The 115,343-nt window shown below is 32.3% G+C and carries 86 protein-coding genes, 1 tRNA gene and 1 rRNA gene (1 of these 88 running past the window's edge); 56 read left to right on the top strand and 32 right to left on the bottom strand.

The window, feature by feature from the left end:
• From topA to BFJ87_RS01445, 7 genes are all read left to right on the top strand, one after another.
• Positions 1–2,207: the 3' portion of a type I DNA topoisomerase gene (gene topA / locus BFJ87_RS01475; RefSeq protein WP_077398938.1), read on the top strand. The gene continues 310 nt to the left of window position 1, outside the view; the window shows 2,207 of its 2,517 coding nt (coding positions 311–2,517); its start codon lies beyond the left edge, outside the window; its stop codon occupies positions 2,205–2,207.
• 6 nt (positions 2,208–2,213) lie between these two features.
• Positions 2,214–3,371, top strand: coding sequence for a formimidoylglutamase (locus BFJ87_RS01470; protein WP_077398936.1), 1,158 nt, complete (start codon positions 2,214–2,216; stop codon positions 3,369–3,371).
• A gap of 114 nt (positions 3,372–3,485) precedes the next feature.
• Entirely contained in the window at positions 3,486–4,844 is a 1,359-nt protein-coding gene (gene porK, locus BFJ87_RS01465; RefSeq protein ID WP_077398934.1) for a T9SS ring complex lipoprotein PorK/GldK, read from the top strand.
• 62 nt (positions 4,845–4,906) lie between these two features.
• Complete coding sequence (gene porL, locus BFJ87_RS01460; protein ID WP_077398932.1) at positions 4,907–5,560, top strand: type IX secretion system motor protein PorL/GldL; 654 nt, start codon at positions 4,907–4,909, stop codon at positions 5,558–5,560.
• A 51-nt stretch (positions 5,561–5,611) separates the two neighbouring features.
• Positions 5,612–7,171: a type IX secretion system motor protein PorM/GldM gene (porM, locus tag BFJ87_RS01455; protein ID WP_077398930.1), complete on the top strand. Its 1,560-nt coding sequence runs from the start codon at positions 5,612–5,614 to the stop codon at positions 7,169–7,171.
• 78 nt (positions 7,172–7,249) lie between these two features.
• The gene (gene porN, locus BFJ87_RS01450) at positions 7,250–8,149 is read left to right on the top strand and encodes a type IX secretion system ring subunit PorN/GldN (RefSeq protein WP_034646186.1); all 900 of its coding nucleotides are present in this window, start codon (positions 7,250–7,252) and stop codon (positions 8,147–8,149) included.
• Positions 8,150–8,259: 110 nt separating this feature from the next.
• Positions 8,260–9,321, top strand: coding sequence for an NAD(P)/FAD-dependent oxidoreductase (locus tag BFJ87_RS01445; RefSeq protein ID WP_077398928.1), 1,062 nt, complete (start codon positions 8,260–8,262; stop codon positions 9,319–9,321).
• Here BFJ87_RS01445 and BFJ87_RS01440 read toward each other — a convergent pair.
• Positions 9,290–9,703, bottom strand: a complete 414-nt coding sequence (locus tag BFJ87_RS01440; protein WP_077398926.1) for a DUF983 domain-containing protein — start codon at positions 9,701–9,703, stop codon at positions 9,290–9,292. The two genes, BFJ87_RS01445 and BFJ87_RS01440, sit on opposite strands and share 32 nt — an antisense overlap.
• 65 nt (positions 9,704–9,768) lie before the next feature.
• Between BFJ87_RS01440 and BFJ87_RS01435 the strand changes: the two genes are divergently transcribed.
• Complete coding sequence (locus BFJ87_RS01435) at positions 9,769–11,679, top strand: ABC-F family ATP-binding cassette domain-containing protein (RefSeq protein ID WP_077398924.1); 1,911 nt, start codon at positions 9,769–9,771, stop codon at positions 11,677–11,679.
• Between the two features lie 156 nt (positions 11,680–11,835).
• On the top strand, positions 11,836–12,720 hold the full coding sequence (locus BFJ87_RS01430) for a leucine-rich repeat domain-containing protein (RefSeq protein ID WP_077398922.1): 885 nt from the start codon (positions 11,836–11,838) through the stop codon (positions 12,718–12,720).
• A gap of 76 nt (positions 12,721–12,796) precedes the next feature.
• Here the strand turns inward: BFJ87_RS01430 and BFJ87_RS01425 are convergent, their stop codons facing one another.
• Genes BFJ87_RS01425 through nirB form a run of 5 tightly spaced genes read right to left on the bottom strand, consistent with a single transcriptional unit; the run spans position 12,797 to position 18,579 of the window.
• Complete coding sequence (locus tag BFJ87_RS01425) at positions 12,797–13,159, bottom strand: DUF7009 family protein (RefSeq protein ID WP_077398920.1); 363 nt, start codon at positions 13,157–13,159, stop codon at positions 12,797–12,799.
• Positions 13,160–13,169: 10 nt separating this feature from the next.
• Entirely contained in the window at positions 13,170–15,017 is a 1,848-nt protein-coding gene (locus BFJ87_RS01420) for a sensor histidine kinase (RefSeq protein WP_077398918.1), read from the bottom strand.
• Between the two features lie 26 nt (positions 15,018–15,043).
• Complete coding sequence (locus tag BFJ87_RS01415) at positions 15,044–15,631, bottom strand: DUF4202 domain-containing protein (protein ID WP_077398916.1); 588 nt, start codon at positions 15,629–15,631, stop codon at positions 15,044–15,046.
• Positions 15,632–15,655: 24 nt separating this feature from the next.
• Positions 15,656–16,036 carry a nitrite reductase small subunit NirD gene (gene nirD / locus BFJ87_RS01410; RefSeq protein WP_420836110.1) on the bottom strand — a complete coding sequence of 127 codons (381 nt, stop codon included), beginning with the start codon at positions 16,034–16,036 and terminating at the stop codon, positions 15,656–15,658.
• Between the two features lie 29 nt (positions 16,037–16,065).
• Positions 16,066–18,579 (bottom strand): nitrite reductase large subunit NirB, encoded by a 2,514-nt coding sequence (gene nirB / locus BFJ87_RS01405; protein ID WP_077398914.1) that lies wholly within the window; start codon positions 18,577–18,579, stop codon positions 16,066–16,068.
• A 128-nt stretch (positions 18,580–18,707) separates the two neighbouring features.
• Between nirB and cobA the strand changes: the two genes are divergently transcribed.
• From cobA to BFJ87_RS01305, 20 genes are all read left to right on the top strand, one after another.
• Positions 18,708–19,481, top strand: a complete 774-nt coding sequence (gene cobA / locus BFJ87_RS01400) for a uroporphyrinogen-III C-methyltransferase (RefSeq protein WP_077398912.1) — start codon at positions 18,708–18,710, stop codon at positions 19,479–19,481.
• 57 nt (positions 19,482–19,538) lie between these two features.
• Positions 19,539–20,264: a Crp/Fnr family transcriptional regulator gene (locus tag BFJ87_RS01395; protein WP_077398910.1), complete on the top strand. Its 726-nt coding sequence runs from the start codon at positions 19,539–19,541 to the stop codon at positions 20,262–20,264.
• A 225-nt stretch (positions 20,265–20,489) separates the two neighbouring features.
• Positions 20,490–21,860: a CmpA/NrtA family ABC transporter substrate-binding protein gene (locus BFJ87_RS01390; RefSeq protein WP_077398908.1), complete on the top strand. Its 1,371-nt coding sequence runs from the start codon at positions 20,490–20,492 to the stop codon at positions 21,858–21,860.
• Positions 21,861–21,890: 30 nt separating this feature from the next.
• On the top strand, positions 21,891–22,991 hold the full coding sequence (locus BFJ87_RS01385) for an ABC transporter permease (protein ID WP_077398906.1): 1,101 nt from the start codon (positions 21,891–21,893) through the stop codon (positions 22,989–22,991).
• Positions 22,992–23,009: 18 nt separating this feature from the next.
• Positions 23,010–23,855 (top strand): ABC transporter ATP-binding protein, encoded by an 846-nt coding sequence (locus BFJ87_RS16950; protein ID WP_077398905.1) that lies wholly within the window; start codon positions 23,010–23,012, stop codon positions 23,853–23,855.
• A 12-nt stretch (positions 23,856–23,867) separates the two neighbouring features.
• Positions 23,868–24,695, top strand: a complete 828-nt coding sequence (locus BFJ87_RS16945) for an ABC transporter ATP-binding protein (protein WP_077398904.1) — start codon at positions 23,868–23,870, stop codon at positions 24,693–24,695.
• Positions 24,696–24,726: 31 nt separating this feature from the next.
• Positions 24,727–26,010: an alginate export family protein gene (locus BFJ87_RS01370; RefSeq protein WP_077398903.1), complete on the top strand. Its 1,284-nt coding sequence runs from the start codon at positions 24,727–24,729 to the stop codon at positions 26,008–26,010.
• 128 nt (positions 26,011–26,138) lie between these two features.
• On the top strand, positions 26,139–26,810 hold the full coding sequence (locus BFJ87_RS01365; RefSeq protein ID WP_077398902.1) for a response regulator transcription factor: 672 nt from the start codon (positions 26,139–26,141) through the stop codon (positions 26,808–26,810).
• A 183-nt stretch (positions 26,811–26,993) separates the two neighbouring features.
• Entirely contained in the window at positions 26,994–30,524 is a 3,531-nt protein-coding gene (locus BFJ87_RS01360; RefSeq protein WP_077398901.1) for a nitrate reductase, read from the top strand.
• Between the two features lie 11 nt (positions 30,525–30,535).
• Positions 30,536–31,972 (top strand): rubredoxin, encoded by a 1,437-nt coding sequence (locus BFJ87_RS01355; RefSeq protein WP_077398899.1) that lies wholly within the window; start codon positions 30,536–30,538, stop codon positions 31,970–31,972.
• 115 nt (positions 31,973–32,087) lie between these two features.
• Entirely contained in the window at positions 32,088–32,489 is a 402-nt protein-coding gene (locus tag BFJ87_RS01350; RefSeq protein WP_077398897.1) for a DUF2452 domain-containing protein, read from the top strand.
• 13 nt (positions 32,490–32,502) lie between these two features.
• The gene (locus BFJ87_RS01345; RefSeq protein ID WP_077398895.1) at positions 32,503–33,624 is read left to right on the top strand and encodes an FAD-binding domain-containing protein; all 1,122 of its coding nucleotides are present in this window, start codon (positions 32,503–32,505) and stop codon (positions 33,622–33,624) included.
• Positions 33,621–35,087, top strand: coding sequence for a cryptochrome/deoxyribodipyrimidine photo-lyase family protein (locus BFJ87_RS01340; protein ID WP_077398893.1), 1,467 nt, complete (start codon positions 33,621–33,623; stop codon positions 35,085–35,087). The genes BFJ87_RS01345 and BFJ87_RS01340 overlap by 4 nt, the downstream gene beginning before the upstream one ends.
• A gap of 5 nt (positions 35,088–35,092) precedes the next feature.
• Positions 35,093–35,221, top strand: coding sequence for a DUF2256 domain-containing protein (locus tag BFJ87_RS01335; protein WP_013620306.1), 129 nt, complete (start codon positions 35,093–35,095; stop codon positions 35,219–35,221).
• The gene (locus tag BFJ87_RS01330) at positions 35,218–36,702 is read left to right on the top strand and encodes a cryptochrome/photolyase family protein (protein WP_077398891.1); all 1,485 of its coding nucleotides are present in this window, start codon (positions 35,218–35,220) and stop codon (positions 36,700–36,702) included. Before BFJ87_RS01335 ends, BFJ87_RS01330 begins: the two co-directional genes overlap by 4 nt.
• A gap of 16 nt (positions 36,703–36,718) precedes the next feature.
• Entirely contained in the window at positions 36,719–37,294 is a 576-nt protein-coding gene (locus BFJ87_RS01325; RefSeq protein ID WP_077398889.1) for a Crp/Fnr family transcriptional regulator, read from the top strand.
• Between the two features lie 81 nt (positions 37,295–37,375).
• On the top strand, positions 37,376–37,906 hold the full coding sequence (locus tag BFJ87_RS01320) for a GlcG/HbpS family heme-binding protein (RefSeq protein ID WP_077398887.1): 531 nt from the start codon (positions 37,376–37,378) through the stop codon (positions 37,904–37,906).
• A gap of 1 nt (position 37,907) precedes the next feature.
• Positions 37,908–39,434 carry a Dabb family protein gene (locus BFJ87_RS01315; protein ID WP_077398885.1) on the top strand — a complete coding sequence of 509 codons (1,527 nt, stop codon included), beginning with the start codon at positions 37,908–37,910 and terminating at the stop codon, positions 39,432–39,434.
• A gap of 46 nt (positions 39,435–39,480) precedes the next feature.
• Positions 39,481–40,194, top strand: coding sequence for an SDR family oxidoreductase (locus BFJ87_RS01310; protein ID WP_077398883.1), 714 nt, complete (start codon positions 39,481–39,483; stop codon positions 40,192–40,194).
• Positions 40,195–40,303: 109 nt separating this feature from the next.
• Positions 40,304–41,071, top strand: a complete 768-nt coding sequence (locus tag BFJ87_RS01305; protein ID WP_077398881.1) for a M90 family metallopeptidase — start codon at positions 40,304–40,306, stop codon at positions 41,069–41,071.
• 97 nt (positions 41,072–41,168) lie between these two features.
• Here the strand turns inward: BFJ87_RS01305 and BFJ87_RS01300 are convergent, their stop codons facing one another.
• The 6 genes from BFJ87_RS01300 to BFJ87_RS01275 form a co-directional block, all read right to left on the bottom strand.
• On the bottom strand, positions 41,169–41,408 hold the full coding sequence (locus BFJ87_RS01300) for a hypothetical protein (RefSeq protein ID WP_077398879.1): 240 nt from the start codon (positions 41,406–41,408) through the stop codon (positions 41,169–41,171).
• A 28-nt stretch (positions 41,409–41,436) separates the two neighbouring features.
• Positions 41,437–42,690, bottom strand: coding sequence for an outer membrane protein assembly factor BamB family protein (locus tag BFJ87_RS01295; protein WP_077398877.1), 1,254 nt, complete (start codon positions 42,688–42,690; stop codon positions 41,437–41,439).
• Between the two features lie 188 nt (positions 42,691–42,878).
• A complete protein-coding gene (locus BFJ87_RS01290; RefSeq protein ID WP_077398875.1) occupies positions 42,879–43,943 on the bottom strand; it encodes an ArsO family NAD(P)H-dependent flavin-containing monooxygenase in 1,065 nt (354 codons plus the stop codon).
• Positions 43,944–44,239: 296 nt separating this feature from the next.
• Positions 44,240–44,740, bottom strand: coding sequence for a hypothetical protein (locus BFJ87_RS01285; RefSeq protein WP_077398873.1), 501 nt, complete (start codon positions 44,738–44,740; stop codon positions 44,240–44,242).
• A 155-nt stretch (positions 44,741–44,895) separates the two neighbouring features.
• On the bottom strand, positions 44,896–46,320 hold the full coding sequence (locus BFJ87_RS01280; RefSeq protein WP_077398871.1) for an SNIPE associated domain-containing protein: 1,425 nt from the start codon (positions 46,318–46,320) through the stop codon (positions 44,896–44,898).
• Positions 46,321–46,650: 330 nt separating this feature from the next.
• Positions 46,651–46,723, bottom strand: a tRNA-Met gene (locus BFJ87_RS01275).
• Positions 46,724–46,964: 241 nt separating this feature from the next.
• On the opposite strand from BFJ87_RS01275, the gene BFJ87_RS01270 reads away from it, so the two are divergent.
• The 3 genes from BFJ87_RS01270 (at position 46,965) to BFJ87_RS01260 (ending at position 50,980) form a co-directional block, all read left to right on the top strand.
• The gene (locus tag BFJ87_RS01270; protein WP_077398869.1) at positions 46,965–48,443 is read left to right on the top strand and encodes a Na+/H+ antiporter NhaC family protein; all 1,479 of its coding nucleotides are present in this window, start codon (positions 46,965–46,967) and stop codon (positions 48,441–48,443) included.
• A 50-nt stretch (positions 48,444–48,493) separates the two neighbouring features.
• Complete coding sequence (gene era, locus BFJ87_RS01265; RefSeq protein ID WP_077398867.1) at positions 48,494–49,378, top strand: GTPase Era; 885 nt, start codon at positions 48,494–48,496, stop codon at positions 49,376–49,378.
• A gap of 84 nt (positions 49,379–49,462) precedes the next feature.
• Positions 49,463–50,980, top strand: a complete 1,518-nt coding sequence (locus tag BFJ87_RS01260; protein ID WP_077398865.1) for a choice-of-anchor I family protein — start codon at positions 49,463–49,465, stop codon at positions 50,978–50,980.
• A gap of 61 nt (positions 50,981–51,041) precedes the next feature.
• On the opposite strand, the gene BFJ87_RS01255 is transcribed toward BFJ87_RS01260, so the two are convergent.
• A complete protein-coding gene (locus BFJ87_RS01255) occupies positions 51,042–51,542 on the bottom strand; it encodes a GTP-binding protein (RefSeq protein ID WP_077398863.1) in 501 nt (166 codons plus the stop codon).
• Between the two features lie 78 nt (positions 51,543–51,620).
• Between BFJ87_RS01255 and der the strand changes: the two genes are divergently transcribed.
• Positions 51,621–52,925: a ribosome biogenesis GTPase Der gene (gene der, locus BFJ87_RS01250; protein WP_077398860.1), complete on the top strand. Its 1,305-nt coding sequence runs from the start codon at positions 51,621–51,623 to the stop codon at positions 52,923–52,925.
• Between the two features lie 39 nt (positions 52,926–52,964).
• Here der and BFJ87_RS01245 read toward each other — a convergent pair whose 3' ends face one another.
• Positions 52,965–53,990, bottom strand: coding sequence for a LacI family DNA-binding transcriptional regulator (locus BFJ87_RS01245; protein WP_077398858.1), 1,026 nt, complete (start codon positions 53,988–53,990; stop codon positions 52,965–52,967).
• Positions 53,991–54,179: 189 nt separating this feature from the next.
• Here BFJ87_RS01245 and BFJ87_RS01240 point away from each other — a divergent pair, with 189 nt between their 5' ends.
• From BFJ87_RS01240 to BFJ87_RS01220, 5 genes are all read left to right on the top strand, one after another.
• Entirely contained in the window at positions 54,180–56,774 is a 2,595-nt protein-coding gene (locus BFJ87_RS01240; protein ID WP_077398856.1) for a TonB-dependent receptor, read from the top strand.
• Positions 56,775–56,857: 83 nt separating this feature from the next.
• Positions 56,858–58,159, top strand: a complete 1,302-nt coding sequence (locus BFJ87_RS01235) for an MGH1-like glycoside hydrolase domain-containing protein (protein WP_171974450.1) — start codon at positions 56,858–56,860, stop codon at positions 58,157–58,159.
• A 13-nt stretch (positions 58,160–58,172) separates the two neighbouring features.
• Positions 58,173–59,819 carry a sodium:solute symporter family protein gene (locus tag BFJ87_RS01230; RefSeq protein WP_077398852.1) on the top strand — a complete coding sequence of 549 codons (1,647 nt, stop codon included), beginning with the start codon at positions 58,173–58,175 and terminating at the stop codon, positions 59,817–59,819.
• 1 nt (position 59,820) lies between these two features.
• A complete protein-coding gene (locus BFJ87_RS01225; protein ID WP_077398849.1) occupies positions 59,821–61,008 on the top strand; it encodes a glycerate kinase in 1,188 nt (395 codons plus the stop codon).
• 88 nt (positions 61,009–61,096) lie between these two features.
• Entirely contained in the window at positions 61,097–63,844 is a 2,748-nt protein-coding gene (locus tag BFJ87_RS01220; RefSeq protein ID WP_077398847.1) for a TonB-dependent receptor, read from the top strand.
• A gap of 65 nt (positions 63,845–63,909) precedes the next feature.
• Here BFJ87_RS01220 and BFJ87_RS01215 read toward each other — a convergent pair whose 3' ends face one another.
• From BFJ87_RS01215 to BFJ87_RS01195, 5 genes are read right to left on the bottom strand one after another with little or no spacing between them, the layout of a single operon-like run.
• A complete protein-coding gene (locus tag BFJ87_RS01215; protein ID WP_077398845.1) occupies positions 63,910–64,698 on the bottom strand; it encodes a TPM domain-containing protein in 789 nt (262 codons plus the stop codon).
• Positions 64,679–65,116: a TPM domain-containing protein gene (locus BFJ87_RS01210; protein WP_077398843.1), complete on the bottom strand. Its 438-nt coding sequence runs from the start codon at positions 65,114–65,116 to the stop codon at positions 64,679–64,681. The genes BFJ87_RS01215 and BFJ87_RS01210 overlap by 20 nt, the downstream gene beginning before the upstream one ends.
• A gap of 8 nt (positions 65,117–65,124) precedes the next feature.
• Positions 65,125–65,724 (bottom strand): LemA family protein, encoded by a 600-nt coding sequence (locus tag BFJ87_RS01205; RefSeq protein ID WP_077398841.1) that lies wholly within the window; start codon positions 65,722–65,724, stop codon positions 65,125–65,127.
• Between the two features lie 39 nt (positions 65,725–65,763).
• Positions 65,764–66,093: a MerR family transcriptional regulator gene (locus BFJ87_RS01200; RefSeq protein ID WP_013620277.1), complete on the bottom strand. Its 330-nt coding sequence runs from the start codon at positions 66,091–66,093 to the stop codon at positions 65,764–65,766.
• The gene (locus BFJ87_RS01195) at positions 66,093–67,070 is read right to left on the bottom strand and encodes a M23 family metallopeptidase (RefSeq protein ID WP_013620276.1); all 978 of its coding nucleotides are present in this window, start codon (positions 67,068–67,070) and stop codon (positions 66,093–66,095) included. The genes BFJ87_RS01200 and BFJ87_RS01195 overlap by 1 nt, the downstream gene beginning before the upstream one ends.
• Positions 67,071–67,270: 200 nt before the next feature.
• Here BFJ87_RS01195 and alaS point away from each other — a divergent pair, with 200 nt between their 5' ends.
• From alaS to BFJ87_RS01180, 3 genes are read left to right on the top strand one after another with little or no spacing between them, the layout of a single operon-like run.
• Positions 67,271–69,886, top strand: a complete 2,616-nt coding sequence (alaS, locus tag BFJ87_RS01190) for an alanine--tRNA ligase (protein WP_077398839.1) — start codon at positions 67,271–67,273, stop codon at positions 69,884–69,886.
• A gap of 9 nt (positions 69,887–69,895) precedes the next feature.
• Positions 69,896–70,852, top strand: coding sequence for a GSCFA domain-containing protein (locus BFJ87_RS01185; protein WP_077398838.1), 957 nt, complete (start codon positions 69,896–69,898; stop codon positions 70,850–70,852).
• Positions 70,853–70,854: 2 nt separating this feature from the next.
• Positions 70,855–71,481, top strand: coding sequence for a DUF4230 domain-containing protein (locus tag BFJ87_RS01180; RefSeq protein WP_077398836.1), 627 nt, complete (start codon positions 70,855–70,857; stop codon positions 71,479–71,481).
• Between the two features lies 1 nt (position 71,482).
• Here the strand turns inward: BFJ87_RS01180 and BFJ87_RS01175 are convergent, their stop codons facing one another.
• The 3 genes from BFJ87_RS01175 to BFJ87_RS16840 all read right to left on the bottom strand — a co-directional run bounded on the left by BFJ87_RS01175 (position 71,483) and on the right by BFJ87_RS16840 (position 74,190).
• On the bottom strand, positions 71,483–73,234 hold the full coding sequence (locus BFJ87_RS01175; protein WP_077398834.1) for an aromatic amino acid hydroxylase: 1,752 nt from the start codon (positions 73,232–73,234) through the stop codon (positions 71,483–71,485).
• Positions 73,235–73,388: 154 nt separating this feature from the next.
• Entirely contained in the window at positions 73,389–73,943 is a 555-nt protein-coding gene (locus BFJ87_RS01170) for a DUF4136 domain-containing protein (protein ID WP_077398832.1), read from the bottom strand.
• 79 nt (positions 73,944–74,022) lie between these two features.
• Positions 74,023–74,190 carry a C1orf53 family protein gene (locus BFJ87_RS16840; RefSeq protein ID WP_171974449.1) on the bottom strand — a complete coding sequence of 56 codons (168 nt, stop codon included), beginning with the start codon at positions 74,188–74,190 and terminating at the stop codon, positions 74,023–74,025.
• 167 nt (positions 74,191–74,357) lie between these two features.
• On the opposite strand from BFJ87_RS16840, the gene BFJ87_RS01165 reads away from it, so the two are divergent.
• From BFJ87_RS01165 to hemL, 4 genes are read left to right on the top strand one after another with little or no spacing between them, the layout of a single operon-like run.
• Positions 74,358–74,687: a hypothetical protein gene (locus BFJ87_RS01165; RefSeq protein ID WP_077398830.1), complete on the top strand. Its 330-nt coding sequence runs from the start codon at positions 74,358–74,360 to the stop codon at positions 74,685–74,687.
• Positions 74,688–74,699: 12 nt separating this feature from the next.
• Positions 74,700–75,605: a 1-aminocyclopropane-1-carboxylate deaminase/D-cysteine desulfhydrase gene (locus BFJ87_RS01160; protein WP_077398828.1), complete on the top strand. Its 906-nt coding sequence runs from the start codon at positions 74,700–74,702 to the stop codon at positions 75,603–75,605.
• The gene (locus BFJ87_RS01155; RefSeq protein ID WP_077398826.1) at positions 75,598–76,440 is read left to right on the top strand and encodes a glucosaminidase domain-containing protein; all 843 of its coding nucleotides are present in this window, start codon (positions 75,598–75,600) and stop codon (positions 76,438–76,440) included. The genes BFJ87_RS01160 and BFJ87_RS01155 overlap by 8 nt, the downstream gene beginning before the upstream one ends.
• A 9-nt stretch (positions 76,441–76,449) precedes the next feature.
• Positions 76,450–77,730, top strand: coding sequence for a glutamate-1-semialdehyde 2,1-aminomutase (hemL, locus tag BFJ87_RS01150; RefSeq protein ID WP_077398824.1), 1,281 nt, complete (start codon positions 76,450–76,452; stop codon positions 77,728–77,730).
• Between the two features lie 50 nt (positions 77,731–77,780).
• Here the strand turns inward: hemL and BFJ87_RS01145 are convergent, their stop codons facing one another.
• The 5 genes from BFJ87_RS01145 to BFJ87_RS01125 all read right to left on the bottom strand — a co-directional run bounded on the left by BFJ87_RS01145 (position 77,781) and on the right by BFJ87_RS01125 (position 84,819).
• Positions 77,781–78,293 (bottom strand): hypothetical protein, encoded by a 513-nt coding sequence (locus BFJ87_RS01145; RefSeq protein WP_077398822.1) that lies wholly within the window; start codon positions 78,291–78,293, stop codon positions 77,781–77,783.
• A gap of 156 nt (positions 78,294–78,449) precedes the next feature.
• On the bottom strand, positions 78,450–78,629 hold the full coding sequence (locus BFJ87_RS01140) for a hypothetical protein (RefSeq protein ID WP_077398820.1): 180 nt from the start codon (positions 78,627–78,629) through the stop codon (positions 78,450–78,452).
• A gap of 329 nt (positions 78,630–78,958) precedes the next feature.
• Positions 78,959–81,454 (bottom strand): zinc-dependent metalloprotease, encoded by a 2,496-nt coding sequence (locus BFJ87_RS01135; RefSeq protein ID WP_077398818.1) that lies wholly within the window; start codon positions 81,452–81,454, stop codon positions 78,959–78,961.
• A gap of 343 nt (positions 81,455–81,797) precedes the next feature.
• Positions 81,798–83,228, bottom strand: coding sequence for an SLC13 family permease (locus BFJ87_RS01130; RefSeq protein ID WP_077398816.1), 1,431 nt, complete (start codon positions 83,226–83,228; stop codon positions 81,798–81,800).
• Between the two features lie 85 nt (positions 83,229–83,313).
• Complete coding sequence (locus BFJ87_RS01125) at positions 83,314–84,819, bottom strand: hypothetical protein (protein ID WP_077398814.1); 1,506 nt, start codon at positions 84,817–84,819, stop codon at positions 83,314–83,316.
• A gap of 149 nt (positions 84,820–84,968) precedes the next feature.
• Between BFJ87_RS01125 and yiaA the strand changes: the two genes are divergently transcribed.
• On the top strand, positions 84,969–85,448 hold the full coding sequence (yiaA, locus tag BFJ87_RS01120) for an inner membrane protein YiaA (protein WP_077398812.1): 480 nt from the start codon (positions 84,969–84,971) through the stop codon (positions 85,446–85,448).
• 119 nt (positions 85,449–85,567) lie between these two features.
• On the opposite strand, the gene lysS is transcribed toward yiaA, so the two are convergent.
• Positions 85,568–87,259, bottom strand: a complete 1,692-nt coding sequence (lysS, locus tag BFJ87_RS01115; RefSeq protein WP_077398810.1) for a lysine--tRNA ligase — start codon at positions 87,257–87,259, stop codon at positions 85,568–85,570.
• A 272-nt stretch (positions 87,260–87,531) separates the two neighbouring features.
• Here lysS and BFJ87_RS01110 point away from each other — a divergent pair, with 272 nt between their 5' ends.
• Both BFJ87_RS01110 and lipB read left to right on the top strand, forming a co-directional pair.
• Positions 87,532–87,690, top strand: a complete 159-nt coding sequence (locus BFJ87_RS01110) for a YqaE/Pmp3 family membrane protein (RefSeq protein WP_013620258.1) — start codon at positions 87,532–87,534, stop codon at positions 87,688–87,690.
• A gap of 15 nt (positions 87,691–87,705) precedes the next feature.
• On the top strand, positions 87,706–88,410 hold the full coding sequence (gene lipB / locus BFJ87_RS01105; protein ID WP_077398808.1) for a lipoyl(octanoyl) transferase LipB: 705 nt from the start codon (positions 87,706–87,708) through the stop codon (positions 88,408–88,410).
• A 4-nt stretch (positions 88,411–88,414) separates the two neighbouring features.
• Here the strand turns inward: lipB and BFJ87_RS01100 are convergent, their stop codons facing one another.
• Together BFJ87_RS01100 and BFJ87_RS01095 are read right to left on the bottom strand one after the other, a co-directional pair.
• Positions 88,415–90,841, bottom strand: a complete 2,427-nt coding sequence (locus tag BFJ87_RS01100; protein ID WP_077398806.1) for a hypothetical protein — start codon at positions 90,839–90,841, stop codon at positions 88,415–88,417.
• A gap of 39 nt (positions 90,842–90,880) precedes the next feature.
• Positions 90,881–91,477 (bottom strand): ribonuclease HII, encoded by a 597-nt coding sequence (locus tag BFJ87_RS01095; protein WP_077398804.1) that lies wholly within the window; start codon positions 91,475–91,477, stop codon positions 90,881–90,883.
• 428 nt (positions 91,478–91,905) lie between these two features.
• Here BFJ87_RS01095 and BFJ87_RS01090 point away from each other — a divergent pair, with 428 nt between their 5' ends.
• The 6 genes from BFJ87_RS01090 (at position 91,906) to BFJ87_RS01065 (ending at position 106,897) form a co-directional block, all read left to right on the top strand.
• The gene (locus tag BFJ87_RS01090) at positions 91,906–95,025 is read left to right on the top strand and encodes a SusC/RagA family TonB-linked outer membrane protein (protein ID WP_077398803.1); all 3,120 of its coding nucleotides are present in this window, start codon (positions 91,906–91,908) and stop codon (positions 95,023–95,025) included.
• Between the two features lie 15 nt (positions 95,026–95,040).
• Positions 95,041–96,459, top strand: coding sequence for a RagB/SusD family nutrient uptake outer membrane protein (locus BFJ87_RS01085; protein WP_077398801.1), 1,419 nt, complete (start codon positions 95,041–95,043; stop codon positions 96,457–96,459).
• A 402-nt stretch (positions 96,460–96,861) separates the two neighbouring features.
• On the top strand, positions 96,862–100,125 hold the full coding sequence (locus BFJ87_RS01080; RefSeq protein ID WP_077398799.1) for a SusC/RagA family TonB-linked outer membrane protein: 3,264 nt from the start codon (positions 96,862–96,864) through the stop codon (positions 100,123–100,125).
• A 4-nt stretch (positions 100,126–100,129) separates the two neighbouring features.
• On the top strand, positions 100,130–101,644 hold the full coding sequence (locus BFJ87_RS01075; protein ID WP_077398797.1) for a RagB/SusD family nutrient uptake outer membrane protein: 1,515 nt from the start codon (positions 100,130–100,132) through the stop codon (positions 101,642–101,644).
• 524 nt (positions 101,645–102,168) lie between these two features.
• The gene (locus BFJ87_RS01070; RefSeq protein WP_077398795.1) at positions 102,169–105,357 is read left to right on the top strand and encodes a SusC/RagA family TonB-linked outer membrane protein; all 3,189 of its coding nucleotides are present in this window, start codon (positions 102,169–102,171) and stop codon (positions 105,355–105,357) included.
• 10 nt (positions 105,358–105,367) lie between these two features.
• On the top strand, positions 105,368–106,897 hold the full coding sequence (locus BFJ87_RS01065; RefSeq protein ID WP_171974448.1) for a RagB/SusD family nutrient uptake outer membrane protein: 1,530 nt from the start codon (positions 105,368–105,370) through the stop codon (positions 106,895–106,897).
• A gap of 144 nt (positions 106,898–107,041) precedes the next feature.
• On the opposite strand, the gene BFJ87_RS01060 is transcribed toward BFJ87_RS01065, so the two are convergent.
• Positions 107,042–107,746, bottom strand: coding sequence for a hypothetical protein (locus tag BFJ87_RS01060; RefSeq protein ID WP_077398790.1), 705 nt, complete (start codon positions 107,744–107,746; stop codon positions 107,042–107,044).
• Position 107,747: 1 nt separating this feature from the next.
• On the bottom strand, positions 107,748–112,010 hold the full coding sequence (locus BFJ87_RS01055; RefSeq protein ID WP_077398788.1) for a T9SS type A sorting domain-containing protein: 4,263 nt from the start codon (positions 112,008–112,010) through the stop codon (positions 107,748–107,750).
• Between the two features lie 304 nt (positions 112,011–112,314).
• On the opposite strand from BFJ87_RS01055, the gene BFJ87_RS01050 reads away from it, so the two are divergent.
• Positions 112,315–114,288, top strand: a complete 1,974-nt coding sequence (locus BFJ87_RS01050) for a putative porin (protein ID WP_077398786.1) — start codon at positions 112,315–112,317, stop codon at positions 114,286–114,288.
• 694 nt (positions 114,289–114,982) lie between these two features.
• A 16S ribosomal RNA gene (locus tag BFJ87_RS16940) occupies positions 114,983–115,343 on the top strand; the annotation flags it as partial.

The raw sequence follows: 115,343 nt of genomic DNA, 5'->3' as shown, positions 1-115,343 counted from the left end.
AAACAAGAAGAATTGTTTTTAACTCTATTACTAAGTCTGCAATACAAAAGGCAATAGAAAACCCAAGAGAAATAAATTATAACTTGGTAAATGCACAGCAGGCACGTAGAGTTTTAGATAGGTTGGTTGGTTACGAATTATCTCCGGTGCTTTGGAAAAAAATTAAACCAGGACTTTCTGCAGGTCGTGTGCAGTCTGTAGCGGTAAGGTTAATTGTAGAAAGAGAAAGAGCAATAGAAGCTTTTACGCCAGAGGCTTCATTTAAAGTAGTTGCAGAGTTTAAAACAGAATCTGGTAGTAGTTTTTCTGCAAAAATTAATAAAACATTTTCTAGTAAAAAGGCAGCACAAGATTTTTTAAATAAAAATATTGGCGCTAATTTTTCTATAGCAAACTTAGATAAAAAACCAGCTAAAAAATCTCCTGCAGCGCCATTTACAACATCAACCTTACAACAAGAGGCTGCACGTAAATTGTATTTTTCTGTAGGTAGAACAATGCAAGTTGCACAACGTTTATATGAGGCAGGTTTAATAACCTATATGAGAACAGATAGCGTAAACCTATCTAAAGAAGCTTTAGATGCAGCAAAAGAAGCAATCATAGAAAACTACGGTGAAGAATATAGTGAGGTTCGTAATTATGTAGGTAAAACCAAAGGTGCACAAGAAGCGCATGAGGCGGTTAGGCCAACAGATATGAAAAGGCAATCTCCTTCATTAGAAAGAGACCAAGCAAGACTTTATGAGCTTATTTGGAAACGTACTTTAGCTTCACAAATGAGTGATGCGCAATTAGAGAGAACTAATGTAAAAATACAGGCAGATAAACATAAAGAAGAATTTACTGCTAATGGAGAGGTTATTAAGTTTGATGGTTTTTTAAAGGTATATTTAGAGGGCCATGATGATGAAGAAACAGAGGAGCAAGAAGGTATGTTACCAGCAATGAAAGTTGGAGAAACATTACTTAACAACTACATTACAGCAACAGAACGTTTTTCTAGAGCGCCGTACAGATTTACAGAAGCATCTTTAGTTAAAAAACTAGAAGAATTAGGTATAGGAAGACCGTCTACTTATGCCCCAACAATTTCTACAATACAAAACAGAGGCTATGTAGAAAAAGGAACTATAGAAGGTGTAGAGCGTAAGTATACACAATTGGTGTTAGAGGCCAATAATGTACAAGAAAAGAACTTAACAGAAACGGTTGGATCTGATAAAGGTAAAATGGTGCCTACAGATATAGGAATGATTGTAACCGACTTTTTGGTAAATCATTTTGAAACCATTTTAGATTATAATTTTACAGCTAAAGTAGAAGAAGATTTTGATGAAATTGCAACAGGAGATGAAGACTGGGGTAAAGTAATGAAAGACTTCTACAAAGATTTTCATCCTAAGGTAGAAGATGTAGAGCAAAATGCAGATAGAGCAAGTGGTGAACGTATTTTAGGTACAGACCCAAAAACAGGTAGGCAAGTTTCTGTGCGTTTAGGTAGGTTTGGACCAATGGTGCAAATAGGTACTGCAGAGGAAGAAGAAAAACCACAATTTGCTAGTTTATTACCAGAGCACTCTTTAGGTACAATTACTTTTGATGAAGCAATGGAGCTTTTTAAACTGCCAAAAGATTTAGGTACGTATGAAGGAGAAGAAGTATCTGCAAACGTTGGTAGGTTTGGTCCTTACGTAAAATTTGGTAAAAAGTTTATCTCTATGGAAAAAGGAGAAAGTGCTTTAGATATTACCAAAGAAAGAGCAATAGAATTAATTAAAGAAAAACAAAAGGCAGATGCACCAATAGCTTCTTATGAAGATATGGAGGTTACTAAAGGTGTAGGGCGTTTTGGTCCGTTTATAAAGTGGAACGGGATGTTTATTAACGTAAATAAAAAATACGATTTTGATACACTTTCTTATGAGGATATTGTAGAACTTATTGAAGCTAAAAAGCAAAAAGAAATAGATAAGCTAATACAAGAATGGCCAGAAGAAGGTATACGTATAGAAAAAGCAAGGTGGGGTAGACACAATGTTCTTAAAGGTAAAATAAAAGTAGAATTGGCTAAAACAGTAGATGCTACTAAAATTACTTTAGAAGAAGCTAAAGCAATGATAGAAAAGAAAACCCCAAAGAAAAAAACCAAGGCAAAAGCAAAACCTAAGGCAAAAGCAAAAGCAAAACCAAAGACTAAGAAGTAAAAATATATGGCGTTCGATTTTTTGACTCCAGTGGCAGATAAAGTAATAGCTCATTGTGAGCTATTACCGTCGCAAGCATTAGGTAAAAAAATATACAAACACACAAAAAAAGACGGATTGCCAGTTTTGGCAATGGCATCTATAGCAATAATAGGTGTTAATGAAGCCAGAAATGCTTTTGAGAAAAAAGCAGAAGCACTAGATTTATCTAGTGTTAGATTAGAACTTTACAAACTAATGGTAGGCAATTGGAACGCTACCATTATAGATCTTGGAGATGTAGAACCAGGAGAAAAGGTAAGCGATACTTATTTTGTGGTAAAAGAAGTTGTTGCTGGTTTAATAGAAGAAAACATTGTGCCAATAGTAATTGGCCCTACACAAGACTTAACATACCCCTGTTACAGAGCTTTTGATGGACTCCGGAATATGATTAACCTAGTAAATATAGATAGTAGGTTTGATTTTGGAGATCATGAAGAGCTTATCTCTTCTCATTCCTATATGAGTAAAATTATAACAGATAAGCCAAATAACTTATTTAATTTTTCAAATATTGGCTACCAAAGCTATTTTAACTCTCAAGAAGAAATAGATTTAATGGAGCGTCTTTTTTTTGATGCATATCGTTTAGGGGAGGTAACTTCAGATATTACCTTGGTAGAGCCAATTCTGCGAAATGCACATATTGTTAGTTTAGATGCACGAGCTGTGCGCGCAAGCGAAATGGGAATGTTAAATAATTTTTCTCCAAACGGATTTACAGGAAGAGAAATTTGTGCCATTGCAAGATATGCAGGTATAAGTGAAAAACTATCTGTGTTTGGGGTTTTTGAAAGTGAAAATTCTAATCAGTCTTTTCAGTTAGTAGCCCAGATAATATGGTATTTTATAGAGGGTTTTAACTTTAGAGTACAAGAGTTGCCATACTTAAATAAAGAAGCATTTACAAAGTATATAGTTCCATCAGACTTAGAGGAACTTGTTTTTTATAAAAGTAATTTAACAGAAAGATGGTGGGTAGAAGTACCATCAATTTTAAATTCATATAATAAAAACGAAATGCCTGCGTTATTACCCTGCACCAAGGCGGATTATGTTGAGGCTACCAACCAAAACATTCCAGAAAGGTGGTTTAAGGCATTTAAAAAAGGCCTCAATTAAAAAAATTACAAAATAACGTGTCTTAATACAATATTTCGTTTAAAACGCTGTTTTAATGTTTGAATATATATGTTTAAGAACTAAATATCTTAAATCGAAATTTAACCTATAATTATGAAGAAACTATTGTTAATGTCCATGGGATTTGTTCTTTTACTTGGCAGTTGTGGTAAGTCAGGAACAAAAGGAGAATTGGTAGGAGCCCAAGGAAAAAAATGGTATCCGGAGAAACCTTATGGTATGGAATTGATCCCAAGAGGATCTTTTATCATGGGTAAAACAGAAGAAGACCAAGCGCAGGTTTTAAATGCGCCAACTAAAACTGTTACAGTAACTTCTTTTTATATGGATGATACTGAAATAACAAATAGTGAGTATCGTCAGTTTGTAGAATGGGTTAAAGATTCTATTACAAGAACAAAATTGGCAATATTAGCAGATGAGTTAGGCTTAAGTCCAGAAGATGGTGGTATTGGAGATTATGCATTTAAAGATGCAGATACAACTAAAATGTCTGAGTACGATAAGTATATGATGGATAACTACGGAGGTGGTGGTCCATTAGGTTATGAAGGTAGAGCTTTAAATAAGGACGAAAAACTTATTTGGGACACTTCTGAATTTCCAGATGAGTACTATGTAGAGGTAATGGATAAATTATACATACCTGAAGAAGAAGCATACAACGGCCAACGTACTATAGATGTTACACAACTTATATATAAGTATAGTTGGATGGATATTGACGCAGCTGCAAGATCTAAAACTGGAAGCAGAAAAGATTTTATAAAGCAGACTGAGTTACCAATATACCCAGATACAACTGTATGGATTAAAGATTTTGAATACTCTTACAACGAGCCAATGCACAACGACTATTTTTGGCATGATGCATATAGCGAATATCCTGTAGTAGGTGTTACTTGGGACCAAGCAACAGCTTTTTGTAACTGGAGAACAAAATTAAAGAACGACGACCAAAAAAGTAGAGGTAAACAACCAGTTAACAAATTTAGATTACCTACAGAAGCAGAGTGGGAGTACGCTGCAAGAGGTGGTATTGAAGGTGGTATGTACCCATGGGGTGGTCCTTATGTAATTAGTGACACAGGTTGCTACATGGCAAACTTTAAGCCACAAAGAGGAGATTACGCTGCAGATGCAGCATTGTATACAGTAGAGGCTAAATCTTATGAGCCTAACGACTTTAACTTGTATAATATGGCTGGTAACGTGTCTGAATGGACAAGCTCTAGCTACGACCCAAGTACTTATGATTTTGTTTCTACAATGAATCCTAACGGAGGAGATAGTGGAAACGCAAGAAGAGTAATACGTGGTGGTTCTTGGAAAGATGTTGCATACTTCTTACAAGTGTCTACAAGAGATTATGAATACAGAGATTCTGCCCGTAGTTATATTGGCTTTAGAACTGTACAAGATTACATGGGAGAAGAAGATTCTACCAATTAATAACCGAATAAATTTAACCTTAAATACTTATAATTAATAAACCCAAATTAAAATTAGAAATTATGGCACAGTCAAAATCAACAAAGAAATTATTTAATATGGCCTATGGCCTTGGAGCATCTGTAGTAATTATAGGAGCATTGTTTAAAATTCTTCACTGGGAGTTAGGTCCATTAAACGGTGGTGTATTATTAGCAATTGGTCTTATTACAGAGGCACTTATTTTTGCCATTAGTGCATTTGAGCCAATTGAAGACGAATTAGATTGGTCTTTAGTTTACCCAGAATTAGCAGGTGGTGAAGGATCAGCAAGAAAGAAAAACGAAACTTTAGAAGTAAAAGAAACAGAAGCATCTTTATCTAAAAAATTAGACGAAATGTTAAAAGAAGCTGGTGTTGATGCAGAATTAATGGGAAGTCTTGGTAACAGCATTAAAAACTTTGAAGGTGCTGCTAAAGGAATTGCTCCTACTGTAGATGCAATGGAATCTACTAGAAAATATTCTGAAGAAATGGTACAAGCCGCTTCACAAATGGAATCTTTAAACAGCTTATATAAAGTACAATTAGAAAGTGCTAGCAGACAAGCTTCAATTAATGAAGAAGTAGTACAAAACTCTTCAGCATTAAAAGATCAGATGGAATCTTTAGCTACTAACTTATCTTCTTTAAACGGAGTGTACGGTGGTATGTTATCAGCAATGAGTAAAAACTAATTAGTTAATACTTAACCCCAAATCAATTATTAACTAAAATTAGTAGAAAACATGGCAGGAGGAAAACAGTCACCACGTCAGAGAATGGTAAACTTAATGTACTTAGTGTTCATTTGTATGCTGGCGTTAAATATGAGTAAAGAAGTTCTAGCTGCATTCGGCTTAATGAATGTAAAGATGGAAGCTTCTAACAAAAAAACAGCAGAAAATAACGTAGCTTTTTTAGAAGGTCTTGGAACAAAGGCTGAGGAAAATGCAGCAAAATATGCTGAAGATTACAAAAAAGCACAAAAAGTACAAGCAATATCTCAAGAGTATTACGACTATTTAGAAGGTCTTAAGAAAGAGATGACTAAGAACGTTGAGGATCCTACAGATTACCAAGTTATGGATAAGTCTGATTATTTAGATCAAAAATTCTTTAGCGGAGAAAATTTAGCTCCAGGAGGTAAAGAGTTTATGAAAAGAATTAAAGACTACCGTGAGCAAGTATCTAGCCTTGTGCCAGATAAAATTAAAGGATCAGTACAAGCTAGATTTGAAACTGGTGATGCTAATGGTAAAGTAGAGAAGAAAGATAAAACCAAGCAAGATTGGATTAACTATCACTATGAAGGTTTTCCTTTAATAGCTTCTTTAACTAAAATTACAGCTTTACAGTCTGATATTAAAGCAACTGAAGAAGACGCTTTAAAAGCAATGTTAGAAGGTAACTTAACAGATCAAGTTTCTTTAAAGAAATTTAAAACATCACTTTTTGGATCTAAATCGGCATTTTATGCAGGTGAAAAGTATGATGGTAAAATTATAATTAGCAAAACTGATGATTCTTCTACTCCAGTAAGAGCAGAATTAACATTAGATGGTAGAAAATTAAAAGAAGGTACAGATTATCAGCTAGAGGCTGGAGGTGTAAAAATGTTAATTGGTGCTGGTAACCCAGGTGATCACGAAATAGCAGGTACACTTTTCTTTAAGCAAGATGGTGAAGAGGTTCCTGTAGAAGTTAAAAATTCTTTTGCAACTATATCTAAGCCAAGCGCAGCATTAATTGCAGCTGATAAAATGAACGTTGTTTACCGTGGTGTTGCTAACCCAATGACAATTTCTATACCTGGTATACCAAACAATAAAGTAAGAGCTTCTGCTCCTGGTTTAAAGTCTGTAAGTGGTAGCAAGTATGTTATGACTCCTGGTTCTGGTAGAACAGTAACAATTAAAGCTTCTGGTACATTACCAGATGGTAAACCGGTTAGTTCTTCTTCAGAATTTAGAATTAAAGATATACCAAGCCCAACAGGTTCTATTAGAGGAGAAACTGGTAGCGTTAAAATGCCTCGTAAAAACTTAGAAGTTTCTACAATTGGTGCAATATTAGAAGATTTTGATTTTGATTTAAATATTGGTGTAAGCGGCTTTAGCTTTAAAGTTCCAGGACAACCAACAATAAGAGTTAATGGTAGAAAATTAGACAGTAGAGCTAAGTCTGCATTAAAAAGAGCAAAAAGAGGTGATATGGTTCAGATATTTAATATCCAAGCTTATATTACAAATAACAAGAGTTACAGATTAAAGAAAGTTTCTAGTGTACTTGTAGAAATTACAAACTAGAATAAATGAAACTAATTGGTAAGTTGCTATTGCAAAATGGCAACTTACTTATAGCTTCAAAACAAAATTATTTAAATGATGAATTGGAAAAACATTTTAGTAGTAGGATTTTTAGCAGTGTCTTCAATATCTGCTATGGCGCAATCAAACGTATTGAATGCAAAAAAGCCAGAAGAAATAGGTGTAAAAACTGAGGCACAAATTAAAAAAGATAATGACGGACCTTTAAAATATGGTTACGTAGACGACAGAGATGTTTTATGGTCTACAACTGTATGGGAAGTTATAGATTTAGATGAGCGTGTAAACTTTCCATTATACTATCCTATAGATACAATTGATATAGGAAAGAACAGAAGGTCTTTATACCACGTTTTAATGAAAGCTATTAAAAGCGGAGAATTAGAAGTTTATGCAGATTCTTACTTTACTGAAAAAAGAAAGTTAGAAGATTTAAAAGCTTCTATGCAAAAAGTAGATACAACAGATTACGGTTATGACCAGTACAATGCTGGTGAAGAAGTATCTGAAGAATACATTAATAAAAGAGATCTTGTAGCTGCAGATTTAGAAGAGTACCTAATTAAAGGAATGTGGTATTTTGATAAAAGACAAGGTGAGTTAAAATACCGTTTATTAGGTATAGCACCAGTAGCACCAGATGTTAACTTTATAGATGATGAGTCTGTAGATATAGATGGTAATAAAATTCCTTTATTTTGGGTTTGGTACCCAGATGCCAGAGAAATATTACATAAAGCAAAAGTCTTTAACCAACGTAATTCTGCTAGTCCAATTTCTTTTGATATGTTGCTAAATTCAAGAAGATTTCACGCAACAATTTACAAAGAAGAAAATGTACACGGTGATCGTAAAATTAAAGATTATATTTCAGACAACGCATTGTTCCAGTTACTAGAGGCCAAAAGAATTAAAGAGGTTATTAGAGACAGAGAGCAAGATATGTGGAGCTATTAATAAATTGCTTTAGAATTCCAATTCAAAAAAAATAAGCAAACTCCCTAGAATATTTATTCTAGGGAGTTTTTTTGTGCTTTAAATTAAGCTACTTTATCTACTTTTGTTTTATGGTAAATTATTTAGTTGTAGGTCTTGGTTTGGCAGGTATCTCTTTTTGTGAAACACTAGCACAAAACAATAAAACGTTTAAGGTAATTGCAGACAACTCACAAACATCTTCTGTAGTAGCTGGCGGTTTATACAATCCAGTGATATTAAAACGCTTTACATTGGCTTGGTATGCTAAACAACAATTAGATATTGCTTTGCCATTTTACAAAGCATTAGAAAAAAAGTTACAAGTACAGCTAGATTATAAAATACCTGTAATACGTAGATTTGCATCTGTAGAAGAACAAAATATGTGGTTTGAAGCTATGGACAAACCTAGTCTTAGTTATTTTTTATCACCTAAAATTATTCAAAATAAAAATGCTAATATAGATGCTAATTTTGGCTACGGAGAGGTTTTGCACACAGGTAGAATAGATACTAAAGAGCTTTTATTTACCTATAAAAATTACCTAATTTCTAAAAATGCTTTGCTGCAAGAAACCTTTAATTTTAATGCACTAACAATTGAAGATGACTGTATAAACTACAAAGGCATAAAAGCAGAAAAAATAATTTTTGCAACTGGTTTTGGGCTAAAAAACAATCCATATTTTAATTATTTACCTTTAAATGGAACCAAAGGCGAGCTGTTAACTATAAAAGCACCAGATTTAAAGGAAGAAAGCGTTATTAAGTCATCGGTATTTATTATTCCAATGGGTAATAGTTTGTACAGAGTTGGCGCCACTTTTAATAGAGATGATAAAACTAATAACACCTCAAAAGCAGCAAAAGAAGAATTGCTAACCAAACTTACTACCTTTTTAAAGTGTAATTATGAGGTGGTAGACCATAAGGCAGGTGTAAGGCCAACGGTTGCAGATCGTAAACCACTTGTTGGGGAGCATCCTAAGTATAAAAATATTTTTGTATTAAATGGCTTTGGCTCTAGAGGAGTAATGGCTGGGCCGTATGCTGCACAACAATTATATAATTTTATAGAAAATAACCAAGCACTTACTCCCGAAATAGACTGTAAACGTTTTATAAAGAGGTATTTTGCTTCTGTTTCTTAAAATTAGCAATTGCATTTTTATCGTAATGTACAAACATATTAATCCAAATATTACGAGATAGCCTCATAATTATTGGCATAAACCCAATTAAGGTGCCAACTATGCAAATAAAACTTACTAAAAGACTTGTTTTAATAAATAAATACGAAATAAAAAAAGCAGCAACAGCAAATGCAATACCAACACCATAACTAACATACATTGCTCCGTAAAAAAAAGAAGGCTCCATTTGGTATTTAGTATTGCAATGAGAACAACGCTCGTGCATATCGTAAACATTAGCCAAATGATACGGATTTTTATCCTTATACATACTCTCAGAATGACATTTAGGACAAGTTCCTGTTAAAATACTGCCAAGTTTGTTTCCTTTTTTTAACATTTGCAAAAAGTTTTTACAAAAATACTATATTCTATAATTTTCATCTGTAACATTAGTCACAATTTATGCTTAATATTCACAATTTATCTGTCTCTTTTGGAGGAGAGTTTTTATTCGAAGAAATTTCTTTTAGACTAAATCCTGGAAACCGTGTTGGGTTAATAGGAAAAAATGGAGCAGGTAAATCTACACTGTTAAAACTACTGTCTAAAGAAATGCCAATAGATAGTGGTACAATAGCCGCAGATAAAGATGTAAAAATTGGTTTTTTAAAACAAGATATAGATTTTGTAGAAGGTAGGTCTGTTCTAGAAGAATCTTACCAAGCATTTGAAGAAATAAAGGCATTAGAGCTAAAGTTAGATGAAATTAATCATCAGCTAGCAGAACGTACAGATTATGAAAGTGAAAGTTATAGTCAACTAATTGTAGACTTAAATGATATAACGCATCATTATGAAATTCTTGGAGGTTACAACTACCAAGGAGAAACTGAAAAAGTATTACAAGGTCTGGGTTTTAACAGAGAAGATTTTGATAAAAAAACCGAAACATTTTCTGGCGGATGGCGTATGCGTATAGAGTTGGCAAAGTTACTATTACAAACCAATGATGTGTTGCTTTTAGATGAGCCTACAAACCATTTAGATATAGAATCTATTATTTGGTTAGAGCAGTTTTTAAAGGGCTATTCTGGAGCAGTGGTAATTGTATCGCATGATAAAATGTTTTTAGATAACGTTACCAACAGAACTATAGAAATTTCTTTGGGTAGAATTTATGACTACAATAAACCATACTCAGAGTATTTAATACAGCGTAATGAGCTTAAAACACAACAATTAAGCGCACAAAAAAATCAGGAAAAACAAATACAACAAACAGAAAAGTTAATAGAAAAATTTAGAGCAAAAGCATCTAAGGCAACTATGGCGCAATCTTTAATTAAAAAATTAGATAAGATTGATAGGATAGAGGTTGATGAGGATGATAATAGCGTTATGAATTTACGTTTTCCGGTATCTATAACTCCAGGAAAAATTATTGCTGAGATTGAAAATTTATCTAAAAGCTACGGAGATAAACAAGTTTTAAATAATATAGATTTATTAATTGAGCGTGATAGTAAAACTGCCTTTGTAGGGCAAAATGGTCAAGGTAAGTCTACTTTGGCTAAAATTATGGTGGGTGAGTTAGACTATAATGGTCATTTAAAACTTGGGCATAATGTACAAATAGGATATTTTGCTCAAAACCAAGCGGAGTATTTAGATGGTACCAAAACCATTTTAGATACTATGATAGATGCAGCTAATGAAACTAACCGTAGTAAAGTTAGAGATATTTTAGGGTCTTTTTTGTTTAGAGGAGATGATGTAGACAAGTATGTAAGAGTTTTGTCTGGTGGTGAGCGTAACCGTTTAGCGCTAGCTAAAATGTTATTGCAACCACTAAATGTGCTTGTAATGGATGAGCCTACCAACCACTTAGATATAAAATCTAAAAATGTATTAAAACAAGCATTACAAAATTTTGAAGGTACGCTAATACTTGTATCCCATGATAGAGATTTTTTACAGGGCTTAACTAACAAAGTGTATGAGTTTAAAGATCAAAAAATACGCGAGTACCTTGGTGATATAGATTACTACTTAGAGCAACGTAAGGCAGAAAACTTTAGGGCAATTGAGAAAAAAACTAAGGTAAAGCAAGAAGTAAAAAAAGAGGAAAATAAAAAAGTAGACTATAAAGATCAGAAAAAAATAAAGTCTTTAAAAAATAAGCTTAGTAATGTAGAGAGTGAAATTTCTACTTTAGAAAGCGCTATTAAAAAGATAGATGAAAAACTTTTATTGGAGTATGAAGCTACCATAGCTGAACCAGATTTTTTTGATAAATATGAAGCCAAAAAGAAAAAATTAAAACAACTTATGGCTACTTGGGAAGATTTAACTCTTAGCCTAGAAGATATGTAAGAAAAACAAGTATTTGTAAGTAGATTTGCTAAACCACAAAAAAAGCGCATTTCACAACAAAAATGAGCTAAGTGCCTGTATTTCATCTAATAATTTTGCCAGTTGTCTATAATTAGCTTCTCTTTGTATCACAATACCAGCAAAACTAGCATACAAATGAAAAAGAATTTTACTTACACAATTTTGGCTTTTGTAGCCATTACGTTGCAGGCGGTTACAGCACAAATTTCTTTAAAAGAGAAAGCGGTGTTAATAGATTTGTACAACGCTACAAATGGTAGTGAATGGACAACTAAATGGGATTTACAAAAACCTGTTTCTACATGGAAAGGTGTTTCAGTAAAAGATAATAGGGTTGTTGGTATAAATTTATTTAGAAACAACTTAGAGGGTACGTTGCCAAAAACAATTTCTAAATTAAAAAGTTTACAAGACTTAAATTTAGCCTTTAATAAAATAAACGGTGTAATACCAGAAACAATTACTAAATTAAAAGAGTTAAAAACGCTTCATTTAGAAATGAATATGTTAACGGGTGAATTACCTACCAAAATAGGTGAGTTAACTAATTTAGAAAACCTAATTTTATTTAACAACCTTATAAAGGGAGAAATTCCTAAAAGTATTGGGAAATTAAAAAACCTAAAGGAGTTTAACGTTTCAAGTAATAAATTAACAGGTATAATACCAGATGAGTTAGGAAGCTTAACCAAATTAGAGAGTTTAGGACTTTTTGAAAACACTTTAGTTGGCTTTGTACCAAGGGAATTAGGTAATTTAGTAGAGCTTAAAGAATTAGTTATAGCTAACAACCAATTAATGGGAGACATTCCTCAGGAATTTGGGCAATTGGTTAACCTTAAAGTATTACAATTACAAAACAATAAATTTAATAGTTTTAAAAGTTTAGACTTTATGCAGTCTAAAGAGATTTTAGTTTTTGATTTTGACGGAAAAAAACCAAGCTTACAGTTTAGAGATTTAAACACAGCTAAAACTGGTGTTGCAGAAACTGAGTTTGAAGAAGATAAAGAAGATTAGTTACTATATTAAGTATTTTAGTTGGTTAGTTAAACAAGAGTGTCTTATAGGCGCTCTTTTTTCGTTTATAAATATTTTAAGCCTTTGGGTTAGGGTAATTGTCAGATTGGTCTTCTACAGTTTCATCCATACAAACAAAATCTTTTTCTACTAAAATAGAAAGCTCTTTGCCTTGTTTGGTTGTATACGTATTACTAAAACCTACAATAGAGTTAGTATGCCAATCTGTTGTGTAACTGTTGGGCACGTATATAGATATGGTATTATTTTTAAAATCTGTTTCTAAATTTCTTATGCCATCTTTGGTTCTTATCTCATAACAAAATAAGGAGGTGTTAAATTCGGTTTGTTGTATAAAATAACCTCTTTTACAAAATGCTTCTACTTCACTTTTAGTAAGTCTATATCTAACAGAGTTTTCTCTAATTCGTATTTTCATAATTACAGTTTTATGGTTGTTGCTTAGTAGTTTTTTCGGGTTTGTAATTTATAGTTACTCTTGTTCCTTTACCAGGTGTGGAGTTAATAAAAAGTCTGCCGTTAATATAGCTTATACGTTCTTTCATATAAAATAATCCCATACCACCTTCGCTATTATTTTTAGGTGTTTTGTTTAAAATGGAATCATCAAAACCATTACCGTCATCATCAATTAAAACGCTTAGTGTATTTTGGTTGTAATTTATACTTAATAAAATATAATTGGCGTTAGCATATTTAATAGCATTGTTTATTGCTTCTTGTGCAACCCTATAAATGTTAGTTTCTGCTAAGGAACTAAACCTAATGTTTTTTTCTGTTTTGTTTTCAAAAAGTATATTTTTCCCGGTTAGTTTAGACAGTTCTGTAGTCATTTTTTGCAAGGCAGGAAAAATACCGTGGTCCTTAAGCTCCGGTGGAGTAAGGTTAAATGTAGCTGTGCGTACGCCCTTTATTAAGTCTGTGCAAAGTGATTTTAAATAGGCTATTTTTTCCTTTGTTTTATCTTTGTTCTCTAAATTAATAGATTCAATATTAAACTTAAGAGCTGTTAGCATTTGTCCAATACCATCATGTATATCTTTTGCTATACGTTTGCGCTCTTCTTCTTGCCCTTCAACAATAAGACTGGCTTGTAGTTTTCTCTGCAAAATTTTGTCTTCAAAACTTTGCTTGGTTAGTTGTTCTAGTTTTTGCTGATTTTCTATACGCTCGGTAATATCAGAACATAGAATTAAAATATTTTGCTTTTTTGAAGAATTATGGAGCGGAATTATAGACATATCTAACCAAATGTCTTGCTCTTTCTTTGTTCTTATTTTTATTTCTTCGTTTCTAATATTTTTTCTGTTACTTTTTAAAACCTCTTTTAAATACTGTTGTTGACCTTCATTTGTTGTAAGTATTTCAGATAATGGTTTTGCTAAATCTTGTGTGCTACAACCCAAAAGCTCCTGAAATTTTTTACTTATAAAAACTACACTTTCATTATTTTTAATACTAGCAAACAGTGCAGCATTGTCTATAACAAAGTTAAGCTCTTGCAGTTCTTGCAGGGAGTTTTGTTTTTCTTGGTAAAGCTGTTCTATTTTTAAAGTGTTTTCTTCAGATTCAATTTTACTTTTTAATAGTTTACTTATGGTGTTTCTAATTTGTATAGACAGTGGTCTAAAAATAAATAGGATCTCTAATAAAAGAATTAGTAAAGAAAAGGCTACTAATAAATGCTCTTTTTGCTTTAATTTTTCAAGTTGTGTTTTACTAATACTATCATACTTATTTACAATAGTATCCATTAGGTTTAAAAATATTTTTTCATTTTTTAAAATGATATTTATATTTTCTTTTAAGCCAATAGAATCTTTAAATCCGTCAGTAGTATTATAAACAATAGTGCGTTCTGCAGCCTTAATCATTGCATTGTGATGTGGTGTAATTTTTTGCAGCAACGCTAAAATGGCTTTGTTGTCTTCTTTTGGTATACCCATAGAGTCATTACCAAATTGTAGGGCTTTATGAGAAATACGCCATACATCTAATGTTTTTTTTGTGTTTTTTAGAACTGTATCTCTTTCTTTTTTTAGAGTTGCTCTTTGTAATAGTAAAATATCTTTTACTAATTTTTGGCTATATGCCCGTTGTCTGCCAGCTACATTTATAACTCTAGAGTCGTTTAATTGGGAATTTAAATGCATTTGTATTAACACCTGAGAAAACACAATTGAAAAAGCAATAGCTAATAACGCTAGTAAATACCATTTTCTAATTCTTAAAAATGTAGTATTATCTAAAGATTTTTCAAGTTTTTTATGACTCATAAAATGGCCTTATATTAAGCAATTAATTAAGACAATGCTTTGCCTACAAGCTCTAATGATGATTTTGATAGAGGTAGTTTTAATGCCGCATTTTGTCCTTTTTCAGACATTTTTCTCCAAGTTTTTTGTAAAATATCTATTAGTTTTTCTTCGGAATATTTTTTTGCAAAAGGCTCAAAATAAAATTCTAAAAATACCAAGCAAATAACGTCCTCTAATGTTTGTGTTTCTTCATTTTTTTTTAATTGTTTTTTTTCAAGTAAAAAAGCGACTTTTTCAATGGTGTTTTGGTCATATCCAACAGCGGTTAAAATTTCACTTGCTTTTTTAGCGTGATATTTTTTTAAATCTTGCCTCCATTTTAAATAACCTGTTCTGTTTATTTCATAAGAATCTCTTGGTATTTCCCATCTGCAAATATGTTGGCAACGTGCTGTTAGTTGTAACGTTTCTGAGGCATTAGGAGCAAAAGAATTTAATTTGTCTGTCATACGCATAGCGTAAAGCACTTCTTTTGCATATTCTTTACCCTTGTATATTTCCTTGTTTGGGTCTTGCTCGTTAGCTTTATCAAAAAGGTAAAAAGCCTGCTCTAATTTGTTAGTTGTTGTCATTTTTGCTTAGGTTTGTTTTCAAAGCTATTCAGAAAACCCAATATACACAAAACCATCTTCAATTTTTACAGGATATGTTGCAATAGCATCTAAAGTGCCGTTTAAATTTTCTCCTGTTTCTAGAGAAAATGTGTTTTTATGTAATGGGCAAGCCACTTTAGGTGTTCCCATATCTTCGCCAATCATTCCGCGAGAGAGTACCATTTCCATTTTATGCGGACATAAGTTTTGGCAGGCATACCATTTGCCTTCTCTTGTAAAATTAAAAACGGCAATTTGTTTGTTTTTATATTTTACGCAAGCACCACCATTTTTAGGGAACTTACTTGTTTTGGCAGCTTTAAACCACGTAGTTACTTGGTTTAAAGCTGTTGGCGAGTATTCTTTTAAAATTGATGTTATCATCCTTATATATTTTTAGTTCTGTTTTATGATTACACCCAAGGAGCTGGCATTTTTTGGTCTCTAAGAGCTACAAACTCTATATTTTCATCTTCTTCTGTAGAATTTACAAAATGTGTGTACTTGGCTCTAATTTCAGGAGTTTCTACAGCCTCTTTCCATTCGCATTTGTATGTGTCTACCAAATGTTGCATATCCTTGTCTAACTGATCTACAATGCCAAGGCAATCATTAATAACTACGTCCTTTACGTAATCTATACCACCTTCTAACTTGTCTAGCCAAGCCGCAGTACGCATTAATGGTTGTGCAGTTTGTATATAGTACATTAAAAACCTGTCTACATACGTAATAGCCGTTTTTTTATCTACTTTTTCTGCCAATAAAACAGCGTGCTTAGGAGTTGCGCCACCGTTACCGCATATGTAAATATTCCAGCCGCCCTCTACAGCAATAAAACCAAAATCTTTACCGCGTGCTTCTGCACATTCTCTAATACAACCAGATACGCCACCTTTAAATTTATGAGGAGAACGTATGCCTTTATATCTGTTTTCTATTTCAATGGCAAAACTTACACTTTCATCCATGCCATATCTGCACCAAGTAGATCCTACACAGCTTTTTACGGTACGTAAAGATTTACCATAAGCTTGTCCGGTTTCAAAGCCTTCTGCAATTAACTCTTCCCAAATAAGTGGAAGTTCATGTAGTTTTGCTCCAAACATATCTATACGTTGTCCGCCTGTAATTTTGGTGTATAAATCATATTTTTGAGCAATTCTGCCCATAGCAATCATTTGTTTTGGAGATATTTCTCCGCCAGCAACACGTGGCACAACAGAGTAGGTTCCGTTACGCTGTATGTTAGCTAAATACCTGTCATTAGAGTCCTGTATTGTATCTTGTTTGTTAGCTGTTTCATTAAATATACTTGCAAATAATGACGCCGCTAAAGGCTTACAAACTTCGCAACCATTGCCTTTTCCGTGAGTATCTAAAAGCTCATCATAATCTTTAATATTTTTCATCTTTACAATATCATATAACTCCTGCCTAGAGTAATCAAAATGCTCACAAATACGTTCTTTTACAACTTTGCCTAAAGATTTTAAAGTTTCATTTACTAAATCTGTTACCATAGGTTTACAACCGCCACAACCAGTTGTTGCTTTGGTAGCTTTGGCAACATCTTTTACAGTTTCATTTCCATCATCTTTTACAGAGCAACAAACTTGACCTTTAGTTACGGCTTCACAAGAACAAACAACCGCAGTATCTGGCAAATCCATAGCGCTACCAAAGGAGGCAGTGCCATCTCCGGCAGGTAATATTAATTGAGAAGGATCTGAAGGAATTGGCATACCATTTAAATATATTTGATGTAGCATACTATAATCAGTAGCGTCGCCAACTAAAATTCCGCCAAGTAATTTTTTGCCATCAAGACTTACATTTATTCTTTTGTATAAATGTTGTGTTTTATTTTCAAAAATAACAGAATGACCTTTAGTTGCAGGCATAAACGGATCTCCAAAGCTGGCAACATCTACACCAATTAATTTTAATTTGGTAGACATATCTATACTTTTAGACATAATATTGTTAGTATTACCTATTATTTGGTCTACAGCAACAGTAGCCATCTCATAGCCAGGGGCAACAAGGCCGTATATCATTTGGTTGTACAAGGCAATTTCTCCAATGGCATATATGTTTTCATCAGAAGTTTGCATTTTGTTGTTAACTACTATGCCGCCACGCACCCCTATTTCTAATCCACAAGCTTTTCCTAACTCATCTCTTGGTCTAATGCCAGCAGATATTATTAGCATATCTACATCTAAAACATCATCTTCTCCAAACTCCATTCCGGTAATAACTTTATCTCCTAGTATTTGGTTGGTAGCTTTGCCAAGGTGTATATGTAAACCAATAGATTCTAATTTTAATTGTAGTACTTGGCTGCTTCTACTATCTAATTGTCTTGGCATTAATTTTGGAGCAAACTCAACTATATGAGGTTCTAAGCCCATATCCATAACAGCTTTTCCAGCCTCAAGACCTAATAATCCGCCTCCTAAAACCGCAGCTTTTGCATTAGATTTGGTAGATTTTAATTTAGCAGCATACGCTAGCATCCCTTCTAAATCTTCAATTGTTCGGTAAACAAAAACACCTTCTTTCTCAACCCCTTTAATAGGAGGTACAAATGCAGCTGATCCTGTGGCTAAAACAAGATAATCATAGGTGAAATCTCTATTTTTAGCAGTGGTAATTGTTTTCTCTTGTCGGTTAATATCTGCAATGCGTTCGTTGGTGTATAGTTCAATGTTATTTTTTATATACCATTCTGCAGGAGCCATTTCTAATGCCTTTGCATCTTTATTTTCAAAAAACTCACTTAAATGTACACGGTCATAAGCGGGTCTTGGCTCATCGCCAAAAACAATAAGCTTAAAATCTTTATTTGTTTCTTTGGCCACAAATTTTTCGCAAAACTTATAGCCTACCATTCCATTTCCTACTACAATTACGGTTTTCATACGTACATGATTATGAGATTACAATAACAAAAATACGTATTATTACGTATATTTTATCTGTTTTTATCAAAATAAATACGTAGTTTTGTTGTTGTATTAATAATTTTTCACCTTAATAATTATATATTATGATGCAGTCAAAAAATCCTAAAGTAAGTTTAGTAGGTGCTGGGCCGGGCGGTGTAGACCTTATTACCCTTAGGGGAATTAAGGTTTTGCAGCAAGCTGATGTAATTTTATATGATGCACTAGTAAGCATAGATTTACTTAGTGAAATTGATAATTCTATACCTAAAATATACGTAGGTAAGCGTTGTGGAAAACATTCTTTATTACAAGGTGACATAAATAAACTTATAGTAGAAAGCGCATATAAATACGGGCACGCCGTGCGTTTAAAGGGAGGAGATCCTTTTGTGTTTGGTAGGGCTAGTGAAGAAATAGAATACGTAGAATCTTTTGGTATACCAGTAACTGTTGTTCCTGGGATAAGTAGTGCAATAGCAGTGCCCGCCAGCCAAGGTATACCAGTAACTCGTAGGGGTGTAAGCAGTAGCTTTTGGGTAATGACAGCCACAAAAAAAGATGGATCATTTTCTAATGATTTAATTTTAGCTGCAAAATCTTCTGCAACATTGGTAATACTTATGGGAGTACGTAAGTTTATTAAAATAGCTCAAGAAGTTGCAAAACATAGAAGTAAGTTAACGCCTTTTGCTATAATACAAAACGGTACTTTAGGTAAAGAAACCTGCATAACAGGCACCTTGTCTAGTTGTAATACCGTTAAAAACAATATCAATATTGCCCTTCCTGGTGTAATAGTTATTGGTGATGTAGTAGCAGAGCATCCTTCTTTTTTTGAAGAAGAATTACAAAGAGTGCTTCATTCTAGCCTCTAAGCTAAGTGTATTAAATATCTAGTTTTTGCCTCTAATTTTAAATCTAAAATAATTATTATGCCTAATAAGTATACATTTTTAGCTACTTCTTGTAAAAGTTGTATGAATGCAGATTGTTTGGTTAAAAGAAGTGTATTAGCAGAAAGGGATGATTTTTTTTCTGTCTTAAAAACAGAAATTAGTTGTAAAAAAGGACAGCAGTTTATAATAGAAGGAGCACCGGTTAATGGTCTTTTTTTTATTTTAAAAGGTAAAGTAAAAGTGTATAGAACAGGATTAAACGGTAAAGAACAAATTGTGAGATTTGCTAAAGAAGGAGAAATAATAGGTCACCGTGGTTTTGGAACAGAAGAGTATTACTCTATAGGAGCAATGGCTTTAGAGGATAGTATTTTGTGTTATTATTCTAAAGATAGTTTGCAGACCAAATTAAAAAGTAATGCAACATTTACTTATGATATGATGCTTTTTTATGCAAACGAACTTAATAGGAGTGAGGCAAAACTAAAAACCATTTCACAAATGACAGTTAGAGAACGTGTTGTAGACAGCTTGCTTTACATACATAGAAAATTTAAAGATTATAATGGTTTTTTAAACTTGCAACTAAGTAGACGAGAATATGCAGATTATGCTGGTACTACAGAAGAACAAGTAATAAGAGTTTTTTCTGCCCTAAAAAAAGAAAGTTTAATTTTTACGAAGGGAAAAAAAATAGGAATAACTAACATTGCTTTACTTAAAAAAGAAATTTCTGAGCATAATTACTATTTAGATTTATAAAATAAATAGGTAGTATTAAGTAGTAAGTTGCGTATATATACGCAACTTTTTTTATTTGTAACTGGTTTGTTATTAGGCTTTTATCTCTTTTTTATGCGTTAATACAGGTTTTTTAATGGTGTAAAAGAATGTTTTGTTCTGTTTTATTTCATAAAATTTTAGAAAGTATACGTATACTTTTGTTTTAATAAGTATTAATACGTAGAACACTCTAAATAATTAACTATGAAAAATACAGTAAAAAATGTACCTCTTTATTTAATGGCTCTAGTTTTTCTTTGGTCTTGTGGCAGTAAAGAAAAAAAAGAAAAAACTACTACAGAAGATGTAGCAGCATCGGCATTTGAAATTGAAAAACCACAATTAACTTTTGGATTTATAAAATTAACAGATATGGCTCCTTTAGCTATAGCTAAAGAAAAAGGCTTTTTTGAGGAGGAAGGACTTTTTGTTTCTGTTGAGGCACAGTCTAACTGGAAAAATGTTTTAGACCGTGTTATAGATGGCCAGTTAGATGGTTCTCATATGCTAGCAGGACAACCAATAGCAGCAGGAGTAGGCTTTGGTAGGCGTGCAAAATTGGTTACTCCGTTTTCTATGGATTTAAATGGAAACGGAATAACAGTATCTAATGATGTTTGGGCAAAAATGAAACCCAATGTGCCTTTAGATGATAACGGAAAAACAATACATCCAATTAAGGCAGATGCTTTAAAACCAGTAGTAGCTGAGTATAAAAACAGCGGAAAACCATTTAAAATGGGGATGGTTTTTCCTGTATCTACTCACAATTACGAAATAAGGTATTGGTTGGCTGCAGCGGGTATACACCCAGGTATGTATACGGCAGATAATGTGCAGGGACAAATTGATGCTGAAGTTTTACTATCTGTAACACCACCGCCACAAATGCCGGCTACTTTAGAATCTGGAACAATTTATGGCTATTGTGTGGGCGAACCTTGGAACCAACAAGCAGTTTTTAAAGGTATAGGTGTACCAGTTGTTACAAATTATGACATATGGAAAAATAACCCAGAAAAAGTATTTGTAATGACAAAAAAGTTTGTAGAAGAAAACCCTAATACTGCAGTAGCGGTTACAAAAGCTTTAATAAGAGCTGGTAAGTGGTTAGATAATCCTAACAACAGAAAAGAGGCCGTTAAAATATTATCTATGTCACAATATGTAGGTGCTCCAGAAGAAGTATTAGCAAATTCTATGACGGGTACTTTTGAGTTTGAAAAAGGAGACAAACGTTCTATGCCAGATTTTAATGTGTTTTACAAATACAATGCTACATATCCTTTTTATTCTGACGGAATTTGGTTTTTAACACAAATGAGACGATGGGGACAAATTTCAGAAGCAAAACCTGCCGCTTGGTACAAGGAAACAATAAAAGAAATTTACCGCCCAGATGTTTGGAGAAAAGCTGCAGACTTATTGGTTGCCGAAGGCAAAATACCAAAGGAAGATATACCAGAAACAGATGGTTATAAGCCAGCAACAACAGATTTTATAGACGGTACTCTTTATGATGCAAAAGATCCTATTGGTTATATAAACAGTTTTGCCATAGGTAATAAAGATTAACTACCACTACAACCCAAAAAAGAATATACGATGAAACAAGAAATTACATTAAAGAAACAGCACTCTGGTTTTGCTTTTTTTAAGCAAATAGCTTCAATTGTTAAATCTAAGTTTGAAAAAGATGCGGTATCAAAATCATTAAAAAAAACAGCAATAACTATTGTTTCTATCCTTTTGTTTTTGGGGCTGTGGCATCTTGGTTCTAAGGCATTGTACAATAAAGAAGCTGCCTATAGAATTGAAAAGGCATTGGAAGAACAAGGTCCGGCTGCTGCGGATGCAGAAAGGGCTTGTATTGCTTCAGGAGAAAGTAGGTGTCAGCCAAATACTTTACCATCACCAACTCAGGTATGGGCTTCATTTATGTCTTTAATTGCAGATCATCATTTAATTCAAGCAAAAAAAGATGCCTTTAATTTAAAAATGGAGTCTACTAATGCTAAGTTAATTGCACAAGGTAAAAAGGCAATAGTTTATACCGGTAGAGCCTCCTTTATAGATATTGTTTTAACTAGTATAAAAACTGTTTTTGCAGGATTTTTGCTTGCACTTATTATAGCAGTTCCTATAGGTGTTATTATAGGATTAAGTCCGTCTCTTAGAAGTGCATTTAATTGGTTTATTCAAATATTTAAACCTGTGTCTCCAGTAGTTTGGTATTTGTTAGTTTTTATGATTGTAAAAACATTATATATAGGAGCCAGCTCAGATAATGCATTTGTAATTTCTTTTGTTAGTGTTGGTTTGTGCGCAATGTGGGCAACTTTAGTTAACACCGCAATGGGTGTTTCTTCTGTAGATAAAGACTATATAAATGTAGCTAAAGTTTTAAAGCTAGGAACTTTTCAAAAAGTATTTAAAGTTATTTTACCTTCTTCATTACCGTTAATATTTACTGGACTTAGAATTACACTATCAGTTGCCTGGATGGTTCTAATTGCTATAGAGTTACTGGCTCAAAGTCCAGGTTTAGGTTTGTTTGTTTGGGAAGAATTTCAAAACGGAGCAAACGATTCTAACGCTAAAATTATAGTGGCAATGTTTGTTATTGGCATTATAGGCTTTTTGTTAGATAGGTTAATGCTAACCATTCAACAAATGGTGTCTTTTAATAAAAACGAGGGCATTTAATTTATAAAATCAAGCACTATGGCGTATTTAGAATTAAAAAATGTGTGTAAAACATACGGTCAAGGAAATAATAGTACAGAGGTACTTTCTAACATCAATTTAAAAATAGAAGAAGGGGAGTTTGTTGCTATTGTAGGTTTTACTGGAAGCGGAAAAACTACACTAGTAAATTTAATTAATGGCTTAATAAAACCAACCAGTGGAGAGGTGCTTTTTAAGGGAGAACCTGTAGTTGGCACAAGTCACAAACGTGGAGTTATTTTTCAAAATTACTCACTACTTCCTTGGTTAACAGTGTATCAGAATGTTGCAATGGCTGTTAAGGAGGCTTTTCCAAAAGAAAGTAAAACAGAAATTAAAGAAAGGGTTGTTAGTTTTATAAAGATGGTAGGCCTATCACACGCAATTGATAAAAGGCCAAAAGAATTGTCTGGCGGAATGAGGCAGAGAGTCTCTGTGGCTAGAGCATTGGCTATGAAACCAGAAATGATAATTATGGATGAACCTTTAGGGGCTTTAGATGCGTTAACCAGAGGCAATTTACAAGATGAAATATTAAATATTTGGAGTAAAGACAAAAGAACTGCTTTGCTAATTACAAATGATGTTGATGAAGGTATTTATATGGCAGATAGAATTATTCCTTTAAAACCAGGGCCAAAAGCAACATTGGGACCAGAGTTTATTATAGATATAGAGCGCCCAAGAGACAAGACAAAATTAAATGATAATATAAACTATATAGAGACTAGAAATAAAATTATTGCCTATTTAATGGCTATAGGAGAAAGCAGAAAGTCCGTTTCTAATACAGAGTATGTCTTGCCAGATGCTACGCCAAAAAGTTTTGTTGGTCAATTTTAAAAAAATAGAAAAATGAGTGCAACTATTACAAAAACAGACAATACCAACTTTGAAAACGGAATTTACTACCCTTCTAAAGTAATGTTAGACCTTATTAATTTAAAAAAGGTTTACCCAACACCAAAAGGAGACTACGTGGTATTAGAGAATTTAAATTTACAAATAATGAAAGAGGAGTTTGTTACAATTATAGGGCATTCTGGTTGTGGAAAAACAACAATGCTTTCTATGATAGCTGGCTTAAACTCTATTTCTGGCGGAAACATATCTGTTTTGGGTAACCCTGTAAAAGGACCTGGTCCAGATAGAGGCGTAATTTTTCAATCACCAAGTTTAATGCCTTGGATGACAGCCTTGCAAAATGTTTTATTAGGTGTAAACCAAGTTTTTCCTCACATTCCTAAAAAACAACGTGTAGATATAGCCAAATATTATTTACACAAAGTAGGTTTAGATGGGGCTTTTAATAAAAAAGCAACAGAGCTATCTCAAGGTATGCAACAAAGAGTTGGTATTGCAAGGGCATTTGCTATTAAGCCCAAAGTATTGTTGTTAGATGAGCCTTTTGGAATGTTAGATTCGTTAACAAGAGGAGAGCTTCAGGATATTTTAATAGAAATATGGAACAAAGAGAAAATTACAGCAGTAATGATTACTCATGATGTAGATGAAGCTATTTTTTTAGCAGACAGAGTAGTGATGATGACTAGTGGCCCAAGGGCAAAAATTGGAGACGTACTAACTGTAGATTTTGAAAGACCTAGAACAAGAAAATCTGTTTTAGAACACAAAGATTACTACGCTTGCAGAAAGCATTTAATAGATTTTTTAGAACACTAAAATTAATATAAAACACTATAAAAAATAGATTATGAAAAAATATCAATACCTAATACTATGCCTTTTTTTATTTATTGCTAATTATACATTCGCACAGTTTACATTAGATGGTGAATTTAGACCAAGAACAGAGTACAGACATGGGTTTGGCAGTCCTATTGCAGAAGATACAGATGCTGGATTTGGTGTTGCAACAAGGGCTCGTTTAAATTTTGGATATAATACAGAAAATTACAAGTTTTACTTAAGTTTACAAGATGTTTTAACTTGGGGAGAAAATAGACAATTATTACCTGCAGATGCCAATAACTCTTTTGCTGTTTTTGAAGCTTGGGGAGAGTTAAATTTAGGAAAAGGGTTTACTACAAAAATAGGAAGACAAACAATAGATTATGACGATCAAAGAATATTAGGTTCTGTAGGTTGGGCTCAACAAGCACGTAATCATGATGCTGCATTGTTAAAGTATAAAAAAGATAATTTTTTATTAGATGTAGGTCTCGCATTTAATCAAGATAAGGCAAATTTATCTGGTTTTTCATCTGTAGGAACGGAATATAGTACCACAGGCTTTTTCTCTTATAAAACAATGCAGTATTTATATGCTAAACAAAGTTGGGACACTTTTTCTGGTAGTTTGTTAGTGTTAAATAATGGTTTTCAGGAGTATGAAGATGATGCTACAACTCCAGATGGTACAAGTAGTTTAGTTACCATTGGTACACATTTAGCATACAAAAAAGGGAAGCTAGGCGTAAGTAGTAATTTGTTTTTACAAACCGGAAAAAGACAAGGAGAAATTGATGTAAAAGGAGCTTATTTGGCAAGTTTAGATTTAAATTATAAAACATCTAACAAGGTTACTCTAGGTGCCGGTTTTGAGTTAATTAGTGGTAATGACGCAGATGCTGGTGAAACAGGAGCTTTTTTTCCTCTTTACGGAACCAACCATAAATTTAATGGTTTTATGGATTATTTTTATGTGGGTAACCACGCTAATTCTGTAGGTTTATTAGATGTACATATTAGCGCTAATTTTAAACTAAATGACACCTCTAGTCTTATGATAAAAGCGTTAAATTTTAGTGGAGAACAAGAGTTAGCAAGTGGCGATAAATCTTTGGGCACAGAGCTAGACCTTGTTTTTTCTAAAAAGTTTAAAGGGTATGGTTTGGCAGTTGGTTATTCTCAAATGTTTGCTAACGATGGTATGTATGAGTTAAAAGGAACTACCAAAGATGCATCTGCAGGAAGTCAAAATTGGGCTTGGGCAATGTTAACTATTAAACCTAAATTTTTAAACACAACAAAATAATCATCAATTAAATAACTGTTCCCTGGTCGCTACAGTATTATGTGGCGACTTTTTTTATAATATAGCCTAAGTATATTACGTATGTCACTACGTATTTTTAAATTATATTTGTAAAAATATTTTGATTGATGAGTAGCACTATAAGTATTGTATTGGCAGATGATCATTCTTTAGTTAGAGACGGAATACGTTCTTTGCTTGAAGAAGAAAAAGATTTGGTTGTGGTTGCAGAGGTGTCTAACGGTAAAGAAGCAATTGAGATTGTAGAAGAAAAAAATCCAGATCTTTTAATTATAGATATTAGAATGCCAATAATGAATGGCATAGATGCCGTAGAAATACTTAATAAACAAGGTACCACTACAAAAGCCATAATACTATCTATGCATGATTCGGAAGAATATATTCTTAAATCTGTAAAAGCAGGAGCAAATGGTTATTTGCTAAAAGATACAGGTAAAGTAGAGTTTATAAAAGCAATACGCACTGTGCAGCAAGGAGGTAAATATTTTAGCGGAGACATTTCTAATGTACTTGTAAATAATTTGCTAAATGGTAATAAAACAGTATCTGAAACAGTAAAAACTTCTAAAAATAATAGTAATCCTTTTGATCTTACAAGTAAAGAATTACAGGTATTGGAGCTTGTGTTAACAGGTTTAACTAACAAGCAAATTTCAGAAAAACTACAAAATAGTAAACGTACGGTAGAAACACATAGGTTTAATTTAATGCGTAAAATGGAAGTAAAAAATTTAATAGATTTATCTAAAAAAGCACAACAGTATAATTTGGTTTAAAATATACTCTTTTTTAAGTGTAGTTTTGGGTAAACTATATAACTTCTTATTTTTTAGAGGTTTATTTATAGAATAAATAATTTCATCCCTATATTATTATTAAATCACTACTACGTATTAATACGTAATTCTGTATCTTTCCATAGTTAAAGAATGATGTTTTTACATCTGTTATTTAGAGCTATGCAAAAAAATACAAAACATAAAACTATTTGCAGTTATTGCGGAGTAGGTTGCGGAGTAGTAGTAGAGAAAGATACCAAAGGTGTATTAACAGTGTCCGGTAATGAAAATTATCCGGTTAACAAAGGTATGTTGTGTTCTAAAGGCAAAAACCTTAATTATGTTGCGCAAGATACCACAGACCGTATTTTGTATCCAGAAATGCGATGGAGTAAAAATCATCCTTTACAAAAAGTTACATGGGATAATGCATTTAAAAGAGCGGCTGCTGTTTTTAAAACTATTATAGATAAACACGGACCAGATAGTGTGGGTTTTTACGTTTCTGGCCAGTGCTTAACAGAAGAATATTATTTAGCTAATAAATTACTAAAAGGGTTTATTGGGAGTAATAATATAGATACCAACTCACGCTTGTGTATGAGTTCTGCGGTGGTTGGTTATAAAAAAACAGTGGGAGAAGATTCTGTGCCAATTGCGTATGCAGATATAGAATTGGCAGATTGCTTTTTAATTGCAGGAGCTAACCCGGCTTGGTGTCACCCAATATTATTTAGGCGTTTAGAAAAGCATAAAGAAGAAAACCCTAATGTAAAAATAATAGTTGTAGACCCTAGAAAAACACAAACTTGTGCTTCTGCAGATTTACATTTACAGATTTTACCGGGTACAGATGTAATTCTCTTTAATGCTATAGCTAGGGTACTTATAGAAAAGAAAAAAACAGATAAAAACTTTATTAAAAAGCACACCGTAAATTTTGAAGCATGTAAAGCAAGTGCTTTTCAATTAACCTTAACTACTGCGGCTAAAAAATGTGGTATAAAGGCAGAAGATATAAAAAAAGCAGCACTATATATTGGTAATGCAAAAGGCTTTATTAGTATGTGGACAATGGGGCTTAACCAAAGTGTAATTGGGGTTTCTAAAAATGTAGCATTACTAAATATATCATTACTAACGGGGCAAATAGGCAAGCCAGGATCTGGCCCATTTTCGTTAACAGGACAGCCCAATGCTATGGGAGGTCGTGAGGTTGGTGGTATGGCAAATTTGTTGGCGGTACATAAAGATTTGAATAATCCTGAACACAGAAAAGAAGTGTCAGATTTTTGGGGAGGTAAACAAATACAGGCTAAGCCGGGTTATACCGCAATAGAAATGTTTAATGCCTTAGATGAAGGTAAATTAAAAGCAATTTGGATTATTTGTACAAACCCTGTGGTAAGTATGCCTAATGTAAATAAAGTAGAACGCGCATTAAAAAAAGCAAACTTTGTTGTAGTACAAGATATTTCTCATAATTCTGAAACCACAAAATTTGCAGATCTACTTTTACCTGCTGCAGGTTGGTTAGAGAAAGAAGGTACAATGACAAATTCTGAAAGGCGAATTAGTTACCTACCAAAAGTTATAAATGCACCAGGCGAAGCATTGCCAGACGCAGAAATATTATGGCGTTTTGCGCAAGAAATGGGATACTCTGGGTTTAATTATACTAATGCTAGCGAGGTTTACGATGAGTACTGTTTGCTTACTAAAGGTACAAGTATAGATATATCTGGCCTATCTTATAAACGGCTAAAGGAGGAAGGTAGTTTTCAGTGGCCTGTGCCACACAAAAACCATCCGGGTACGCCACGTTTATTTCATAATTTAGTATTTAATACTCCAGATACAAAAGCACATTTTAATGCTCCCTCAGAAACTTACAATCAATCTGAAGAAACAAATGTAGACTATCCTCTAATTTTAAATACAGGTAGGGTAAGAGACCAATGGCATACCAGAACAAAAACAGGTAAGGTAAAACGCTTACTTACACACATACCTATGCCATATTTAGAAATGAATAAAGTAGATGCCTTTTTAAGAAAACTAAAAGAAGGAGATATTGCTGTAGTAAAAAGTAAAAGAGGCAAGGTGCAGGTTAAAGTAACTATAAATTTTGATATAAGAGAACAAGTAGTTTTTTTACCAATGCATTGGGGTAAAATATTAAATAATGATTTTGGTAGAGCTAATAATTTAACTAATGATATTGTAGACCCTGTATCTAAAGAACCAGATTTTAAATACTGTGCCGTACAAGTAGAAAAATATAGTAAACCCAAACAAAAAATTATAGTTATTGGTGCAGGGGCTGCGGCATATAGATTTATACAAACTTATAGAGAAAAAAATACTGTTGATGAGCTACATGTTTTCTCTAAAGAAAAAGATCCATTTTACAACAGAGTTTTATTGCCAGAATATGTGAGTAATGAACTCTCATGGCAATCTTTAGAAAAACTAAAAAAGGGCGAGCTAAAAAAGTTGAATATAACTTTGCATGCAGGAATAGGAATTTTTAACATAAATGAAAAAGAACAACAAGTTACAGATTCTAATGGTGTTACACATAGCTATAATTTGTTAATAATGGCTACCGGAAGTAGAGCATTTGTACCTAGTGATGTGCCTATTAATTTACCGGGTAGGTTTACTATGAGAGAGCGTGGGGATGCAGATAAGTTAAAACATTACTTGCAAGAAACAGGTTTACCTAATAATGCACAACATGTTGTTATTGTTGGTGGCGGACTCTTAGGATTAGAACTAGCAGCGGCCTTAAAAAAAATTAATGTAAACATAAGTATTATACAAAGGGCGCCCAGACTTATGGAGCGTCAATTAGACAATGTTGCGAGTAGGTTATTAGCGCAAGACGTGTTAGAAAGAGATATAAATTTATATTTTGATAATGAAGTAAGTACTGTTTTTGATGAAAAAACAACAAGTCACAGTATTTTGGTAAATCTAAAAACAGGAAAAACCATAAAGTGCAATGCTATAGTTTACGCCATAGGTACTAGACCAAATATAGAGTTAGCAAAGCAAACAAAACTAAAAACTAGGCGTGGTGTTATAGTAAACTCTTATATGCAAACAAGTAACCCATCTATATTTGCATTGGGTGAAATAGCAGAGTTTAACAACTCACTTTTTGGTATTACCTCTGCAGCAGAACAACAGGCAGATATTGCAGCAAATTATATTTTAGGAGATTACAGTAGTATTTATAACGGTTCAGTTTTAATGAATATTTTAAAATTCGAAAATTTAGACTTGTGTAGCATAGGAATGGTAAACTCGCCAGCAGAGGATAATAGTTACGAAGAAATAATTTTAATGGATGTTAGTAAGCGTTTTTATAAAAAATGCATAGTTAAAAATGATACATTAAAAGGAGCTATTTTAATGGGTGATAAAAATGAATTTGCAGAATTTAAACGTTTAATTGAAGAGGAAATAGAACTGTCTGAAAAACGAAATGAATTACTAAGAGGAGCATCTAGTACAGCACCTTTAAAAGGCAAATTAGTTTGTTCATGCAGCCAAGTTGGTGAAGGTAATGTTACAGACGCAATTAAAGATGGTTGTACAAATTTTGCAAACTTATGCTCGCAAACAGGAGCAGGCTTGGGTTGTGGTAGTTGTAAACCAGAAATTAAGGAAATACTTAATAGTCAGCTTTTACTAGCAAATTAATAATTTTTATAATGAATGATGATTTACATAGAATTTTAATAAAAGGTGGTGTAACTTCTCCTGGCGAGTTAAAAGATATTATAACAATGTTAGAGGCTGCAGGTCTTAAAGAAGTTTATTTTGGCTCTAGACAAGATTTACTTTTTCCTTTAGAGAATACCAAAGAAGAGCAGTTAGAGCGTATATCTGAGTATAATACAGATATTATAGGTAAAAGAGTTTATCAAAACATAGTATCTTCCTATGTATGTGCAGATATTTTTGATATGACTTTTTGGTTAAAAGGATCTACCTTTTTATATATCTTAGAACGATTTAATTACCTACCTAAATTAAAAATAAATATAACAGATCCTAAACAAAGACTAGTACCCATTTTTAGTGGTAATTTAAATTTTATAGCATCTGATAGTGAAGATTATTGGTATTTAAATATTAAGTTACCACATTGGGAAAAAGGAGATTATTACCCAGTATTGGTATACAGTTGGGATATTAATATAATATCTAAAGCTATTGAAGATATTTATGAAGACGTAGAAAACGTTGAAGAATTATTTTTTATGCTTAGCAAAAAACTAGACACCAATAACAAAACCATAGAAAAAAAACTAGAGGTGCCTTACCTTACTTTTCCTTATTATGAGGGTATGAACCGTATGGGACTAGACCAATATTGGCTTGGTTTATATTGGAGAAATAATAAGTACGATTTAAATTTTTTAAAAGAATTTTGCGGCTTTTGTTTAGATAACGGTATAGGTAAAATTTGTATAACTCCTTGGAAATCTTTTATTGTAAAAGGCATAAAAAAGCAGAGTAGACCTAGCTTAGAACGCTTTTTAGGACAAAGAGGTATAAACATAAGGCATTCTCAATTAGAAATGAATTGGCATTTGCCAGTAGATGACATAGAGGCCTTAGATTTAAAAAACTTTTTGGTGCTTAGTTTAAACCAAAATGATATTAGTACCTACGGTTTAACATTTGGGTTAAGTAATGAATCTGGTAAAAGATCTCATTTTGCATCTGTAATTATAGAAAAAAATACAGCACCTACAATAGCTAAAGATTTTGTTATTAGGCCTACGTATAATGTATTGCATTTTAAAAATTTTGATCCCAATACACATATTTATAAGGCTTATGCTTTAGATGTAGATAAAATAGAACTACCAGGTTTGCTAATGGAACTTAGTAAAAAATACTTTAAACAACTAGGGCGTACAGATGTGATTACAGCCGAAGATAACAATAAAGCAGAACAACTTGTAAAAGCAGTACACCAATGTATGTCTTGTTTTACTGTTTATGATGAAGAGTACGGAGACACTACTTTTAATATCCCTCCAAATACCGCTTTTACAGACTTGCCAGAAAATTACAAATGCTCGGTTTGTGATGCTCCAAAATCTAATTACAAAAGTGTAGAATTAACGGTTTTATAAGAACGTCAGTTCACTTTTAGGTACATAAATTATGATACAATGCTTATCTTTATAAAGTAAAAGAGGATTTCTTTTTTTAATTCTTTTTTAGTTATTGATAAACAAGTTATTATAAATGAAGGAGAGTAAAAAACCAGATAATATAGTTTTTAATGTAGAAAATCAGAAGTATGATGCGGCACTTAAGCCATACGCAACATCTGTTGGCGCACCAGTAATTACCACTACAGATAATATAGCCTGGAAAAATAGAAGCATAAATAAAGTAAACCACAAGTTAGAGGCAAGGTATTTAGAACTTAAAGCACAGTATGATGCTATGCTAGAACAATACGAGTATAACAAACTTATTTTTGATGCTAAGTTTACTTTTGAACCTATTGTAGGGCAAACCTACCACTTATATAAAAGAGATAATAACGAAACTTTTTTATCCATTATAAAACCTAACGAATGTAACTTTAATTATATAGGTAGTTTTTACTTAAATGTGGAGCTTATCTGGGAAAAGATTTAAATAATGGCTATCTATGAGTTTATTTAAAGATAACACGCCAAGTGAATTTCCTACTGCTATAAAAGAAATTTACCAACGTGTAAACCACGTTAACCCTGTAAAATATGCATCTACAAGAAATTACATAAACGGAGCGGTAACTTATTTGTCTCCCTACATTTCTAGAGGTGTAATTTCTACCAAATATGTATTAAAAGAGGTTTTGGCTAAAGGATACACACCGGCGCAAATAGAAAAATTTATACAAGAATTGGCGTGGCGAGATTATTGGCAACAGGTTTGGATAACAAAAGGTGAAGAAATTAATACCGATTTAAAACACAAACAAACACCTGTGTCTAACACACAAATGCCAAAGTCAATTGTAACGGCAAGTACAGGAATAATTGCTGTAGATGATGCAATACGTAAATTAGAAAGTACTGGTTATATGCACAACCATTTGCGTATGTATGTAGCCTCTTTGGCTTGTAATATAGCCCAGAGCCATTGGTTACAACCAGCCCAATGGATGTATTATTATTTGTTAGATGCAGATTGGGCAAGCAATGCGCTAAGTTGGCAATGGGTAGCTGGGGCTAATGCCAATAAAAAATATTATGCAAACCAAGAAAATATTAATAAGTATTGTTTTACAGAACAAAATAATACTTTTTTAGATGTTCCTTATAGTGCTTTTGACTCTTTAAAAATACCTAAAGAATTAGAAGAAAACATAGGTGTAGATTTAACAACTACACTTCTTAAACCTCTGCAAATAAAACTAAATAAGGAATTGCCAACCTGTATTTATAATTTTTACAATCTAGATCCTAATTGGAGAAAAGAAGAAATTGTAAATAGAGTTTTGTTATTAGAGCCTTCTCATTTTAAAAAGTATCCGGTATCTAAAAAAAGCATAGATTTTATGCTAAAATTAGTAAAAGATAATATTAGTAATATACAGGTTTATGTAGGAGAATTTTCAGATTTAGTTGCTGAGCATCAGTTAAAAAAAATCTATTTTAAAGAACACCCAACGGTAATACATTACCAAGGAAAGCAAGATGCAAGAGATTGGATGTTTACTGTAAATGGTTACTATCCATCTTTTTTTTCATTCTGGAAAAAATGTAAAAAAGAGCTTATTTTTTGAAAAAGCAAACCATAAATATAGTTTGGTTAAAAAGAGACATCCGTTCTCAGGATCATAGACCTTTTCAAAAAGCAGAACAGGCTAATGTTCCTTATATAATTATTTATTTGTTTGAGCCAAAATTCATCAATTATCCAGATACTAGTTTAAGGCATTTACAGTTTGTTTATCACTCTATAAAAGTACTAAATACTACTTTAGAACCATTTAACAAAAATGTTACAGTGTTTTATGCAGACGCTATTACTGCATTTAATTTTTTGAGTGATACTTATGATATTAAAAATGTTTTTAGTTATCAAGAAAGTGGAGTTTTGGCTACTTGGCAAAGAGATAAAAAGGTAAAACAATTTTTTAATAACAACAGTATAAATTGGCAAGAGTACCAAAGAGACGGTATTTTACGAGGCATTAAAAACAGACAAGATTGGAGTACCCAATGGCATAAAACAATGCACCAACCTGTAATTAAAAACACATATAATAGTACAGAGAAGGTAGAGGTTGTAAATCATAAATATTTGCTGCCAACAGAGTTAAAAAATAAGTTAAAAAATTACCCAAAACAGTACCAGCCAGCAGGTGAAATTAATGCCTGGCGTTATTTAAAATCTTTTGCCGCTAAAAGAGGGTTTAAGTACCAAAAACACATTTCTAAACCAACAGAAAGTAGAATGTCTTGTAGTAGGCTTTCTCCTTATTTAGCGTGGGGTAATATTAGTGTAAAGCAAGCTTTTCAGTTTATAGGGACGCACCCTAATGGCACAAAAAATAGTAATGCGTTTTCTGCAATGTTAACAAGGCTAAATTGGCATTGCCATTTTATTCAAAAGTTTGAGGTAGAATGTACTTATGAGACTGACTGTGTAAATAAAGGGTATGAACTTTTAGAGCATCCTACAAATGAAGATCATATTAAGGCTTGGAAAACTGGCACTACAGGCTACCCTCTAGTAGATGCTTGTATGCGAGCAGTTGCAGAAACAGGGTGGATAAACTTTAGAATGCGTGCTATGTTAGTTTCATTTTTAACTTTAAATCTAGATCAAGATTGGCGTGAAGGTACATACCATTTGGCGCGTTTATTTTTAGATTATGAGCCTGGTATACATTATCCTCAGTTTCAAATGCAAGCAGGTACAACAGGTGTTAATACAGTACGCTTGTACAACCCAGTAAAAAACTCACTGGAGCACGACCCAGAAGGATTGTTTATAAAAAAGTGGATTCCAGAATTAGCTAACGTACCTGTAAGTTATATTCACGAGCCCTGGAAAATGAGTTTAATGGAGCAAACATTTTGTGGTGTAATTATAGGTGAAGATTACCCGATGCCTATTGTAGATTTACAAACAAGTGCTAAGGCTGCCAGAGATAAAATTTGGGGACATAAAAAGCACCCTGCTGTAGAGAATGAAAAAGATCGTATATTAAATACACACGTAAAGCCCAGAAAAAAATAATAAAAATGAAAAAGCAGCATCTGCCACAAAAAATATGTATTGTTTGTGAACGTCCATTTACTTGGCGTAAAAAGTGGGAGAAAAATTGGGAAGAGGTTAAGTATTGCAGTCAACGTTGTAAAAGAAATAAATGAAAAGTATAAGTATAGTTTTTCCGCATCAATTATTTAAAAAATCTCCTATGTTAGGTAATGGGGAAACCATTTATTTAATAGAAGAGTATTTATTTTTTAAACAGTACTCTTTTCACAAGCAAAAAATTGCTTTTCATAGAGCAACTATGATGAGGTATAGCGATTTTTTAATTGATGAACATAATAGTGAAGTTAATTACATTGCATCAACAGATAAAAAATCTGATATTAGAATATTTATACAAGCGTTAAAAAAGAATAATGTTGAGCATATAAATTATATAGATCCAACAGATAATTGGTTAAAAAAACGAATTGAAGAAAGTGCAGAAAAAGCAGGAATAAAAACCACAGTACACACTTCGCCTTTATTTATAAATACAGAAGATGATTTAGAATCGTTTTTTACAGCAGACAAAAAAAAATACCACCAAACTACTTTTTACAAAGAGCAGCGTAAAAAATTAGATGTTCTTATTGATGAAAACGGAGAGCCAGAAGGTGGTAAGTGGACATATGATTCGGAGAATCGTAAAAAATATCCGGCTAAAAAAACACCACCGGCAATTCAGTTTCCAGATGTAGATGAGTATTATAAAGAAGCAGAAGAGTATGTAAATAAAAATTTTGCAGACAACTTAGGAAAGTTAACAGAACAGCGTCTATATCCAACAAGTTTTAAAGAAACTGAAGATTGGTTGCAACAATTTTTTGACCAACGATTTATGGAGTTTGGTGTGTATGAAGATGCCATTGTTGCAGAAAACTCTATATTAAACCACAGTGTATTAACACCAATGTTAAATGTGGGGTTAATTACACCAAAAGACATTATAGACAAAGCACTAGACTATGCTAAAACTAATAATGTACCCATAAACTCTACAGAAGGTTTTGTACGCCAAATTATAGGTTGGCGAGAGTTTATTAGAGGTATGTATATTGCTAAAGGAACAGAGGAGCGCACTACTAACTATTGGAGGTTTAAACGTAAAATACCGGCATCTTTTTATAACGGAACAACAGGTATACCACCAATAGACCAAACTATAAAAAAATTATTGCAAACCGGTTATTGCCACCATATAGAACGTTTAATGGTGCTAAGTAATTTTATGTTGTTATGCGAGTTTCATCCGGATGAGGTATACCAATGGTTTATGGAATTGTTTATAGATTCTTATGACTGGGTAATGGTACCCAATGTGTATGGTATGAGTCAGTTTGCAGATGGCGGTTTAATGGCAACTAAACCCTACATAAGTGGTAGTAATTATTTAATGAAAATGAGTAATTACAAAAAAGGAGAGTGGCAAGACGTTTGGGACGGACTCTTTTGGAGGTTTATGCATACACAAAGAGATTTTTTCTTGTCTAACCCAAGGTTAGGAATGTTAGTGCGTATGTACGATAAAATGGATAAAGAAAAGCAACAAACTCACTTAACTAATGCAGAAGAGTATTTAGCTACATTAGATTAACTTATTTTTTAAAATGATGCCTTACCAATTATTAAAAGATAATTTAAAACGAAACTTAGACCTTTCTAGTAAAGAGCTAGAACAAATATGCTCTTACTTTACAACTAAAGAAATAAAGAAAAAAGAGTTTTTATTAACTCAGGGTAGCATTTGTAAGTTTGAAGGTTTTGTAGTACAAGGTTGCTTTAGAGTGTTTTCATTAGATAAAAATGGCAATGATAATACGTTGTATTTTGCAGCAAAAGACTGGTGGTTAATGGATATAGATAGTTTTATGAATCAATCCCCATCAGAATTAAATATACAAGCTTTAGAAGATAGTAAGGTGTTGTTAATTAGTAGAGAAGACAAGCAGGCATTGTGCAGCTCACTCCCAATTGTAGAAAAGCTTTTTAAAATAATGTTTCAAAAAGCAATTGTATCATGGCAAAGAAGGTTAATACGCAACCATTCCCTAACAGCTAAAGAAAGATATTTGTATTTTATAAATACATATCCAAATATTTCTTTAAAACTAACAGATAAACAAATAGCAGGTTACCTTGGTATTAGACACGAGTTTTTAAGTAAGATTAAAAAAAATAAAAAATAGTATTTTATAGTTGAACTTGTTCAACTTTTTTTTCAATTTCATTTTGGAGATTTGCATGTAATGTAAATGTAATAACCAGTAATGATGAATTTTTATAACCATAAAATTGCCTCTAAACCAAAAGGAAAAACTTTAAAACACAGTAGACTTTTATTAGTACTCCTAATTTTTAGTTCAACTGTTTTAGTAGCGCAAAACATAACAGATAAAGATGCTTTAAGTGCTGTTTTAGCTTCAAAAAATAAAGCAGAAAGTATGGGAGTTTTGGTAAATATTGCTGTGGTAGATGCAGGAGCAAATTTAAAAGCTTTTATACGTATGGACGATTCCTTTTTGGGTAGTATAGATGTAGCTATAAAAAAGGCAAAAACTTCTCGTTATTTTAATATTGCTACAGGAGATTTAGGTAAGCTTACCCAGCCAGGTGGTATTATTTACAATATAGAACTCTCTAATAATGGGTTAGTAAGTTTTCCAGGAGGAGTCCCTATAAAAAACAATGAAGGAAAAATAATAGGAGCCATAGGAGTAAGTGGTGGTACAATAGAAGAAGACCACAAAATAGCGACTTACGGAGCAAAATCTATATTAACAGAGAAAAAAAGAAAATAAAATGAATTGGATTAAAAGTATATTTTGTCTTATAGTTAGTTGCTGCTTTTTTTTAAGTAACGCACAACTAGTAAATAATAACCAAGCCATTTTAGAACAAACAGATTATAAAACAACTAAGTACAACACAGTAACAGCCACTACTTATAAGAAAAACGGGGTTAATTACGTGTTCTCTGGAGGAGATGGTGCATTTATAAATGTATTTAAACTAAACGCTACCGGAGAATTAACACCAGTTGGTGCTTATGAGTTGCAGAACAAAAAAGGACCAGCAAGAGGTTTGGTAGCCTATAACATTAAAGGAACAGATTATTTATTTGTAGGTAACAAAGGAGGCAATAGTGTAGAGGTTTATAGTATAGAGGATACTGGAAGTTTACAAAGAGTATTTGTATTAAACGATACACCAGAAACATATTTAGGTACAGTTATTACCCTTAAAGTTATTCCTATAAAAAACAATTTTTACCTTTTTGTTGGTGGGCTAGAGAGCACACCTGGTTTAAGTTGTTTTAAAATACATAACAACGGAAAACTTAGTCATATACAATCGCTTGTAGATGATGATCTTATACATACAGACGGTATAATTGGTATGTATTCGCATAAAATAAATGGCAAAACGTATCTTATTACAGGTGGTTTTCAAGACAATGGCATTAGTAGTTTTGAGGTTTTTAATAATGGCACATTTAAAAATATAAATAACATTGCAGACAATACCACCAACCGTTACTTAACAGGTGCATACCCTGTAAACGGAGTTACTTTAGGAGGTAACCATTATATTGTTGTAGGGCATAGACATCATAAATACTATAAAAGAAGTAATTTTATTAAAAAGAAAGATTTTGTTTTTCATGGCGATGGTGTAAGCGTTTTTAAGGTTAATGAGGCAGGAGAACTTATTCCTCATTCTGTTTTAGTTAACAATGCTGCCACAAAATTAGCAGGACAAACACGTATTGAAATATTAAAAAATGATGATTCTGAAGCATTAGTAGCAATAGGTACACGAGATGATAATAGCATACAATTATGTAAATTAAACGCAAATGGCGTATTAAAACCTTCTGGCGTGTTAAATACTAACTACCCTATTTATTACGGTTTAACATCAATAAAAATTAAAGAGAATTTCTTTTTTCTATCTGGTTCTGTAGATCCAAAAGTAAAAAAGATGTTTGCCTATAAAGTAAATTTTAATCCAAAAAATAACAAAAAGCTTAGGCACGTTGTAAATTTAAAATACAAAGATGCGGCTACACCAAAAGAGGTGAATAGGGCAGTAGAAGATTTTATAGCGTTAAAAAATAAAATTCCTGAGATTATAGATTTTGAATGGGGAATTAACAATAGTAAAGAAGGAAAAAGTAAAGGGTTTACTCATAGTTTTATGCTTACTTTTAAAGATGAAAAAGCACTAGAGGTATATTTAGTTCACAAAGAACATTTAGCACTTATAAAAAATATAGGTTCGCTAATAGATGATGTTTTTGTTATGGATTATTATACCACAGAATAAAACAGAATTTCTTATTAATTTTAGAAATAATTATAAATAATATAAAATGAAAAAAACTGCATACATAACAGGCGGATCTAAGGGAATAGGATTAGGAATAGCAGAGGCATTGCTAAAACAAGGAGTTAATGTAGCTATAACTGCAAGAACACAGAACGATTTAGATGAGGCAGAAAAACACTTAAAAACTATTGGGGATGCAGAGGTTTTAGTAATTAAATCTGATGTAAGAAACCTAGCAGACGAAGAAAATGCTATACAACAAGTTGTAGACAAGTGGGGACAATTAGATTATTGCGTGGCTAACGCAGGCGTAGGAAGATTTTCTCCTGTTGATGAAATGAGTGCAGAGGATTGGAATGCCGTTATAGATATAAATGTAACAGGAGTTTTTAATACCGTAAAGTCTGCAATACCTGCCCTTAAAAAGTCCAAAGGTTACATTATTACTATAGCTAGTTTGGCTGGTACTAATTATTTTGAAAAAGGAGCAGCTTATAACGCTAGTAAATTTGCTGTGGTAGGTTTTTCACAAGCTATTATGTTAGACCTAAGACCGTATGATATCAAAGTAACTACTATTATGCCAGGCTCTGTAGCCACGTATTTTAACGGACACACACCTACAGATGCAGATGCTTGGAAAATACAGCCAGAAGATATAGGGCAAATGGTAGTAGATTTAATACAAATGAATCCAAGAACTTTACCAAGTAAAGTTGAAGTAAGACCAGCTGTTCCGCCTTCTGCAAAAAAATAATTTTTATGTAAAAAACTTTTTTAAATTTAAACCCCGTAACTTAAACGGGGTTTTTCTTTTTAGCTATTTTTTAGTTTAGATCCCGTTTTAATTTTTAGATTGCCACTATATGTTTTATACCATAGGATTTACCCTTTTAATAGCTTTTGCTATTTATGCATTTGTAATTACTAGAAATAAAAAAGTAGAAATTTTTCCTCCTAAATGGCACACGTTGTTGGTTTCTAATGTAAGGTTTTATAAAAAGCTTTCTGTAGCAGAGCAACAAAGATTTCAAAAACGAATAATGCTATTTTTAAGCGAAGTGCATATAGAAAGTGTTGGTTTTAACCTAGAGGATATAGATAAAGTTTTAATTGCATCTAGTGCAGTAATTCCGGTATTTAATTTTAGTGAGTGGCATTACAAACATTTAAGTACAGTACTTGTATATCCAGAGCATTTTAATGAAGACCTAAGTTTTGCTAAAAAAGATAAGGACAGGAATATTGCAGGTATGGTGGGTAACGGACAGTTTAAAAATCAGATGCTTTTATCTAGAAAAGCACTACACAATGGGTTTAAAAATAAGTCTCGCATTCACAATACAGGAATACATGAATTTATACATTTAATAGATAAGCAAGACGGTGTAATAGACGGTATACCAGAACGTTTGCTTAAGGAGCCTTATGTAATTCCTTGGTTAAAAACCATACATAAAAAGATGGAAGATATTAATGATAACAAATCAGATATTAGAAATTATGGTGGTACAAATGAAGCTGAGTTTTTAGCAGTAGCTTCAGAATATTTTTTTGAAAAACCAGAAATAATGAAAAAAAAGCATCCAGATTTATACCAGATGCTTAAGTCTTGTTTTAATGCAAAGGATTAACGGGTCTTTATAAAATAGATAAAGACAAAATAAGTCACTGTTACTACTAGTATTATCTTTTAAAACTTGCTTACATTTAAAACTCTAATATAAAAGATTATTTATCTGGAGATAAGGCTAGTTTTAACATTACTGTTATAGTAGCAAATAAGCCAAATACAACTCTTACAACATCCTTAATAAAATCAATTATAGCAGATTCATACCCACTACCAAAACCAGACGGATCTCTGTGAGTATAAGTACTAGCTGTTGGTGATGAAGGAAAAAAAGAGATAAGAAATGGTATTAATAAGAGTAAACTTAATACTAAAAATACTTTATAGGCTTTTTTCATTTTTATATATACTTATGTAGTATAACGGCTAGTTTGCTTTTACTATTTCAAAATATAAATTAAAAGCATCATTAACCTCATATTCTAGTTTAATGTCTTTGTAAGCGTACTTTTTTGTTTTAAGGTTGTAGGTTACAAAATAGTTTTTTGTTAAAAACGTTAGTTCGCCATTAGAAATAAAAATATTAGATAAAATCTTCTCCTTAGGCTGACTAATTTTTAACTGCTTACCATCTGCAGCGTTTAGCATAAAAAATGCATTAGTATCAGCCTTTGTAAAACCATAAATATAATTGTTGTATTTGCTAAAGTACCTAACATCATCACCATCAATGTTTAAACTAGTTTTCCATAGTAATTCTCCGTTATCACTATTTAAAGCAATAACATCTAAGGTATCATTATCTGTTTCAGATGCAAAATAATAAGTTCCTTCGTCTAGTATAGTGTTGCTGTCTATATTTGCATATGTATGTTCGGTTTCGTATTCCCAAGCTATAGATGCTAGATCATCAATATTTAAAGCATATACTTTATTATATTCGTTAGCTACGTAAGCTTTTTTATCATCAATCTGCATTAAAGAATACATAGGGGTTTTACCAAAACCTCTTTGCCAAATTGCTTGTCCTGTTTGCGATTTAAAAGAGTACACATAAGGCGCGTTAGATATTACAAGGTTATCTTTGTTTAAAACAGGCGTATAGTTATTATACGGAAACTGTAGCTTGTAGTTCCATACTTTGTCTCCTGTATATTTGTTAAAAGCGTATAGTTGTTTGTTGTTAGATGCTAAAAAAATTAAATTTCCTTGTATTGGTAAATGCTGACCACTAATTTCATACCTTTTATCTACGCCAGAGTGCATACCAATTTCTGTTTTCCAATACAGACTGCCATCATTTACATTAGCAGCAATAATTTCTTTTTGTGTGCTTGTAGCATATAAAATAGAGTTTTCAATTTTAAACTGATTCCTCATTTTATTGTAAGAGCTATCTGTAAACTTAATATTCCATTTTTGGTCCAAACTTTCTAAATCATAAGACGTTATTTCTCCATCGTTTTTTAAAACAATAATAAGGTCTTTTTCTACTTTTTCATTACCTAAAATATCCTTGTTATTTGTAGTATTTAAGATCTCTTTAATAGATGTAGCAATTTTGTCATTACTATACTGGTTTGTTTCGGGCTCATCACTACCAAGGCTTATTGTTTGCCCTAATGCAAAAGCACTAATAAGTAATGTACATATTGTTGTTAGTAAATATCTATTTTTCATTTTTATGTAAAATTTAATTCTGTATTGTAGTTATATATGCTAAGTAATGTAATTTTTAAGAGTGATGAAATACTCAGTTTTTTTTCGCCCTGTATCAGTATATATTCGTGTCATAAAAAGTAAAAAGCCACAAGTTTATTTATAAACTTGTGGCTTTTTATATCGTTTGTAATTTTAATAAAGTATCCTTACAAACCGCCAATATAAGCAACAATCTCCTTTACAGTTTGTTTAGCAGTTTTTCCAACGCCATAAATAGTAGCAGAGGCAAAACCCGTCCAATTGCCATAGCCAACCAACCACAAGCCATTTATATCTGTAGCTTTTGTGCCTGTTGTGTTTATTTTGCTGTTTTTGGTAATTTGCAATGCAGACAAATGTTCTAAATTAGCTTTAAAGCCAGTACACCAAATAATTACATCTACAGGTTCTTTCGTGTTGTCTTCCCAAATAACACCATCTTCATAAAAGGATGTAAAAGGCCTGTAATCTTTAAAAACACCTCTTTTTAAGGCTTCTTGTACGGTTTTAATTTGTACAATATCACTTAATGAAACTTTCTTGGTATAGCTTTTAGTGTCGTTATTAACATAGCTTTCTGTAGCCTGTTTAAACAAATAACGACCATCTATCTCCTTTGGTAAAAAAATAGGTTCTTTTAAGGTAACCCATTTTGTTTTAGCAACTTTAGATACCTCTGCTAAAATTTGAGCACCAGAGTTACCGCCGCCAACAACAATAACATTTTTATCTTTTAAACTACTAGCATTTTTATAATTTACAGAATGTATTTGCTCTCCTTTAAAAATGTCTGCTTTTAGATATGTTGGAATAAAAGGATTTTTAGCAGTACCCGTAGCACTTACTAGTGTTTTGCTATAAAAAATACCTTTGTTTGTAGTTGTTTTATATAAATTATGTTCTTTAACAACCTGTTGCACAGTTGTACTATAGTTTACAGGAAAATTGTATCTTTTTTTATAAGCAGTAATGTAATTAATAAATTCACTTTTTGTTGGGTATTCTTCATCTGTATTAGGCATTTGCCAACCAGATAAAGAACTGTATGCAGCAGGCGAAAATAGTTTTAAACTGTCCCAAGTTTTTAACCAAGCACCACCAACGGTATCTTGTTCATCTAAAATAAGATACTCTAATTTAGTTCTTCTAAAAAAATAACCAACAGATAAACCTGCTTGTCCACCACCAATAATAATACAGTCGTATATTTTATGCTCAGAGTTGCTTTTCATTAATGTTAGCTTAAGTAATGCAAACTAAAGTTACTCTTATTTTTTAAGCGGAAAAAGAACATAAATCATATTAAAAAAGGAAGTATTGGTCACCACTTATAACACTAGTGCATAAAAAAGCTCATAGAACTTGTTTTAAAGTTTATGTGCTTACTATAATAAAGTCTTTAAATAACGAAGAATTTGTTTTTAGGTTAGTTGTTTGTTGAGTACAGTTTTTTTAAATCCGTACATTATATAACTCGGGTTAATTTTTGTTTTCTAATTTTTTAAATCCGTACATTATATAACTCGGGTTAATTTTTGTTTTCTAATGTGTCAATTAAGGACTGATGTTTATATAATTTTACTTGCAATTTTAGTAATCCAACAGAGTCTTTGTAAATCCGAGAGACATTCTTTAGAGAGTCAACTTCGAATTTTAGAATTTCATTCTTATTGTTTGAACTGTAGTTTAAATAAGCAAAAGTCATTGTTGAAATTCCAAAAACAATAAAAAGAGGTAAATATATTTTTTGGTATTTAGGAATAGGTTGTGGTTTTAATGATTCTAAATATTCAATTCCTGATAATTTAATTTTACATTTTGCTGGTTTGTCAGATGGAATAATACCAACAAATTTTTCCATAGGTTTACCTGGATATTCTAGTGTTTCTATAAAGTTTCTCTCTTTTAAATCTTTTATTACACTTTTTAAAAAGTCGGAATTATTTTCAATTGCAGAAACATCTATACAAGTGCCATTATTGTTTTCTGATAAATATTTAAGTATCTTATATTCTAAAGTTTTTTTCATTTTTTAGAGTTTGATTAGTAATGGTTACCAAATTGTTTGTATATATTTTGTTGCGTGGTTTAACAAGTACTTCTCAAATTGAAAAACCAGTGAAGGTCTTCAGAAGTTGTTGAGAACAAGCAATTACTTATGGCTATTTTTATAGAAAGTACCCTTTAAAGTAAACTGTCTGGATATTTTTCAATTTCGTTTTCAATTTGCTCTTGTTTAGCTAACTCTAATTGTTTTATTATTGATTTTGTTTCTCTGTATTCTTGCGCTTCAGGAACTTTAATAAACTTTACATCTTTATGGTATTTTTTGCGGATAACTTCTTCAATCTCATCAAGTGTAACTCTAAAATATTCTTTTCGGTAGTTTACTTTGTTTATTCTTCGATCGTCAAACTCTCTTTGTAGTAAATTCTCTAACTCTGGCGCATTTTCGGTAAAAATAAGAGCGTGTAGGTCAAATTTAAAAGGAACGGACGCATCTCCTAATTCTTTAACTCTATCCATTGGTTCAAGTCTTCTTGTCATTCCAATTTTATATATATTCTCGCCAAAAGAACCAATATTTGATATAATGTATACGTGTCCTGATTTTGTTTCTTGTGCTCTTGAAATTGCTCTTTCCTTTGCTTCGTGAGCTTCTTGAAGGTTTTTTTGTAGTTCTGATATTTGAGTATTTAATTTTTCAAGTTCTTCGCCACTTACTAATCCAAGTTCTTTTTGTGCTTTTTCTAGAGCCTTTTGGAATCTTTTTTCTTCCAATTCGGCTTCTTTTTTTGCTTTTATAAATTCTCTTTGTGCTCTTTCTTCTTCTCTTTGTTCGTCTCTTATAGCTCTCTGTTCTTCTTTTTCTTGCTGTTTTTTGAATTCAAGTTCATAAGCTAAATGAAGTTCATCTAACTTTAATCTTAAGTACTCATCTGTTATGAGAACATCATTTGATTTACCAAGTTTATTAATTGCATTAAATGCTTTTATAATCCTTTCCTCAAACCGTTTTACATTATTCCATCTTACTTTAGAAATTAGAGTGTCGCACTCTCCATTAAACGCTCTTAGAGTAAGGTTTATATAACGCTTTGTCATAATTTCACCCTGCTTTCTGCTGTTTCCTACGTGCCAATTGGTATTACAAATACAAGCATTTTCATTTCTTATAAGTTGTTTTTGCTTAGTTTTAATGTTTACTAATTGTTCTTTATATTTTTCAGAAGTTTCATAATCAAATATTGGTTCGTAAATTCCAAGTTCAACAAATTCGAGATCATTTCTGTAAAGTTTAATGTCTCTTTCTAATTCTTTATAAATTGACTTTGCATTAATATACTTATCGTTTAATTCTGCTGTGTTTGCCTGAATTTCTGAAAATTCCTTGTTTTTTGATTTAATCTCGCTCTCAATAGATATGATTCCGCTAAATCTCTTCAAATCAGAATTTAGCTTACCATTTTCGTCTATTTTGCTAGATAATTCCGCACTCTTGTTTTTTATTTCAGAAGTTAATTTGGTTTTAACTTTTTTGTGTTGATTCATTGAAATCAAAAGAGTAATTCCTAAAACTAAAATCGCGATTATTAACCCTGTTTCCATTTGGTTAGTTTGTTATTTTTGTATTTGTTTAGACCAATTGTCAACTACAATTACTCACGTTTATTCTTCTAATATGATTGCACAAGCGCAAACATTGCAGTTTAGTTGCTCAATTTCAACACAATGTAAACCTATTTTTTTTGGTTCAATTACGGAAATGTGTAATTGGGTATAATTTATTTATAAATGGTATAAAATTAGTTGTAGGTAACTTTTCTATTTTAAGTGTAAATAGAAAATATGAGTAAAACAGCATAATAGAGTAGAAGTGCCTATTTAAATTTAGCGCATAAAAAAAGCTTCACATTTCTGTGAAGCTTTTAAACTTTGTAGCGGGAACTGGACTCGAACCAGTGACCTTCGGGTTATGAGCCCGACGAGCTACCTACTGCTCTATCCCGCGATTTGCGTTTCCAAAATAAACATCTTAGCTTTTAACTCTCAGATCATAACTGCTGACCGTTATATTTCGGACTGCAAATATACAACCTTTTTTCTATCCAGCAAGCCAAAATCAAAATAATTCTAAAAAATATTTACTTAGCACTTTTTAGTCTGTTTTTTTGACGCTTAAAACAGCTAGTATTCTATAAAATCTTACTATTTTGTAACGTTTTATAAAACCTTTACTAAATCTATTTTTTATGGATAATTACGGCTGGCTATCAATACTACCTCCAATAATTGCAATTGTACTAGCATTACGTACCAAACAAGTATACATAGCTTTGCTTTTTGGCATATGGTTTTCGTGGATTATTATAAACGATTGGAACTTTTTAACTGGTACTTTAAGTGCCATAGAAGGTATGGTAAATGTATTTAAGTCAGAGGGCAATACAAGAACCATTATGTTTAGTGCCTTGGTGGGTGCTTTACTTTTATTTATACAATACTCTAAAGGTGTAGAGGGTTTTATCAATCAGCTTAACAAAGTAATTGCGTATTTTGAAAAAAAACAAACAGGCTACAGCAGAGTAATTGTACAATTGCTGGCATTATTAACAGGTATTTTATTGTTTGTAGAAACCAGTATAAGCTCTTTAACAGTAGGTACGTTGTACAGACCCGTTTTTGATAAGTTAAAAATACCAAGAGAAAAATTAGCGTACATAGCAGATTCTAGTTCTGCGCCATCATCTATACTAATTCCTTTTAATGCGTGGGGAGCTTTTATTATGGGCTTGTTGGTTACACAAGGTTTAGAAAATCCGTTTGGGTTAATGCTGTCATCCATAGCATATAACTTTTATCCAATTTTAGCTATTGCAATAGTAGTAATTGTAATTGTGTCTAAAAAAGATATTGGTCCTATGGCCAAAGCAGAAAAAAGAACCCGAGAAACAGGTAAGCTTTTAAACGACAATTCTAAACCTATGTTGTCTAGTGAGGTTACTTCGTTAGCACCAAAAGAAGGTATAAAAGCAAAGGCGTATAATATGATTATTCCTTTGGTTACAATGGTGTTTATGATGCCTATAAACTTGGTGTACACAGGTTGGGGTAATGTTACAGATGCAGTATCAACATCAGACCATATATTTAAAGCAATTGGTCAAGGATCTGGATCTTCTTCTGTATTATACGCAGTATTAACTGCTATTTTGGTAGCAATGGTGTTGTACAGGTCTCAAAAAATAATGAAAACCAAAGAAATGATAGATTTGGTTTTAAAAGGTATTAGTGAGCTTATGCCATTAGCACTATTAATGTTATTAGCATTTGCAATTGGCGATGCTTGTAACGAGTTGGGTACAGGTAAATTTGTAGCAGAATGGTCTAAAGACTGGTTGTCGCCAGAGTTTTTACCAGCCATAATTTTTGTAATTAGTTCTTTTATAGCATTTTCTACAGGTACATCATGGGGTACATTTGCAATAATGATGGCTATAGCAATACCAATGGCAGAGGTACACCAAGCGCCAATAACGTTAGTAATTGCAGCAACTTTAGGTGGTGGTATTTTTGGCGATCATTGTTCACCTATATCAGACACCTCAATAATATCGTCTATGTCTTCTGCTAGTGACCATATAGATCACGTAAATACACAGTTGCCTTATGCCTTAATTGGTGGTATTGCAACCATTATATTATACTTAATTTTAGGGTTTGCATTGTAGTAAAGCCGTACAATAGTGTACCTTTGCATTTTAAATGATAAAATAGTAAAATGACTCATAAAGCCGGATTTGTAAATATTATAGGAAACCCAAATGTGGGTAAATCTACTTTAATGAATGCCTTTGTGGGCGAAAAACTGTCTATTATTACCTCTAAAGCGCAAACTACAAGACATCGTATTTTGGGTATTGTTAATGGTGATGATTTTCAGGTAATACTTTCTGATACACCAGGAATTATAAAACCAGCTTATGAATTGCAAAGTTCTATGATGGATTTTGTAAAAACTGCTTTTGAAGATGCTGATATTCTTATTTATATGGTAGAAATAGGAGAAAAAGCATTAAAAGATGAAGCGTTTTTTAATAAGTTGAAAAATAGTAAAATACCGGTACTATTATTATTAAATAAAATTGATGCCTCTGAGCAAGAAAAACTAGAGGAGCAAGTACAATATTGGCAAGAGCAATTGCCAACAGCAGAAATACACCCAATTTCTGCCTTAATGAACTTTAATATAAAAGAGATTTTTCTTAGAATTATAGAGTTGTTGCCACTGTCTCCTGCGTACTACCCTAAAGACCAGTTAACAGATAAGCCAGAACGTTTTTTTGTAAACGAAACTATTAGAGAAAAAATACTTCAATTTTATAAAAAAGAAGTTCCTTACGCTGTAGAAATAGATACAGAAGAATTTTTTGAAGACAAAGATATTATTAGAATGCGTGCCGTAATTATGGTAGAAAGAGATTCGCAAAAAGGTATTATTATTGGTCACAAAGGTTCTGCTTTAAAAAGAGTAGGTGTAGAGGCACGTAAAGACTTAGAAAAGTTTTTTGACAAGCAAGTACACTTAGAGCTTTACGTTAAAGTAAATAAAAATTGGCGTAGCAATGCAAACCAGTTAAAACGTTTTGGTTACAATAAAGGCTAAAAGCTAACCTTTCTTTGTTTTTAAGTTTACAATAAAGTTATATTACATTATCATTTTTGGGAGAACTATATAATCAACCTGAAAATGAAAAAATATGTATTAAGTGCTGCATTATTTGTAGCGCTGTTTATTTCTTGTGATAAAGACGATAACAGTGGCGGTGAAACTCCTATAGATACTTCTGCCTTAACGTTTAATAAAATAGGAGGTTTTACCAATGGTGCCGGAGATGAAGGTTTTGCAGAAATTAGTGCTTATGACAAGGTTTCTAAAAAACTATTTGTAGTAAATCCTAATAATAACGAAGTTTCGGTTTGGGATTTATCTTCACCAGAATCACCATCTAAACTAACTCCTATTGCTTTAAACGGTACACCTAATAGCGTAGCTACTTATAATGGTGTGTTAGCGGTTGCTGTAGAAAATGCAAACAAACAAGCAAATGGGCAAATTGTAACTTACAATACAAATACTCAGGTTTTAGAAAACACCTATACTACGGGTGCTTTGCCAGATATGGTAACTTTTAGTCCAGATGGTAATTATATTATATCTGCTAATGAAGGCGAACCAAATGATGACTATACGGTAGATCCAGAGGGTTCTATTACTGTTGTAGATTTAAAAAATAATGAGGTAGCACAGTTGGGTTTTGCTGGTTTTAACAATCAAAACATAGGTAATAATTTTAGAGTATTTGGCCCGGGTGCAACTGTTGCGCAAGATATAGAGCCAGAGTATGTAGCGGTTTCTAACGATAGTAAATATGCTTATGTTTCTTTACAAGAAAATAATGGTATAGCTGTAGTAAACTTAAGCTCTAAAAGTATAACTCAGGTTTTTGGTTTGGGTGTAAAAGACCATATGTTGGCAGAAAATATGTTAGATGCTAGTAATAAAGATGATATTGTTGGTAATTTTAAAAACTGGCCAGTAAAAGGTTTTTTTATGCCAGATGCTATAACGTACGCATCTGTAAACGGAGCTGGTTATATTATTTCTGCTAATGAAGGAGATTCTAGGGATTATGATGGGTATTCTGAAGAAGAACGTGTTAAAGATATAACCTTAGATCCAACAATTTTTCTTAATGCGGCAGACCTTCAATTAGATGAAAATTTAGGTAGGCTTAAAATTACTACGGCAAATGGTGATATAGACAATGATGGAGATTTTGATGAGCTGTATTCTTACGGTGGAAGATCATTTTCTATATGGAACACAGATGGTACTTTAGTTTACGATAGTGGAGATGCTATTGGCAAAAAAACATTAGAAGTTAATCCTGCTTATTTTAATGCAGATGAAGGCGAGGCAGATGGCAGAAGTGATGACAAAGGAGCCGAACCAGAAGCGGTGGCTACATTAAAAATTGAAGATACTACCTTGTTATTTGTTGGTTTGGAGCGTACAGGTGGTGTGTTGGTTTATGATATTAGCAATCCTGCAGCTCCAGAATATGTACATTGGATTTTTAACGGTAGTGATGTTGCTCCAGAAGGTTTAATTACAGTTTCTGCAGAAGATAGTCCGTCTGGAGAAAACCTAGTAATAGTTACCAATGAGGTTTCTAACACTGTTTCAATTTACGAAGTAAAATAAGTTGTAATTTATATTCTAAAAAAACCTTAGTGGCTACGCTTAGTAGTTGTTAAGTTTTTTTTTATAAAGTACATTTGGCAATAGTTTGTTGCATAAAAGTATAAAGTTCAGTCATTTGTGGTTGTCCTTTTTGTTTTCCTATACGACCAAAAAAGTACAAAGACACCCAAGTAAAACTCATAAAAACAATACTGCTAAGTTGTAAAAAATAAGGTTTGTGCAAAGACCAGTTTGTGTATCCCCAAACGGCAAAAACTAAAATAGCAATTGCTAAGGCAAAATGTATAAACATAAAAAAGGTCCATAAAGATGGGTTGGGACCAAAAACACCATAAACTTTACAGCTCTCCTTACTTGTACTAAGTATTTCTAAATGAAGTTGTGGAGACCAAAAGTGAATGTTATTGGGTTTAATTTTTAAAAAGAGGTGTTCATCTAATCGGTTGCAAGTAATATGGTTGCTAGCTGTTTTTTCAAATTCATTTAAAATTGAAGAGCTAGATAAGTTTAATTTTAAAACAAATCTTGGTCGTAAAACAATGTTGTTAGGTAATGTTTTCATGATGTAAACAGATAGTAAACAAAAAGATACTGTTTTTCTTCAGATATTAATAGTACTTTTGCAAAAAAATAAAAGAGAATGAGTGCTATTGTTGCCATCGTAGGAAGACCAAATGTAGGGAAGTCCACTTTTTTTAATAGATTAATTCAACGTAGAGAAGCAATTGTAGATGCCGTAAGTGGTGTTACAAGAGATCGTCACTACGGTAAAAGTGATTGGAATGGGGTTGAGTTTTCTCTAATAGACACTGGTGGGTACGTATTAGGAAGTGAGGACGTTTTTGAAGCAGAAATTGACAAGCAAGTAGAGTTAGCTATAGATGAGGCAGATGCTATTATATTTATGGTAGATGTAGAGTCTGGCGTAACTGGTATGGATGAAGATGTTGCTAAATTATTGCGCAGAGTAGATAAGCCAACATTTTTAGTGGTTAATAAGGTAGATAATGCTAAAAGAGCAGAGGATGCCGTAGAATTTTATTCGCTAGGTTTAGGAGATTATTTTACAATTGCAAGTATTAACGGTAGTGGTACCGGAGATTTGTTAGATGCTGTTGTAAAAGTACTTCCAGAAAAAGAAAAAGAAAACGACGATTTGCCAAGGTTTGCTGTAGTTGGTAGACCAAATGCCGGTAAGTCTTCTTTTATAAACGCCTTAATTGGTGAAGAGAGGTATATTGTTACAGATGTAGCAGGTACTACCAGAGACAGTATAGATACAAAATACAACAGATTTGGTTTTGAGTTTAACTTGGTAGATACTGCAGGTATACGTAGAAAAGCCAAAGTAAAAGAAGATTTAGAATTTTACTCTGTAATGCGTTCTGTTAGAGCAATAGAGCACGCAGATGTTTGTATTTTAATGTTAGACGCCACTCGTGGTTTTGATGGTCAGGTAGAAAACATTTTTTGGTTAGCACAGCGTAATAATAAAGGTATTGTTATATTAGTTAATAAGTGGGATTTGGTAGAGGACAAAGAAACTAATACCATAAAAGAATACACTACACGTATTAAGCAAGCCATAGCACCTTTTACAGATGTGCCTATAATTTTTATATCTGTACTTACTAAGCAACGTATTTTTAAGGCTATAGAAACTGCTGTAGAGGTGTACAATAATAGAGCAAGAAAAATACAAACACGTAAGTTTAATGATGTTATGTTGCCTATTATAGAAAATAATCCTCCGCCAGCATACAAAGGTAAATTTGTTAAAATTAAGTTTTGTACGCAATTACCAACTCCTTATCCGCAATTTGCATTCTTTTGTAACTTGCCACAATATGTAAGAGACCCGTATAAGCGCTTTTTGGAAAATAAATTAAGAGAGAACTTTAATTTTGAAGGAGTTCCAATTTCTGTATTTATGCGTAAAAAATAAATAAAAACACAAGTATATTTAAATTTAGTTGTTAGCGTTTTACCCAGTAAAGGTAGATTCTCTAACAACTAAATTTGTTTTTACCTCTATGGTTTTAGTTATCATAGCTTCCTTAGGGTTTAAAACCTCATGTAGTAAATAGTTAACAGCAGTTGCCCCTATTTTACTTCCTGGTTGGTTAACACTTGTAAGGCTAGGGGTAATAATTGTTGCTTTAGTAGAGTTGCTAAAACCAACAACAGCAATTTCATCAGGAATTTTAATATTGTGCTCTTTTAAGGTTTGTATGGCTCCAATTGCTGCATTATCAGTAATAGCAAAAATGGCATCGGGTTTATGGTCCATTGCGGTAATTTGTTTGGTTATTCTTTTTCCGCTTTCTAAAGTAACAGCTTCTGCATTAAAAATTAATGTATCATCTAAAGCAATATTAGACTCAGCTAAAGCACGTTTGTAACCACTAAACCTCTTTTCAGAGTTGTAAGAGTTATCTGTTTCTTTTAAAATAGCAATTCTTTTTTTTCCTAAACCAACTAAGTGCAGTACCGCATTGTATGACGCTTCTTCTTCATCAATAACAATTTGTGTACACGGTATTTTGTCAGATACCTTATCAAACAATACCAAAGGAATACGGTTTAAAATACCCAATATACCATCTATAGATTTTGTTTTTCTTGCCAATGACATTAAAACGCCATCTACACCAAACTGTATCATAGTTTTTAGCATTTCTAATTGTTTTTCCTCGTTGTTCTTAGATTCAGATATAATTACTCTATAACCTAAAGATTCTGCTTGGGTTAAAATACCTTTTAAAATTGTAGCAGTAAAACTGTGGCAAATATTAGGTACAACAACTCCTAGGGTGTTTGTTTTTTTTGCTCTAAATCCTTTAGCAAATAAGTTGGGTATGTAGTTTAATTCTTTGGCTAGGTCTTGCACCTTTTTAATTGTAGCCGGACTAATATCTGGATGATTGTTTAATGCTCTGGAAACTGTTGATACAGATACATTTAGTCTTTTAGATAGCTCTTTTAACGTTATGTTGCCTTGTTTAGCCATTTACTTTGGGGTTTGTAAGTTAATATAGTCAAAAAAAAGCATTTATGCAATCGATTGCACAAACGTTTGCATTGTTTTATTGTAATAAAATTGCTTAAATATTATGATTATCATTATAAATTTACTTTGCAATTGTATTATATATAAATAACTGACTACAAACTTAACTTAATTAAAAACTCAACAAAAATGAAAAATCTAATTATTGCATTTGCATTAATGTTTAGCATTCCAAGTGTGTTTGGTCAAACAGATATTTCTGGTACGGTTAAAGATGCAGATGGTGTTCCAATAGATGGAGCAAACATTATTATTAAAGGCACAAGTGAAGGAACAACATCAGATTTTGATGGAAACTATACGTTAAGCACTGGTTTAACTGGTTCGCAAATAGTAAGAGTAACATATATAGGATATACTACAGTAGAAAAAACAGTTAATTTATCTGGATCGCCAGTTACATTAAACTTTATTTTAAATGCAGACGGACAACAACTAGATGAGGTTTTACTTACAGCAACATCTACAAAAAGATCTCAAAAAGAGACGCCTTTATCTGTAACCTCTTTAGGGGCAAAACAATTAGCAAAAGTAAATACAAGTAGCCAGGCAGATGTGCTACGTAGTGTACCAGGTATTACTGCAGAAGGTGGTGGTGGTGAGGTTGCATCTAACATTTTTGTTAGAGGTTTGCCTTCTGGTGGCCAATACCAGTTTAACCCATTACAAATAGATGGTATGCCCGTGTTAAGTACATTTGGTTTAAACTCATCTGCACATGATGTGTATTTTAGGAACGATATAGGTATTAAAAGTTTAGAATTCGTACGTGGTGGATCATCAATATTATATGGTGTAGGTTCTGTTGCAGGTATTATAAACTATACAAGTATTACCGGTACAGTTCAGCAAAAAACTACATTAAGAACCGAGTTTGGTAGCAATTCTAGATACAAAGCAGATTTTGTAACTAGTGGCCCTTTGGGAGGAGAAGATTCTAAAACCTTTTATGCATTATCTGGTTTTTACAGGTATGATGAGGGACCAATTATTACTGGTTTACCAACAGAAGGTTTTCAGTTAAGAGGTAATATTAAACACGTAACAGAAAAGGGTTCAATTACAATTTCTGGTAAGTATATAGATGATCAGGTGCAGTTTTTTTTACCTTACCCATTAGAAGGTGGCTCTAGAGAAAGACCTTATGGTAATGATGGTAATGAAATTTTTACGTTACAAACAGCTGCAGCTCAAGACATATCTTACAGAACTCCAGACGGTATTTACACATCTCCAATACAAGATGGTGTGTCTACTAAAGGATCTTACATAATGGCAGATTTTAAGCATAAGTTTGATGATGCTTTTAAACTAGATGCAAAACTACGTTACTCTAAATATGCGCACCAGTTTAATTTATTTTTAGATGGTAGCGGTGTAGGCGGAGCAAAAGTTGTAGAAACACAGCAAGAGTATTTAGATGCTAGAGGTTTAGCAAGTGGAGATTTTACTTATTTAAATGGGCAACCTTTAGCTGCAGATGCATTACTTTTTGAAAACCGAATTTTAGATAGAGACAGACCTTTGCGAGAGCTTATGGCAGATATTAAACTAACCAAAACAGCAGGTGTGCATAACCTAACCTTTGGTACATTTTTTTCTAGATCAGAGGCAGGAGATTTTAATGTTATAACAAGGTATTTAGGAGAATACAATAATAGACCTAGCTTGGTAAATGTTTCTGGTTATAGTGTAAACGGTGTTACAAACAGAGGTTTAGCATATACAAACCGTAACATTTCTAGTAATAAAATAGCAGCTTTTGTTGCAGACGAAATTAAGCTAGATCGTTGGAATTTAGATTTTGGTATTAGATATGAAAGAGCCTCAGGAGATATAGAAAATGAAGGAACAGCATCCTACCTAGTAGATAATACAGGTATTGCAGGTTTAGATAACGTTACTTGGGGAGATGGGAGTTATACAAGAGGTCATGTGTATGCAGATGATTTTGCTGTGGCAGCAGCGGCATTATATAAAGTAAATGATAATTTAAGTGTGTATGGTAACTTCTCTAGAGGGTATTTTTTTCCAGAATTAAGAGGTACAAAGTTTGATGCATTGGGCAATCCATCATCTTACGATACAGAAAAAATTCTTCAAGGAGAATTAGGAATTAAGTACGGTGTTCCTGGTTTTTCTGCAACAGCAGCTATTTATGATGTTAGTTTAAAAGACAGACGTTCGGTTAGTTTTATTAACGCTCCAGGAGGTGGGTTTACAGAGGATGTAGACAAGCAAGACTCTAATACATATGGTTTTGAAGGTACTTGGAACTGGAGTTTTGCAGATAATTTTGCTTTTACAGGGTCTTTTACATACCAACATCATGAAATTACAAAGTCAGAGAACGATCCAACAATAGAAGGAAATGAATTAAGAAGACAACCAAATATTATTAGTGCTTTAGGTGTTAGTTATGATGATGCTAAGCTAGATGCTAGTTTTGATTTTAACTACACTGGTAAAAAGTTTACTAATGAAACAAATACAATAGAATTAGATGCTATAGGTATATCTAACCTTAATTTAGGATATACATTTAGTTTAAGTGAAGAGGGAGAAACATTAAGGATAGGTACGCAAGTATTTAACCTTTTTAATTCAGATGGTATTACAGAAGGTTCTCCAAGGTTAGGTAACAACCAAACAGATGAGGAGTTTTTTGTAGGTCGTCCTGTGTTGCCAACAAGAGTATTTTTAAATGCAACATTCAAATTTTAAGTTAGTAGTTTTTTGTTTATAATTATTAAAAAACACATTGGCGGATGTCAGTGCCGCCAGTGTGTTTAATTCAACATTTTTTTATGAAAGAGAGGTTAATATCACAAGCCATTAATGTATTAGAAGAAAATTTTCAGCCAGGAGGATTTACAATTCCGTGTAAAGGATTGTACCCTTTTCAATGGAAATGGGATAGCGGTTTTATAGCAATTGGTCAGGCTTATTATGATGTGTCTAAAGCAAAACAAGAAATTGCAACATTACTAGATGCGCAATGGGATAATGGTTTTATACCACACATTGTTTTTCATAACGAGAGTGATACTTACTTTCCAGGGGCAGATGTTCATCGGTCAGACTTAAGTCCGGTATCATCTAAAAAGTACAAATCTACAGGTATGACACAGCCTCCTGTAACTGGTTTTGTACTAGAAGAAATGTACAGAATAGCAAAAGACAAAGAAGATATGTTTGGTTATATAAAAAGCCAAATAGATAAGGTTTATGATAATCATAAATATTTTTATAAAAACCGAGATGTTAATGATGAAGGTCTAGTTTTTATTTACCACAATTGGGAGTCAGGTACAGATAACTCTCCTATTTGGGATGATATTTGGGAAACTATGAATCCGCCAGAGTATACTTTTGAACGTAGAGATACTACACACGTAGACGCATCACAAAGACCAAGTAAAAGAGAGTACGACCACTACCTGTATATTATAGAAATAGCTAAAGAAAATAACTATAATGATGCTAAAATTGCAGAATTATCTCCGTTTTTAGTTTTAGACCCATTATTTAATGCTATGTTAATAAGGTCTAACCAAGCATTAATTAACTTGTATACGCTAATTGGTGATAATGATGATAAAATAGCACAGCTTGTAAAGTGGCAAGTAAAAAGTATTAAAGGGTTTAATAAAAAACTTTGGGATAAAAATTTAGGTGCTTATGTACATTATGATTTAAGAAGTGATGAGCCTATAAGCTTTGTTACATCATCTTCTTTTTCTCCATTGTTTGCTAATATACCAAGCAAAGAAAGAGCAGATATATTGATAAATACAATGATGACAAAGTTTGGAGGAGAAGATAAATACCTATGTGCGTCTTTTGATCCAGAAAGCGACCGTTTTGATCCTAAAAAATATTGGAGAGGTCCGGTTTGGATAAATATGAACTGGATTTTGTTCTATGGTTTAAAAAATTACGACTACAATAATTTAGCAGAACGAGTTAAGGATGACTCTGTAGAGCTTATTGAAAAATTTGGTTTTTATGAGTACTTTAATTGTAAAAAAGGAACAGAAGATGCAGGCTACGGTGGAGGTAATTTTTCTTGGAGTGCAGCACTTTTAATAGATTTTTTAAATAATTAACTAAAAACAAGGTATGAACTATGTAGACTATGCAATTGTTGGGCTTTACCTTTTTGGGTTCTTGGCAATGGGCTATTTCTTTAAGGAAAACAAAGACTCTAAAGACTACTTCTTAGGAGGTAAAAGTCTTGGGTGGTTTCCTTTGAGCTTGTCTACTATGGCAACACAATTGTCTGCTATTAGTTTTATCTCTGCACCTGCTTTTGTTGGGTTAAAATTAGGAGGAGGGATGAAATGGTTAACATTTGAATTTGCTGTTCCCCTAGCAATGATCTTTATAATGGTCATTATAGTCCCTCCTTTATTTAGGTCTGGTGTAGTTAGTATATATGAGTTTGTAGAAAGGCGTTTTCATTCTTCTACTCGTATGCTCTTAAGTGTGGTATTTTTAGTAAGTAGAGCTTTAGCTACGGGTGTAATGGTTTATACTATTTCTATAATATTACAAGCTGTTTTAGATATAGATTATGTGTATACAGTATTAATTATAAGTGTAATAACAATAATTTATTCTTGGCAGGGAGGTATGAAAGCTGTTGTTTGGGGAGATGCCATACAAATGATAATTCTTTTTGTAGGTTTAATTGTATGTCTATTTTATGGTTGGTCTTTGCTAAATTCTCACGGTGGTTTAGGCGAAGGTTTTGCTCCAGAAAGGCTTCAGGTTGTAGATTTTAACTGGGGAGTGGGAGAAGGTCAGGAGTATGGTCTATGGCCAATGTTAATAGGTGGTTTTTTTCTATACGCATCATACTATGGGTGCGATCAAACACAAGCGCAACGTTTATTGTCTGCTAAAAATGAGTCTACTATACGTAAGCTATTGCTAGCAAATGGTTTGTTACGCTTTCCTGTGGTATTGTTGTATTGCACAATTGGTTTGGTAGTTGGTACCTTGGTTGTTAAAGCACCAGATTTTTTAAATGATATTGCTGTTATGACGCAAAAGTATTTCCCAGAAGAATTTGCAGCAACAGGAGCAAAAGCAGATTTAATGATTCCTATTTTTATAACTAAATATTTGCCTCATGGATTAATTGGTTTGTTAATGGTAGGTATACTTTCTGCGGCAATGTCTACGTTAAGTTCTACTGTAAATTCTTTATCTGCCGTAACCGTTGAAGATTTTTTTAATAGAGGTTCTAAAAAAATATCATCTAAAAAATACATATTAGTTTCTAAAATGTCTGTAGTTTTTTGGGGACTTGTATGTATGGCTAGCTCATTTTTATTTGGAGGTAGTAAAAGTGCAGTAATAGAAATTATTAATGCAATAGGCTCTGTTTTTTATGGTCCTGTTTTGGTTACCTTTTTACTAGCTATGTTTTCTAAAAAAGTAAATTACAAGGGTATAAATGCAGGTATTGTAATAGGTGTTTTGGTAAATCTTATTTTTTCTAAAACAATGCAAAATATTGTAGGTATAGATTTAGGTGTACATATTTTTTGGATTTGGTTAAATTTTACAGGTGTATTACTTACCTTAAGCATTAGTTATCTAGTAAGTTATTTAACAGGGTGGCAAAAAAGTAATACAGGTTTACTAATAAATGTATTCCCTAAAAAGTCAGATTTTTTAATAAAAGAAGTATATATATTATTAGGTTTTTTTAGTCTAATATTAATTTTAAGTTTTTTAATTCCCCAAATATATAGTTAGTATGAATTATTTAGTTATACCAGACAAATTTAAGGGCTCGCTAACGGCTAACGAAGTAATACAGTCTATTACTAATGGTTTACAGCGAGTAGACAAATCTCCTTCGGTTAAATCAATTTTAGCTTCAGATGGTGGTGATGGTTTTTTAGATGCCGTTGCATGTAAAATTATGGTTCAAAAAATATATGTAGATACACTAAACCCTATAGGAGAAAAATTACGAACATATTACCTTTACAATAAAGATACTAAAACAGCTTATGTAGAGTTAGCAAAAGCATCTGGTTTAGAGTTATTAAAACCAAAAGAACGTAGTGCTAAAAACACATCTACCTTTGGTACAGGATTGCTTATTAAAGATGCTATAAAAAAAGGGGCCACTAATATTTATGTAGGTTTAGGTGGTAGTGCCACTACAGATGCAGGTATGGGCTTGGCAGCAGCATTGGGTTATTCTTTTGTTAGTGAGGAAGGAATGTTACTAAATCCTATAGGAGATAATTTATCTAAAGTATTTAAAATAGAGCGTAATGCTACAGTTACCATATTAAACCGTATTAAGTTTTATGCCGTTAATGATGTAGAAAATCCGTTGTTTGGAGAAAATGGTGCGGCTAAAGTTTATGCAAAACAAAAAGGGGCTACAGCAAAAGATATAGATAATTTAGATAAGGGCTTAGAATATTTTAATTCGGTTGTAAAACATTCTTTATTATTAGATCATTCATTTGTGCCAGGAGCTGGTGCAGCTGGTGGTACTGCTTATGGTTTAAAAACGTTTTTTAATGCAGAGTTTGTTAATGGAACATCATTTTTGCTAGAATTGGCAGGTGTTCCAAAAATGTTTAAGAGTAAGAAAATAGATTATGTTATTACAGGAGAAGGTAAAATAGATAGCCAAACTACTAACGGAAAATTGGTAAAAGGTGTAGTAGATTTAGCAACTAAATATAATGTGCCAGTAGTGGCTATTTGTGGTAAGCTAGATGCTAACCAGATAGAGCTAGATGTAATGGGATTAAAAAATGTTTTAGAAATTTACAGCTCTAAAAAGGGGTTAGAATACAGTATAAAAAATGCAGCAAGTTTAATAGAAGAATCTATTGCTAATTTTTTTACCAATAACAGGCGTAAAACACAAAAAAAAGTTAACGTAAGTAATCTCTTTACAAAATTTAATATATTTTAAGAGTTTGTGTAAGTTTTTTAAGTTTTCTTTAAGAAGCATAGTTTTTGATAAAATTACATTTGTCTTTATCAAACTAAGCAAAACTTAAATGAAATTATTTTTAACGCTAGTAGTAATGCTAACCACATTAACTAGCTTTTCTCAATCTAAACAGAAATCGTTTGCCATTTCCGGAACCATTATAACCGCAGATGATAATCAGCCATTAGAGTCTGCCACAGTATATTTACAAAGAGTTAAGGATAGCTCCTTGGTGACCTATACAATTACAGATCAAAACGGAGCTTTTTCACTAGAAGGCAAATCTTATGATGCTACTTTAAATATGTTTATCTCATACATAGGCTATAAAACCTATACTAAGAGATTAACAATAACAAAAGAGAAAATTAATTTAGGACAGATTAATTTACAGCCCGATGAAAACTTATTAGATGAGGTGGTTGTAAAGGCTACTGCTCCTGTTACAATTAAAAAGGATACTTTGGAATTTAATGTAAATTCTTTTAAAACTAAGAAAGATGCTAATGTAGAAGATTTACTTAAAAAGTTACCAGGTGTTGAAGTAGATGAAAATGGAAAAATTACTATTAACGGTAATGACGTAAGTAATATTTATGTTAATGGAAAGCCTTTTTTTGGTGACGACCCTACAATTACTACGCGTAATTTAACCAAAGATATTATAGAAAAAGTACAAATTACCGATACTAAAACGAAGTCACAAGCTTTTACTGGTGAGGAGTCTGATAATGATAATAAAACAATTAACCTTACCATTAAAGAAGATAAAAATAAAGGCGTGTTTGGTAAAGCCTCTGCCGGTGGTGGTACAGATGAGCGTTATGAGGCTGCCGCAATGGTTAACTTTTTTGATAACGACCAAAGAGTAAGTGTACTTTTTGGTGGTAATAATATTAACTCTGCAGGGTTTAGTTTTGGAGATCTAAGCAATATGTTTAGTATTGTTGGCGGCGGCGGTGCTGGCAGTGGAATAACAACTTCTAAAAATGCAGGACTTAATTACACAGATAAGCTAAGTGATAAAGTAGAACTTTCTGCAGATTATTTTTATAAAGAAAGTAATACAGAAAACGATAATGCTAGCCAACGAGAAAATATTTTACCAGACTCTAGATACTTTACAGACTCTAGGTCTAACTCTGTTGTAGATAATTATGAACATGATGCTAATTTAGAACTAGAAGTAGAATTAGATTCTACATTACGTATAGATTTTGAACCCTCATTCACTTACGGAAAAAATACAAGTATGAATGCAAGTATGGAGGAGTCTAGAGACAATGATGATTTTGTAACAAACGAATCTCAGTCCAATTCATTTTCAGAGGGTACAACAAATAATTTTAGAAACGATTTAGATATTACAAAAAGGTTTGGAGCCAAAGGATCTTTTATACGTGTAAGTATTACCCACGGTATTAGAGAGGCTAACACCGAAAACTTTCTTAACTCGCAAACCGAAATATATGGTAGTAACCCAGAAACTATTACTAGAGATCAATTTACAAATGGAGAACAAAAAACATCAACGTTAAATACAGGTGTTACCTATAGGATTCCGTTAGTTAATGAAGAACTTTCTTTAGATCTAAAGTATGATTATAGGTCCGATAAAGATGAAGATGTAAAAAGTACTTTTGAACTAAATACGGCTACACAAGAGTTTACCAATTTTAATGAAGCATTAAGTACAGATTTTGAATATAAAAACGACAGAAGTACTCCCGGAATTAGAATAAACTATAAAAAAGATAAAATTAGATTTAATTTTGGAGGTAGTTATATTTACAGAACTTTAGAAAATAAGGATGCACTTAGACCAGAGCTTAACTTAAAACGTAATTTTGAGGCCTTAGAATTATACTCTAGGTTTACTTACAGGTTTAATCCTAAGTCTAGAATGTTTGCGCGTTATTCTTTAGATAATAACACACCAAGTTTAAACCAATTGCAACCTTTTGAGGATGTAAACGATCCCTTAAATACCATTATTGGTAACCCTAGCTTGGAACCTACTACAACACATAGTTTGTTTTTTGGTTTTAACAATCATAATTTTCAGAAAGGATTAACCATTTGGTCTTATGCAGGCTTTAATGTTAGTGAAAACCAAGTTGTGGCCAAAACCACAATTGATGATGATTTTGTTAGGAGAACCACTTATGCAAATGTAAATGGAGGATATAGTGGACGAGGAAGCTTTTTTATAAGTAAAACAAAAAGGTTAGATACTTTAAGAACATTAAAATTTGGGGTTGGTTTGTCTGGTAATGCTAGTAAAAATATTAACTTTAATAATAACGTAAAGTATAGCGCAACCAATACTTCGTTTAATCCGTCTTTAGAACTTACTTTTAATTGGAAAGATGTTATGGAGATTACACCAAGATATTCGGTTTCATTTACAGAAAATAGGTTTGATTTAGATCAGTTTAGTAATCAGAGTTTTAATTATCAAAATTTGGGTATTAGAACTTCTACTTTTGTCCCTAAAAAGTTAGAGTGGCGTAATGATGTTAACTATACATACAACCCAAACGTGGGGCCAGGTTTTCAAAAAAGTGCTTGGTTTTGGAACACAACTTTAGCGTATTCTATTTTAAAAAATAATGGTACAGTATCTTTAAAAGCGTATGATTTGCTTAACCAGAATACAAATGCAAGGCGTATAGCAACAGGCAACTACATACAAGACAGTCAAAGTACGGTACTGCAACGCTATTTTATGTTAAGCTTTAGTTGGAAATTTAATAGTTTAGGTAAAACTGGAGGTGCAATGCCATCTCCACCACCGCCTCCAAGAAGATTTTAATTTAAAATATAATAGAAAACACAAAACCCTGAATTTTTATTCAGGGTTTTGTGTTTGTTGTTCTGTTACCAACCTCCAGAAGCGCCACCGCCTCCAAAGCCACCGCCACCAAAGCCTCCGCCAAAACCTCCTGTACTGCCTCCGCCAAAGCTTCCGCCTCCGCCAAAACCACCAGAAGAACCTCCGCGCCCAAGGTTGCTTAATATTATAATATCTAATAAATCAATACCCGTAGACCTGTTGCCACCGTTATTACCACCGTTGTTTCTTTTTTTATTTATTAGTATTAAAATGATAATAAAGAAAACAATAAAAGGTAAAAAAGATTCTAATCGAAATTTAGTAAGGTTTCTGTCTTCTTTAAATTCGCCTTTTAATGCACTAAAAATGGCGTCTGCGCCATAGTTTAAGCCGTTATAATAACTACCAGTCTTAAACTCTGGTATAATTACATTATTAATAATTTGGTGTGCTGTAATGTCTGGTAATCTTCCTTCTACACCGTAACCCGTATTTATAGCTATTTTTCTATCATTCTTAGCTAATAGAATTAAAATACCGTTGTCTTTTCCTTTTTGGCCAAGCCCCCATTTATGTCCCCATTCTGCCCCTAAAAAATTGATATTCTCACCTTCTGTACTAGGTATTATAGTAATAACTATTTGTGTAGATGTACTATCAGAATAGCTAATAAGTTTACGCTCTAAGCTATTTTTTTCTGTAGTAGATAAAAGCTTTGCATAGTCATAAACACTAGTTTGTAGCTGGGGTTTTTCTGGTATTTTATATTGAGCTAAAGTAAAATTAGCAACAAATAAAAATAATAAAAATAGACTAGCCTTTGGATATTTCATTGCTAAGTTCGTTGGTGTCTGTATGTATCCAAGGAAAATGAGTTTCTAATTCTTTTCCAGCTTTTAAAACACCATTAATAATTCCTTGTTTAAAATTTCCTTTGGTAAATTCAGCTTGTATGGCATCTTTAGTGGTGTTCCAAAAATCTTTAGGTACGGCATTGTTTATTCCCTTATCGCCATAAATAACAAATTTTTTATCAAGTACAGCAATGTAAAGCAATACTCCATTTTCGGCTTTTGTATTATCCATTTTTAAAAAATGAAACACCTCTTGCGCTCTTTTGTAATGGTCTATTTTACTTGTAGCTTCAATATGCACTCTAATTTCACCAGAAGTATTTTTCTCTGCGGTTACAATAGCAGCTACAATTTCTTGTTCTTCAGCGGTGGTTAAAAATTCTTCAACCTTGGACATAGTGTTGTTTATTTAAAGTCAAAACTAGCATCTGGTGCTTTTTCTGATCCTTCATCGGCACTAAATAACGCCATAGGTTCAAAATTAGCTATAGAAGCAATAATGTTTGTAGGTATTTTTTCTATGTGAATATTGTAGTCACCGGCTATGTCATTAAACCTATTGCGTTCTACGTTTATTCTGTTTTCTGTACCTTCTATTTGTGCTTGTAATTCCAAAAAGTTTTTATTGGCTTTTAGTTCTGGATAACGTTCTACAGAAACTAATAGTTTACTAAGTGCGCCAGTTAAACCACTTTGCACTTTACTAAATTGCGCTATTTGTTCTGGTGTCATATTAGAGGGGTCTATGTTTATAGACGTTGCTTTAGCTCTTGCGTTTATAACACCGGTTAAAGTACTTTTTTCAAAGTCTGCTGCACCCTGTACTGTTTTTACCAAGTTACCAATAAGGTCATTTCTTCTTTGGTAAGAGCTTTCTACATTTGCCCACTGCTTAACGGCTTGCCCTTTCATTTCTACTAGTGTATTATTTGCGCTAACATACCAGGCGCCAAAAGCAAGTACTAATACAAGAATAAAAGCAAATACAATTAATAATTTTTTCATAGTTAGGTTTTTAGTGTTTAGTTTATTTATAATTAATGGTTATAGTTGATCTTTAATTTTTAATAGCTCTGATTTTACATTTTCTAATTTTGTAATAATATCAAAATTAGAAAGTGTTTTTTTCTTTTCTTCTTTAAGGTGTGTTTTTGCACCATCTAGGGTAAAACCTCTTTCTTTAACTAAGTGATAAATTAGCTGCAAGTTTTTAATGTCTTGCGGTGTAAATTTACGGTTGCCCTTAGCGTTTTTTTTTGGTTTTAAAACATCAAACTCCTTTTCCCAAAAACGTATTAAAGACGTATTTACGTTAAAAGCTTTGGCTACTTCGCCAATACTGTAATATCTTTTTTCTGGAAGCTCTATATGCATTAATCCAATGATTGATTTTCTTGAGTTGCGTGTTTTAATAGGTTTTCAAACTCTAAAGCAGAAAGGTTTCCGTAGTAGAAATTAATAGGATTAATTCTGTCGCCATCTTTCCAAACCTCGTAGTGTAAGTGTGGAGCTTCAGACCTACCTGTACTACCAACAAAACCAATAAGGTCTCCTCGTTTTACCTTTTGCCCAGCAGTAACATTGTATTTACTTAAGTGCGCATAAAGGGTTAGATAGCCATATCCGTGATCTATACGTATGTGTTTGCCATAACCAGTAGAACTTGCATCTGCTCTTGTAACTGTGCCGTTACCAGATGCGTATATTGGAGTTCCTCTTGGAGAGGTAAAGTCCATTCCCCAATGCATTTTACGTACTTTGGTAAAAGGGTCGGACCTCCAACCATAACCAGATGCCATACGTGTTAAGTCTTCATTACTTATTGGTTGTATGGCAGGTATTGCTTCTAAAAACTTTTCTTTTTCTTCAGCAAGTTTGGTAATTTCATCTAAAGACTTAGACTGTATTACCATTTGCTTTTGTATTATTTCTAAACGTTTAGTGGCGTCAATAATCATATCAGAGTTATTAAAACCCTCTAAAGATTTGTATCTATTTACACCTCCAAAACCAGCGCGTCTTTGCTCTTCAGGTATTGGGTTAGCTTCAAAATATAAACGATAAATATTATTGTCTCTATCTTCTATATTGGCTAAAACTTGTTCCATTTGCTCCATTTTTTTGTTAAGCAACTCAAACTGAAACTCGTAATTATGCAACTCTCTTTGTAAAGATAGCTCTTTGGGTGTGTTTACTAAATTTGTGTTTAATAGAAGTAATAAACCTAAAAAACCTAATATGGCTGCACCTATAAACATTAGGGCAACGTTCCGAAATTTTTTAGACTTTTTATGCTCTATCTTTCTGTAAGATAGGGTGTCTGGATCATAATAATATTTAACTTGAGACATAAAGGGAATTTATCCTATTTTTGCATTTTTAATTTATCAAAACAAACAAATATAAAAATTGTTTTGCAGAAATAGTTAATTTTATAAAAAGCTTACCATTTTAGAGTGGTATAAGCCATATAATTATGTGTTATTTGGGTTAAATATAGCGTTTTTTACAAAACTATAACTGCCAATTAAATTTACAAACATAGCAACGGATGAAATCTCAAGAAATAAGATCTCAGTTTTTAGAATTTTTTCAGAATAAAACACATAAAATTGTTTCTTCTGCCCCAATGGTCATTAAAGATGATCCTACTTTAATGTTTACCAATGCTGGTATGAACCAGTTTAAAGAATTTTTTCTTGGAAATACCGAAGCCAAAGACACTAGGGTAGTAGATACCCAAAAGTGTTTGCGTGTTAGTGGTAAGCATAACGATTTAGAAGAGGTAGGTAAGGATACTTACCACCATACTATGTTTGAGATGTTGGGGAACTGGAGTTTTGGTGATTATTTTAAAGAAGAAGCTATTACTTGGGCTTGGGAATTACTTACTAAGGTTTTTAAAATAGAAGAATCTAGCTTATATGTTACTGTTTTTGAAGGTAGTAAGGATAAGGATAATTTAGAGATGGACCAAGAGGCGCTAGATTTATGGAAAAAAATTATTCCGGAGTCTCAAATACTATTTGGAAATAAAAAAGATAACTTTTGGGAAATGGGAGATCAGGGGCCTTGCGGACCTTGTTCAGAAATACACGTAGATATTAGGTCTGCAGAAGAAAAAGCTAAAGTTTCTGGTGCAGAATTGGTAAATATGGATCACCCACAGGTTGTAGAAATTTGGAACCTTGTATTTATGCAATACAACCGTAAAGCAAACGGTGAGTTAGAAAATTTACCTGCAAAGCACGTAGATACTGGTATGGGTTTTGAACGTTTGTGTATGGTAATGCAAGGTGTACAGTCTAACTATGATACAGATGTTTTTACACCTATAATTAGAGAAATAGAAACAATTACCAACGCAGAATACAATAAAAACGAAGATACAAACATAGCAATACGCGTTATTGCAGATCATATTAGAGCTGTTGCTTTTTCTATAGCAGATGGCCAGTTGCCAAGTAATACTGGGGCTGGTTATGTTATACGTAGAATTTTAAGAAGGGCTATACGTTACGGATTTACATTTTTAAATACCAAAGAGCCATTTATGTATAGATTAGTAAATGTATTAACCAATACTATGGGTGATGCTTTTCCTGAGCTTAAAGAACAAAAGCAACTTATAGAAAATGTAGTTAAAGAAGAAGAGCATTCTTTTTTAAAAACATTAGACCAAGGATTGGTATTGTTAGATAGCGTAATAAACAGTGCTTCTTCTAAAACTATAGATGGTAGAAAAGCTTTTGAATTGTATGATACTTATGGTTTTCCTATAGATTTAACTGCTCTTATTTTAAGTGAGCGTGGGTATACGTTAGATGAAAAAGGGTTTGATGCAGCAATGCAAGAACAAAAAAACAGATCTAGGTCTGCTTCTGAGGTATCTAAAGAAGATTGGGAAGTGCTTTTGCAAGATGCAGAACAGGAATTTGTTGGGTATGATGTTTTGGAAACTAATGTGCGTTTAGTTAAATACAGAAAAGTTACTTCTAAAAAAGATGGAGAACAGTATCAATTGGTCTTTAATATTACTCCTTTTTATGCAGAAGGAGGCGGTCAAGTAGGTGATAAAGGGTATTTAGAAGCTCAAAACGGAGATGTTGTTTACATATTAGATACTAAAAAAGAGAATAACGAAATTATTCACTTTGCTAAAAATTTACCTAAAAATACTACAGATACTTTTAAGGCTGTTGTAGATGTAAAACAACGTCAAAGAACAGCAAGTAACCATACTGCTACACATTTATTACACCAAGCATTAAGAGAAATTTTAGGTACACACGTAGAACAAAAAGGTTCTGCTGTACACTCTAAGTATTTACGTTTTGATTTTTCTCACTTCTCTAAAGTTACTTCAGAGCAGTTAAAAGAGGTTGAAGATTTTGTAAACGCAAGAATAGAAGGTAACCTACCGTTGCAAGAAAAACGTAACATACCAATGCAAGAAGCTTTGGATGAAGGCGCAATGGCTTTGTTTGGAGAAAAATACGGAGATACGGTTAGGCTTATACGTTTTGGGCAGTCTGTAGAGCTTTGTGGTGGTACACACGTACAAAACACAGGAGATATTTGGCATTTTAAAATTAAGTCTGAAGGTGCGGTTGCATCAGGAATACGAAGGATAGAAGCTATAACTTCTGATGCTGTTAAAGATTTTTATGCAGCTAATAGTGAGGTTCTAACAGATATAAAAGAAGTTTTAAATAATGCTAAGGATCCTGTAAAAGCTGTAACTTCTTTACAGGAAGAAAACAGCAAACTTAAAAAAGAAATAGAGCAGTTATTAAAAGATAAAGCTAAAAATTTAAAAGGTGATTTATTAAGTGAAATAAAAGAGCTAAATGGTGTTCAGTTTTTAGCTAAAAAAGTAGATTTAGATCCTGCCGGAATAAAAGATTTATGTTTTAATATGGGAGCTAATGCAACCAATATGTTTTTACTTTTTGGAGCAGAAAATAATGGCAAAGCAACCTTATCTTGTTATATATCTAAAGAATTAGCAGGCGAGAAAGATTTAAATGCAGGTACTATTGTACGTGAACTTGGTAAATACATACAAGGTGGCGGTGGTGGCCAAGCATTTTTTGCAACTGCAGGTGGTAAAAACCCCGGTGGTATTGCAGAGGCATTAGAAAAAGCAGTGAGTTATATTAGCTAAACACAGTGTATGAAACTGCAAACATTAGTACCACTTAAACCCAGTGAGTTTCAAATAGACTATTCTAGTAAGCTCTTGTTATTAGGATCCTGTTTTGCAGAGCATATTGGTGGTAAATTTGCATACCATAAAATGCAAGCTGTAACCAATCCGTTTGGTATTTTGTTTCATCCAAAGGCAATAACGCAGTTGGTAAAAAATGCAGTTTTAGAACAAGAATACACAGAACAAGATATATTTAAACAAAATGAGCGTTGGCATAGTTTCAACGCTCATTCTGTTTTAAGTACGCCATTAAAACAAGAACTATTACAAAATTTAAACGCTGCGGTAAAAGAAACTAAGTCTATTTTAGACACTGCTACACACGTGGTCATTACTTTAGGTACTGCTTGGGTGTATAAACATTTAGAGTTAAATAAAGTAGTTGCAAATTGCCATAAAGTGCCACAAAAAGCCTTTAAAAAGCAATTGTTAACGGTTACAGAGATAGAGGCTAGTTTGCAAGAGCTTATTTCATTGGTAAAAAGTGTAAATGCCAATGCTAAGTTTATTTTTACTGTGTCTCCTGTTAGGCATATAAAAGATGGTTTTGTAGAAAATCAGCGTAGTAAATCTCATTTGCTAACTGCTGTGCATAATACTATAGAGTTAGAAGAAAATAGAGGTAATGCTTTTTATTTTCCTAGTTATGAAATTATGATGGATGAGTTACGTGATTATCGATTTTACAAAGAAGATATGGTGCACCCAAGCAAATTAGCTGTAGATTATATTTGGGAAAAGTTTACTAGTGTTTGGTTAACTAAAAAGGCCTTAGAAATTACTAAAAAAGTTGGCGCTGTACAAAGAGGGTTAGAGCATAGACCTTTTAATTCGCAATCAGAGGAACATCAGAAATTTTTAAAAAACATTCAAGAAAAAATTACGTATCTTCAAAAAGAATATCCTTTTATTAGTTTTTAATTATGAAGAGAATCCTTGTAGGAATTATAATTGTTTTGGTTGCTTTACTTGTATTTAAAACGTGTTCAGATAAAAAAGAAGAACAATCTATTTTGCAAGAAAACTCAATGCTTATTCAGCAACAAATACAAAACGTATCTAAACTAGTAGTTACAGAGGGGCATTTTGCAGAGGTGTATAATTACAAAGATTCTCAACAGCTTTTTGGCCCCTTAATTACAGCAGAAAAAAAAGCGTTAGTAGTTGTTAATGCAGATGTTACAGTAGCTTATAATTTAAGTAAAATTGTTTTTAAGGTTGATGAAGAAAACAAGGTGTTGCAAATAACAAGCATACCAGAGCCTGAAATAAAAATAAGTCCGGATTACGAGTATTATGATGTTACCGCAGACTTTTTAAATCAGTTTGATGCTAATGATTATAATAAAATAAAGAAAAACGTAAAAGCATCACTACTTAAAAAAGTTGAAAAGTCTACCTTAAAAACAAATGCGCAAAACAGACTTTTAAGTGAGCTGTCTAAGTTTTATGTACTAACAAATTCTTTGGGGTGGACATTAAAATATAATGACAACCCAATTAATAAAATGGAAGAATTAAAAGCTATTAAAGAGTTAGAGTTGCAATAAATTAAACAACCATACTTTTATTAACTAACTCCAAACCGTCATCAATTAAATGACCAACCTTTGGGTTGTTTTGTTTTACAGTTTCTAGGTGATTTACAATTTCTTCTGCAAAATCATCATCGTTATTAGATTTGGCTAATTCATACAATTCTACAGGTAGCAACCAATCTGTTGGGAAGTTATTTTGTACTTCTTTAAAAACTTTGTTTCTAGATATTGTAGTGTTGGTTCCTTCTCTAAACTCACGTACTTGTTTGTATAAGTTTTCAAGCAGTGTTGTAGCTTCTGTTTGTTTGGGTTTAATAGTTTCTTCAGTAATACTATGTGTAATTAAATCAAAACTATGTAAATCTGCTGGTCCGTTAAAGGCAGAAACTATATTTTCGCCAACGGCCATATGGTATAAACCCCATTCTGGTTTAAACAATACAGTTTCGTGCTGTGTAACGGTACAATTTTCAAAAGTAATTAGTACAATTTCTCCTTTAAGGTTTCGTGTACCAGTAATTATACTTCCTTCAACTTTAATACCACCAACAAATTCTAGTGTAATGTTTTGCCCTTCAAAAATATTATACGCTTTTAAGTCACGCGGACTCATATCTTCTATGGCTAAGTTAATACCTTTTAGCTTGCCAATGGGAGAACCAAAACCATCTTCATGGTGTTTTGTACTGTGTCCTACAAGTTCTTTTTCTCTGTAAGACAAAGCAGTTTTGCCAGTAGTTTGTATGTATGTAGGTTTGCCCTTGTATGTAAGCACATTTGTGAATACGCCAGAAATTTGTAAGCCCGTACTAAGTTCTACAGTTCCTAAAGCATTAGAGTCTATAAGTTTGTTTACACCATCTAAACCACCAGTACGTAAAGCCATAGTGTTTGCAAATTCTTCTAAAACCTGACTTAAAAAAGCAAAGTCTGGTGTTACAAAAAGCTGAGGTTGAGGTTGCGTAATATCAAAAGATTTGTGTGCAGCCTCAATAGAGTAATCTAATTTTTTAACTTGTTCTGTCATACACCAAGCGCTTTCTCCTATAGAAGATAGTAAACCTGCGCCATAAATTTTAGGATTATCGGTGGTGCCAATTAATCCGTACTCTACAGTCCACCAATGTAAATTACGAATTAACGCCATTTCACTAGGTTCTCCCATATTTTGTTGCAAGTCTTCAACGTGTTTTTCTGCTTTTTCTATTTCTTTTTCATCAGAATCAGCAGCCTCTTTTATAATAGATAAATGCCTAACAGCTTCATACAATTCATAATCTTTTCCGCTAGATATTGCTTTGCAGCCTATTTCTCCAAATCGTCTTAAATACTCTGCATATTCAGGATTTGCTATAATAGGAGCGTGCCCAGCACCTTCATGGATAATGTCTGGTGCAGGTGTGTATTCAATATTTTCTAATTGTCTTATGTCTGATGCAATAACTAATACATTATATGCTTGAAACTCCATAAAAGCAGAAGGAGGTATAAAACCATCTACAGCTACAGCAGCCCATCCTATTTCTTGTAAAATACGGTTCATACCGTACATATTAGGAATGTTTTCTATAGAAATGCCTGTCTTTTTTAAACCCTCTAAGTAAGATGTATGTGCAACTTTACTTAAATAATCTACATTTTTACGCATAACGTAACGCCAAACAGCTTGGTTAATTGGAGTGTACTCCTCATAATTTTGCGGTTTTATGTATTGCTTTAAATGCGTTGGTAGTTTATCTAATATATAATTGCTTGTGTAAGACATTGCACGTTATGTTAGGTATTTACTAATAGGCAATAAAGATACAAAATTGGAAAATAATGTAAGGTTTAATTTGGCCTAAAATTAGTATGCGTAACAAGTAAAAAACTAAAGATAAAAGCAAAAAAAAACCGCTAATATTAGCGGTTATTATTTTTTAGTTAGATGCAATTGCCGGAGGATAAGCTTCTAGTATTTGAGAGACAAATTCTTTAATACGTTGTTCCTTCTTTTCTACACTATTAATATTGTTTAAAGAGCCAATACCTCGTCCTTGCCAAACAAGTTCTTTATTTTTTGCATCTATTAGGTCTATATATAAAGATCCTTCTGTGCTGGTAGAAACATTACTTCTATTAAATCCATTACCAAAATAGTAAGGATTCCAACCCCAACCAAAGCCACCGCCCCAGTAATTATTGTAAATATCTACACGTTCTTTTTCTTTTGTGAAAATACTAACTAAAATATCTGGATTACTAGATTTTACAAAACCTCTAGAGCTCATTTCGGCATCAATAGCCTTTAAAATTCTTTTCTTGTCTAAGTCGGATATTTGTGCCTTATCTATACCAGTTTTGTAAAAAGCGTACGTTTTATAAGTAGTAAAGTTTGCTTCTTTATCATAGTCAGATAAAACGCGTACAGAGGAACAGGAACTAAAAAGTACCAACGCAAATATTGGTGCTAATGCCATTTTTAATGCTTTCATATTTTTTGATGTTTTAGTTTAGTATTAATAACACAAAAATTGTGCCGTTACTTTGTAATTACTTGTTTTTGAGCAAATTTTAAGATTTTTTTCTGCTGTTTGTTTTGGAGTTATAGCCATATGGGCAATGTCTACAGCCACTTTCACAGCAATAACCTCTTCTTTTATGGTATTGCTCTGTAAATACTCTGTAACCTTCTTCAGATAAATAATAGTCGCCTTCTATGGGTTGAAGAATTTTTTTCATACTTGTAAAATTACGAGTTTTATGTTAAGAACATAAATACTTGGTTGTTAAAAGTTAAAATAGTTGGTAGTCGGTGTTTTATAGTTTTTAATCGTTTTAAGTCTTAAAAATGGTATAGTTTCTGTACTAAGTTGTTAAATTTGACATTGTTAATTAATTAAGTACGTATGATTTTAGTTTCAAAACTCTTCTTTAGAAAAAATTATGTAGGCCTATCTTTATGGCCTTTTATAATTTTAAAGAGTGATGCGCTAAGGGATGATGACTCTTTAATTAATCACGAAAAAATACACTTAAGGCAACAGCTAGAACTTTTAGTTTTACCTTTTTATGTAGTGTATTTGTTAGAGTTTGTAATACGTTGTTTATTTTATTGGGATAGCTACAAGGCGTATCAAAATATTAGTTTTGAGCGTGAGGCTTATTTTAATGAAGATAATCCTAATTATTTAAATGAACGTAAACCCTTCAGTTTTATTAAATATCTTTGGCGCTGAAAATTATAAAACGTGAAAGTTTTAAATCAGCAAGTAGATTTACCCATTTTATCAGAAAAAAAGATATCACTCTATATTAAAAGAGAAGATATGCTACATCCTTTTATCTCTGGAAATAAATTTAGAAAATTAAAGTACAATTTACAGCACGTTAAGCAAGTAAAAGCACAAACTATAGTAACCTTTGGCGGTGCATTCTCTAACCATATTGCAGCAACGGCCTATGCAGGAAAAGAAAACGGTATTAAAACCGTTGGTGTTATTAGAGGTGAGGAGCTTGCAGATAGGTGGCAGCAAAATCCAACCTTAGCTTTTGCTAAAGAAAACGGAATGGAGTTTAAGTTTGTAAGCAGACAAACTTATAGAGAAAAAAATACAACAGAATTTTTAGCCAGTTTACAACTAGAGTTTCCTAATAGTTTTATTTTGCCAGAAGGTGGTGCCAATGAGTTGGCTGTACAAGGTTGTGAAGAAATTTTAACTCCAAAAGATACTATGTTTAACGTAATTTGTAGTGCTGTTGGTACTGGAGGTACTATAGCTGGTATTATAAATGCAAGTAATGCAAGCCAAAGAGTTTTGGGTTTTCCTGCGTTAAAAGGTGATTTTTTAAAAGAAGATATTTGTAAATTTGCTAACAATACAAATTGGGAGCTTATAAATAACTATAATTTTGGGGGTTATGCCAAGGTAACATCAGAATTAATAAATTTTATAAACTCTTTTAAAGCAACAACCAAAATACCTTTAGACCCTGTATATACAGGTAAAATGCTTTTTGGTATTTTAGATCTGGTACAAAAAAATTATTTTGCACCTGGCACTAAAATTGTGGCAATACATACAGGAGGATTACAAGGTATAAAAGGAATGAATAGTTTATTAGTAAAGAAAAAATTACCACTTATAAATGAATAAAAATACACCTAAAAATAGTTTAAAATTAGTTTATAAGACGTTCTTGTTAGTACTACTTGTTTCTTACACTAGTTGTAAATCAAAAAGAAGTGTGACTAGACAATCGCATAAAAAAGTATCTACGGTTTCGCCAAAAAATAATACCAATAAGGGTAATGCTCCTTATGCTTTGCCAAAAGATGAAGGGCATTTTGTAAGTTTTGCCATAGAAAATACAGAAGATTACATAAATACATTTGCTGCAATAGCACAAGATGAAATGAAAGTTTACGGTATACCTGCAAGCATTACAATAGCACAGGGTATTTTAGAAAGTGGTTCTGGTAAAGGAGAATTGGCTCGTAAAACCAACAATCATTTTGGTATTAAATGCCACACGGGTTGGGAAGGAGATTTTGATTATCATGATGATGATGAAAAAGGAGAGTGTTTTAGAAAATATAATCATCCAATGTACTCTTTTAGAGATCATAGTTTGTTTTTAACAACCAGAGGTAGGTATTCTTCTTTGTTTGATTTACACGTTAATGATTATAAAGGATGGGCAAAAGGTTTGCGTAAGGCAGGTTATGCTACAGATCCTAAATACCCACAAAAATTAATTTACTTAATAGAAAAATACAATCTTCATAAATTTGATGGTAAGCATAAAGCAGTGCCTAAATCTCCCAAAGAATATGTAGTAAAAAAACATAGGGTAGAGGCAGGTGAAACACTGTATGCAATATCTAAAATGTATTTTATGGGTGTGCCAGAATTAATGGAGCTAAACAATTTAAAAAACACAAACCTACGTATAGGTCAAGAACTTATTGTAAAATATACTAAAAATTAAATCTTAAAAATGATTTATAAAAGAAGCAGTGCCCTTTTTACTGAAGCAAAAAAATATATTCCAGGAGGCGTTAATTCTCCTGTAAGAGCATTTAATGCCGTTGGAGGAGAACCTATTTTTGTTAAAGAAGCTAAAGGTGCTTATTTATATGATGAAGATGGTAATAGAATTATAGATTATATAGCATCTTGGGGGCCATTAATTTTAGGTCATGCTTATGATCCTGTAATTAATGCTGTTATAGAAAAAGCAAAAAAAGGAACGTCTTTTGGGATGCCTACAGAAATAGAAACAGAACTAGCTAAACTGGCAGTTTCTATGGTGCCTAATATTGATAAAATTAGATTTGTAAACAGTGGTACGGAGGCTTGTATGAGTGCTGTGCGTTTGGCAAGAGGTTTTACAGGAAAAGATAAAATTATAAAATTTGCAGGTTGTTATCACGGCCATTCAGATTCGTTTTTAATACAAGCAGGTAGTGGAGCGGTAACTTTTGGTAGTCCTAATAGTCCGGGTGTTACCAAAGGTACAGCCAAAGATACATTGTTGGCTAATTATAATGACTTAGCAAATGTAACGTCATTAGTAGAGGCAAATAAAGGAGAAATAGCAGCCATTATAATAGAGCCTGTTGCAGGTAATATGGGCTGTATAATACCGTCTAAAGAATTTATTACAGGTTTAAGAGAGCTGTGTACAAAAGAAGGTATTTTGTTAATTTTTGATGAGGTTATGACTGGCTTTCGTTTAGGAAGAGGTGGGGCACAAGAAATTTTAGGTATAGATGCTGATATTGTAACGTTTGGAAAAGTTATTGGAGGTGGTTTACCTGTTGGTGCTTTTGCAGCTCGTAATGAAATTATGGATTATTTAGCGCCAAATGGTCCTGTTTACCAGGCAGGAACATTAAGTGGTAATCCTTTAGCAATGAGTGCCGGTTTGGCTATGTTAACAGAGTTAAATAACAATCCAGATATATTTAGAAGTTTAGCAGATAAAACAGAGTATTTGCACAACGGCTTACAAAAGGCTTTAGATAAAAAAGGAATTGCATACCAAATAAATAGGTTTGGAAGTATGATTTCTGTTCATTTTACTGATGAGCCAGTTGTAGATTTTGCTTCTTCTGCAAAAGGAAATAACGATACATTTAAAAAGTATTTTCACGGGATGTTAAGCAAAGGGGTTTATTTACCGCCAAGTGCTTTTGAAAGTTATTTTTTAAATGATGCATTATCATACAAAGATTTAGATGATACCATTGCTGCTCTTGAAGATTTAGAGTTGTAAAAAAAAATGATAGTACAAAAAAAGGAGCCATTTATGGCTCCTTTTTTGTTTTAAGACTTCATGGTCTTATTCTTTTTCATCATCATTTGTCTCCTGTGCATTTTTCTTTTTTCAGGAGAATGAGTTCTTATTTTTTGCATTTTACTCCATTGTGCATATTGGTCTTTAGATAAAATCTTCTCCAAAGCTTTCTTTTGAGCTATTTGATGGTCTAATATTTCATTTTCCATTGCAAACCTTTCTTCAGAAGTTAATTTTTTATCAACACCTTTATTTGCTTTTCTTTCTTCAATTTTTTGTTGAAACATTTTAGCATTTTTTAAATTTAGCTTTTCAATTTTAGATTGTTGATCTTCTGATAAATTTAAAGCAAGTGTCATTTTTTTAGTCTGTAAAATGGCTCTCTGTTCTGGAGTAAATTTTGCCATTCTGTGCATAGCTCTTTTACCATCTTTTCTCTTGTGCATTTTGTGTTTTGCATCTTTAGAATCTTTCTGTGTTTCTTGGGCAGATATAGTTAAAACGCCTAGCATTAAAACCATTATAAAAGTTATTTTTTTCATATTACTATTTTTTATTGTTTGGTATTTTGACCATCATTTTTTAAAATAGTTTAATTAGAACTTCTATTTTGGCTACACTTTAACATAAAATATAGGGCATAAAAAAAGTCTAAAACCTTAAGGTCTTAGACTTTTTTTTGTATAAAATATATACGTTTACTCTTCTTCAGATAACTGTACAATTAAGTTGTTACTGTTTGTGTTGTCTTCCATTTCATGAAGTTCTACGGTACTTTTATTTTCCTCTAAAACGTTTTCGTTATCAACCTGTACATAAGCAAAAATTACAACTACTAAACAAGAAAAATATGCTAAGCTTTTTAATTTATATGACATAAGATTTGGGGTTTTTATATCGGTTCTATATCAAAGATACCTAGGTTAATTAATTAATTGTAACTCTTGTTGCGTAACAACCACTTTTAAGTGGTGAAACACTTGTTTTTTGTTGTTTGTTCTCTGCAATATATTAAAAAAATTGAATTAACAAGATAAAATGCATTATTTTATAGATGAAATGCATTTTTATTTATGATTTTAAGTGCTGTATGTAATTTAATTGTTGTGTAAATGTAAAAATATGTAGTGAGCTGTAATGAAGTGAATTGCATATAAAAAGGCTGCAACATAGTAAAGTTGCAGCCTTTAATCCAAGTTAATTTTTCTTATTTAGGATCTAAAATAGCATCTATTCTCTCTTGAATATCTTTTAAGTGAGCTCTTCTAATTCCGTTAGAATTTGAAGCTGCAGATTTTACAGAACGTTGTAATGTTTGCAACTCTGCTCTAACCACGGCTCTAATATCAGACTGGCTAACATTTATGGCTGTACCATACCTAGCTGCTCTTCCTGTAGCAGATTTTGGGTCGCTAGTCATCAAATATTCCATACGGTCTATATATGCACGTTGTAAGTTACGTCTGTACGTGTCTATAGATCTTCCTGTGCTTAACTCTTTCCAAATACCTTTTCTAACATCTGCCATCATTGTAGTTAGGTTGTAAGCTTTAGAGCCATTTAAAGCTTCGTTCTCTATCATACGAGCCATTCTACCAGTGTCTAATAGGTTGTTTAATGTTCTAGATTGTGTACTTCTAATACGCTCTACAGCACCAGCATTTTCAATTTTGTTTAAAATGTTGTTGTCTAACAGCCAAGTAGGTGTAGCAAATAATTGTTTGTGCAAAAAGGTAACTGCTCTTTTTTGTTTTTCTTTTGGTACGTGTGTGTATACAGCACCTTCTTGGTCGTATGTTTTGTAGTTTTCATAAACACCACCAACATTGTTAGATACGTGTCCCATATACCTGTTGTATTGTCCTAAAACTTGTCCGTATAACTCATCTAAATCATCATAAGACTTACCATCTTCAGCTGTCCAATTAATTAAGTTAGGAACAATTCTTTTTAAGTTAGCAATACCATAGTCACTAGCTTTCATAGCATCATCACCTAAATCTTCGGTTTGTGAGCTTGGGTCTATTACACCAAATTGTTGTTTTCCAAAACGGTAAAGAGGATCTCCAGCGTGCTTTAAAATCCAGCTATCTAAAGTTTTCTTTTCTTCCTTGGCAGATTTATCTAAAATAGGACGGTAACCCCAGCTAATAGAATATTTATCATAAACACCAATGTTAGGCATTAATGCAACACCTTCATCACCAGGCTGTGCTACGTAGTTAAAACGAGCATAATCCATAATAGATGGTGCTGTGCCATATTTTTTAGTAAAAGAAGCAGAACGTAAAGAGTCTACAGGGTATGCAACACTACTTCCCATATTATGAGGTAAGCCTAAGGTATGGCCAACTTCATGAGAAGATACAAAACGTATTAATCTACCCATAACTTCAGTTTTAAACTCAACGCCTCTAGCATCTGGGTTAATAGCTGCTGTTTGTACAAAGAACCAGTTACGTAATAAAGTCATTACATTGTGGTACCAGTTAATATCAGACTCTAAAATTTCTCCAGTTCTAGGGTCACTTACGTGAGGGCCATTTGCGTTTGGAATAGGAGAAGCTAAATACCTAACAACAGAATATCTAACATCTTCTGCAGACCATTCTGGATCTTCTTCTGGTGTAGGAGGTGTTTTTGCTACAATTGCATTTTTAAAGCCTGCAGCTTCAAAAGCAACTTGCCAATCTTCTATACCTTGCTTAATAAAAGGTACCCATTCTTTTGGTGTAGCTCTGTCTATGTAATAAACTATTTGCTTTTTAGGTTCTACAAGTTCACCTCTTTTAAACTTTTCTACATCTTCATCTTTAACTTCTAATCTCCAACGATCTAAATAGGTAACAGATTTACTTTTTTGTGCATCTAAACCATAATCTACTTGGCTACGGGCAAACCAACCAACACGTTCGTCAAAGTAACGTCTTTTCATAGGGTTTTTAGGAAGCAAAATCATAGAGTTATTAATTTCTATAGTTATAGATCCTAGAGCAGAGTTAGATGGTGGATTACCTGCAAAGTAAGTTTTTACGTGTCTTGCTTCAATATTTAGAGGGTAACTTTTAACACTTTCAATATAGCTTCTGCTATCATCTAAACGACTAACTTTATATTGTTTTCTGTTGCGTTCTGGCAGGCCTAAAGTTTTTACATCTTTCTGAAAAAAATCATTAATTTCTATTACAGTAGCTGGGTTAATAGAGTCTTTTTTTAAAGCTTTAATATCAAAAGAATATAAAACTGGCTCTAAATTAGAGTTCATAACAGCTTCATGAACAGGTAGTTTTTCATCTGCAACAATGTTTGTAGACATAATACGAAGAAGAACTTTTTTGTCCTTTTTCTCCCAACGAAGCATTTGTGTGTTAATTTTTCCGCCACCAAAACCTAATCCGGTTGCAGTTTTTGCTATTCTGCTTACCATTAACATTTCTTTGTTAAACAAAGAATCTGGAATTTCATAATAACGTTTGTCGTCTACAGTATGTACATTAAAAAGACCAGTGTCTGTTTTAGCCTCTTTTGTAATTACCTTATTGTAAGGTTGTATTGCTCCTTTTTTTGGTTTTGGAGCAGGAGCCTCTGTTTTAGCATTTTTTTTGCTTTTCTTGTTCTTCTTTTTAGACTGAGCTTCTAAATTGGTTAATGAGCCAACTAGAAAAACAACCAATAGAAGTTTGGTGAGTAAACTTTTAATCATTGTTAGTTTGAGTTAATTTATTTGAATAAAAACAAATAACTGCAAAAAAATCCTAATTCTATGTTAATAATATCATAACAATACATAGTGTATGTCTTTTAGGTGGAAATACTAATGTATTGGTAATTAGGTAGTTGTGTATTTTATTAACACAACTTAACATTTGTTAATTAAATTACGATTTAATTATAAATATGTTAAAATTTTGTGTTTGTTGTAACTTTTAAAGAATTTTTTCGTCTATTTATATAACAATCAACATCAAAAAGGAATTTTGGAATCTCTTTGAAAGATTGAATTAGTCGATTGAATAGCCTTTGCTTTGCAGAGGCTATTCTGTTTTTTAAAAGAGTAGTGGTAGAATAAATTGATAAAGTACTATTAATAAGCCTACGGCTATTAAGTTTAAAATTACACCAACTCTTGCCATTTGTTTTACTTTAATATATCCGCTTGCAAATACAATTGCGTTTGGAGGTGTAGCCATAGGGAGCATAAAAGCACAGCTACTAGCCATTGTAACAGGTATAAGTATATGTAGCATTGGTATGTTTAAACCAATTGCAATACCAGCAACAATAGGAGCTAAAACAGTTATTAAAGCAACGTTGCTCATAAGCTCTGTCATAAACAACATTAGCAATATTAATAATGATACCGTAAAAAAGATGTTTATATTACTGTTAGATATAGTTTCGGTAACAGTAGTAACTATACCTGTTGTAGCCATACCATTTGCTAATGCTAAGCCTCCGCCAAAAAGTACTAATATTCCCCAAGCTAACTTTTCTGTGTCTTTCCATTTTAAGATAAAATCTCCTTTTTTTAAGTTATAAGGCACAGCAAATAAAGATACTGCAGCTATCATACTAATTACAGTATCTGATAAGCCTAGTTTTGGAAAAATAGAATTTATTAGGGTTCTAAAAATCCATAAGAACACAGTAATGGCAAAAATTACCAATACCATTTTTTCTTTTTTACTAGTTGGTCCAAGTTTTTTTAATTCTAAATTAATAACGTCCTTAGAGGCAGAAAACTCAAGTTGCTTATTAGGAAACATCCATTTTACAAGCACAAAGTAGATAACAGTTAGTAATACAATTGAAAATGGCAAGCCAATTATCATCCACTTTAAAAATGATATTTCTATATTGTATTGCTCTTCTAATAAGCCAATTAAAACTGAATTTGGAGGTGTGCCAATAATGGTAGCAATACCACCAGCGTTTGCAGAAAAAGCAATACCTAGCATTACACTAAGAGCAAAATTTTTATCACTTTTTGTAAAACCATCTTTATCATTAACTAATAATTTTATTACCGACACAGCTATTGGTAGCATTACAACTGTACTTGCAGTGTTACTAATCCACATACTTAAGGTTGCAGTAGCAATAATAAAACCTAATACTACTTTGTTAGGGGTAGTGCCAGTAATTTTTATAATGTTTAAAGCTATACGTTTGTGTAAGTTCACTTTTTCTAGGGCAAGTGCTAAAATAAAACCACCAAAAAATAAAAAAATAATTTTATTACCATAGTTAGCACCTACTGTATTTAAAGGCATTATTTTTAATATAGGAAACAAAATTAAAGGTAGTAGTGCGGTAACAGAAATAGATACAGCTTCCGTTATCCACCAAATAACCATCCATAGAGCTATTGCTATAACAGCATCTGCATTTGTAGATAGTATTGTTGTGGGTAGTAGTATAATGCATAAAAAAACTAGAGGCCCAGCTACTAGTCCAATTTTTTTGCTTATTGCCATAATATATAATGCTTATAATTATACAAATATAGAATTTGAGAGCAAACCAGAAAGAAAAGAAATTTACATAAGCTAAAAACTGTAATTAATTTTCTTTAGCTAATTGCACTAGCTCTAATGTGGTTAGGTAAAGTGGTTTGTTTTCCATTTTACTTTTTAACCAGGCATAAAAACTCATTACAAAAATGTCTTCTTTTTCTTTTCCTATCCACTCAAAAGAGTTTTCTACTTTGTCTTTAAATTTAGTTGTAGTAATAAAACTTGGGTCCTTATAATATAGCTCTACAAAAGATAAATAGGTAATTGCTTTTTCTTGTTTTATTAGTTTTAGGTATGTAAAATAATTTCTTTTAAAGCTTCGTAATTTAGACTCTACAAGGTTAATATTATTTAACTCTGTATGTAAAATAATCTCAATTAAATTCTTTTTTATAACCCAATCTTTTCCCGCTTTACTTTCGTAATAGTTATCTGTATGGTAAAATTTAGAAAATATATGGTGAGCATCTTTAAATCTTTGGGCTTGTATGTAAAACATACTTAAGGCTAAGTAGATTTTAAGTAAAGAGTCTGTATCTGCGTGTTTAGTGTTTATGTGTTTTTCTAAAATACCAATAGCCTTTTCTTGTTGGCTGCTGTAGTTAGTGTTTAAAGCAAGTAAAAATTGATGTTTTAATTTAAAAGAATTGTAATATTTTTTGTTGTTTGCTAACATTTGCGTTTCCATTAGCTTTAGATAGTGAAGTGAGTCGTTAAACTTTTTATTTCTAAATAATGTGTTTGCAATTAAATACAATACTTCTATATGGTAATACAGTTGTTTGCTGGCGCTTTTATGTGTTTTTAAAATAGCGTAGGTTTTTATGATAAAGGGTTCTGTTTTTAAATAGTCATTGGTAACAAAGGCAGGTATACTTACCAGTGTTATTAATTGGTATAATGATTTAAAAGACATAGACTCGTTAACCGAAATATGGTGCTCCTCTAGTGTTTTTTTTAGTAAAGTTTCAATATCTATTACATCTCCTTTATAGGTTATATTATTTAGTGTTTTGCGCATTTTGGCGTACACAATATTTAATTGATCTTCTATAAACAGGTTTTTCTGGTTTTCTTTAAATTTATTAATGAGAACAGTAATGTTGCTATCTGGGTTAGCATAGGCATACTGAATTTTAGTGTGATAAATTTCGTTTAAAATAGAAAATAGATAATGAGATTTTGCTAGTGTTTCTGCTTTAGTTAAAATTTTATAAGCCACCTTGTACTGTTTATTATGCAGAAATGATCTTGATGCTAATATGTATTTAATGACTTGCATATCAACAGAGTTTTCTTCTTCCAGATTAATATTAGCTATAAAATCTATTAAAGAATTGTATAAACGTTTTCTTAATGCGTGGTAAGCATTTTTTTTATTACTATATAAATGGTTACAAATTTCTGTAGAAGATAAATTGTTCTGCTGTAATAATTTAAAAAGCTGAATGTTTTTAATGTCGCTACGTTTGTTCTTTTTTTTTAGATAAAATACAAATTGTTGTTGTTCTTCTGCGGTTAATGTAGTTATTATTAAGTTTAAATCTGTCATTTAATCGTCATTAAAAATTTATTTTTTCATATAAATATAGGCTATTTAATTTATTTTGTATAAAATATATCGTCAGTTATTTGTGTAAGTTGTGTTGTTGTAGGTTTTAAATCGTTACATATTTGTACCGTAATCAAAACACAAAAATTATGGATTATCAAACAAATGTTTCGTTAGACAAAGAATTGAAATCAAAAAAGAAGAAAAGTAAAAAAGTGTATGATCAAAAGCCAACTCCGGCATTTATAGGTGCTGCTTGGACATCTTTATTTGTGGGTATGGCAGCGTTTTGTATTGGTTTATGGAACGCAGATATGTTATTAAATGAAAAAGGATACTACTTTACAATTTTACTTTTTGGATTATTCTCTGTAATATCTGTACAAAAAGCAGTGAGAGATAGGTTAGAGGATGTACCTGTGACAGATATTTATTACGGTATTAGCTGGTTTGCAGCGGTAGCATCTATAGTGTTGTTAATAGTAGGTTTGTGGAATGCAGATTTGTTGTTGAGTGAAAAAGGATTTTACGGTATGTCTTTTTTATTGAGTTTATTTTCTGCAATTGCGGTGCAAAAAAACACAAGAGATGTGCAGTACATAGACCGTAATGATAAAAATGAAGATTAATTTAACAGTACTTAAAAATTAAAACAAACAAACTTATTTGTTTTGATGATGGTTATCTTTTAACCAAAAACAGCGTTACTTAATAGTAACGCTGTTTTAAATTTATTGGTAAATGGATTTTACGCTATTTCTACAAACAAACCATCATCAGTTTTATTCACTTTAGCAACACCATTTTTTGTTAATTCTTTAATAGTTTTATCCCATTTTTTATTACTTAAACCAGAATTAGATTTTAATTCATTTAATGGTAGTTTTTCAGCCTTTTTTAAAAGAGCTAAAACAGCTTTACCTTCATCACTTAAAGCAACCGCTTTACGTTCTGGCTTCATTTGAGGAAAAAACAATACCTCTTGTATAGATTGGTTGTTGGTTAAAAACATAATTAACCTATCCATTCCTATTCCCATACCAGATGTAGGTGGCATACCGTATTCTAAAGCACGTAAAAAGTCCTCATCAATAAACTCAGTAGCTTCATCATCACCTTTTGCGGCAAGCTTTAATTGGTGCTCAAAGCGCTCTCTTTGGTCTATTGGGTCGTTAAGCTCAGAGTATGCATTTGCAATTTCTTTACCACAAACCATAAGCTCAAAACGCTCTGTAAGTTCTGGGTTATCTCTATGCTCTTTACAAAGCGGACTCATTTCTTTTGGGTAATCTGTAATAAATGTAGGTTGTATGTAATTGCCTTCACATTTTTCGCCAAAAATTTCATCAATAAGTTTTCCTTTACCCATTGTGGCATCAACCTCTATACCCATACCTTTAGCTGCTTCAAAAATTTCAGCTTCAGTTTTACCAGTAATATCAAAACCAGTAAAATGTTTAATAGAATCTGCCATTGTTACACGTGCATAAGGCGCTTTAAAATTAATTTTATGCTCGCCAAATGTAGCTTCACTTGTACCGTTAACAGCAATTGCACAATGTTCTAGTAGTTTCTCACAAAAATCCATCATCCAATTATAATCTTTGTAAGACACATAAATTTCCATAGCTGTAAACTCTGGGTTATGTGTTTTGTCCATTCCTTCGTTTCTAAAGTTTTTAGAAAACTCATAAACACCATCAAAACCACCAACAATTAAACGCTTTAAATAAAGCTCGTTAGCAATTCTCATATACAACGGAATATCTAAACTGTTGTGGTGTGTAATAAATGGCCTAGCAGCGGCACCGCCAGGAATAGGTTGTAAAATTGGAGTTTCTACTTCAAAATAACCAGCGTCATTAAAAAAGCTACGCATTGCGTTAAACAACTTAGTACGCTTAACAAAAACCTCTTTAACGTGCGGATTTACAACTAAATCTGCATATCTACGACGGTAACGTAACTCTGGGTCATTAAATTCATCAAAAACTTTGCCTTCAGAATCTACTTTTGGTAACGGCAATGGGCGTAAAGATTTACTAAGTAATGTAAACTTTTTAACCATTATTGTTTTTTCACCTACTTGTGTAGTAAATAAATCACCTTCAATACCAATAATATCTCCAATGTCTAATAGTTTTTTGTAAACATCATTATACAGGGTTTTATCCTCACCAGGGCAAATTTCGTCTCTGTTAAAATAAACTTGTACCCTACCTTCGCCATCTTGTAGCTCTGCAAAAGAAGCTTTACCTTGAATTCTTCTAGACATTAATCTACCAGAAATAATCACCTGTTTACCCTCTTCAAAATTTTCTTTAACTTGTTTAGAGGTAGTGTTTACTGGGTATAAATCTGCCGGATATGGGTTAATGCCCATTTCTCTTAGCTTGCCTAATTTTTCCCTTCTGATGATTTCTTGTTCCGAAAGCTGCATATATCTATAATTAAGGCTGCAAATATAGTTACAAACTGGTAATCTATCAAAGTAGAAAGTACATTAGCATATAAAGGTTTTTAAATTTTTATATTTTGATGCTAGTATGTTGTAAATCAAAAGGGTTAAAAGTGCTGTTTTTGGTTAATGAGTATTTGGTTTATCAACCTAAAAACAAACCTTAAATAGTGTTTTGGAATAAATTTGAAGAAAAATAGTAACAATTAGTGTTTTGAAGCGTCATATAAGTACATCAATCAAAATAATAATAAATGAGTTTTTGGAGAGTTTTATTGGCTATTTTATGTCCGCCTTTGTCTGTTATAGGTAAAGGATGCGGATCTATAGTTATTGTATTTTTACTATGGTTATGCGGTTGGGTGCCTGGCACAATTGCGGCACTTATAATATTGAATAATCCAGACAGATAATTGTATCTTTGTAGAATGAATAAAGAAGTATTTCTACAAGATTTAGGACAGAAGGATTATAAAGAAACTTGGGACTACCAAGAAGATCTTTTTAAAGAAACTTTAGATATAAAAATAAAAAACAGGCGAGAAGATGCTGGTTTAAAAACACCTAATCACTTTTTGTTTGTAGAGCATCCGCACGTGTACACTTTAGGTAAAAGTGGCGATATGGCTAATTTGTTAATAGATGAAGAGCAATTGGCTAAAAAAAACGCTACTTTTTATAAAATTAACAGAGGAGGAGATATTACGTATCACGGTCCTGGACAAATAGTTGGTTACCCAATATTAGATTTAGATAACTTTTTTACAGATATACACAAATACTTACGGCTGTTAGAAGAAATGGTAATTTTAACCTTAGCAGAGTATGGTTTAAAAGCGGAACGTTCTGAAGGAGAAACTGGAGTTTGGTTAGATGTTGGTACACCGTTTGCTCGTAAAATTTGTGCAATGGGTGTGCGCGCTAGTAGATGGGTAACAATGCACGGTTTTGCCTTAAATGTAAATGCAGATTTAGGGTATTTTGATCTTATGATTCCGTGTGGAATAAAAGATAAAGCAGTAACTTCTTTAAACGTTGAATTGGGTAAAAAAGAAGTAAATATAGCAGAAGTAAAAGAGAAATTACTAAAGCATTTTACAGCATTGTTTGAAGCGGAAATGGTTTTAAAATAGGCTATTAATTTATTTTATACACAATTATAGAGTTGTCTAAGTCTTTAGCAACCAGTTCTAGCTTTTTATCATTGTCTATATCGGCTAAGTCAATTAATGAGCTTCCGTAAACCGGAAAGTTTTGTATGGCTTCTGCGTTGCTATCAAACAAATATATTTTTTGGTTCTGTAAGTCGGTAACGGTAACGTATATTTTATTGTTTATGTAAAATATTTTTGGTTTACTGTACATACCTAACTCTAAAGTTACTTTTTTTCCTTTAATGGTTATGGTATTCTGGTCCATTAATACTAGTGTATTGGTTGTGGCATCTATACCGTGATCTTTAATAAGGTTAAATTTAGAAGCAGAAGTTTTACCGTTGGTAGTTATTTGGTGTAAAACAGCAGTAGTATCTGTAACTGTAAATTTATTTTTAAACAAGACTACATCATTGTTAGAAAATGCAATTTTATTAGTTGTTTTTACTCTTACTTTACCAACTCGGTTTAAAATTTTAAGCGAGCCGTCTTCAAGCATAAAAACCAGGTAGTCTTTATTGCCAACAACAAAGTGCTGTGGTTTTTTTATTATAGAACTGCTAGCTTCTGTGTATTTAAAACCTGTAACAATTTCTGCTTTAGTATTGTACATAAATACTTTTTTGCCTTGGGTAACAACAAATCTGTAATTTTTGTTGTTTTCATAGTCAAAAACGGCTAATTCGTTCAAGTTTCCACCATCATAAGTTATAGAGAAGGGGGCAACTAATTCTCCGTTTCTGTCTAAAATTAAAAACTGATTATTGGTTGTAAAAGCAAATTGCAGCCTACCGTTTTTGTATAGGTCTACTTGTTTTATCTTTCCTTGTATTTTACTTTCCAATTGTTTTTTCCACAATACTTTTCCGTCTGTAGAAATTAGATATAAATTATTTTCTATATCCTGTACTATAATTTCTTTTTTATTGGTTCTGTGGTTTTTTACAAATTGTGGTTCTGTGGCTAAATCATTATCTAATTGTATAGTAAAAATTGGAGTAGTAGTGTTAGCCTTAGTTGCTTTATTAATTTTTTGAATTGTTATATTAGTGTGGTAAAAGTTAGCATCTGCAACAAGCTGGTTTGCATAAAAATAATCATTTAAATCAAGTTTAATTTTGTTTTCTAAAAAGGTGGAATTTAAAAGTTCTTCAAGTTTTTTAGAATTAGAAATTTGCAAAACAGAAGATTGTTTTGCCATAGTTTCTGTAGCAGATGTGTATAGTGGTGTTTTATTAAAAGTGGTACCTGCTTTGTAATTACTAATAATGTCTTGTAGTGTCTCAATTTCTTCAGTAAAAATAAAAGCATTACCTAAAATAGTGTAGTAATTGGTACTAAACTCCTGTATTAAAGGGCTAAAAATAGATGTTAAAATAGTGTTGCTATTTAATGTAATTATAGGATTGTCTTTGTTGTTAGTTTTTTTATAAGTACTTAAGTATTCATCTATATTATCTGCGCCAAAGGTTTGTAGTAAAACTGCTTTTTTAGAATTTGTTGTAATTATAGCTATTTCTTCAACCGTAGTAAAAATTGAGTCAATTTTGGTTTTTATACCTAAATATTTTAATCTGTTTTTTGCAAATGTTGTATAGTTTGTAAATGTGTATGATGTTATAGCCTCCGTTTGTAGAGGTGCATAATTTTGAGCTCTATTAGCTACTGCTTTGGTATTTTTAAATAAATTTAAAAAGTTAACAAGGCTGTCATTAGTTGTGGTAATCCCAGCTAAATTTAATTGATTTTGTTTGGTGTTAATGTCTAATGAAACCCAATTTATATTTTGTTTAATGCTTAGGCTGTCTTTATTACTAATATTTGTTAAAAACCAATCATTATTTTTATTGGTGAAAATTGTAGCAGTTTTATTGTTGTTAGATGCATTATATAATTTATAAATACTAGGGTCTACACTTTTAGAGCTATTAAGTGTACTTATAATTAAATCTTTATCTGAAGAAAAAATAGTAAACGGTTTTTTAGTAACTGTATAATATAAAACACTGTCTATTTTATACTCTTTATAATTAATGTTGTTTATGGTTTTTGTACTGTGGGTAAATAAACTATCAAGATTATGCAGGTTAACAGAATCTTTGGTAATGTATAAATAGCTGCTAATAATACTATCTTTAGTATTAAAAGTTAAAAGACCTTTGTTGTTTGGTTGTAAATGATTTAAAATTTTACTAGCCTCCTTAAAAGTTTTAAATTTATGAGAGTTCATTAAAGTATTTAAAACCTGGTTATTTTTAATGTTACTACTAAGGCTATTGTAATCGTTTATTTTTAAAATTACAGATGAGTTGTTAGGTAAGTAATCTAAAATATGTGTTTTAGTTTGTTGTTTACTAGTACAACTAAAACAGCAAATGATGAGTAACGCAATAACAATTTTTAATTTCATACAATTACAACTTATAATAACAAAGTTAAATTAATTTACCTATAGCGGAAATTTTAATTGCTCTGGTAATTGTTTAAAGCTTTTACGGTGGTATTTTGTTAGTCCAAATTCTCTAATAGCCTCTCTGTGCTCTTTAGTGGGGTAACCTTTATTTTTTTTCCAGTTATACATAGGAAATTCTTTGTGTATTTTTTCCATATATGCATCTCTGTACGTTTTTGCTAATACAGAGGCTGCTGCAATACTCAAAAATTTTGAGTCGCCTTTAATAATGCATTGGTGTTCAATTTTTTTATAAGGTTTAAAACGGTTACCATCAACAATTATAAACTCTGGTTTGGTAGTTAGCTTACCTACGCTTTTATGCATAGCAAGTATAGACGCGTTTAAAATGTTTATTTCATCTATTTTTTTAGGGTAAATATGTGTAACTCCAAAACAAATGGCTTGTTCTTCTATAATAGGTTTTAAAAGTTCTCTTTTCTTTTCAGATAGCAATTTGGAGTCGTTTAATATGTCGTTTTTAAAATTCTCTGGTAAAATAATTGCAGCAGCGGTAACAGGTCCTGCTAAACAACCACGTCCCGCTTCATCAGTTCCTGCCTCGTTAATTAATTTGTAGTAAGATTTTAACATAAAAAGTGATAATTGGAATGTAAAACTAAGTATAATTTTTATTTAAATGTATTGTGTTCTGTGCGGTTAAAAAATTCACACTTAAGAACCTTTAACTTTTACTGATAATAATTAGTTATCATAAAAACTTGTTTGGATTAACGCTATTTAATTATATATATACTGTTATATTATCTAGTATATACATATGTTTTTTTTTGTAAGGTTTTTACTAGTTGGTATTAAGTATTAATCATTTTGTATTTAAATTTTTCACATTATTTTGGTTAAAAAATAAGGTGTTTTGTTGCTTTATGTGTCTTAATTTTAGTAAAAGCTTAATAGTTCTTTTATTTTTAACATTTACTGCTTTCGTTAACTATAATTTCTTGTGAGCTTAACTCTTAATTAGGAATTTTGTTAGATACTAACTCAAAAAATAATAATAAATGAGAACGAAGGTAGCTTGGATTTTAACACCCTTATTGGTGATGTTAATGAGCTTCTCTTATGCGCAAGAGAAGACAATTACTGGTAATGTTACAGATCATGAAGGTTTGGCATTACCTGGAGTAACTGTATTAGTTGTAGGAACAACTACAGGAACTCAAACAGATTTTGATGGTAATTATACTATCAAAGCAAGTGTAGGACAAATATTGCGTTACAGTTATGTTGGGCAAAAAACTACTGAGAGAAAAGTTGGTTCATCAAACACTATAAGTTTGCAAATGGATGAAGATGCTGAGGCATTGGATGAGGTTGTAGTGGTGGCTTATGGATCGCAAAAAAAGAAGTCTATTGTTGGTTCTGTAACCTCATTAGGAGAGGAAATGATTGATAGTCAACAATTAACAACTATAACAAGTGCAATACAAGGTACTGTTGCTGGTGTTAATGTAATTACGTCAGGTGGTCAGCCAGGTTCTAATCCAACTATTAGAATTCGTGGTATAGGTTCTATTAATGCCAGTGCAGAGCCTTTAATTGTGGTAGATGGGGTTCCGTTTAATGGAAACATAAATAGTATTAGTGGTGATCAAATAGAATCTATGAATATTCTTAAAGATGCATCATCTACAGCTTTATATGGTTCTAGGGCGGCAAATGGTGTTGTTTTAATTACCACAAAAAAGGGGTCATACAATTCAGGTTCTAAAATTACAGTTTCGGCTGTGTCTGGTTTTTCTACTCCGGCTGTTGCATTACACGACCGTATTGGTAATGATGATATGATGAGATATTCTTGGGAAGCAGAAAGAAATAAAAATTTATACATAACTGGTCAGTCTGCAACAGACGCAGGTATTAATGCATCACAAAGTTTAATTTCTAATTTAGGGTACAATCCATATAATGTTGCTCAGCCTGTAGATCAAAATGGTAATTTAGTACCAGGAGCTACTTCGTTATGGGAGACAGACTGGGAAGATGAAATGTTAAGAAGTGCAGCACAACGTAACGAATATACTGTAAGTATTTCTGGAGGTGGAGAATCTTCAAGGTTTTTCTTATCTGCAAATTATTTAAACCAAGAGGGGGCTGTAAGAGAATCAGATTTTGAAAGGTTTACAACTAGATTAAATTTAGAAACCGAAGTTAAAGATTGGTTAACAGTTGGTTTAAATACATCTTTATCTACATCAAAACAAAATTTCCCTACTCAATCAGGAAGTACTTTTCAAAGTTCATACCAATGGATATACAGTATGTCTTCAATATATCCATTATATAGAAGAAATGAAAATGGAGGTCTTGTTTTAGATAATTCTGGTAATAGAATATATGATTATGGTTCTACGCCAGGTCAATCTGTTAATGGTAGTAGACCGTTGTTAGGTAATGAAAATGCAGTAGGTTCGTTATACAATTATGATGATGTTAACAAAAGAACTAATGCCCTAGTAAACGGTTTTGCGAAAATTAAATTTTCTGATAATTTATCTTTTAAGACGAATTTGTCTTACGAAAATTATTTATTTGATAGTAATAGTTATGATGCTTACGATGTAGGTGTTGCATCAAGTGTAGGTGGGCGTGTAGCTCAAGATAGAGATATTACTACAACTTTTAACTTTACCAACTCTTTAAACTATGATAAAACTTTTGGAGATCATAGTATACAGGCAAATGCAATTTTTGAAGCCTATAAATTAAAAGTTGATGCACTAGGTGCTCAAGGAACTGGATTTTTACCAGGTGTAAAAGTTTTAAATGGTAGTACGCTGCCAGAAGGTGTTAGTGGCTTTATTAGTGAAGATAGATTAACATCATATTTAGGCCGTTTAGCATACAGCTATAAAGATAGATATTTTATAGAAGGTTCATACCGTAGAGATGGTTCTTCAAGATTTTCTGAAGATACAAGATGGGGTAACTTCTTTTCTGTTGGTGGATCTTGGGTAATTTCAGATGAGAACTTTTTGGCAGGTAGTAGTACTATTAATCTACTAAAGTTAAGAGCTTCTTATGGTGAGTTAGGTAATAATGGTACTTCGTCATATTTTCCTTATTTACAAGGTTTTGAAACAGGAAACAATGAGTTGGATAACACTGGTGTATTACTAGGAGATGTAACAGATCCTAATTTAACATGGGAAACTTCGGCATTATTTAATGTTGGTTTAGATTTTTCTTTGCTTAATGATAGATTAGATGGTAGCTTTGAATACTACAGTAAGGAGTCTATAGATTTAATATATACTAAACCATTACCAATTTCTACAGGTAACTCTGGTATAACTACTAATGTAGGGTCAATTAAAAACTCTGGTTACGAAATGTCTTTAACAGGAAGATTAATTCAAAACAATAAGGTTACTTGGACTTTAGGAGTTAATGCTGCAATTAATAAAAATGAAATTACAGAGCTAACTCAGGATGAATTTATTACTGGTACTAAAAAATGGAAAGAAGGAAAGTCTTTATATGATTTCTTTATTCAGGACTGGGCAGGAGTAGATCCTGAAGATGGATACGGTATGTGGTATAAAGATGTATTGGATGTTGATGGTAACCCGACTGGAGAAAGAGAAACAACAAAAGATTACTCTGAGGCAACAAGGTATTACCAAGGTTCTTCTTTGCCAGATGTAACAGGAGGATTAACAACAGATTTAAAAGTTGGAGGTTTTGATTTTAATATGTTATTTAATTTTAGTTTTGGAGCGCAAGTCTATGATAGTTCATATGCTGGTTTAATGGATGGTTTTTCTAGACCAGGTTACACCGCTTCTCCTGATATAGCTAATAGATGGACGCAACCAGGTGACATTACTGATGTGCCTTTATTATTAAATTCTCAGAATGACTTTAATGGAACATCTACAAGATTCTTATTTGATAATGATTATGTGAGATTAAGAGCTATTACTTTAGGATATACTTTACCGTCAGATATTACTAAAAAGGCATATTTAGACAATGTTAGAATTTACTTAAGAGGTGATAACTTGTTTACTTGGCAAAGCCATAAAGGAATAGATCCTGAACAAAGTTTAGCAGGTACTACAGACAGTAGATCTTCTTTGTTAAAAACAATTAGTTTAGGTCTTAATGTACAATTTTAATAAAATTTAAAGAAAATGAAGAATATTATAAAAAAAGGAATACTATCCTTATTATGCACAAGCTCTTTAGTATTTGTTGGTTGTTCAGAAGATTATTTGAATGAACCACAGCCAACTGAAGTAGTTGCAGAAAGTGTAATTTTTGGGTCTAGAACAGGTGTAGAATCTTTTCTGTCTGGAATTGCCAGAAGAGCTAGACGCCAATTTACAAGTGTTGATGCTGCAGGGGTAAATTCTATTTATTTCGCAAGAACAATAAAAGGTAATGATTTAATTCATGCTCGTTCATGGTGGGGTTTTGACTATGATAATGATAACAGAGAGCCTACTTACCGTAGAACTTCTTTTTCATGGGAATTTCCTTATTATATGATTAACCAAATTAATGCGTGTATTAATGGAGTAGAAACTTCTGAACTATCAGAAATTGATAAACAAGAGCTTACGGGACAAGCAAAAGCACTTAGAGCATTTTATTATTTTCAGTTAGCATTAGAATTTCAAGAAGGTTATACAGAGGCTAACAGAGATTTACCTGCGCCTCCAATTTATACTGAGCTTTCAACAGAGGGTAAACCTATGGGGACTTTAGGTGAACTTTATGATTTTATTGTAGATGATTTAAAAGTTGCAATTTCTTCTTTAACAGAAGAAAGGTTAGGGAAATCCTATGTTAATGTTAATGTTGCTAATGGTATATTGGCTAGAGTTTACTTAGCAATGGGTAATTGGAGTGGTGCAGAAGCTGCTGCCTTTGCTGCTTACGGAGGTAATGTTAACGAGGTTTTAGATCCTGCTACTTACGGAAACGGTTTTGATGATATTAGCAATAAAGAATGGATATGGGGTATGCCTCAAACAGGTGACCAATCTAACTATTACTATAATGCACCATCTGCCTTTGTAGATCCAATTACACCTGCATATAATAATGTATATATTAATGAGTACTTTTCAAATGAGTTTACTGCAACAGATGCTCGTAATACTTTTCAGGTTGGTACAGCTACTGATTATACTAAGGTTACAAGTACAAAATTCTTGTTTGCTTTCTCTAGTGATATAGTTATTATGAGAACTGCGGAAATGATTTTAATTGAAGCAGAAGCTAAGTTTAGACAAGGAGATGAAACAGGAGCTAAAGATTTGTTATTTGAATTACAAAGTAATAGAGATCCATTGGCTGTTAAGTCCTCTAATACAGGTGCTGCTCTTGAGGAAGAAATTCTTTTAGAGAGAAGAAAAGAAATGTATGGAGAGTTTGGTGTTGAGTGGTTTGATGCCAAGCGTCTACAAAGAGGCATTGTTAGAACTCCTAATCACAGAATTGTAAAGAATTTAGAACCAAATGATAAGAGATTTTATTTAAAAATTCCTCAGGTAGAAATTGATGCCAATGAGAATATAGATAACTCTGTAAATGCTAATAGATAAGCAGTAGCTTTTCTACATTTTATATTTTAACCGTCAAGAGCTATTGCTCTTGACGGTTTTTTTGTTAAAAACATAAATATGTAGTCTTTAGATTGTTAATGTTAATTAATGTTAATAGGCTTTAATCTTATAATTTTTATTTTTCTCAAAACAATAAGTTTTGTGGAGTTATTAATTTATACAACCCATTATATTTTTATTTGTATGATTTTTAGTACAGTATAAATTAACAAATGTTATTTTAATGTGTATTTTTATATGTTTTTTTGCAATCGTAAAAGGTTAATACTATGACGATTATGTAATGTTTTTAACATAAAATTTGCGTATTAACATTTTATCTTTGGTTCTTTAACTTAAATTTAAGATTTTTGCTAAGTACTAACTCAAAAATTAAAATAAATGAGAACAAAAGTAACTTGGATTTTAACACCCTTGTTGGTGTTATTTATGAGTTTCTCTTATGCACAAGAGAAAACAATTACAGGTAACGTTACAGATCAGGATGGTCTTCCGTTACCAGGTGTTACTGTTTTAATTGTAGGGACTTCTACAGGAACAGAAACAGATTTTGATGGTAACTACACCATCAGTGCAAAAGTTGGTCAGGTATTGCGTTACAGTTATATTGGTCAAAAAAACACTGACAGAAAAGTTGGTGCTAGCTCAACAATTAATGTGCAAATGGCTGAAGATGCCGAATCTTTAGACGAAGTAGTAGTTACTGGTTTTGGTAACGTGTCAAAAACTTCTTTTGCAGGATCTGCAAAAGTAGTTGCAGGGGAGAACATCTCTCAAAAATCATTTACTAACGTTTCTCAGGCTTTAGCTGGTGAAGCAGCTGGGGTTTCTGTATTTAATACTTCAGGTCAGCCTGGTAGTACTTCTACAGTAAGAATTAGAGGTTTTGGCTCAGTAAACGGTAGTCAAAGTCCGTTGTATATTGTAGATGATGCACCTTTTAGAGGTAGTTTAAATGATATCAATCCAAATGATATTAAATCTGTTACAGTTTTAAAAGATGCTTCTGCAACCTCTCTTTATGGAGCAAGAGGAGCTAATGGTGTAATTGTAATTACAACTAAAAGAGGTTCAGATACTGGTAATGAAATTAACGTATCTATTAAAACAGGTGCTAACTTCCAAGGTATTGGTAGATATGAAACTATTGAATCTCCAGAGGAATACATTGGTATAGCTTGGGAAGGAACTTACCAGAGAGGTTTATTAGAAAATAATGGTGATGAAATAGCAGCAATAGATTATGCAAATGCAAATTTATTTGAAGGTGCAAATGCAGATGTTTCAGATATTTCACCTGTTTACAATATGTGGAATGTTAGTGATAGCGGTGCTCAAGGTGTTTCTGAATTAATAGACCCTGCTACAGGAATGGTTAGACCAGGAGTAACTAGAAGATATACGCCAGAAGACTGGGAAGATTTTGCTTTTCAAAGTGCTAACAGAATAGAAGGTAACATATCATTAGCTAATACTGGTGAAAATTCTTCAGTTTATACATCAGTTGGTTTTATTGATGATCAAGGTTATGCAAGTAATACAGATTACCAAAGATTAAATGCTCGTATTTCTGCAACAAATAAGTTTAGAGACTTTATAAAAATGAATACTTCTTTAAACTACGCTCAAAGTGAAACCAATAACAACGGGACAGGAAGTTCTTCTTCTTCTCAATTTTGGTGGATTGATAACTTACCAACAATATATCCTCTGTTTACAAGAGATGCAAACGGAAACAAAATAGAAGATCCAATTTATGGTGGTTTCTTGTATGATTATGGTTTAGAAGATGGTCGTGGTTTTGGTTTTGCTACAAATGGTGTTGCAGATTCTCAAATTAACATTAGTAGGTCAAAAGATAACTCTGTAAACTTTACTAATGACTTAAAAATAACATTAGTAGAAGGTTTAGATTTAGAGAATAATTTCTCTTACCAATATTTTATGAGTGATGATATTCTTTTAAATGAACCTTTTTATAGTCCTTCTAAAGGTCAGGGTGGTGTAATTAACAGATCTAGATCTGAGGTGAAAAACTATACTATTAGAACAGGACTTAGATACAACAAGTCATTTAATAATATGAACTTATCAGCTTTTGTATCTCACGTAGCAACTGCTTATGAGTTTAATTACTTAGAAGCTGAGCGTTCTAAATTAGTGACTCCTTTTGGAACAGATATTTCAAATGGTGTTGTAAATGCACCTAGTGATGGTTTCACTAGAGATGAGAGAACTGAAAGTTATATAGCAAATGCAACTTTAGACTTTTCAAGCAAATACTTTTTAAATGCTACTTTTAACAGAGATGCTTCTTCAAGATTTGTAAATGAAAAATGGGGTAATTTTTATTCTGTTGGTGGTGCATGGGTAGTTTCTCAAGAAGATTTTATGTCTGGCTCTAAGTTTGTAGACTTTTTAAAATTAAAGGCTAGTTACGGTGTTCTAGGTAACTCTGGTGTATTAAACGGTACTGCTAATAATTATTATCCTGGTTACAACTTATACTCTGTTAATAACTTAAATGATAACATTTCTTTAGCTTTTGCTACAAAAGGTAATCCAGATCTTACTTGGGAAAGTTCTAACCAGTTTAACGTTGGTGTAGAATTTGAACTTGGCGGTTTTGTTGATGGTTCTATTGAAGCATACAGAAAGTCTACTACAGATATGTTTTTTGACAGAAGAGTTGGCCCTTCAGTAGGTTATGCTTTAATATCTGTTAATGACGGTGAATTATTAAATTCAGGTGTAGAATTTGATTTAGATTTTAAAATAGTTGATAGTGATAAATTTAATTTATCATTTGGAATTAATGGTTCTACTTTCAAAAATGAATTACAGGCAATGCCTATTGACCCTGCAACAGGTGAACAACAAAAGCTTGATATAGATGGAAATTATGCTCGTACAGTTGGGCGTTCATTATATGACTATTATATGCCAGTTTATGCAGGTGTTAACGTAGATACTGGTGCAGCACAATGGGAGCGTAGTTTTAATGACTTAGATGGAGATGGTGTTTTTGGAACTGGTGATGAGATTATTACCAATTTAACATCATATATGAATGATAATCCTGATGCAACAATAGTTCAAGATATTACTGAGGTATATTCTGAAGCTGCAGATAAGTTTATCAACAAAACAGCAATTCCAGACATTACAGGTTCTTTTAGGTTAAACGCTTCTTACGGTAACTTTACTTTAAGTACTTTGTTTAACTATTCTTTAGGAGGATATGCTTATGATACTGCTTATGCAAACTTAATGGACAATGATTATGCAGGTACTAATAACTTCCACGTAGATATTAGAGATCGTTGGATGCAACCTGGTGATGTTACAGATATACCAAGACAAGATGCAAGATTTCAAATTCAGCAAAATGCTACATCTACAAGGTTCTTAGTAAAATCTGATTACTTAGCTTTAAATAATGTTAGATTAGGGTATACATTACCAAATGATATTAGTGAGCAAATAGGTCTAAAAAAGTTAGACTTTTATATTACAGGTGATAACCTTGCATTTTTCTCAAAAAGACAAGGATTTAATCCATCTACATCTATAACTGGTGGATCTAGTATTTACAGATATAATCCATTATCTACAGTTGTTTTAGGTGTTAATTTAAAATTATAATATTATGAAAACAATAAATAAAATAATTTATGCAGGAGCTTTGTTATTTATGAGCTCATGTAGTGAAGACTTTTTAGAGGTATATCCAACAGAAACTTTATCACAAGAACAAGTGAGTGAGGCTTCTAAAATTAATCCAGATGTATCTAAAGCTACATTACTAGGTATTTATGAAAACTTATACCGTAGAGGTAGTGGTGGTACTGGTAGTCAGGAAGATTTTGGTATTACTACACAGTACATTCAGTTAGATATGTTTTCTGCAGATATGGCTCATTTAGGTAAGAGTTATAACAGACAAACACAAATTTCTGAGTTAACAGCTACAGTAGACCCAGATTCTGAATATAATTACAGACCATGGAGATTTCTTTTCAGAATTATTAACTTATCTAATTTAGTTATAGATGGTGCGGGTGGTAATGACGTAGTGCCAGAAACAGAAAACCTTAGATATACAGTTGGTCAAGCAAAAGCTCTTAGAGGGTACGCTTATTTCTTTTTAGCACATGTTTTTGTAAATGATATTACAAATATGTCTCAAGAAGTACTTCCTATCTATACTAGTGCAGAAGACATAGATCAGCCAAAATCTACTTTGCAAGAGGTTTTTGATTTGGTTATAAAAGATTTAACAGATGCAGAAACTTTGTTAGAAGGTTTTGTTAGAGAAGATAAAATTGAAATTAACCAAGATATTGTTAGAGGTTTATTAGCAAAAACTTACGGAGCATTAAATAATTGGCCTAAAACTGAAGAGTATGCTGCACTTGTGGTTAACTCTGGAAATTATCCAATTATGACTGCAGATGAAGTTGCTTTATTGCCAGATGAAAGTGGAGCAGTAGGTGGTTTTAATGATATTAACTCTATTCCTGGTATTATGTGGGGTATTGATATTACACCAACTGGTCAAGGTTTAGCATCTTTATTTTCTTGGTGGGGTTTTATGGACGTGTACAGTTATAGTTATGCTGCCGTAGGTAACTCTAAAGGAATGGATGCAGATTTACATGCTAATTTTAGAGATGATGATATCAGATTAAATCAGTTTTCTGCAAGTTTACAACCTACTGGTAAGTTTTACTATAAAGGAGCAGAGCTTAATGGTTTTGCAGCCTTTTCTGGCCCGCAATCTAATATAGATTCAGATTCTCATTATATGAGAATAGCAGAAATGTATTTATTACACGCAGAGGCTGCGGCAGAAAATGGTAATGATGCAGCTGCAAGAACTAGTTTAAAAGCTTTATTAGATTTAAGATTAGATGACAGTTCTTATATTGATGGTTTATCTGGTCCTGCCTTAGCAGAGGAAGCTGCTTTACAAGCGCGTTTAGAGTTATTTGCAGAAGGACAATCTTACTTTATTATGAAGAGAAGACGTGAAACTAGAACTAGAGGATCTAACTGGTTAGACTTTTCAGGAGATTCTTTTAGTCATGATGATGAGCGTTTAACTTATGAAATTCCTCAAGAAGAGATTTTATTTAATCCAAATATTAATTCTCAGAATTAAAATTTAAACATTTATTTTATTTAACCGCCAAGAGCAATTGCTCTTGGCGGTTTTTTTATGGTTTTATTTATCTGTAAAAGGGTGTTGGTTGTTAATCTGTAATGTTTTCATGAACAATTGTACTTGTTAAATTAACACTGTCTTGTCTTACTTTTCAATGATTAAATTTCTTCTGTTTTAACTGCGTAAAATTAAGAATATGATAAGAAAGTTGCTGTTATAGTAATTTTTACGCAACAAAAATCAATTTTTTTTAATAATTAATGTAATTAACAAAGTTTTAATACGACAAAGTGCTTTATAGATACTTTTTAAGTTGCTGTTTTCTTATTTATAAAAGTTTTTTGGGTAGTACTAATTCTTTGTAGGACACTGAATTTACTAAGTATCTATTTTAATTAAATAATTTTTAGTCCAGTTTAATTACTTGTTATAAATCTAAAAATGCTAAAAAATTGTTAATAGTATTTTTTAATAGTACAAGGGGTTAAAGGAAAGCTAAAGCTAACTCAAAACTAAATTAAATGAGAAAAAAAGTAACTTGGATTTTAACACCCTTACTGGTGATGTTAATGAGTTTCTCTTATGCGCAAGAGAAAACAATTACAGGTAATGTAACAGACCAAAATGGTTTACCATTGCCTGGTGTTTCGGTACTGGTTGTTGGTACAACAACTGGTACGCAATCAGATTTTGACGGTAACTATACCATAAATGCAAAAGTAGGTCAGGTTTTGCGTTACAGTTATATTGGTCAAAAAACAACACAAAGAACTGTTGGGACTTCAAGCACAATTAATCTTCAAATGGAAGAAGATGCAGAAGCGCTAGAAGAAGTTGTGGTAACTGCTTATGGTACTCAAAAGAAAGAGTCCCTTACTGGGTCTATAGCAGAAATTAAATCAGAAGAAATAGCTAAAGTGGCATCTGGTAATGCGGTAACAGGTTTAACTGGTAAAGTTTCTGGTGTTCAAATTTTTTCTAACTCAGGACAACCTGGTACAGCACCTACAGTTAGGTTTAGGGGTATAGGTTCTTTAAACGGATCTTCTGCGCCTTTATATGTTGTAGACGGTGTTCCTTACAACGAGTCTATTACATCATTAAACCCAAATGATATAGAGTCTATTTCATTCTTAAAAGATGCTGCAGCTGCTGCTTTGTATGGAAATAGAGGAGCTAATGGTGTTATTATTGTAACAACAAAAAAAGGTAAAGCGGGTAAAGTAAGTGTAAACTTAGATGTTAGAACTAGTTTTACCAGTAGAGCTGTTAAAGATTATGATGTTATGGATGGGGCTGGTGAGTATTTGGAGGCTTATCATAAAATGCTTAAAAGTAATGACATTGTAGAGAATGGCACAGATGAAGCTACTGCTGGCTTAAATGCTTCTGCAAATTTATTTGATGGAGCACAAGGCTTGGTTTATAATCCTTTTGGAGGTGATAGAACAACTGTTATAGACCCTACAACGGGTAAATTAAGATCTGGTAACCAGTTATGGACATCAGATTGGGAAGATGAGTTGTTTAACAACGGTAGTGGTATACAGTCTTTATACGCAAGTATTGCCGGAGGTACTGAAAAAGCGAAATACTTTTTCTCTGTAGGTAATGAAGATAATACTGGGTATAACATTAATACCGGTTTTAAAAGGTTAACTTTAAATATGAATGTAAACTCTCAAGTGAGTGATAACATTAAATTGGGGATGTCTGCTAATTATGCTAACAGAGAGCAAACAGGAACTTTAACTAATAATATTACAGGTAATTTTGCTTGGGTTAGAAATATAGCGCCTATATATCCTGTTTTTGCTGTAGATCATGCTACGGGGCAAACGGTTTTAGATGACAAAGGAAATCCACTTTGGGATTGGGCAGATGTTACATCTCCAAATGCAACTGCTGGTAGGCCATTTAATGGTTTTTCTAATCCGCACGCTCTACAAACACTAAATGTAAATAAATCTGTAAGAGATAATTTAACGTCAAGGGCTTTTGCAGAAATTAACTTTTTAAAAGATTTTACATTTACATATAATTTTGGTTTAGATCTTGCTTTTTATAATACCACAAATTATACCAATAAAATTGTTGGTAGTGCATCTCCTGCAGATGTAAACGGTAGATTATCAGAGCAGTTTGGTAGAGGTACTACTTATACTAATCAACAATTATTAGGTTGGAAAAAAACGATAGGAGAAGATCATAACCTAGATATTTTGTTAGGGCATGAAAACTCAGATTACAACTTTAAATTTTTAGATGCCAATAAAAAAAATCAGTTTATCTCTAATGATATTTCAGCTAGTTTATTTGCAGAAAATGATGGAGCAGGTAATGTAACTGGTGGTCCTACAGAATACCTTTTAGAAGGTTTTTTTGCGAGAATGTTGTACGACTTTGATAATAAATATTACATAAATGGTAGTTTCCGTAGAGATGGTTCTTCTGTTTTTGCAGAAGAAAATAGATGGGGTAACTTTTGGGGAGCTGGTTTAGCTTGGAGAGTTTCTAAAGAATCTTTTATGGATAATGTAAATTGGATTTCTGAACTTAAACTTAAATCTAGTATTGGCCAGCAGGGTAATGACTATGTTGGTTACCCAGACAATACTGCTGTTAGAAATTATGCACCTTACTTAGATCAGTGGGATGTAACTACAGATGGTGAAGAGTTTAACTTAAATAAAACAGTTTTAGGTAACAGAGATTTAAAATGGGAGACATCTACCAATTTTAATGTTGGTTTTGAACTTAATATGTTTGACAATAGGGTTCGAATAGAGTCGGAATATTTTGAACGTAAAATAACAGATTTAATTTTTAACAGACCTTTACCTAACTCTTCTGGTTTACCATCTATACCAGAAAACGTAATGGATATGCAAAATGTAGGTTTTGAAGCTAGTATTTCTTATGACATTATTAGAAACAAAAACTTAAACTGGACGGTAGATTTAAATGCAACTCATTATAAAAATGAGATAACTAAACTTGCTCCTGGAAGAGAATTTATAGATCCGGGTACTGTATACAGATGGGAAAAAGGTAGTAGTGCTTTTGATTATTACATTAGAGATTTTGTTGGCGTTAACCCAGAAAATGGTAATGCAATTTGGTATACTTCTAGTGAATTTGAAGCAGACGGTACAACACCAATTATAAACAACCAAACCGAAGATTACTCTGTAGCGTCAGAAACTAGTTTAGGAAAATCTGCTTTACCAGATGTTAATGGTGGTTTTACATCATCACTTACATATAAAAACCTAGATTTTAGTTTTGCTCTTTCTTACCAATTTGGAGGGTATGCTTATGATGCAATTTACAACGACGGCTTTGGCGGTGGTATTGGAGAAAACTTTCATAGAGATTTTAATAAATCTTGGACATATGACAATACAACAGCGCAGTTACCAAGAGTTATAGATGGCTCTAGAAACTATAGTGTATCAGATTTATTTTTACAAAAATCAGATTTCATTAGTCTTAACGATGTGTCTGTTGGGTATACTTTACCGCAAGATGTTACTAATAAAATAGGTTTAAGTAAAGTTAGAATTTATGGTTTGGGTAACAACTTAGCTTTGTGGACAGCGTCAGATATACAAGGTTTTGATCCTAGAGCAAGTGTTACCGGAGGTAACAATTCTGTAAGGTACGCAACATTAAAAACGTTTACGTTAGGTTTAAATGTTAATTTTTAAAAGTAAAAAAATGAAAAAAATATTAGTAATAGCTACAATGTTAGCAATATCAGCTAGCTGTAGTGATGATTATTTAGAGTCAGATTTAGAAAACATAGTTACAGATGCAACCATTGCAGAATTAGCTGAAGAGTCGCCAGAAGCTTTATTGTCTACCGCAAGTTCTTTTGATACTGGTACAATAAATAATATGAGAACCTTTAACGTAGCAGGCTCTGGGGGTAACCATAACGATTATGGCCAAAAGTCTATTGATTTAATGATGGATATTATGTCTAATGATATGATAGACTCTAACAATGGCTGGTGGTATGATGATTTGTATAAATACATTGGTAGAACCCAAGAATCTGGTACAGAAACTAATACAATTTGGGATTATTACTATGAAATAATTAAAGGAGCAAACCAAACTATTACACTTATTGGTGGATTAGATGAGTCTGTATTAACACAAGATTTAACCTATGTTTTGTCTAGATCAAAAGTAGTAAGAGGATTGGCTTACTTGCAACTGATACAAATTTACCAAAAAGGAAACCCAGCAATGTCTGATGCTGGTGTGCCAATTATAGATCCAACAGCAGATTTAGTTAACGGGCCAGGTTTTGGTAGGTTAACTGTGCAGGAGGTTTATGACCAAATAGAGGCAGATTTAAAAGAAGGTTATGATGGTCTTGAGGGTTTTACAAGACCAGATAAGACTGTTATCAATCAAAATATTGCAGCTGGTTATTTGGCTCGTTTTTATTTATTGTCTAAAGATTATACTAAAGCAATACAATTTGCAGAAATAGCAAAAGCAGCCGGATCTTTAGCGGCAGATCAGTTATTAGATGGTTTTCAGTACATATCTAACCCAGAGTGGTTATGGGGAGCAGATATAAATGGAGATACATCATCTATCTATGCATCATTTTTTGCGCAAATACAATCGTACTCACCAGTACAAAAAAGCGCTATTGGTGTAACACCTGGTTATACAGGTCAGTTAGGTCATCACAGAACTGTAGATGTAAGGTTATATAACGCAGTATCTTCTACAGACGTACGTAGCAATTGGTTTGGGCCAGATAACGGTTTTATTGATCAGCCTAAAGAAGGTCAAATTTATAATTATAAGTTTTATGATGATACTTTTTTTGAGGCAGATTATGTTTATATGAGAGTTGCAGAAATGTACTTAATTATTGCTGAAGCCAAAGCCTCTAACGGAGATGACGCTGGTGCAGCACAAGAATTATATGATTTGGTTTCTACCAGAGATAATGCTTATATGCTTTCAACAAATTCAGGTAATAGTTTAATGGAGGAAATTAGGTTGCACAGACGTATAGAACTTTGGGGAGAAGGATTTGGTTTGTTAGATATGAAACGATGGAATGTTGGTCTTGTTCGTGATTTTGAAGGTACAACACATCCAAATAGTCCATCTTCCTTCTTTAATATCCCTGCGGGTGATGCTCGTTTTACTTTTCAGATTCCAGAAACTGAAATTAATTTAAATGACGCTATTACTCCAGCAGATCAAAATCAATAGTATATAAGTAATATTTACTTTGTTTTATTATTAGCCCAGATTATTAATTCTGGTATCTGGGCTTTCAATTTGTTTTAGTCGACATATAAAAAAAGCTCTTAGATTAGTTTCTAAGAGCTTTTTTGTGCATTACTGTTAACGTTATTATTCCACTTTAAATTCAAATATTTCCGAATTAGAAGTGTTGCCTTCATTGTCTTTAGTAATTACTCTCCAATAATAAATAGTATTGGTTGTAACATTTGTGTTAATAGTAGTTTCTGTAGTTACTCCTATACTTGTAGTTGGTGTGTTATCCGTTCCAAATAATATTTCATAATCAACTATATCATCATCTACATCTTCACCAGACCATTTTAATGATACTTCATTAGTTGTAGCAATAGTAGCGCCTCTTGTAGGGTTAATTGCATCTGCAGGAAAAGGAGCGTAATTTTCTGTGCCAATACCTTGGTTGTAAAATTTCCAGACGTCACTAGTTGCCGTTTCTGTAGTGCCAGACGCTTTAGATGTTACAAACCACTCGTAAGGAGTTCCGCGGTCTATAATAACAGCATTAAAAGTAGTGGTAACTGTTTTTGTTATAGTATTACCGGTATTTAAATTTTTAATGTTAATCTCATAACTGTCTGTATCTGCAGCATCACTCCAGCTAAATTCTACAGAGCTTTGTCTATCACTTACAATAGTTCCTTCATTACATTCGGTGTTATTTTCAGGAAAAACTAATGTTGTTGGTTTTGGGGCAGCAGTGGGTGCTGGCGTATCTGTTCCTCCATCATCTCCGCCGCCACCGCAAGAGGCCAAAATTAAAGCACTAATACAAGTAAATTTATATAATGTTTTCATATTATTTTCTTATTATTTTATAAGTAAGTATAGTTTGTTGGGTTTTTATATTTAAAACATATACACCTCTAGATAAAGAGTCTACATTAAATTGTATAAAACCGTTATTTAATTTATGATCTTTTTTGTATACTCTGGTGCCATTTATAGTGTATAATGCAAGTTCTACTTGGGTTACATTTGGTCTGTTTAATTCTATGGTTAAATCTCCACCTTTAATTGGGTTCGGGTAAATAAAAATATCTGTGCTAGAAATTATACGTTCTTCATAAATTCCTTGGCAGTCTTTATCTGTTTTTATACTAATTTTATTTTCAATTTTATCTAACGGTAAGGTAATTTCGTTTTTAGTAGTGGTATATGTTTTATTATTTATGTTGATGTTATAGACCTTACCTCCAGTTAAATTAAATGTTACACTATTAGAAACAGAGTTTACTGCAGTTGTTACCGCTAGTGGTTCTGGTTCTGAAATAGATACAGTAAAACAATTTTGATATTCTGGTTGGCCATCAACAGTAATACAAATAGTATAGTTACCTAAGGCTAAATCATTAAAAGAAACTTCATTGGTAAATGTTTTAGAGTTATTAACACTGCCGCTTATGGTTGCCGTATAATTTAAAGGCATTTCTGCTGTAATATTAACAGCTCCGTTATTACTAGATATACAACTTTCAGCAATTGTTTTTATTCTAAAATTTGAAGATGGTAACGAAAATATTTCACATCCATTTACATTTACAATAGTGTTTTCTGGCGTTGTAGGGCACAAGTCTAAACTGTCAATTACACCATCATTATCATTGTCGTTATCACAAACATCTCCTACGTTATCGTTATCTAAATCTGCTTGGTCTGGGTTTGCAATTAAATCACAATTGTCATCTACATCTAAAATACCATCATTATCGTCATCTGTGTCGCAAACATCACCAATACCATCTCCGTCTGTATCTAATTGGTCTGCGTTGGCAATAGTAGGGCAGTTGTCGTCTACATCTAAAATGCCATCATTATCATCATCATCGTCATCTTGTTCGCCTTCTAGAACAAAATCATCTATAATAACACCTTCTTCTGATACTCCTGGGTCTGAGTGAAAAACTATTCTGAAAATAATATTTTCTTCTAGGCTTAAATTTGGTTCTCCTAACGCTGCATTTGTATTAAAGTTGTAGCTATATTCTGTTAGGGTTGTATTGGTGCCTGTCCATTGTTTACCAGGGCAATTTTGGCAATCGTCAGCAACACCAGATATTGCATTTGTTCTGTTACTGTTGTACCAGTTTGGTTGGCTATTAATGTTGCCCAAAACATTCCAATCTATACCTTGGTTTGTAGAGTATTCTACATAAACCACATCCCAGTTTTCTTCTAGTTCATATGCCATTTTAAACTTTAACACAGGATTTGCAATATTGGCTATATTGTAGCAATTACTAATTAAATAAGCTTTAGTGTTGTTTGGGTGGTCGCCATCCAAATTAGTGCCATAAACATTGGCTCCAGAGCTGGCAGTGTTTAATAAAGTGCCATTAGGAACTCCTTTTTCCCATAATAATGCGTCACTAGATTCATTGTACGTAAGTAAGTACTCATCCTCACTATCAAAAGTATTTACAACATTAGCATTTCCGTCTCTGTTTATATATAACGTACTGTTTTTAGAGTTGTTTGTGTTAAAAGTGTCATTTGTTATTGTAGCGGCTACTTTTAAAGATGATTTTCCAAAGTCTGTTGTATTTATAGCAGGTAAAGGTATTGTAGCTGTTTCCTCAAAGTTTAAAGCCCCTGTCCAAACATAAGTTAACTCTGTATTGTTTAGTCCATATGTAAATGTAACTTCTGTAATTAGGTTTGTTCCGTTATTTTTAATGGTTGCTATGGGTGTAATTTCTCCGCATAAAACTGAATTTATGGAAGGAGATATAGAAATTAAGCTAACATCATTATCTGGGTCCCTAGTTGGTAAAGGAGATTGCCAAACACCTCTGCCGTATGTTGCGGCAGTAATAATATTATCTGTGGTATTAATATCAATATCGCCTATAGCTACATTTGGTAAATTGGTATCGTACTCTTCCCATTCTGTAAGCGTATCATCTAGCCTATAAACACCTAAACTTGTGCCAACAAAAATTGGATTGTCTTGGTGTAAGCCTTGGTGGGCAATGCTAAAAAATGCTTGGTCTGTAGGTAAATTTAAAGTAATATCTTCTAAAGTAACATCTGTGCCATCTGTTGTAATTTTATAAACTCCACGACTAAATGGTTGTCCAGATAATGCTATTCCTACTCTGTTTGAAGTAGTCGCGTATAGGATAGAGCTATCTAAGTTGTTTATAGCTAAATCTGATATGTTTCCAGGCAATGATATATACGAGGTAAAATTAAGCCCATTATCATCGCTTTTATAAATAACATTATTGTTAACAGCATAAATAATATCAGGATTAAGAGGGTCTGTTTCTAAATCTTCAATTTTACCAAAACCAGCAGAAGTACTTGTTTTTGTCCAATTAGTACCTTCTAACTTGTAAATAGCATCAAAACCGGCAAAAACTTCACCTCTACTATTAATGGCTAGTGGTGTTATCCAATTTCCATCTATATCTTCATTATCTGCATTTTTAGGAGGACCTAATTGAGCAATGTTTTCGCCAGAATTAGATGAAATATTTAAAGAGCCTCCGTTTTGTGTAAACCCATATATTAAATTGTTATTATTAGGGTCTATTACATTGTCCATACCATCACCACCATGATAATTATTCCATTGGTTGTTGTTAAATACATTACCTCCATTATCTTGTAAACCACCTATCATTTTAGATGAATCGTCTTTAGCTACAGATATTCTGTAAAACTGACCAATAGACATTCCGTTTGTTACATCTGTAAATGTTGTTCCGTTGTTTTCAGATACATATAAGCCGCCATCACTACCACAAAAAAGTTTAGAGTTAAACATTTTTAGGGTATGTATATCTGCGTGGGTATAAGCACTATTGTTAATTCCCCAGTTATTTAGTTTTCCAAAGCTATTTCCTCCGTTTGTACTTCTCCATACATTTAGGCAACCGGTAAATAAGGTGTTTTCATCTGTTGTAGATACTTCTAAGGCCAAATCAAACCAAGCTTGGTTAGACTCTAAAATATCTGTATTATTAGATGTTTTTGTAAAAGTTGTTCCGCTATTTGTAGATTTGTAAATGCCCTGAAATGTATAGTCTGTATTTGCACTTAACACGTATACAAAGTTTTCATTAGCGGGTGTAACACCTAAAACCAGCCTACCAGAGCTTGTTGGCAAATTACTGGTAATTGTGTTAAATGTTGTACCACCATCTGTAGACTTATAAAAGTTATTAAAATCAACGGCATAAACAGTATTACTATCGTTTGGTTTAAGCTTAAAATCGGTAATATTTTCTTGTAATGTATTTACCCATGATACACCTCCGTCTATAGTTTTGTATAGTCCGTTATTAGATGCTACCCAAACAATATTACTATTTGTAGGGTCTATGGTAATTTCATTAGTTAAAAATGATATCCCAGAAGAAATTGTATTTGTATTTAAACCAGTTTCATTCCAAGTATTTCCGCCGTCTGTAGATTTAAGCACTCCAATACTATAGGAGTCTGCAGCATCATCATCACCTGTAGAAATATAAATTACATCAGAGTTATTAGGGTCTATAGCTATACCAGATACGCCAATTTGTAAAAAATCAGACAATAAGTTTGTCCAACTTGCACCAGCATTTGTAGATTTCCAAATACCACCAGCAGGCGCGCCTGTGTACCAAACATTTTCATTATTAGGGTCTACGGCTATTGCGTTTATTCTTCCGTTGCCGGGTAGTCTGCCGGCAAAAACATTGCTAGTAGTGGGGCCAACAGATGTCCAGTTGCTGGTAGGGTTTACCTTATTGGCAGTGCTTATTTTTGTCTTCCAGGCATCATAAATTTGTTTGGATGTTGGTAGGTAACCATTTGTATTTTGATAGTAACTCCAGTAATTATGCCATCTCATAAAAGGTTTGTAGCCACTACCTTTCTCTTTTTTATTTCTATTAATCCAATAATCATTAAATGAACTAGTGAGTTCATCCATAGTCATATTGTTGCTATTCTCTTTAGAGGCTGTATTGGCTTTTTCTTTCTTTAGATTTTTCATCCAAGGAGCTGCTTCATTAAATTGGGCAAATGAAAATGAACAGCTCATTAAAAAAAGCATAAGTAGTTTTTTTGTCATCTTAGTTTGTTTGGTGTTTAAGTTTATGGACTATAAATTTTTGGTTTTATTTAACATTTTCATGTAGTAAAAACGCTAAATATCCTAATTAATAGTTCTATTTACAAGGAAATAGCATTTTTTTGTTAAAATACTCTTAAAATACTCTTAAAATACTCTTAAAATACTGCAGCGAGTTAGCTTAGTGAACATTTGTTAATTTATAGTTTTAATCTTGTTGTCTAAAGGTTAGTCTGTAAAAGGTAACAAAACTTTCACAGATAATTAAATGTAAAAAATTACCTTTGCTTATATTTTTTTATAAATGAGATATATTGTACTTGTATTTTTACTTTGGGGAGCAATCGCTGGTGCGCAAAATCCAAAACCGACTAAAAATAATTTAGGTTCTAAAGGTGAAGAAAAGCCAGGTAAGCTTTTAAAGGATGGTGAAGAGGAAAAGCCTAGTGTACAAGAGTATAAAATATTTACCATAAAAAGAGATACTACCTTTTTGGATACTACTTTAAGTATACAAAAAGAGTATAAGTACAACTACTTAAGAAAAGATGGTTTTGAACTTATGCCATTTGCAAATATTGGAAAACCGTCTAATAGGTTAGGTGTAGATTTTGATAGTGAATCTATGTATCCTTCTCTAAATTCATCTGCATTAACAGATAATTACTGGAGTATAAATCAAATTAAATATTACAAAGTTCCAACGCCTTTAACAGAGTTAATGTTTAAAACTACAATGGCCCAGGGGCAATTGCTAGATGCTATGCTAACATTTAATATGTCTCCTCAGTTAAATATTTCATTAGGTTACAAGGGTTTTAGGTCTTTAGGTAAATACAACTACGATCAGGCATCATCTGGTAATTTCACAGTTACTTCTAATTATACATCTAAAAATAATAGATATTTATTGTTAGCACATATTGCGGCTCAAGATGTAACTTACCAAGAAAATGGAGGATTAACAGATGGAGATACTCAGTTTGAAACCGGAGATGATGAATTTACAACTAGAGATAGGTTAGATGTAGCTTTTATAGATGCAGAAAGTATTGTATTAGGAAAAAGATATTTTTTAGATCAGCAATATAAGTTAGTTAAAAAGAATGAAGATTCTATAAGCAGTATTATAGCTACATCAATAGCTGTTGGACATCAGTTTAGTTATGAAACAAAATTCTCTAAATTCAATCAAGATAACCAATATGATTATTTTGGAGATACCTTTTTAGATGAGACAAATGATAAAGCTCATTTGCAAACAACATACAATCAATTAAACACTACGTTTTCTAACAAATTATTAGGAAGGCTAAAAGGTTATGTTGGTATTTATAATTATAACTACTTTTTTAAAAGTTTATTAATTACTCCAACAGGTACAATAGATAATCAGTTAAGAGGAACGGAAATATCCTTAGGTGCTGCTTATAGCAAAAAAATAGGGGAATTTAATTTAAAAGGAGAGGCTGCTTATAATGTATCAGGAGATTTAGGAGGTAGTTTTTTAAATGCAGAAGCTACCTATATATATAAGGATAAACATAAATTTAAGGCAAGTTTACATAATGAGTCTAAAATGCCTAGTTTTAATTTCTTGCTTTATCAAAGTAATTATCAAAATTACAACTGGCAAAACACGAATAGTTTTGATAAACAAAATGTAAATAGTTTAAATTTTCAGTATAGCTCTAAACCATACGGAACATTATCTGCCAAGTACACAAATATAGATAAGTACACCTATTTTGCTTCTACAGCTACAGAGGAACAAATAAATAATGGTCAAGAAAACGCATATATAAAACCGTTTCAAGAAAGTGCTTCTGTTGGATATTTAAAAATAAAATATAATAAAGAGTTTAAGTTTGGTCGTTGGGCATTAGATAATACAGTAATGTATCAAAATGTATCACAATCTAACTCCGTATTAAATGTACCAGAATTTGTAACCAGAAATACGTTGTACTTTTCTAAAGATGTATTTAAAAAAGCTATGTTTATACAAACAGGTGTTACATTCAAGTATTTTACAGCGTATAATATGAATGCTTATAATCCTGCTTTAGGAGAATTTTACGTTCAAGATCAACAAAAACTAGGAGCATACCCTATGTTAGACTTTTTTATTAACGGAAAAGTAAAGCAAACAAGAATCTATTTAAAAGCAGAACACTTTAATTCGTCCTTTACGGGTTACGATTTTTATTCGGCACCAAATTACCCGTATCGTGACTTTGTTATACGTTTTGGATTGGTATGGAACTTCTTTTCTTAATTTAAACCCTGCATCACTCTCGTTTATTACCTATTATTTTAATAGTTTTCTAGCTCGATAATCGCCATTCAATAGTTAAAGTAATAGGGATTAAAAGCAGTTAAAACTCGCAGGTTGATATTTTCTAAAAAAGCATCAAAAAAGAATAGGTTTTAAGTGCCTGAAAAATAGCGTGGTAAAGCTTGTTTTAAAAATACTTTTAAAAAAGATGTAAAAAAGACTTGTGATGTTTAAAAATGGGAGTATATTTGCAGCCGCTAACGGATAAATGAGTAGTTATAAAGTTGGTGAAGTTCATTGATTAGGTTGTGAAATTAGTATTGTAAAAAGGTTAAAAAATAAGTTTGCAAAAGCTTGTTTTGTAGCAATTAAAAATACTATTTTTGCATTCCCAATTTACTAGGGTTGTTAAAGCGAAAATAAGCATTAAAATAATTTAAATTTTTATTTTGCCAGTTTAAAAAAAACGTTATACATTTGCAACCGCTTTCAGAGAGGGTAAGAGTTAAGAAATTTTGGAATGATTATATTGTTAATCAACTAGTTCGAGTCTAGTATTTCTACAAGAATTAAAAGTTCATTTGACATATTGAAGAGACAGCAAAATAATGCTACTTAGTAGTATTATTGAATTAAAAAAGAGAATGAGTTTGGTTTTAGACGATTTTAGGTTGTTAAGAATATTTACAAAACAACGATGAAGAGTTTGATCCTGGCTCAGGATGAACGCTAGCGGCAGGCTTAACACATGCAAGTCGAGGGGTAACAGAGGAGCTTGCTCTTGCTGACGACCGGCGCACGGGTGCGTAACGCGTATACAATCTGCCTTGCACTAAGGGATAGCCCAGAGAAATTTGGATTAATATCTTATGGTTTATAATTATGGCATCATATTTATAATAAAGGTTACGGTGTAAGATGAGTATGCGTCCCATTAGTTTGTTGTTAAGGTAACGGCTTACCAGGACTACTCGGGGTCGGTGACGTTGGATGGGGATCACCCACACGGTTAGCGCGACCAGGACAAGACAACACAGAGCGGGAGCGGCGAGGAG

Origin of the sequence: Cellulophaga omnivescoria (assembly GCF_001999725.1) — a bacterium.
In the GTDB taxonomy this organism is placed as follows: domain Bacteria; phylum Bacteroidota; class Bacteroidia; order Flavobacteriales; family Flavobacteriaceae; genus Cellulophaga; species Cellulophaga omnivescoria.
Note: the sequence above shows the minus strand (reverse complement) of the source record. Positions and strands in the feature narration are given on the sequence as shown.

Excerpts from the sequence above, each read along its gene's own strand:
- porK (WP_077398934.1), top strand. The coding sequence starts at position 3,486 with ATGAAGAAACTATTGTTAATGTCCATGGGATTTGTTCTTTTACTTGGC.
- BFJ87_RS01100 (WP_077398806.1), bottom strand. The coding sequence starts at position 90,841 with ATGAAATTAAAAATTGTTATTGCGTTACTCATCATTTGCTGTTTTAGT.
- BFJ87_RS01395 (WP_077398910.1), top strand. The coding sequence starts at position 19,539 with ATGCCTAATAAGTATACATTTTTAGCTACTTCTTGTAAAAGTTGTATG.
- BFJ87_RS01245 (WP_077398858.1), bottom strand. The coding sequence starts at position 53,990 with ATGGCTAAACAAGGCAACATAACGTTAAAAGAGCTATCTAAAAGACTA.
- BFJ87_RS01185 (WP_077398838.1), top strand. The coding sequence starts at position 69,896 with ATGAAACTGCAAACATTAGTACCACTTAAACCCAGTGAGTTTCAAATA.
- BFJ87_RS01355 (WP_077398899.1), top strand. The coding sequence starts at position 30,536 with ATGAATGATGATTTACATAGAATTTTAATAAAAGGTGGTGTAACTTCT.
- BFJ87_RS01280 (WP_077398871.1), bottom strand. The coding sequence starts at position 46,320 with ATGGAAACAGGGTTAATAATCGCGATTTTAGTTTTAGGAATTACTCTT.
- BFJ87_RS01470 (WP_077398936.1), top strand. The coding sequence starts at position 2,214 with ATGGCGTTCGATTTTTTGACTCCAGTGGCAGATAAAGTAATAGCTCAT.
- BFJ87_RS01090 (WP_077398803.1), top strand. The coding sequence starts at position 91,906 with ATGAGAACGAAGGTAGCTTGGATTTTAACACCCTTATTGGTGATGTTA.
- alaS (WP_077398839.1), top strand. The coding sequence starts at position 67,271 with ATGAAATCTCAAGAAATAAGATCTCAGTTTTTAGAATTTTTTCAGAAT.
- BFJ87_RS01085 (WP_077398801.1), top strand. The coding sequence starts at position 95,041 with ATGAAGAATATTATAAAAAAAGGAATACTATCCTTATTATGCACAAGC.
- BFJ87_RS16945 (WP_077398904.1), top strand. The coding sequence starts at position 23,868 with ATGAGTGCAACTATTACAAAAACAGACAATACCAACTTTGAAAACGGA.
- BFJ87_RS01255 (WP_077398863.1), bottom strand. The coding sequence starts at position 51,542 with ATGAAAACATTACCTAACAACATTGTTTTACGACCAAGATTTGTTTTA.
- BFJ87_RS16840 (WP_171974449.1), bottom strand. The coding sequence starts at position 74,190 with ATGAAAAAAATTCTTCAACCCATAGAAGGCGACTATTATTTATCTGAA.
- BFJ87_RS01360 (WP_077398901.1), top strand. The coding sequence starts at position 26,994 with ATGCAAAAAAATACAAAACATAAAACTATTTGCAGTTATTGCGGAGTA.
- BFJ87_RS01295 (WP_077398877.1), bottom strand. The coding sequence starts at position 42,690 with ATGAAAAATAGATATTTACTAACAACAATATGTACATTACTTATTAGT.
- lysS (WP_077398810.1), bottom strand. The coding sequence starts at position 87,259 with ATGCAGCTTTCGGAACAAGAAATCATCAGAAGGGAAAAATTAGGCAAG.
- BFJ87_RS01230 (WP_077398852.1), top strand. The coding sequence starts at position 58,173 with ATGAACTATGTAGACTATGCAATTGTTGGGCTTTACCTTTTTGGGTTC.
- BFJ87_RS01225 (WP_077398849.1), top strand. The coding sequence starts at position 59,821 with ATGAATTATTTAGTTATACCAGACAAATTTAAGGGCTCGCTAACGGCT.
- BFJ87_RS01350 (WP_077398897.1), top strand. The coding sequence starts at position 32,088 with ATGAAGGAGAGTAAAAAACCAGATAATATAGTTTTTAATGTAGAAAAT.
- nirD (WP_420836110.1), bottom strand. The coding sequence starts at position 16,036 with ATGATAACATCAATTTTAAAAGAATACTCGCCAACAGCTTTAAACCAA.
- BFJ87_RS01140 (WP_077398820.1), bottom strand. The coding sequence starts at position 78,629 with ATGTCATATAAATTAAAAAGCTTAGCATATTTTTCTTGTTTAGTAGTT.
- BFJ87_RS01165 (WP_077398830.1), top strand. The coding sequence starts at position 74,358 with ATGATTTTAGTTTCAAAACTCTTCTTTAGAAAAAATTATGTAGGCCTA.
- BFJ87_RS01440 (WP_077398926.1), bottom strand. The coding sequence starts at position 9,703 with ATGTTAAAAAAAGGAAACAAACTTGGCAGTATTTTAACAGGAACTTGT.
- BFJ87_RS01385 (WP_077398906.1), top strand. The coding sequence starts at position 21,891 with ATGAAACAAGAAATTACATTAAAGAAACAGCACTCTGGTTTTGCTTTT.
- BFJ87_RS01130 (WP_077398816.1), bottom strand. The coding sequence starts at position 83,228 with ATGGCAATAAGCAAAAAAATTGGACTAGTAGCTGGGCCTCTAGTTTTT.
- BFJ87_RS01155 (WP_077398826.1), top strand. The coding sequence starts at position 75,598 with ATGAATAAAAATACACCTAAAAATAGTTTAAAATTAGTTTATAAGACG.
- BFJ87_RS01050 (WP_077398786.1), top strand. The coding sequence starts at position 112,315 with ATGAGATATATTGTACTTGTATTTTTACTTTGGGGAGCAATCGCTGGT.
- BFJ87_RS01240 (WP_077398856.1), top strand. The coding sequence starts at position 54,180 with ATGAAAAATCTAATTATTGCATTTGCATTAATGTTTAGCATTCCAAGT.
- BFJ87_RS01170 (WP_077398832.1), bottom strand. The coding sequence starts at position 73,943 with ATGAAAGCATTAAAAATGGCATTAGCACCAATATTTGCGTTGGTACTT.
- BFJ87_RS01445 (WP_077398928.1), top strand. The coding sequence starts at position 8,260 with ATGGTAAATTATTTAGTTGTAGGTCTTGGTTTGGCAGGTATCTCTTTT.
- BFJ87_RS01235 (WP_171974450.1), top strand. The coding sequence starts at position 56,858 with ATGAAAGAGAGGTTAATATCACAAGCCATTAATGTATTAGAAGAAAAT.
- BFJ87_RS01305 (WP_077398881.1), top strand. The coding sequence starts at position 40,304 with ATGTTTTATACCATAGGATTTACCCTTTTAATAGCTTTTGCTATTTAT.
- BFJ87_RS01060 (WP_077398790.1), bottom strand. The coding sequence starts at position 107,746 with ATGAAAACATTATATAAATTTACTTGTATTAGTGCTTTAATTTTGGCC.
- BFJ87_RS01180 (WP_077398836.1), top strand. The coding sequence starts at position 70,855 with ATGAAGAGAATCCTTGTAGGAATTATAATTGTTTTGGTTGCTTTACTT.
- BFJ87_RS01315 (WP_077398885.1), top strand. The coding sequence starts at position 37,908 with ATGAATTGGATTAAAAGTATATTTTGTCTTATAGTTAGTTGCTGCTTT.
- BFJ87_RS01325 (WP_077398889.1), top strand. The coding sequence starts at position 36,719 with ATGCCTTACCAATTATTAAAAGATAATTTAAAACGAAACTTAGACCTT.
- BFJ87_RS01320 (WP_077398887.1), top strand. The coding sequence starts at position 37,376 with ATGATGAATTTTTATAACCATAAAATTGCCTCTAAACCAAAAGGAAAA.
- BFJ87_RS01310 (WP_077398883.1), top strand. The coding sequence starts at position 39,481 with ATGAAAAAAACTGCATACATAACAGGCGGATCTAAGGGAATAGGATTA.
- BFJ87_RS01425 (WP_077398920.1), bottom strand. The coding sequence starts at position 13,159 with ATGAAAATACGAATTAGAGAAAACTCTGTTAGATATAGACTTACTAAA.
- cobA (WP_077398912.1), top strand. The coding sequence starts at position 18,708 with ATGATGCAGTCAAAAAATCCTAAAGTAAGTTTAGTAGGTGCTGGGCCG.
- BFJ87_RS01175 (WP_077398834.1), bottom strand. The coding sequence starts at position 73,234 with ATGTCTTACACAAGCAATTATATATTAGATAAACTACCAACGCATTTA.
- BFJ87_RS01065 (WP_171974448.1), top strand. The coding sequence starts at position 105,368 with ATGAAAAAAATATTAGTAATAGCTACAATGTTAGCAATATCAGCTAGC.
- BFJ87_RS01055 (WP_077398788.1), bottom strand. The coding sequence starts at position 112,010 with ATGACAAAAAAACTACTTATGCTTTTTTTAATGAGCTGTTCATTTTCA.
- der (WP_077398860.1), top strand. The coding sequence starts at position 51,621 with ATGAGTGCTATTGTTGCCATCGTAGGAAGACCAAATGTAGGGAAGTCC.
- BFJ87_RS01370 (WP_077398903.1), top strand. The coding sequence starts at position 24,727 with ATGAAAAAATATCAATACCTAATACTATGCCTTTTTTTATTTATTGCT.
- BFJ87_RS01215 (WP_077398845.1), bottom strand. The coding sequence starts at position 64,698 with ATGAAATATCCAAAGGCTAGTCTATTTTTATTATTTTTATTTGTTGCT.
- yiaA (WP_077398812.1), top strand. The coding sequence starts at position 84,969 with ATGGATTATCAAACAAATGTTTCGTTAGACAAAGAATTGAAATCAAAA.
- BFJ87_RS01095 (WP_077398804.1), bottom strand. The coding sequence starts at position 91,477 with ATGTTAAAATCTTACTACAAATTAATTAACGAGGCAGGAACTGATGAA.
- BFJ87_RS01335 (WP_013620306.1), top strand. The coding sequence starts at position 35,093 with ATGAAAAAGCAGCATCTGCCACAAAAAATATGTATTGTTTGTGAACGT.
- BFJ87_RS01070 (WP_077398795.1), top strand. The coding sequence starts at position 102,169 with ATGAGAAAAAAAGTAACTTGGATTTTAACACCCTTACTGGTGATGTTA.
- lipB (WP_077398808.1), top strand. The coding sequence starts at position 87,706 with ATGAATAAAGAAGTATTTCTACAAGATTTAGGACAGAAGGATTATAAA.
- porN (WP_034646186.1), top strand. The coding sequence starts at position 7,250 with ATGAATTGGAAAAACATTTTAGTAGTAGGATTTTTAGCAGTGTCTTCA.
- BFJ87_RS01435 (WP_077398924.1), top strand. The coding sequence starts at position 9,769 with ATGCTTAATATTCACAATTTATCTGTCTCTTTTGGAGGAGAGTTTTTA.
- BFJ87_RS01345 (WP_077398895.1), top strand. The coding sequence starts at position 32,503 with ATGAGTTTATTTAAAGATAACACGCCAAGTGAATTTCCTACTGCTATA.
- BFJ87_RS01260 (WP_077398865.1), top strand. The coding sequence starts at position 49,463 with ATGAAAAAATATGTATTAAGTGCTGCATTATTTGTAGCGCTGTTTATT.
- BFJ87_RS01210 (WP_077398843.1), bottom strand. The coding sequence starts at position 65,116 with ATGTCCAAGGTTGAAGAATTTTTAACCACCGCTGAAGAACAAGAAATT.
- era (WP_077398867.1), top strand. The coding sequence starts at position 48,494 with ATGACTCATAAAGCCGGATTTGTAAATATTATAGGAAACCCAAATGTG.
- BFJ87_RS01415 (WP_077398916.1), bottom strand. The coding sequence starts at position 15,631 with ATGACAACAACTAACAAATTAGAGCAGGCTTTTTACCTTTTTGATAAA.
- BFJ87_RS01420 (WP_077398918.1), bottom strand. The coding sequence starts at position 15,017 with ATGAGTCATAAAAAACTTGAAAAATCTTTAGATAATACTACATTTTTA.
- porL (WP_077398932.1), top strand. The coding sequence starts at position 4,907 with ATGGCACAGTCAAAATCAACAAAGAAATTATTTAATATGGCCTATGGC.
- BFJ87_RS01075 (WP_077398797.1), top strand. The coding sequence starts at position 100,130 with ATGAAAACAATAAATAAAATAATTTATGCAGGAGCTTTGTTATTTATG.
- BFJ87_RS01290 (WP_077398875.1), bottom strand. The coding sequence starts at position 43,943 with ATGAAAAGCAACTCTGAGCATAAAATATACGACTGTATTATTATTGGT.
- BFJ87_RS01205 (WP_077398841.1), bottom strand. The coding sequence starts at position 65,724 with ATGAAAAAATTATTAATTGTATTTGCTTTTATTCTTGTATTAGTACTT.
- BFJ87_RS01125 (WP_077398814.1), bottom strand. The coding sequence starts at position 84,819 with ATGACAGATTTAAACTTAATAATAACTACATTAACCGCAGAAGAACAA.
- BFJ87_RS01430 (WP_077398922.1), top strand. The coding sequence starts at position 11,836 with ATGAAAAAGAATTTTACTTACACAATTTTGGCTTTTGTAGCCATTACG.
- nirB (WP_077398914.1), bottom strand. The coding sequence starts at position 18,579 with ATGAAAACCGTAATTGTAGTAGGAAATGGAATGGTAGGCTATAAGTTT.
- BFJ87_RS01135 (WP_077398818.1), bottom strand. The coding sequence starts at position 81,454 with ATGATTAAAAGTTTACTCACCAAACTTCTATTGGTTGTTTTTCTAGTT.
- BFJ87_RS01330 (WP_077398891.1), top strand. The coding sequence starts at position 35,218 with ATGAAAAGTATAAGTATAGTTTTTCCGCATCAATTATTTAAAAAATCT.
- BFJ87_RS01195 (WP_013620276.1), bottom strand. The coding sequence starts at position 67,070 with ATGTCTCAAGTTAAATATTATTATGATCCAGACACCCTATCTTACAGA.
- BFJ87_RS01270 (WP_077398869.1), top strand. The coding sequence starts at position 46,965 with ATGGATAATTACGGCTGGCTATCAATACTACCTCCAATAATTGCAATT.
- BFJ87_RS01300 (WP_077398879.1), bottom strand. The coding sequence starts at position 41,408 with ATGAAAAAAGCCTATAAAGTATTTTTAGTATTAAGTTTACTCTTATTA.
- BFJ87_RS01145 (WP_077398822.1), bottom strand. The coding sequence starts at position 78,293 with ATGAAAAAAATAACTTTTATAATGGTTTTAATGCTAGGCGTTTTAACT.
- BFJ87_RS01390 (WP_077398908.1), top strand. The coding sequence starts at position 20,490 with ATGAAAAATACAGTAAAAAATGTACCTCTTTATTTAATGGCTCTAGTT.
- porM (WP_077398930.1), top strand. The coding sequence starts at position 5,612 with ATGGCAGGAGGAAAACAGTCACCACGTCAGAGAATGGTAAACTTAATG.
- BFJ87_RS16950 (WP_077398905.1), top strand. The coding sequence starts at position 23,010 with ATGGCGTATTTAGAATTAAAAAATGTGTGTAAAACATACGGTCAAGGA.
- BFJ87_RS01110 (WP_013620258.1), top strand. The coding sequence starts at position 87,532 with ATGAGTTTTTGGAGAGTTTTATTGGCTATTTTATGTCCGCCTTTGTCT.
- BFJ87_RS01200 (WP_013620277.1), bottom strand. The coding sequence starts at position 66,093 with ATGCATATAGAGCTTCCAGAAAAAAGATATTACAGTATTGGCGAAGTA.
- BFJ87_RS01080 (WP_077398799.1), top strand. The coding sequence starts at position 96,862 with ATGAGAACAAAAGTAACTTGGATTTTAACACCCTTGTTGGTGTTATTT.
- hemL (WP_077398824.1), top strand. The coding sequence starts at position 76,450 with ATGATTTATAAAAGAAGCAGTGCCCTTTTTACTGAAGCAAAAAAATAT.
- BFJ87_RS01365 (WP_077398902.1), top strand. The coding sequence starts at position 26,139 with ATGAGTAGCACTATAAGTATTGTATTGGCAGATGATCATTCTTTAGTT.
- BFJ87_RS01285 (WP_077398873.1), bottom strand. The coding sequence starts at position 44,740 with ATGAAAAAAACTTTAGAATATAAGATACTTAAATATTTATCAGAAAAC.
- BFJ87_RS01220 (WP_077398847.1), top strand. The coding sequence starts at position 61,097 with ATGAAATTATTTTTAACGCTAGTAGTAATGCTAACCACATTAACTAGC.